At 62.5% G+C, this 111,479-nt stretch carries 113 protein-coding genes, 9 tRNA genes, 1 pseudogene and 1 riboswitch (2 of these 124 cut by a window edge); of the genes and pseudogenes, 41 read left to right on the plus strand and 82 right to left on the minus strand.

Features of this window, described 5'->3' with window-relative positions; genetic code table 11:
• The 5 genes from ltaE to rnd all read right to left on the minus strand — a co-directional run.
• Nucleotides 1-927: the 5' portion of a low-specificity L-threonine aldolase gene (gene ltaE / locus GQA94_RS17620; protein ID WP_158189224.1), read on the minus strand. The gene continues 78 nt to the left of window position 1, outside the view; only the first 927 of its 1,005 coding nucleotides appear in the window; the start codon lies at nt 925-927; the stop codon falls past the left edge of the window.
• Between the two features lie 63 nt (nt 928-990).
• On the minus strand, nt 991-2,211 hold the full coding sequence (locus GQA94_RS17625; protein WP_158189225.1) for a hypothetical protein: 1,221 nt from the start codon (nt 2,209-2,211) through the stop codon (nt 991-993).
• A gap of 52 nt (nt 2,212-2,263) precedes the next feature.
• Nucleotides 2,264-2,713, minus strand: coding sequence for a YcgN family cysteine cluster protein (locus GQA94_RS17630; RefSeq protein ID WP_158189226.1), 450 nt, complete (start codon nt 2,711-2,713; stop codon nt 2,264-2,266).
• A 115-nt stretch (nt 2,714-2,828) separates the two neighbouring features.
• Complete coding sequence (locus tag GQA94_RS17635; RefSeq protein ID WP_158189227.1) at nt 2,829-3,122, minus strand: YcgL domain-containing protein; 294 nt, start codon at nt 3,120-3,122, stop codon at nt 2,829-2,831.
• The gene (rnd, locus tag GQA94_RS17640; RefSeq protein WP_158189228.1) at nt 3,119-4,243 is read right to left on the minus strand and encodes a ribonuclease D; all 1,125 of its coding nucleotides are present in this window, start codon (nt 4,241-4,243) and stop codon (nt 3,119-3,121) included. Before rnd ends, GQA94_RS17635 begins: the two co-directional genes overlap by 4 nt.
• A 146-nt stretch (nt 4,244-4,389) precedes the next feature.
• Between rnd and GQA94_RS17645 the strand changes: the two genes are divergently transcribed.
• Together GQA94_RS17645 and GQA94_RS17650 are read left to right on the plus strand one after the other, a co-directional pair.
• The gene (locus tag GQA94_RS17645; RefSeq protein ID WP_158189229.1) at nt 4,390-5,235 is read left to right on the plus strand and encodes a sulfurtransferase; all 846 of its coding nucleotides are present in this window, start codon (nt 4,390-4,392) and stop codon (nt 5,233-5,235) included.
• A 165-nt stretch (nt 5,236-5,400) separates the two neighbouring features.
• Entirely contained in the window at nt 5,401-6,687 is a 1,287-nt protein-coding gene (locus GQA94_RS17650; RefSeq protein WP_158189230.1) for an OmpP1/FadL family transporter, read from the plus strand.
• Between the two features lie 43 nt (nt 6,688-6,730).
• Here the strand turns inward: GQA94_RS17650 and GQA94_RS17655 are convergent, their stop codons facing one another.
• Nucleotides 6,731-7,279, minus strand: coding sequence for a glutathione peroxidase (locus GQA94_RS17655; RefSeq protein ID WP_158189231.1), 549 nt, complete (start codon nt 7,277-7,279; stop codon nt 6,731-6,733).
• A gap of 134 nt (nt 7,280-7,413) precedes the next feature.
• Between GQA94_RS17655 and GQA94_RS17660 the strand changes: the two genes are divergently transcribed.
• The 4 genes from GQA94_RS17660 to modC are packed head-to-tail and all read left to right on the plus strand — an operon-like array spanning nt 7,414 to nt 10,760.
• Nucleotides 7,414-8,226: a TOBE domain-containing protein gene (locus tag GQA94_RS17660; RefSeq protein ID WP_158189232.1), complete on the plus strand. Its 813-nt coding sequence runs from the start codon at nt 7,414-7,416 to the stop codon at nt 8,224-8,226.
• Between the two features lie 10 nt (nt 8,227-8,236).
• Nucleotides 8,237-8,992 carry a molybdate ABC transporter substrate-binding protein gene (modA, locus tag GQA94_RS17665; protein WP_158189233.1) on the plus strand — a complete coding sequence of 252 codons (756 nt, stop codon included), beginning with the start codon at nt 8,237-8,239 and terminating at the stop codon, nt 8,990-8,992.
• The gene (modB, locus tag GQA94_RS17670; protein ID WP_158189234.1) at nt 8,989-9,672 is read left to right on the plus strand and encodes a molybdate ABC transporter permease subunit; all 684 of its coding nucleotides are present in this window, start codon (nt 8,989-8,991) and stop codon (nt 9,670-9,672) included. Before modA ends, modB begins: the two co-directional genes overlap by 4 nt.
• The gene (gene modC / locus GQA94_RS17675) at nt 9,669-10,760 is read left to right on the plus strand and encodes a molybdenum ABC transporter ATP-binding protein (protein WP_158189235.1); all 1,092 of its coding nucleotides are present in this window, start codon (nt 9,669-9,671) and stop codon (nt 10,758-10,760) included. The genes modB and modC overlap by 4 nt, the downstream gene beginning before the upstream one ends.
• A 6-nt stretch (nt 10,761-10,766) precedes the next feature.
• On the opposite strand, the gene GQA94_RS17680 is transcribed toward modC, so the two are convergent.
• The 12 genes from GQA94_RS17680 to btuB all read right to left on the minus strand — a co-directional run bounded on the left by GQA94_RS17680 (nt 10,767) and on the right by btuB (nt 22,124).
• Nucleotides 10,767-11,498: an adenosylcobinamide-GDP ribazoletransferase gene (locus tag GQA94_RS17680; RefSeq protein WP_158189236.1), complete on the minus strand. Its 732-nt coding sequence runs from the start codon at nt 11,496-11,498 to the stop codon at nt 10,767-10,769.
• A complete protein-coding gene (gene cobC, locus GQA94_RS17685) occupies nt 11,483-12,076 on the minus strand; it encodes an alpha-ribazole phosphatase family protein (RefSeq protein WP_158189237.1) in 594 nt (197 codons plus the stop codon). The genes GQA94_RS17680 and cobC overlap by 16 nt, the downstream gene beginning before the upstream one ends.
• Nucleotides 12,073-13,125 carry a nicotinate-nucleotide--dimethylbenzimidazole phosphoribosyltransferase gene (cobT, locus tag GQA94_RS17690; protein ID WP_158189238.1) on the minus strand — a complete coding sequence of 351 codons (1,053 nt, stop codon included), beginning with the start codon at nt 13,123-13,125 and terminating at the stop codon, nt 12,073-12,075. Before cobT ends, cobC begins: the two co-directional genes overlap by 4 nt.
• Nucleotides 13,122-13,643, minus strand: coding sequence for a bifunctional adenosylcobinamide kinase/adenosylcobinamide-phosphate guanylyltransferase (cobU, locus tag GQA94_RS17695; RefSeq protein WP_158189239.1), 522 nt, complete (start codon nt 13,641-13,643; stop codon nt 13,122-13,124). Before cobU ends, cobT begins: the two co-directional genes overlap by 4 nt.
• Entirely contained in the window at nt 13,640-15,109 is a 1,470-nt protein-coding gene (locus tag GQA94_RS17700; RefSeq protein ID WP_158189240.1) for a cobyric acid synthase, read from the minus strand. The genes cobU and GQA94_RS17700 overlap by 4 nt, the downstream gene beginning before the upstream one ends.
• A complete protein-coding gene (gene cobD, locus GQA94_RS17705; RefSeq protein ID WP_158189241.1) occupies nt 15,097-16,098 on the minus strand; it encodes a threonine-phosphate decarboxylase CobD in 1,002 nt (333 codons plus the stop codon). The genes GQA94_RS17700 and cobD overlap by 13 nt, the downstream gene beginning before the upstream one ends.
• Entirely contained in the window at nt 16,091-17,002 is a 912-nt protein-coding gene (gene cbiB, locus GQA94_RS17710) for an adenosylcobinamide-phosphate synthase CbiB (RefSeq protein ID WP_158189242.1), read from the minus strand. The genes cobD and cbiB overlap by 8 nt, the downstream gene beginning before the upstream one ends.
• Nucleotides 16,999-17,649 carry a 5,6-dimethylbenzimidazole synthase gene (gene bluB / locus GQA94_RS17715; protein ID WP_158189243.1) on the minus strand — a complete coding sequence of 217 codons (651 nt, stop codon included), beginning with the start codon at nt 17,647-17,649 and terminating at the stop codon, nt 16,999-17,001. The genes cbiB and bluB overlap by 4 nt, the downstream gene beginning before the upstream one ends.
• A complete protein-coding gene (locus tag GQA94_RS17720) occupies nt 17,646-18,941 on the minus strand; it encodes a cobyrinate a,c-diamide synthase (RefSeq protein ID WP_158189244.1) in 1,296 nt (431 codons plus the stop codon). The genes bluB and GQA94_RS17720 overlap by 4 nt, the downstream gene beginning before the upstream one ends.
• 79 nt (nt 18,942-19,020) lie before the next feature.
• The gene (gene cobO / locus GQA94_RS17725; protein WP_158189245.1) at nt 19,021-19,653 is read right to left on the minus strand and encodes a cob(I)yrinic acid a,c-diamide adenosyltransferase; all 633 of its coding nucleotides are present in this window, start codon (nt 19,651-19,653) and stop codon (nt 19,021-19,023) included.
• Complete coding sequence (locus tag GQA94_RS17730; protein ID WP_158189246.1) at nt 19,650-20,219, minus strand: hypothetical protein; 570 nt, start codon at nt 20,217-20,219, stop codon at nt 19,650-19,652. The genes cobO and GQA94_RS17730 overlap by 4 nt, the downstream gene beginning before the upstream one ends.
• Nucleotides 20,220-20,252: 33 nt before the next feature.
• Nucleotides 20,253-22,124, minus strand: coding sequence for a TonB-dependent vitamin B12 receptor (gene btuB / locus GQA94_RS17735; protein WP_233270270.1), 1,872 nt, complete (start codon nt 22,122-22,124; stop codon nt 20,253-20,255).
• A gap of 118 nt (nt 22,125-22,242) precedes the next feature.
• Nucleotides 22,243-22,460, minus strand: a riboswitch (cobalamin riboswitch).
• 161 nt (nt 22,461-22,621) lie between these two features.
• Here btuB and GQA94_RS17740 point away from each other — a divergent pair.
• On the plus strand, nt 22,622-23,425 hold the full coding sequence (locus GQA94_RS17740; RefSeq protein WP_158189248.1) for a metallophosphoesterase family protein: 804 nt from the start codon (nt 22,622-22,624) through the stop codon (nt 23,423-23,425).
• 3 nt (nt 23,426-23,428) lie between these two features.
• Here the strand turns inward: GQA94_RS17740 and nhaD are convergent, their stop codons facing one another.
• From nhaD to ttcA, 7 genes are all read right to left on the minus strand, one after another.
• Nucleotides 23,429-24,694, minus strand: coding sequence for a sodium:proton antiporter NhaD (nhaD, locus tag GQA94_RS17745; protein WP_158189249.1), 1,266 nt, complete (start codon nt 24,692-24,694; stop codon nt 23,429-23,431).
• 284 nt (nt 24,695-24,978) lie between these two features.
• The gene (locus tag GQA94_RS17750) at nt 24,979-25,506 is read right to left on the minus strand and encodes a C40 family peptidase (RefSeq protein WP_158189250.1); all 528 of its coding nucleotides are present in this window, start codon (nt 25,504-25,506) and stop codon (nt 24,979-24,981) included.
• Nucleotides 25,507-25,588: 82 nt separating this feature from the next.
• Nucleotides 25,589-26,236, minus strand: a complete 648-nt coding sequence (locus GQA94_RS17755) for a C40 family peptidase (protein WP_158189251.1) — start codon at nt 26,234-26,236, stop codon at nt 25,589-25,591.
• Nucleotides 26,237-26,301: 65 nt separating this feature from the next.
• Nucleotides 26,302-27,066, minus strand: coding sequence for an NAD-dependent protein deacylase (locus GQA94_RS17760; protein ID WP_158189252.1), 765 nt, complete (start codon nt 27,064-27,066; stop codon nt 26,302-26,304).
• 95 nt (nt 27,067-27,161) lie between these two features.
• Nucleotides 27,162-27,833: a DNA-3-methyladenine glycosylase I gene (locus tag GQA94_RS17765; RefSeq protein ID WP_158189253.1), complete on the minus strand. Its 672-nt coding sequence runs from the start codon at nt 27,831-27,833 to the stop codon at nt 27,162-27,164.
• Nucleotides 27,834-27,924: 91 nt separating this feature from the next.
• Nucleotides 27,925-28,995, minus strand: coding sequence for a 3-deoxy-7-phosphoheptulonate synthase (locus GQA94_RS17770; protein WP_158189254.1), 1,071 nt, complete (start codon nt 28,993-28,995; stop codon nt 27,925-27,927).
• Nucleotides 28,996-29,518: 523 nt separating this feature from the next.
• Complete coding sequence (gene ttcA, locus GQA94_RS17775) at nt 29,519-30,343, minus strand: tRNA 2-thiocytidine(32) synthetase TtcA (RefSeq protein WP_158189255.1); 825 nt, start codon at nt 30,341-30,343, stop codon at nt 29,519-29,521.
• Nucleotides 30,344-30,455: 112 nt separating this feature from the next.
• Here ttcA and GQA94_RS17780 point away from each other — a divergent pair, with 112 nt between their 5' ends.
• From GQA94_RS17780 to GQA94_RS17795, 4 genes are all read left to right on the plus strand, one after another.
• On the plus strand, nt 30,456-31,085 hold the full coding sequence (locus GQA94_RS17780; RefSeq protein ID WP_158189256.1) for a DNA-J related domain-containing protein: 630 nt from the start codon (nt 30,456-30,458) through the stop codon (nt 31,083-31,085).
• Between the two features lie 138 nt (nt 31,086-31,223).
• The gene (locus GQA94_RS17785; protein WP_158189257.1) at nt 31,224-31,823 is read left to right on the plus strand and encodes a Yip1 family protein; all 600 of its coding nucleotides are present in this window, start codon (nt 31,224-31,226) and stop codon (nt 31,821-31,823) included.
• A gap of 167 nt (nt 31,824-31,990) precedes the next feature.
• Nucleotides 31,991-32,656, plus strand: a complete 666-nt coding sequence (locus tag GQA94_RS17790) for a Yip1 family protein (RefSeq protein WP_158189258.1) — start codon at nt 31,991-31,993, stop codon at nt 32,654-32,656.
• A 55-nt stretch (nt 32,657-32,711) separates the two neighbouring features.
• Nucleotides 32,712-33,206 (plus strand): SprT family zinc-dependent metalloprotease, encoded by a 495-nt coding sequence (locus GQA94_RS17795; protein ID WP_158189259.1) that lies wholly within the window; start codon nt 32,712-32,714, stop codon nt 33,204-33,206.
• A 13-nt stretch (nt 33,207-33,219) separates the two neighbouring features.
• Here GQA94_RS17795 and GQA94_RS17800 read toward each other — a convergent pair whose 3' ends face one another.
• The gene (locus GQA94_RS17800; protein ID WP_158189260.1) at nt 33,220-34,419 is read right to left on the minus strand and encodes an MFS transporter; all 1,200 of its coding nucleotides are present in this window, start codon (nt 34,417-34,419) and stop codon (nt 33,220-33,222) included.
• Between the two features lie 466 nt (nt 34,420-34,885).
• On the opposite strand from GQA94_RS17800, the gene GQA94_RS17805 reads away from it, so the two are divergent.
• The 8 genes from GQA94_RS17805 to GQA94_RS17840 all read left to right on the plus strand — a co-directional run bounded on the left by GQA94_RS17805 (nt 34,886) and on the right by GQA94_RS17840 (nt 41,057).
• Nucleotides 34,886-35,056 (plus strand): nitrate reductase, encoded by a 171-nt coding sequence (locus GQA94_RS17805; protein ID WP_423835326.1) that lies wholly within the window; start codon nt 34,886-34,888, stop codon nt 35,054-35,056.
• Between the two features lie 73 nt (nt 35,057-35,129).
• Nucleotides 35,130-35,390: a chaperone NapD gene (locus tag GQA94_RS17810; protein WP_158189262.1), complete on the plus strand. Its 261-nt coding sequence runs from the start codon at nt 35,130-35,132 to the stop codon at nt 35,388-35,390.
• Complete coding sequence (gene napA / locus GQA94_RS17815; RefSeq protein WP_158189263.1) at nt 35,387-37,891, plus strand: nitrate reductase catalytic subunit NapA; 2,505 nt, start codon at nt 35,387-35,389, stop codon at nt 37,889-37,891. The genes GQA94_RS17810 and napA overlap by 4 nt, the downstream gene beginning before the upstream one ends.
• An 11-nt stretch (nt 37,892-37,902) precedes the next feature.
• The gene (locus tag GQA94_RS17820; RefSeq protein ID WP_158189264.1) at nt 37,903-38,385 is read left to right on the plus strand and encodes a nitrate reductase cytochrome c-type subunit; all 483 of its coding nucleotides are present in this window, start codon (nt 37,903-37,905) and stop codon (nt 38,383-38,385) included.
• A gap of 10 nt (nt 38,386-38,395) precedes the next feature.
• Nucleotides 38,396-38,992, plus strand: coding sequence for a cytochrome c3 family protein (locus GQA94_RS17825; protein WP_158189265.1), 597 nt, complete (start codon nt 38,396-38,398; stop codon nt 38,990-38,992).
• Between the two features lie 233 nt (nt 38,993-39,225).
• Nucleotides 39,226-40,020 (plus strand): dienelactone hydrolase family protein, encoded by a 795-nt coding sequence (locus GQA94_RS17830; protein ID WP_158189266.1) that lies wholly within the window; start codon nt 39,226-39,228, stop codon nt 40,018-40,020.
• Between the two features lie 201 nt (nt 40,021-40,221).
• Entirely contained in the window at nt 40,222-40,659 is a 438-nt protein-coding gene (locus GQA94_RS17835; protein WP_158189267.1) for a hypothetical protein, read from the plus strand.
• Nucleotides 40,656-41,057, plus strand: a complete 402-nt coding sequence (locus tag GQA94_RS17840) for an META domain-containing protein (protein WP_158189268.1) — start codon at nt 40,656-40,658, stop codon at nt 41,055-41,057. Before GQA94_RS17835 ends, GQA94_RS17840 begins: the two co-directional genes overlap by 4 nt.
• Nucleotides 41,058-41,475: 418 nt before the next feature.
• Here the strand turns inward: GQA94_RS17840 and dinB are convergent, their stop codons facing one another.
• Nucleotides 41,476-42,558: a DNA polymerase IV gene (gene dinB, locus GQA94_RS17845; protein WP_158189269.1), complete on the minus strand. Its 1,083-nt coding sequence runs from the start codon at nt 42,556-42,558 to the stop codon at nt 41,476-41,478.
• A gap of 512 nt (nt 42,559-43,070) precedes the next feature.
• Between dinB and GQA94_RS17850 the strand changes: the two genes are divergently transcribed.
• The 3 genes from GQA94_RS17850 (at nt 43,071) to GQA94_RS17860 (ending at nt 44,879) form a co-directional block, all read left to right on the plus strand.
• Nucleotides 43,071-43,373 (plus strand): ArsR/SmtB family transcription factor, encoded by a 303-nt coding sequence (locus tag GQA94_RS17850; RefSeq protein WP_158189270.1) that lies wholly within the window; start codon nt 43,071-43,073, stop codon nt 43,371-43,373.
• A gap of 156 nt (nt 43,374-43,529) precedes the next feature.
• Nucleotides 43,530-44,504: a zinc-dependent alcohol dehydrogenase family protein gene (locus tag GQA94_RS17855; protein WP_158189271.1), complete on the plus strand. Its 975-nt coding sequence runs from the start codon at nt 43,530-43,532 to the stop codon at nt 44,502-44,504.
• A gap of 39 nt (nt 44,505-44,543) precedes the next feature.
• Nucleotides 44,544-44,879 (plus strand): antibiotic biosynthesis monooxygenase family protein, encoded by a 336-nt coding sequence (locus GQA94_RS17860; protein ID WP_158189272.1) that lies wholly within the window; start codon nt 44,544-44,546, stop codon nt 44,877-44,879.
• A 172-nt stretch (nt 44,880-45,051) separates the two neighbouring features.
• Here GQA94_RS17860 and GQA94_RS17865 read toward each other — a convergent pair whose 3' ends face one another.
• From GQA94_RS17865 to GQA94_RS17885, 5 genes and pseudogenes are all read right to left on the minus strand, one after another.
• Nucleotides 45,052-45,369 (minus strand): DUF3325 family protein, encoded by a 318-nt coding sequence (locus GQA94_RS17865; protein ID WP_158189273.1) that lies wholly within the window; start codon nt 45,367-45,369, stop codon nt 45,052-45,054.
• A complete protein-coding gene (locus GQA94_RS17870) occupies nt 45,362-47,044 on the minus strand; it encodes a PepSY-associated TM helix domain-containing protein (RefSeq protein WP_158189274.1) in 1,683 nt (560 codons plus the stop codon). The genes GQA94_RS17865 and GQA94_RS17870 overlap by 8 nt, the downstream gene beginning before the upstream one ends.
• Before the next feature lie 10 nt (nt 47,045-47,054).
• Nucleotides 47,055-47,354 (minus strand): DUF3649 domain-containing protein, encoded by a 300-nt coding sequence (locus tag GQA94_RS17875; protein ID WP_199270062.1) that lies wholly within the window; start codon nt 47,352-47,354, stop codon nt 47,055-47,057.
• Nucleotides 47,351-49,486: a TonB-dependent siderophore receptor gene (locus tag GQA94_RS17880; protein WP_158189275.1), complete on the minus strand. Its 2,136-nt coding sequence runs from the start codon at nt 49,484-49,486 to the stop codon at nt 47,351-47,353. Before GQA94_RS17880 ends, GQA94_RS17875 begins: the two co-directional genes overlap by 4 nt.
• Before the next feature lie 691 nt (nt 49,487-50,177).
• Nucleotides 50,178-50,382, minus strand: a pseudogene (locus GQA94_RS17885) (DUF4113 domain-containing protein); the annotation flags it as partial.
• A gap of 102 nt (nt 50,383-50,484) precedes the next feature.
• Here GQA94_RS17885 and GQA94_RS17890 point away from each other — a divergent pair.
• The gene (locus tag GQA94_RS17890; RefSeq protein ID WP_158189276.1) at nt 50,485-50,760 is read left to right on the plus strand and encodes a hypothetical protein; all 276 of its coding nucleotides are present in this window, start codon (nt 50,485-50,487) and stop codon (nt 50,758-50,760) included.
• A gap of 10 nt (nt 50,761-50,770) precedes the next feature.
• Here GQA94_RS17890 and GQA94_RS17895 read toward each other — a convergent pair whose 3' ends face one another.
• The 7 genes from GQA94_RS17895 to uvrB all read right to left on the minus strand — a co-directional run bounded on the left by GQA94_RS17895 (nt 50,771) and on the right by uvrB (nt 55,774).
• Nucleotides 50,771-51,220, minus strand: a complete 450-nt coding sequence (locus tag GQA94_RS17895; protein WP_158189277.1) for an acyl-CoA thioesterase — start codon at nt 51,218-51,220, stop codon at nt 50,771-50,773.
• Between the two features lie 237 nt (nt 51,221-51,457).
• Nucleotides 51,458-51,533 (minus strand) — tRNA-Glu (locus GQA94_RS17900).
• Between the two features lie 48 nt (nt 51,534-51,581).
• A tRNA-Ala gene (locus tag GQA94_RS17905) sits at nt 51,582-51,657 on the minus strand.
• 50 nt (nt 51,658-51,707) lie between these two features.
• A tRNA-Glu gene (locus tag GQA94_RS17910) sits at nt 51,708-51,783 on the minus strand.
• Nucleotides 51,784-51,835: 52 nt separating this feature from the next.
• Nucleotides 51,836-51,911: transfer RNA gene (locus GQA94_RS17915), tRNA-Ala, on the minus strand.
• Between the two features lie 156 nt (nt 51,912-52,067).
• Nucleotides 52,068-53,549: a glutamate--tRNA ligase gene (gene gltX, locus GQA94_RS17920; RefSeq protein ID WP_158189278.1), complete on the minus strand. Its 1,482-nt coding sequence runs from the start codon at nt 53,547-53,549 to the stop codon at nt 52,068-52,070.
• A gap of 209 nt (nt 53,550-53,758) precedes the next feature.
• Complete coding sequence (uvrB, locus tag GQA94_RS17925; RefSeq protein ID WP_158189279.1) at nt 53,759-55,774, minus strand: excinuclease ABC subunit UvrB; 2,016 nt, start codon at nt 55,772-55,774, stop codon at nt 53,759-53,761.
• Between the two features lie 339 nt (nt 55,775-56,113).
• On the opposite strand from uvrB, the gene GQA94_RS17930 reads away from it, so the two are divergent.
• Both GQA94_RS17930 and GQA94_RS17935 read left to right on the plus strand, forming a co-directional pair.
• Nucleotides 56,114-57,310, plus strand: coding sequence for an amino acid aminotransferase (locus GQA94_RS17930; RefSeq protein WP_158189280.1), 1,197 nt, complete (start codon nt 56,114-56,116; stop codon nt 57,308-57,310).
• A 51-nt stretch (nt 57,311-57,361) separates the two neighbouring features.
• A tRNA-Asn gene (locus tag GQA94_RS17935) sits at nt 57,362-57,437 on the plus strand.
• Between the two features lie 646 nt (nt 57,438-58,083).
• Here GQA94_RS17935 and GQA94_RS17940 read toward each other — a convergent pair.
• From GQA94_RS17940 to GQA94_RS17950, 3 genes are all read right to left on the minus strand, one after another.
• Entirely contained in the window at nt 58,084-58,839 is a 756-nt protein-coding gene (locus tag GQA94_RS17940; protein ID WP_199270063.1) for an FKBP-type peptidyl-prolyl cis-trans isomerase, read from the minus strand.
• A gap of 236 nt (nt 58,840-59,075) precedes the next feature.
• Nucleotides 59,076-59,152: transfer RNA gene (locus GQA94_RS17945), tRNA-Asp, on the minus strand.
• 13 nt (nt 59,153-59,165) lie between these two features.
• Nucleotides 59,166-59,241, minus strand: a tRNA-Val gene (locus GQA94_RS17950).
• Nucleotides 59,242-59,455: 214 nt separating this feature from the next.
• Here GQA94_RS17950 and rdgC point away from each other — a divergent pair.
• The 4 genes from rdgC to GQA94_RS17970 all read left to right on the plus strand — a co-directional run bounded on the left by rdgC (nt 59,456) and on the right by GQA94_RS17970 (nt 63,349).
• Complete coding sequence (gene rdgC, locus GQA94_RS17955) at nt 59,456-60,376, plus strand: recombination-associated protein RdgC (RefSeq protein WP_158189281.1); 921 nt, start codon at nt 59,456-59,458, stop codon at nt 60,374-60,376.
• Nucleotides 60,377-60,441: 65 nt separating this feature from the next.
• The gene (locus GQA94_RS17960; RefSeq protein ID WP_158189282.1) at nt 60,442-61,386 is read left to right on the plus strand and encodes a bile acid:sodium symporter family protein; all 945 of its coding nucleotides are present in this window, start codon (nt 60,442-60,444) and stop codon (nt 61,384-61,386) included.
• 134 nt (nt 61,387-61,520) lie between these two features.
• On the plus strand, nt 61,521-61,835 hold the full coding sequence (gene sugE / locus GQA94_RS17965; protein ID WP_158189283.1) for a quaternary ammonium compound efflux SMR transporter SugE: 315 nt from the start codon (nt 61,521-61,523) through the stop codon (nt 61,833-61,835).
• Between the two features lie 233 nt (nt 61,836-62,068).
• Nucleotides 62,069-63,349, plus strand: coding sequence for a hypothetical protein (locus GQA94_RS17970; RefSeq protein WP_158189284.1), 1,281 nt, complete (start codon nt 62,069-62,071; stop codon nt 63,347-63,349).
• A 37-nt stretch (nt 63,350-63,386) separates the two neighbouring features.
• On the opposite strand, the gene GQA94_RS17975 is transcribed toward GQA94_RS17970, so the two are convergent.
• The 5 genes from GQA94_RS17975 to GQA94_RS17995 form a co-directional block, all read right to left on the minus strand.
• Nucleotides 63,387-63,935, minus strand: coding sequence for a sugar O-acetyltransferase (locus tag GQA94_RS17975; protein WP_158189285.1), 549 nt, complete (start codon nt 63,933-63,935; stop codon nt 63,387-63,389).
• 62 nt (nt 63,936-63,997) lie between these two features.
• Complete coding sequence (locus GQA94_RS17980) at nt 63,998-65,320, minus strand: MFS transporter (protein ID WP_158189286.1); 1,323 nt, start codon at nt 65,318-65,320, stop codon at nt 63,998-64,000.
• A 49-nt stretch (nt 65,321-65,369) separates the two neighbouring features.
• Nucleotides 65,370-65,696 (minus strand): AzlD domain-containing protein, encoded by a 327-nt coding sequence (locus tag GQA94_RS17985; protein WP_158189287.1) that lies wholly within the window; start codon nt 65,694-65,696, stop codon nt 65,370-65,372.
• A complete protein-coding gene (locus tag GQA94_RS17990) occupies nt 65,678-66,409 on the minus strand; it encodes an AzlC family ABC transporter permease (RefSeq protein WP_158189288.1) in 732 nt (243 codons plus the stop codon). Before GQA94_RS17990 ends, GQA94_RS17985 begins: the two co-directional genes overlap by 19 nt.
• Nucleotides 66,410-66,619: 210 nt before the next feature.
• Complete coding sequence (locus tag GQA94_RS17995; RefSeq protein WP_158189289.1) at nt 66,620-67,189, minus strand: GNAT family N-acetyltransferase; 570 nt, start codon at nt 67,187-67,189, stop codon at nt 66,620-66,622.
• Nucleotides 67,190-67,672: 483 nt separating this feature from the next.
• Between GQA94_RS17995 and GQA94_RS18000 the strand changes: the two genes are divergently transcribed.
• On the plus strand, nt 67,673-71,143 hold the full coding sequence (locus tag GQA94_RS18000; RefSeq protein ID WP_158189290.1) for a hybrid sensor histidine kinase/response regulator: 3,471 nt from the start codon (nt 67,673-67,675) through the stop codon (nt 71,141-71,143).
• Nucleotides 71,144-71,225: 82 nt separating this feature from the next.
• Nucleotides 71,226-72,476 carry an MgtC/SapB family protein gene (locus GQA94_RS18005; protein WP_158189291.1) on the plus strand — a complete coding sequence of 417 codons (1,251 nt, stop codon included), beginning with the start codon at nt 71,226-71,228 and terminating at the stop codon, nt 72,474-72,476.
• A 13-nt stretch (nt 72,477-72,489) separates the two neighbouring features.
• On the opposite strand, the gene rmuC is transcribed toward GQA94_RS18005, so the two are convergent.
• Together rmuC and GQA94_RS18015 are read right to left on the minus strand one after the other, a co-directional pair.
• A complete protein-coding gene (gene rmuC / locus GQA94_RS18010) occupies nt 72,490-73,962 on the minus strand; it encodes a DNA recombination protein RmuC (RefSeq protein WP_158189292.1) in 1,473 nt (490 codons plus the stop codon).
• A gap of 79 nt (nt 73,963-74,041) precedes the next feature.
• A complete protein-coding gene (locus GQA94_RS18015) occupies nt 74,042-74,395 on the minus strand; it encodes a tetratricopeptide repeat protein (protein ID WP_158190160.1) in 354 nt (117 codons plus the stop codon).
• A 559-nt stretch (nt 74,396-74,954) separates the two neighbouring features.
• On the opposite strand from GQA94_RS18015, the gene GQA94_RS18020 reads away from it, so the two are divergent.
• The 3 genes from GQA94_RS18020 to GQA94_RS18030 all read left to right on the plus strand — a co-directional run bounded on the left by GQA94_RS18020 (nt 74,955) and on the right by GQA94_RS18030 (nt 78,211).
• On the plus strand, nt 74,955-77,531 hold the full coding sequence (locus GQA94_RS18020; RefSeq protein WP_158189293.1) for a YdbH domain-containing protein: 2,577 nt from the start codon (nt 74,955-74,957) through the stop codon (nt 77,529-77,531).
• A gap of 138 nt (nt 77,532-77,669) precedes the next feature.
• A complete protein-coding gene (locus tag GQA94_RS18025; RefSeq protein WP_158189294.1) occupies nt 77,670-77,858 on the plus strand; it encodes a YnbE family lipoprotein in 189 nt (62 codons plus the stop codon).
• A gap of 8 nt (nt 77,859-77,866) precedes the next feature.
• Complete coding sequence (locus GQA94_RS18030; RefSeq protein WP_158189295.1) at nt 77,867-78,211, plus strand: YdbL family protein; 345 nt, start codon at nt 77,867-77,869, stop codon at nt 78,209-78,211.
• A gap of 42 nt (nt 78,212-78,253) precedes the next feature.
• Here the strand turns inward: GQA94_RS18030 and GQA94_RS18035 are convergent, their stop codons facing one another.
• The 8 genes from GQA94_RS18035 to GQA94_RS18070 form a co-directional block, all read right to left on the minus strand.
• Complete coding sequence (locus GQA94_RS18035) at nt 78,254-79,240, minus strand: lipid A deacylase LpxR family protein (RefSeq protein WP_158189296.1); 987 nt, start codon at nt 79,238-79,240, stop codon at nt 78,254-78,256.
• A gap of 129 nt (nt 79,241-79,369) precedes the next feature.
• Nucleotides 79,370-81,331, minus strand: coding sequence for a PhoX family protein (locus tag GQA94_RS18040; protein ID WP_158189297.1), 1,962 nt, complete (start codon nt 81,329-81,331; stop codon nt 79,370-79,372).
• 194 nt (nt 81,332-81,525) lie between these two features.
• Entirely contained in the window at nt 81,526-82,176 is a 651-nt protein-coding gene (locus GQA94_RS18045; RefSeq protein ID WP_158189298.1) for a hypothetical protein, read from the minus strand.
• Between the two features lie 308 nt (nt 82,177-82,484).
• Nucleotides 82,485-82,994, minus strand: coding sequence for a DUF3365 domain-containing protein (locus GQA94_RS18050; protein ID WP_336508016.1), 510 nt, complete (start codon nt 82,992-82,994; stop codon nt 82,485-82,487).
• Nucleotides 82,995-83,242: 248 nt separating this feature from the next.
• Nucleotides 83,243-83,431: a YgaP family membrane protein gene (locus tag GQA94_RS18055; RefSeq protein WP_158189299.1), complete on the minus strand. Its 189-nt coding sequence runs from the start codon at nt 83,429-83,431 to the stop codon at nt 83,243-83,245.
• A complete protein-coding gene (locus GQA94_RS18060; RefSeq protein WP_158189300.1) occupies nt 83,431-83,862 on the minus strand; it encodes a DUF6691 family protein in 432 nt (143 codons plus the stop codon). The genes GQA94_RS18055 and GQA94_RS18060 overlap by 1 nt, the downstream gene beginning before the upstream one ends.
• 2 nt (nt 83,863-83,864) lie before the next feature.
• A complete protein-coding gene (locus GQA94_RS18065; RefSeq protein ID WP_158189301.1) occupies nt 83,865-84,299 on the minus strand; it encodes a YeeE/YedE family protein in 435 nt (144 codons plus the stop codon).
• Nucleotides 84,296-84,610, minus strand: coding sequence for an ArsR/SmtB family transcription factor (locus GQA94_RS18070; protein WP_158189302.1), 315 nt, complete (start codon nt 84,608-84,610; stop codon nt 84,296-84,298). The genes GQA94_RS18065 and GQA94_RS18070 overlap by 4 nt, the downstream gene beginning before the upstream one ends.
• Nucleotides 84,611-84,947: 337 nt before the next feature.
• On the opposite strand from GQA94_RS18070, the gene GQA94_RS18075 reads away from it, so the two are divergent.
• Complete coding sequence (locus GQA94_RS18075; RefSeq protein WP_158189303.1) at nt 84,948-85,208, plus strand: hypothetical protein; 261 nt, start codon at nt 84,948-84,950, stop codon at nt 85,206-85,208.
• Nucleotides 85,209-85,529: 321 nt separating this feature from the next.
• Here the strand turns inward: GQA94_RS18075 and GQA94_RS18080 are convergent.
• The 4 genes from GQA94_RS18080 to dapA form a co-directional block, all read right to left on the minus strand.
• A tRNA-Ser gene (locus GQA94_RS18080) sits at nt 85,530-85,619 on the minus strand.
• 143 nt (nt 85,620-85,762) lie between these two features.
• Nucleotides 85,763-86,632 carry a phosphoribosylaminoimidazolesuccinocarboxamide synthase gene (locus GQA94_RS18085; protein WP_158189304.1) on the minus strand — a complete coding sequence of 290 codons (870 nt, stop codon included), beginning with the start codon at nt 86,630-86,632 and terminating at the stop codon, nt 85,763-85,765.
• Between the two features lie 131 nt (nt 86,633-86,763).
• On the minus strand, nt 86,764-87,864 hold the full coding sequence (bamC, locus tag GQA94_RS18090) for an outer membrane protein assembly factor BamC (RefSeq protein ID WP_158189305.1): 1,101 nt from the start codon (nt 87,862-87,864) through the stop codon (nt 86,764-86,766).
• A 40-nt stretch (nt 87,865-87,904) separates the two neighbouring features.
• Nucleotides 87,905-88,783 carry a 4-hydroxy-tetrahydrodipicolinate synthase gene (gene dapA, locus GQA94_RS18095; RefSeq protein ID WP_158189306.1) on the minus strand — a complete coding sequence of 293 codons (879 nt, stop codon included), beginning with the start codon at nt 88,781-88,783 and terminating at the stop codon, nt 87,905-87,907.
• 219 nt (nt 88,784-89,002) lie between these two features.
• Between dapA and GQA94_RS18100 the strand changes: the two genes are divergently transcribed.
• Together GQA94_RS18100 and GQA94_RS18105 are read left to right on the plus strand one after the other, a co-directional pair.
• On the plus strand, nt 89,003-89,563 hold the full coding sequence (locus tag GQA94_RS18100; RefSeq protein ID WP_158189307.1) for a glycine cleavage system protein R: 561 nt from the start codon (nt 89,003-89,005) through the stop codon (nt 89,561-89,563).
• Nucleotides 89,564-89,576: 13 nt separating this feature from the next.
• Nucleotides 89,577-90,050, plus strand: coding sequence for a peroxiredoxin (locus tag GQA94_RS18105; protein WP_158189308.1), 474 nt, complete (start codon nt 89,577-89,579; stop codon nt 90,048-90,050).
• 33 nt (nt 90,051-90,083) lie between these two features.
• Here the strand turns inward: GQA94_RS18105 and GQA94_RS18110 are convergent, their stop codons facing one another.
• Together GQA94_RS18110 and GQA94_RS18115 are read right to left on the minus strand one after the other, a co-directional pair.
• Nucleotides 90,084-91,157, minus strand: coding sequence for an AI-2E family transporter (locus GQA94_RS18110; protein ID WP_158189309.1), 1,074 nt, complete (start codon nt 91,155-91,157; stop codon nt 90,084-90,086).
• Nucleotides 91,158-91,175: 18 nt separating this feature from the next.
• Nucleotides 91,176-91,427 (minus strand): sulfurtransferase TusA family protein, encoded by a 252-nt coding sequence (locus tag GQA94_RS18115; protein ID WP_158189310.1) that lies wholly within the window; start codon nt 91,425-91,427, stop codon nt 91,176-91,178.
• Nucleotides 91,428-91,533: 106 nt separating this feature from the next.
• Here GQA94_RS18115 and GQA94_RS18120 point away from each other — a divergent pair, with 106 nt between their 5' ends.
• The gene (locus tag GQA94_RS18120) at nt 91,534-92,964 is read left to right on the plus strand and encodes a M48 family metalloprotease (RefSeq protein ID WP_158189311.1); all 1,431 of its coding nucleotides are present in this window, start codon (nt 91,534-91,536) and stop codon (nt 92,962-92,964) included.
• A 58-nt stretch (nt 92,965-93,022) separates the two neighbouring features.
• On the opposite strand, the gene nadA is transcribed toward GQA94_RS18120, so the two are convergent.
• From nadA to aspS, 17 genes are all read right to left on the minus strand, one after another.
• Nucleotides 93,023-94,081, minus strand: coding sequence for a quinolinate synthase NadA (gene nadA, locus GQA94_RS18125; protein WP_158189312.1), 1,059 nt, complete (start codon nt 94,079-94,081; stop codon nt 93,023-93,025).
• A 238-nt stretch (nt 94,082-94,319) separates the two neighbouring features.
• Nucleotides 94,320-95,816 (minus strand): acetyl-CoA hydrolase/transferase family protein, encoded by a 1,497-nt coding sequence (locus tag GQA94_RS18130; RefSeq protein WP_158189313.1) that lies wholly within the window; start codon nt 95,814-95,816, stop codon nt 94,320-94,322.
• A 185-nt stretch (nt 95,817-96,001) separates the two neighbouring features.
• Nucleotides 96,002-96,077, minus strand: a tRNA-Lys gene (locus tag GQA94_RS18135).
• A 45-nt stretch (nt 96,078-96,122) separates the two neighbouring features.
• A complete protein-coding gene (queC, locus tag GQA94_RS18140) occupies nt 96,123-96,809 on the minus strand; it encodes a 7-cyano-7-deazaguanine synthase QueC (protein ID WP_158189314.1) in 687 nt (228 codons plus the stop codon).
• Between the two features lie 58 nt (nt 96,810-96,867).
• Nucleotides 96,868-97,515, minus strand: coding sequence for a 7-carboxy-7-deazaguanine synthase QueE (queE, locus tag GQA94_RS18145; protein WP_158189315.1), 648 nt, complete (start codon nt 97,513-97,515; stop codon nt 96,868-96,870).
• Nucleotides 97,516-97,632: 117 nt separating this feature from the next.
• Nucleotides 97,633-98,460 carry a tol-pal system protein YbgF gene (gene ybgF / locus GQA94_RS18150; protein ID WP_158189316.1) on the minus strand — a complete coding sequence of 276 codons (828 nt, stop codon included), beginning with the start codon at nt 98,458-98,460 and terminating at the stop codon, nt 97,633-97,635.
• Nucleotides 98,461-98,466: 6 nt separating this feature from the next.
• Complete coding sequence (gene pal / locus GQA94_RS18155; RefSeq protein WP_158189317.1) at nt 98,467-98,973, minus strand: peptidoglycan-associated lipoprotein Pal; 507 nt, start codon at nt 98,971-98,973, stop codon at nt 98,467-98,469.
• A gap of 50 nt (nt 98,974-99,023) precedes the next feature.
• Nucleotides 99,024-100,325 (minus strand): Tol-Pal system beta propeller repeat protein TolB, encoded by a 1,302-nt coding sequence (gene tolB / locus GQA94_RS18160; RefSeq protein WP_158189318.1) that lies wholly within the window; start codon nt 100,323-100,325, stop codon nt 99,024-99,026.
• On the minus strand, nt 100,322-101,353 hold the full coding sequence (gene tolA, locus GQA94_RS18165) for a cell envelope integrity protein TolA (RefSeq protein WP_158189319.1): 1,032 nt from the start codon (nt 101,351-101,353) through the stop codon (nt 100,322-100,324). Before tolA ends, tolB begins: the two co-directional genes overlap by 4 nt.
• Complete coding sequence (gene tolR / locus GQA94_RS18170) at nt 101,353-101,805, minus strand: protein TolR (protein WP_158189320.1); 453 nt, start codon at nt 101,803-101,805, stop codon at nt 101,353-101,355. Before tolR ends, tolA begins: the two co-directional genes overlap by 1 nt.
• A gap of 12 nt (nt 101,806-101,817) precedes the next feature.
• Complete coding sequence (gene tolQ / locus GQA94_RS18175; protein ID WP_158189321.1) at nt 101,818-102,510, minus strand: protein TolQ; 693 nt, start codon at nt 102,508-102,510, stop codon at nt 101,818-101,820.
• 2 nt (nt 102,511-102,512) lie between these two features.
• Nucleotides 102,513-102,956: a tol-pal system-associated acyl-CoA thioesterase gene (gene ybgC / locus GQA94_RS18180; protein ID WP_158189322.1), complete on the minus strand. Its 444-nt coding sequence runs from the start codon at nt 102,954-102,956 to the stop codon at nt 102,513-102,515.
• Between the two features lie 51 nt (nt 102,957-103,007).
• Nucleotides 103,008-104,060: a Holliday junction branch migration DNA helicase RuvB gene (gene ruvB / locus GQA94_RS18185; RefSeq protein ID WP_158189323.1), complete on the minus strand. Its 1,053-nt coding sequence runs from the start codon at nt 104,058-104,060 to the stop codon at nt 103,008-103,010.
• A complete protein-coding gene (gene ruvA / locus GQA94_RS18190; protein WP_158189324.1) occupies nt 104,060-104,665 on the minus strand; it encodes a Holliday junction branch migration protein RuvA in 606 nt (201 codons plus the stop codon). Before ruvA ends, ruvB begins: the two co-directional genes overlap by 1 nt.
• Nucleotides 104,666-104,754: 89 nt before the next feature.
• Nucleotides 104,755-105,279: a crossover junction endodeoxyribonuclease RuvC gene (gene ruvC / locus GQA94_RS18195; protein WP_158189325.1), complete on the minus strand. Its 525-nt coding sequence runs from the start codon at nt 105,277-105,279 to the stop codon at nt 104,755-104,757.
• A gap of 149 nt (nt 105,280-105,428) precedes the next feature.
• Entirely contained in the window at nt 105,429-106,175 is a 747-nt protein-coding gene (locus tag GQA94_RS18200) for a YebC/PmpR family DNA-binding transcriptional regulator (protein WP_158189326.1), read from the minus strand.
• Between the two features lie 78 nt (nt 106,176-106,253).
• The gene (gene aspS, locus GQA94_RS18205; protein ID WP_158189327.1) at nt 106,254-108,029 is read right to left on the minus strand and encodes an aspartate--tRNA ligase; all 1,776 of its coding nucleotides are present in this window, start codon (nt 108,027-108,029) and stop codon (nt 106,254-106,256) included.
• A 377-nt stretch (nt 108,030-108,406) separates the two neighbouring features.
• Between aspS and GQA94_RS18210 the strand changes: the two genes are divergently transcribed.
• Together GQA94_RS18210 and GQA94_RS23570 are read left to right on the plus strand one after the other, a co-directional pair.
• Nucleotides 108,407-108,877 carry a Dps family protein gene (locus GQA94_RS18210; protein WP_158189328.1) on the plus strand — a complete coding sequence of 157 codons (471 nt, stop codon included), beginning with the start codon at nt 108,407-108,409 and terminating at the stop codon, nt 108,875-108,877.
• 266 nt (nt 108,878-109,143) lie between these two features.
• A complete protein-coding gene (locus tag GQA94_RS23570; protein WP_158189329.1) occupies nt 109,144-109,779 on the plus strand; it encodes a cold-shock protein in 636 nt (211 codons plus the stop codon).
• 41 nt (nt 109,780-109,820) lie between these two features.
• On the opposite strand, the gene GQA94_RS18220 is transcribed toward GQA94_RS23570, so the two are convergent.
• Both GQA94_RS18220 and GQA94_RS18225 read right to left on the minus strand, forming a co-directional pair.
• Nucleotides 109,821-110,027: a SlyX family protein gene (locus GQA94_RS18220; RefSeq protein WP_158189330.1), complete on the minus strand. Its 207-nt coding sequence runs from the start codon at nt 110,025-110,027 to the stop codon at nt 109,821-109,823.
• 4 nt (nt 110,028-110,031) lie between these two features.
• Nucleotides 110,032-110,454 carry an HIT family protein gene (locus GQA94_RS18225; protein WP_158189331.1) on the minus strand — a complete coding sequence of 141 codons (423 nt, stop codon included), beginning with the start codon at nt 110,452-110,454 and terminating at the stop codon, nt 110,032-110,034.
• A gap of 463 nt (nt 110,455-110,917) precedes the next feature.
• Here GQA94_RS18225 and GQA94_RS18230 point away from each other — a divergent pair, with 463 nt between their 5' ends.
• Nucleotides 110,918-111,479, plus strand: partial view of an OprD family porin gene (locus GQA94_RS18230; protein ID WP_158189332.1) — the start only. It continues 719 nt past the right edge of the window; only the first 562 of its 1,281 coding nucleotides appear in the window; the start codon lies at nt 110,918-110,920; its stop codon lies beyond the right edge, outside the window.

Consider the following 111,479-nt stretch of genomic DNA (forward strand, 5'->3'; position numbering starts at 1 on the left):
CCGAAGCCGTGGCGCCGCGGTAAGGATAATCCCGCGCTCGGCGCAAAAAGCCTTCAGCGCTCCGGCGCGATCGTCCATCTGAACGTAGACCATGTTCGTCTGCACCGGCTCGACCGCATAACCCAACGCCTCCAGCCCCTCAGCGATGGCCTGCGCGCGCTGATGATCCTGCGCCAGACGCTGCACCTGATGTTCCAGGGCGTAGAGCCCGGCCGCCGCCAGCACGCCAGCCTGACGCATCCCGCCACCGACCATCTTGCGCAACCGCCTCGCCTTGGCAATGAAGGGCTCGTCACCGCAGAGCACGGAGCCAACCGGCGCGCCCAGACCTTTGGACAGGCACACCGATACCGAGTCGAAGTGACGACTGATGTCTTCAGCGGTGCAACCCAGCTTGACCACGGCATTGAACAACCGAGCGCCGTCGAGGTGTAGCGCCAGACCACGCTCGCGGGTGAACGCCCTGGCCGCGGCCAGGTATTCGAGCGGCAGGACCTTGCCCTGCATGGTGTTCTCCAGCGCCAGCAGACGCGTACGGGCGAAGTGAAAATCGTCCGGTTTGATCGCAGCCGCGACACGCTCCAGATCCAGCGAACCATCCGCTTGCATGTCGATAGGCTGCGGCTGGATGGAGCCGAGCACCGCGGCGCCACCGGCCTCATATTTATACGCATGCGACAACTGACCGGCGATGTACTCGTCGCCGCGCTCGCAATGCGACATCAGTGCCAACAGGTTACTCATGGTGCCGCTGGGCACGAACAACCCCGCCGCCAGCCCCAATTGCGCCGCCAGCGTTTGTTCCAGCCGACCGACCGTCGGATCTTCGCCGTACACATCGTCGCCGGTAGGAGCATTCAGCATGGCATCGCGCATGCCCGCCGTAGGCTGGGTAACCGTATCGCTGCGAAGATCGATAAGAGTCATGGAAATTCCTTGCTTGAGTGGCGCTCAGCGTACCGCTCGCACGGCCCGTTCCATACCCGTGCTCTAGCGCAACAGGCGGGTATCCAGGACCTTGGAGCCGCCTCCGAGCAGGGTTTCGGTAATGTCTACGAAATCATCGGTGGTGACCTTGTCGAGGCGCATCAGGCCGCGCGCGACATCGTCCAGCGAGTGGCGGCTCTTGCTGCGCTGGCGGATTTCCCGGTCGAGGTCCTGCAACAGCAAAACTGCTCGGGCGGTGACCGGACCGGTGGACCGCTCGGTGCGCAGACTGTCGACCTTGCGGCTCCACTGGGTCAGGTGCTCACGGACGCGCTGGTAGCGATCTTCACTGAGGCCACCGGCACGGCGCACCAACTCGATGGCGTAGTATTCGGCCAGCCCTTCACTGATCCAGTCGCTGCGATCGGCATCGGTGATGCGGCTGAAGACGTGGACCAGTTCGTGCACCAGCGAACTGGTGCCGTTCTCGCTGACAAGCGGGCGATCAGCGTGCATGAACAGGGAGTTTGGACCTGACAGGCCGCCCCGCCACATCGGGTCGCCAGCGCCGACGATCAATAGCTTCTTCGGATCGCGTGGGAAGACGTTCTGCACCTGCGGCCAGACGAACGTCAGCAGGGTCAGGATATCCATTCGCCGCAGCCCCTCGCCAACGGGGCCGGCAACCGTTACGTCGGTTTCACCAAGCCGGGCTCGGCGGGTGCCCACCTTGCCAGCCAGTATCCAACCCGTGGGACGGTCGAACAGGCGCTCGGGGTTATCGATGCGGAACCGATTCTTGCCCACCCGGAGCCAGCCTGTCTCCACGCTCTTCCAGCCGTCAGGCAGCTCGATATTCAAACGAGAAATCAGCCGGACGCCATCCTGCTGGCTTACGCGACCGGCAGGCACCAGGTCATCACCGCGAAGCAACGCCCAGTCCTCAGTCATGCGCGCGTCGAAGCGTCCGCTTTTACGCTGATGACTGATCTTCACGCGATAGCTCAGCCAAGCCTTGCCGGGGGCGGGGCGCCAGACGCCGCGATCACCCTCTTGCTGCCACGCGCCCTCGGCATCGGTCTTGAAATCGCTGTAGAGCCCCTGGTCACCGAGATTGAAGTCGAAATACCTGACGGCACTGCCTTGTTCGACAACCAGCTCGACCTCCGCAATATCCTGTTCGGGAACGAACCTGACGTTGAAATCCATATCGACGTGCCTGGCAGCATGCACCTGAGCGACGCACAACAGCAGAACGGCTAACAGCGGTAGACGGAGGGACATCGAGCGGCTCCAGATTGAGTGCAATGCTATGACGGCGAAGCCAGGGGGAGATTCAACCGGCCCGAAATATCAGGTGATCCTCCCAATCCTCGTCCGCAACGGAGCCCTCGGCGACCATCCGACCGGACTGCGAAATGCGCTCGGCATGCACCGCCTCGGGGTCTCCACACACCAGATGGTGCCAAAGCGGGAGGTCCTTGCCTTCGGCAACGAGCCGGTAGCCACAGGTGGGCGGCAGCCACTTGAACTGCGCGGCATCGACGACCGTCAGCTGGACGCAGTCGGGCACGCTCGCGCGCCGGTTGGGGTAGTCGGTGCAGCGACAAGTCTTCAGGTCGAGCAGCTTGCAGGCGATCCGGGTGTAATAGACGCTGCCATCCTCCTCATCCTCGAGCTTTTGCAGGCAGCACAATCCGCAGCCGTCGCAAAGGGATTCCCATTCGACCGGGTCCAGCTCGGCGAGGGTCTTGCGCTTCCAGAAGGGTTCGACTTTTGCCGCCATGAAAATAGCCATCTCGGATAAAGATGAGAGTCTAGCCATTGCGCTGCAGCGGGCCAAGCCTGGCGAGCGGCGAAGCGGACGGCGGGCACTCGGCGACCGTCCGCTCGACGCGTCGCTAAACGGGATCGTTACGCCGCAGCAGCTCTTCGGGCAGGTGTTCGATGTACTCTTCTTCCGGAGGCGGCATCTGGAGGTGGTAACCCTGTTTTTCCAGGTTATCGAGCACCGTCGCGATATCCTCGCGAGCAAGCTTGCGCGCCGGCGTCAGCACCATGTCAAAGGCATGCTGGGGCGTACCGAAGGCCGCAAGCAGCGCCTCGGGCACGCGTGCCAGCGCCTCGCTGCGATCGACGTACAGATACATCTCGTTCTTGCGCGGGCTTTTATAGATAGAGCAAATGCGTTTCATGGTTGAGCTTCCAGCACGTCGAGGAGGGCTTGCCCCATTCGCTCGCGACGCCAACCGCGCAGCGAGTCGGGCAATTGATAGGGGCCATCCGGGTATCCGGTTTTCAACAAGGCTTCGAGCACCTTCTTGCGCAGCATCAGTTCGGGCGCGATATCCAGCGCCTGGGCTTCGCGCTGACCGACGCCGCGCAATTTTTTCAAGAGCCCCGACGCCTCCAGCGGCAACGGCTCGGGCAACGGTTCTGGCCAGTCCTGTTCCGGCGTTGCGGCAGCGGTGCGGATAAGCTCGAGCAAGGTTTCGCCGTCCTGGCGCACGGTGCGCGGATGCATGTCGTCGATACGCGCCAGACCGACCAGGTCGGTTGGCTGAGTGCGCGCCAGGGGCCAGAGGCTGTGCTCACGCAGGATCCGGTTGCGCGGCTGGTTGCGCGCCCGCGCCTGACGTTCGCGCCATGCAGCCAGGACTTTCAACACGGCCAGTTGCCGGGGCTTGAGGCGCCAGGCTTGCTTGACCTCGCGATATGCCTGATCAGGGTCAGTCTCGCGCTGTAGATTCAAGACCAGCTCGGCGCCGTCCTCCAGCACCCAGGCGCGCTTCTCGTCCGACAGCTTCGGCAGCAGGGCCTCGTAGAGCTCGGCCAGATGCTGCGCATCTTCGGCCGCATAGCGCACCTGCATCTCGCTCAACGGGCGCTGCAGCCAGTCGGAGCGTGTTTCACCCTTGGGCAGCTCGAGGTTCAATACATTCTGGACCAGGCGCGAATAACCCATGGAGAACCCGATATTCAGGTAACCCGCCGCAAGTTGCGTATCGAACAAGGGTGCCGGGAGGCTGCCGGTCAGACGCCAGAGCACCTCCAGATCCTCGCTGCAGGCGTGCAGAACCTTGACCACGCGCTCATCGTCCAGCAACCCGGCGAAAGCGGTCCAGTCAGTGATCAGCAGCGGGTCGATCAGATAGGCACATCGTCCGTCACCGACCTGCAACAGGGCGGCGATCGGGTAAAAAGTGTCGACCCGCATGAACTCGGTATCCACCGCTACATAAGGCAGCTGGCGCCACTCGGCACAAAGGCGGGCCAGATGCGCATCATCCAGCACCCATTGAGTTTCGATGGCCACTAGGCCCTCCTTGTTGTTCGGCATTACGACCGGCGCGCGGGCGAAGAGGCGCGCAGTATATATCGCGTCCCGGTGTTCGCAGCGCATTGATCGGGAATGCCGTGCGCGTGATACCGTTTTACCGACCCATTGAACGGAGCCCCGCCATGCCGCTTGCCCGATTGATCGACGCCGCGCAACTCGCCGACCGGCTGCAACAACCGAATCTTCGGATTCTCGACTGCCGGTTCGCTCTGGAAGATCCGCAACACGGGCGGCGCAGCCATGAGCAGGCTCATATTCCCGGCGCGTATTTTCTGGACCTGGAGGACGACCTGTCCGACCGGGTCATACCGGGCAGGACCGGTCGACACCCTCTGCCGAAGCCGGAAACACTGGTGGCACGGCTCCGCGCCGCCGGCCTCAACGACGACAGCGAAGTGATGATTTACGACGACGGCCCTGGCGCGTTTGCCGCCCGAGCCTGGTGGCTGCTCACCTGGCTGGGCAAGCGCAGCGGCGTCTATCTGCTGGACGGCGGGTTCCAGGCCTGGCGTGACGCGGGCGGCGCCGTGACCAGCGAACCAAGCTGCATAGCGCCTGGCAGTTTCTCCGGAGCTCCCGACGACAGCCTGGTGATCGAATCCGAGCAGTTGGCAGAACGACTCCCGGGACCTGATCTGACCCTGCTCGACGCGCGCGCCCTGCCCCGCTTCCTGGGCGAACAGGAGCCCATCGATCCCGTGGCGGGTCACATTCCAGGCGCGCACTGCGTGCCGTTCAGCGGGAACCTCGGCGAAGACGGGCGCTTCCTCGATCCCCAGGCGTTGCGGCAGCGCTTCGAACCCTACGTAGACGCAGCGTCGGCGCACCGCCTTGTCGCCTACTGCGGCTCCGGCGTGACGGCTTGCCACAACCTGTTCGCGCTATGCCTGGCGGGGTATCCCCTGGCCAGGCTGTACGCGGGATCGTGGAGCGAATGGATCACCGACCCCCAACGTCCGATCGCATGACAGGCCGGAACTGGCCGACTGGTCACAAAATGCCCGAGCGGTTTTCCGACGATAAGCCGCGTTCGCGGCCAATCGTCGCTCTTTACGAAAAACTGCACTCTTTTCATTGCAGCTACACAACCATTGTTGGTAGGGTCCGATCCGCTTTTTTCCGGGAGTAGAACAATGAAAAACACATGGTTGAAGACAGCAGTCGCGGTAACCGCAGGCGCTCTGACCAGCCAGGCCATGGCTGCCGGTTTCGCGCTCAACGAGCAGAGCATCAGCGGCATGGGCACGTCTTTCGCGGGTCGCTCGTCTTCCGCTGACGACGCCACCACCCTGTTCGGCAACCCAGCCGGCATGTCACGCCTCAAGCGCGAAGAAGTCAGCTTCGGTATGGCAGCGATTCATGCCAAGACCGATATCAAGAATGCCGACAGCTTTCCTGCCAGCGGTAGCAATGACGGCGATATGGTGCCGTTCACCGCAGTGCCCATGGGTTATTACGTCAAGCCGATCGATGACAAGTGGGCCGTCGGCGTAGGCCTGTATGTTCCGTTCGGCATGATCACCGACTACGAAGGCGGCTACCAGGGGCGTTATTTCGGTGACTACAGCGAAGTTCGCGTCATCACCGTGCAGCCAACCGTCAGCTATCGCTTCAACGAACAGCTGTCGATCGGCTTCGGCCCCACGATCAACCGCATCGACGGCCAGCTGGAAAGCGCTTCGCTGAGCCGATTCACGCCGGGCACCAACGACGGCCGCGTGAAGGTCAAGGGCGACGACACTGCGCTCGGCTTCAACGCCGGCTTGCTTTACGAGTTTTCCCCGCAGACCCGAGCGGGCATCACCTACCACTCCAAGGTGAAGTACAAGCTCGAAGGCGACACCAGGCTTTCGGGTCCTGGCTTCGACCAGTTCGCCAATGTCGGGCTGCAGGTCTCCGGCAAATACGACGCATCGTTGAACCTCGACACGCCGGAATCGGTGGACATGTCGGTGACTCACGATCTAGACGATCAGTGGACGCTGTATGCCGGCGCCATGTGGACTCGCTGGAGCCGCTTCGAGGCTATCGTGATCGAGAACCGCGGCATTCCGGGCCCGCTGCAACCAAGCCTTGCACCGATCGTTGAAGAGCAGGAGTGGCACGACACCTGGTCCTACGCGCTGGGCGCCGCCTACAAGGTGAACAAGGAATGGACGTTGCGGACCGGTCTCGCCTTTGACCAGAGCCCGACCAACAACACGCATCGCTCGCCGCGTATCCCGACCGGCGACCGCACGGCCGTGAGCCTGGGTCTGGCATGGAATCCGACCGAAGACGTGACCGTTGACCTGGCCTACTCCTACCTGTGGGAAGAAGACGTCACGGTCAAACGCTCCAATCCGACCCGCGGAACCTACAACGCCACCTACGAAAACAGCGCCCACGGTTTCGGCGCTGCCCTGAGCTATCGCTTCTGATGCACCGCGTCCCGGCCTAGCGGCCGGGGCGCTCCCCTCCTGGCTACTGGCCTAGCGCCTTCTCCACCGCAGCGATCAGCTTCGGATCATCCGGCTCGACCTTGCTGGAAAAGTAATCCACCACCCGTCCCTTCCGATCCACCACATACTTGTAGAAGTTCCAGCGTGGCGCCCCGCCCGCCTGCTCGGCCAATTGCCTGAACAGCGGAATCGCGTCGCCGCCCCGCACGGGTTGCGTCTGCGCCATTGGAAAGGTAACGCCATAGTTGACGTAGCAGACCTCGGCGGTCTCGGCCGCGTCGTCGGATTCCTGGAAGAAATCATCGGACGGCACGCCCAGGACCACCAGGCCCTGATCCTTGTATCGCTGGTAAAGCGCTTCGAGCCCTTTGAACTGTGGCGCGAACCCACAGAAGCTGGCGGTATTGACCACCACCAGCGCCTTGCCCTGAAACCGGTCGCAGAGATCGATGGTGTCCTTCGAGCGCAGCTTGGGCAGCTCATGCTGCAACAGTGTCGGGCATTGCTCCGCCGCTGCGGACCCAGGTAACAGGGACCAGGCAAGCGAGGCGGCCAGCAGATAGATTCTCATGGTAAATCCTCCGAGCGGGGCCCCCACGCTACTCCTGCGACGTCAGGGCGACAACGCTTCCGAATGCCCCATTACGCTATATACAAAACTATATAGCGATTGGCAGAATGGCCCGCAGCGAACAGGAGCCGAACATGAGCGATGCGTCCACCCTCAGCCCGCTGCGTATCGACGGGCAACTCTGGTTCAACCGAGGCGAAAAAGGCTATCTCGGCGGCAAGCGGATCGAGTTGCTGCAACAGATCGAGGCGACCGGCTCCATCAGCCGCGCAGCCAAAACCATCGGCCTGAGCTACAAGGCGGCCTGGGATGCGGTGGATGCCATGAACAACCTGTCGGAACGCCCCTTGGTGACTCGAGCCGCAGGCGGCGCCAAAGGTGGCGGCACCCGGCTGACCGACTTCGGGCGAGAAATGCTCAACGTCTGGCAACGCATGCAGCATGAATACGAGCGCTTCCTCGCGCAGGTGGCGCAGGGCATAGAAGGTTTCGACGACATCGACAAACTGCTCCGAGCGATCGCCATGAAGACCAGTGCACGCAATCAGTTTCGCGGACGTATCACCCATCTCGCAAAAGGCGCGGTGAACGGCAGCCTGACCCTCGATATCGGCGAGGGCCAGACGATCACCGCGACCCTGACCAACGACAGTATCGACGAACTCCAATTGGCCCAGGGCAAGACCGCCATGGCCTTGATCAAGGCCAGCTTCGTGCTGCTGTCACCTGATCCCACCGTGAAGATCAGCGCGCGCAACCGCTTGAGCGGCACCATCAGCGGCCTGACGCCCGGCGCGGTGAACTGCGAGGTAAGGCTGTTGTTGCCAGGCAATCGCACGCTGGGCGCGGTCATCACCAACGAAAGTGCCGAGGCGCTCGAACTGGCCGTGGGTCAGCCCTGTACGGCGCTGATCAAGGCATCGCACGTCATCATCGCGGTCGATTGAGGAAAGGACCATGGGTATCGCGCGTATATCGATCGTGACAACGCTCCTCGCATGCATGCCCCTGGTCGGTCAGGCCGCTGAGGTCCAGCTTGCGGTCGCCTCGAACTTCACCGCACCGATGCGGGCCATTGCCGAGCGATTCGAGCGTGACACGGGACACCAGCTACTGCTGGCGTTCGGCTCGACCGGAAAGCTCTATGCACAGATTCACAACGGGGCGCCCTTCGACGTACTGCTGGCAGCCGACGACAAGGTTCCGGCGCAGTTGGAAGCGACCGGTCTGGGCGTGGCCGGGACGCGCTTCACCTACGCCATCGGCACGTTGGTGCTCTGGTCTGCCAGGGAAGGCTACGTCGACGACCAGGGTGCGGTTCTGGCGCAACGATCGTTTCGTCATCTGGCCATCGCCAACCCCAAGACGGCCCCTTACGGCGCTGCCGCCATGGCAACGCTGGCGAAGCTCGAACAGGTCGATTCGATTCGAGGGAAGCTGGTGCAGGGCGAAAACATCGCGCAGACGCATCAGTTCGTCGCCAGCGGCAACGCCGAGCTTGGTTTCGTCGCCCTGTCGCAGGTGCTGGACGATGGCAGGATACGCCAGGGGTCGGCCTGGATCGTTCCGGCCCACTATCATCCGCCGATCCGCCAGGACGCCCTGCTGCTGGCCCATGGCCGCGACAACCCGGCAGCACGGGCGCTGCTCGACTACCTGCGAAGCGCCGCCGCGACGGACGTCATCAACGCCTATGGGTATCGTCCGGAATGATCGCGCTGGATGACGCCAGCCTTTCGGCCATCTGGCTGACGTTCAAACTCGCCAGCATCACCACCGTACTGTTGCTGATGATCGGCACGCCAATCGCCTGGTGGCTGGCGCGGACCCGCTCGCGGCTGAAGGGCCCCATCGGTGCCGTGGTCGCGCTACCGCTGGTACTCCCGCCGAGCGTGCTGGGCTTCTACCTGCTGGTGGCGATGGGACCCAACGGCCCTGTCGGCCAGCTGACACAGGCCCTTGGGCTCGGGCTCCTGCCTTTCACCTTTGCAGGTCTGGTGGTGGGCTCGCTGTTCTATTCCATGCCGTTTGTGGTGCAACCGCTGCAGAACGCCTTCGAAGCCATTGGCGAACGCCCCCTGGAAGCTGCTGCCACCTTGCGGGCCGGCCCGTTGGACTGTTTTTTCAGCGTCGTATTGCCGCTCGCCAGGCCCGGATTCATCACCGCCAGCATTCTCGGCTTCGCCCACACCGTTGGGGAGTTTGGCGTGGTGCTGATGATCGGCGGCAACATTCCAGAGCGAACCCGAGTGGTGTCGGTGCAGATCTACGATCATGTAGAAGCGATGGAGTACGCTCAGGCGCACTGGCTGGCCGGTGGAATGCTGGTGTTCTCCTTTCTGGTATTGCTCATGCTCTACAGCAGCCGCCTTCGGCAAGGGTGGCGCGGATGAGCGCCAGCCCATCAGGCATCCGCGCAAACCTGCGCCTGGTGCACCCCGGCTTCACCCTGGATGTCGATCTTCAGCTGCCAGGGCGCGGCGTCACCGCTCTGTTCGGCCATTCGGGCTCGGGCAAGACCAGCTTCCTGCGCTGCGTCGCCGGCCTGGAGCGCGGTGCCGCCGGCCGACTGGATGTCAATGGCGAGTGCTGGCAGGACTCTGCCCAGCGGTCATTCGTGCCGGCCCACCAGCGTGCCCTGGGCTATGTGTTCCAGGACGCCAACCTGTTCGCTCACCTCTGCGTCAGACGCAATCTCGAATTCGGCATGAAGCGGGTATCGACCTGCCAGCGGCGAGTCGCCTGGGACCAGGCGGTAGAACTGCTCGGCATCGCTCACTTGCTGGAGCGGATGCCGGATCGCTTGTCCGGAGGCGAGCGGCAGCGGGTTGCCATGGCTCGCGCGCTACTGACCAGCCCGCGCCTGTTATTGATGGACGAGCCATTGGCGGCCCTGGATCTCAAGCGCAAGCAGGAGATCCAACCCTACCTCGCGCGGCTTCACGACGAGCTGGAAATTCCGGTCCTGTACGTCAGCCATTCGCCGGACGAAGTGGCGCGCCTCGCCGACCATGTGGTGCTGCTCGAAGAGGGCCGGGTGATCGCGCAAGGCGGGTTGCGCGAAACCCTCGCCCGCCTGGACCTGCCCACCGCGTTCAGCGAAGACGCGGGCGTAGTGATCGAGTCGCGTGTCGCGGAACACGATCCGCTCTATCACCTCACCCGCCTGGTCTTTCCTGGCGGCGACGTGCTGGTGGCCAAGCGAGACGAAGCCATCGGCGAACGGCTGCGTTTCCGGGTTCACGCCAGGGACGTCAGCCTGGCCCTGGCGCGCGCGGAGGGCACCAGCATCAGCAACCTGCTGCCGGCACGTGTTGCACAGGTTGCCGCCGCCGATACGCCGGCGCATGTACTGGTGCGGCTCGATGCACAGGGCACACCGCTGTTGGCGCGCATTACCCGGCGCTCTGCCGACCAGCTCGGGGTCGTCGAGGGCAAGACGCTCTGGGCGCAGATCAAGACGGTCGCCCTGCTGGCCTGACGGACCTCAGACCCGCAACGCAAGCGCAACCAGTACGCCGCATTCGACCAGCTCAAGCAGCGCACCCGCAGTGTCTCCGGTGCAACCGCCGATGCGGCGACGCATCGCCTGCCGGGCCACCCAGCCGATGCCGCAGGTCACGACCAGCGCCAGCCATCCACGGCCGCCGAGCAACAGGCACAAGGCGACCACCGCGATCAGCACGGCGCTGACCGGTGTACGCGCCAGATGGTCGGCCAGGGCCTGGCCCAGTCCGCCCGGGCGCACATAGGGCGTTCCGAGAAACAACCCCAGCAACGCGGCACGCCCCAACAAGGGCGCAAGCACCAGCGGCAGGTAGCTTCCCTCGGCAAGCAGCGTCCAGAGGGCGGCGAACTTGAGCAGCAGCACCACCACCAGCATTACCACCGCGACCGGCCCACTGCGCGGGTCTTTCATGATCGCCAAGGTGCGCTCGCGATCCCCGAATCCGCCCAGCCAGGCGTCCGCACTGTCGGCCAGGCCGTCGAGATGCAGCGCGCCGGTAATCGCAATCCATGCGGCCAGTACCAGTGCAGCTCGCAGCGCTGGCGCCGTATCGTGCAGGGCCATGCCAAGCACCACGAGCATGCCGCCCATCAGCAATCCCACCACCGGGTAATACAGCAGCGACACGCCGATCGCCCGAGGTTCGGGCTTGCCGTCCAGGCGCACGGGCAGGCAGGTAAGAAACTGCAATGCGATCAGCAGGGGCTGCATCGTTCTTCCAACCAGAGCGTGGCATCGTTGAAGCCGGCGCCCAGACCGAACAGCGCGGCGTGAGCGACGTCGAATTCCAGCAGGCGCTCACGCGGCATGCCGCGTGCCCGAGCCAGCAGCACGCGGATCACTCCGGCGTGCGTGATCAACAACACGCGCTCGCCGGTGCATCGGTCTGCCAGGCGCTCGATGGCCGCCAGGATGCGTGTTTCGAATGCAACCAGCGGCTCTCCACCCGGCGGCGTGAAACCATACGGATCGCGCCAGAAGCGACTTAGCGCGTCGCTCTGATCGGCCATCAGCTCAGCAGCGGTCCGGCCCTCCCACTCGCCGAAGTCCAGCTCGCGCAGGTCAGGCTCCGGTTCGAGCGGAAGCTGGCGCTGGTGGGCAAGCTCAGCGGCGAAGCCCCAGCAACGACGCAAGGGCGAGCTGACGATCCGCTGCCACGGCGCGTCCTGCGAGACGGCGGCGCGCAGTTGCTGCCATCCGGTGGCGCTGAGCGCATCGTCCAGCCGACCCCGAAAGCCACCGTTCGATAGCGTCTCACCGTGGCGTAGCAGGTCCAGATGCACGCTCATCGGTTTTTCACCGCGACCGCCGCTTCGTCGAACGTGGCCATGGCGTCGTGCAACGCGCAGGCCAACCGAAGCAGCGGAACGGCCAGCGCCGCGCCGCTGCCTTCGCCCAGGCGCAGGTCCAGGTCCAGCAACGGGCGCGCATCCAGCGCCGCTAACACGGCGCCATGCCCCGGCTCGGCGGAGCGATGGGCGAACAGCAACCAGTCCCGACAGGCCGGATTCAGCCGCACTGCGCAAAGCGCCGCCACGCTGCAAATGAAGCCGTCCACCAGCGCCACCAGGCCTTGCTGCGCACAGGCGATATAGGCGCCAGTGAGCGCGGCGATCTCGAAGCCACCGAGCCGCTGCATCCAGCCGAGCGTGTCGTGTGCGCCGGCATGGCGTACCAGCGCACGCTCGATGACAGCACGCTTGTGCGCGACGCCGCCGACGTCCAGGCCGGTCCCGGGGCCCACCAGCCTGTCCGGCGTGGCCCCCAGCAAGGCACACGCCAACGCCGCCGCGGTGGTGGTATTGCCGATGCCCATCTCACCGCCGATGAACAGATCAGTGCCCGCGTCGCACGCCCGCATGACGCTGTCATGCCCGGCGCCGAGCGCTTGTTCGCAGACGTCGGCGCTCATCGCGGCGCCCTGCGTGAAATTGCGCGTGCCGGCCCCCAGCGCCACATGGCGCACACCCGGCAGCGGTTGCAGCGCAGCGACGGTGCCCAGGTCGATCACCTCGAGTCTGGCCCCGAGCTGGCCGGCGAGCACACTGATCGCCGCGCCACCCTCGACGAAGTTCGCAAGCATCTGCGCGGTGACCGATTGCGGATACGCCGAGACGCCCTCGTGCGCCACCCCATGGTCGCCGGCAAAGACCGCGATCCAGATTCGCTCCAGCGATGGCCGCTCGCGGCCTTGCAGTCCCGCCAGCGTCTGGACCACCCACTCGAGGCGCCCCAACGCGCCAGCCGGCTTGGTCAACCGCGCATTGCGCTGCATCGCCGACGCTCGAGCCGTTTCATCTGGCACGCGGCATTCGTCCTGCCACCAACGTACGCTCATATGGGCTCTCCTTTCAGGATCAGGGGCAGTCCCGCCACGGTGAACACCACCCGCTCACATCGCTCGCCCAGCGCCTGATGAAGCCAGCCAGCTTCATCCACATAGCGTCGACTCAGCTCGCCCAGAGGCACGACCCCCAGGCCCGTTTCGTTGCTGACCAGCAGCACGCGCCCCGGCAGTTCGGCCAGGCAGGCGAGCAGTGCATCACGCTCATCGGCCAGCCGCAGCGGATCATCGAGCATCAACAGATTGGTCAACCACAGCGTCAGGCAGTCGACCAGCAGGCAACGACCGGCGTCGGCCTGCTGGCGCAGCACACCGGCCAGCGCCAGTGGCTCCTCCACCAGCGACCAGTCGGTGGGACGGCGGGCGCGATGCTGGGCGATGCGCTCGCCCATCTCGCCATCCAGGGCCTGACTCGTGGCCACATAGGTGACGGCCAGGCCGCTGTCACGGGCCAGGCGTTCGGCCAGCCGGCTCTTGCCGGAGCGCGCCCCGCCGAGAATGAGTTCGATCATGCGCCTGTCTCCACTGGCAGCCCGCACAGCGCGAGCAGCCGCGCCGTGTCCAGGTGCGTTTCGACCAGATCGGCGAGACGCTCGATGTCTCGCTCGCGCAAGGCCTGGTAGTCGGGCCGTTGCACTTTTTCCAATCCGGCCCAGCGAAGCAACGCCCGGCAGGCGTCGGTGGATTCGAACAAGCCGTGCACATAGGTACCCAGTACCTGCCCGTCCTCGCTGATCGCGCCATCGTATCGACCGTCGGCCAGCCGCACCGCCGGGCGTTCCAGAGCCGGGCCGCGGCTGACGCCGGAGTGAATCTCGTAGCCGCTGAGTTCGGCGTCCCCGCCTGCCAGCCAACCGCGCACATTACGCAACTGCTTGTCGGCGGCCAGCTCGGTGGTGAAGTCGAGCAGCCCCAAGCCATCGCTATGCCCAGCGGCACCTTCCAACCCGAGCGGATCGGCGATGCGCTCGCCAAGCATCTGGAATCCACCACAGATTCCGAGCACCTTGCCGCCGTAGCGCAGATGTCGCTGGATCGCCCGCTCCCACCCGTTCTCACGCAGCCAGGCGAGATCGGCGCGCACGTTTTTCGAGCCTGGCAGGACGATCAGGTCGGCAGCGGGAACGGCCTGGCCGGGGCCGATGAAACGCAGATCGACCTGAGGGTGCAAGCGCAGCGGATCGAAATCCGTGTGGTTGCTGATGCGCGGCAATACCGGCACCACCACTTTCAACGCGTGCTCGCCCTTGAGCGGCTGTCGCGGATCGATCGCATCCTCGGCTTCGAGGTGCAGATCCAGCAGATACGGCAGCACACCGAGCACCGGCTTGCCCGTGCGCCGTTCGAGCCAGTCCAGGCCGGGTTGCAGCAGCGCGATATCGCCGCGGAACCGGTTGATCACGAACCCTTTGACCCGTGCCTGTTCGCTCGGACCAAGCACGTCCAGGGTGCCGACCAGATGGGCGAAGACGCCGCCCTTGTCGATATCGGCAATGAGAATGACCGGGCAATCGACCGCCTCGGCAAACCCCATGTTGGCGATATCGTTCGCGCGCAGGTTGATCTCCGCAGGCGAGCCGGCGCCTTCGACCATCACCACCTTGTAAGCCGCACGCAAGCGTTGATGAGCATCGAGCACGGCGGTCATCGCCACGCGCTTGTAGCCGTGATAGACGGCGGCGTCCATGTTGGCGACGACCCGCCCGTGGATGATCACCTGGGCGCCAATGTCACTATTGGGTTTGAGCAGGACCGGATTCATGTCGGTGTGCGGTTGCAGACCCGCAGCCTGGGCCTGCACGGCCTGGGCACGACCGATTTCGCCGCCCTCAGCCGTCACCGCGCTGTTGAGTGCCATGTTCTGGGGCTTGAACGGTGCCACTGCCACGCCCTGGCGCCTGAGCCATCGACACAGCGCCGTCACCAGCGTGCTTTTGCCTGCGTCGGAGGTGGTGCCCTGGATCATCAAAGTGCCCATGTTTGCCGCTCCCTGAAGGTGGCCAGCGCGGTTGCAAGGCGAGCCCAGCCCTGCTCGTCTGGCGGCAGGCCGAAGCGCAGGCTGGATGGGTGTCGGTAACGGCGCACCAGGATGCCCTGCCCCGCGAGGAAGGCGTAAAGACGGTTCGATTCGCCGGTCGCCACCCACTGAAACAGCCCACAGCCGCCGGTCGGACGCAACGCGTATGCGCTCAGCAGGCGCGCCAGACGCTCGCTATCGGCCAACAGGCGCTTGCGCTGGACGCGTTGCGCGCACCGATCGGACAGCAGCGCGGTGCCGACGAGTCGGGAAGGCCCGGCTATCGGCCAGGGGCCCAACGCCTCATCGAGCTGGCCGAGCAGTGAGGGTTCGGCCAGTACGAAGCCGAGCCGCGCGCCGGCCATCGCGAAGAACTTGCCGAACGAGCGCAGCACGATCAGCCCTGGGAGAGGGCTGTGCATGGCCAGGCTTTGCGCGGGGCTCGGGTCGATGAACGCTTCGTCGACGATCAGCCAGCCGCCGCGAGACGACAGCTGAGCATGCCAGTCGAGCAACCGTCCCGGAGCCATCAGACGGCCCGTCGGGTTGTTCGGGTTGACCACCACCAGCACGTCCAGATGATCGAGGGCGCGCGGTATGCCCCCCTCGCTGAACTCCACCAGGCGGTGCCCTTCGCGGCGCCAGGCTTGGGCATGCTCGCCGTAGCAGGGCGAGACGATGCCGACCTGCGAGGGGCGGCGCAGCCGCGGCAGGACCTGGATCGCCGCCTGTGATCCAGCGACGGGAAGCAAGGATTCGGCCCGGTAATAATCACGCGCGGCAGACGCCAGGGCGTCGTCGGTTTCGGGCAACCGCATCCAGGTCTCCGCCGGAATCGCGGGCAGGTCGAAACCGTAGGGCGCGATCCCGGTCGACAGATCGAGCCAATCGGACAGCGCAATGCCGAATTCACCTGCCGCCGCACGCAAACGGCCTCCATGCTCAAGCATCCAGCCAACCTCCCAATACCATCAGCAGCAGCCAGCCCCCTACCCCGGCCCAGACCAGATCCAGCGCGCGCTCGATATCGCGCGCCTCGGGCGCGTGCCCTTCGCCGAGTGTGGGTCGCCGGTGCAGCACGTCGCGATAGACCGCGGCGCCGCCCAGGGTCACGCCCAGCGCACCGGCCCCGGCAGCCATGACCGGCCCGGCATTGGGACTGTCCCAAAGCGGGGCCTGGAGCCGCCAGCAGCGAAGGGCCGGGCCGGTGCGGCCGAGCAGCGCATACGTCAGGGCAACCAGCCGGGCCGGAATGAAATTCAGCGCATCGTCGATCCGCGCGGCGGCCCAGCCGAAGCGCTCGAAGCGTGGGTTGCGATACCCCCACATGGCATCTAGGGTATTGCTCAGGCGGTACAACACGACCCCTGGCGCACCGGCCACGGCGAACCAGAACAGCGCGGCGAACACCGCATCGCTGCCGTTTTCCAGCACCGACTCGGTCGCGGCCCGGGCCACGCCCGGCTCGTCCAGTGCGTGGGTGTCACGGCTGACAATGAAACCAACCCGACGCCGCGCCTCGCTCAGATCGCCGCCGCGTAGCGCGTTCGCCACCGGCAGGACATGTTCGCCGAGACTCCGAAGGCCCAGCGCGAGGTACAACATCACCACCTCGAACCAGCCACCGATGCCCGGCAGCAGACTCAACACCCAGGCGCCGGCCGTCAGCGGCAGGACCGCCAGGCACCAGGCCGTGACGCCATGACTGCGCCAGCCGCGCCCGACCGGACCATTGAAATGCCGCTCCAGGCGGTCGGCCAGGCGCCCGAACAGCACCAGCGGGTGTGCGCGACGAGGCTCGCCCAGCAGCGCATCCAGCCCAACCCCGGCGAGGCAACTCAGCGCCAGGCTCACGGTGTGGGTTCCCAGCCGTCAACGAACACCAGCTCGGTCAGTGGACGCGGCTGCGTCCAGCCTTGCATCGACAGCATCGGCGCCGGATAGAAGGCATCCACCGGCCCCAGGCAGATGATCGCCACGGGCTCGGCCCCGGACGGCATTCGTAACAGATCGGCCAGCGCCTGCGGGTCGAACAAGGACACCCAGCCGACGCCCAGCCCCTCGGCACGCGCCGCGAGCCAGAGGTTCTGAATGGCGCACGCTGCCGAAGCCAGGTCCATTCGCGGCATGGTGCGTCGACCGAATACGTGCTCCTCGCGGCCTTCCATCAAGGCGACGACCAGCAGCTCGGCGCACTCCCTGATCCCTTCGACCTTCAGTTGCATGAACTCCCGACCGCGCTCACCCAGCGCCTGGGCGGTCAGCAAACGTTCCCGTTCGACCAGCTCGGCGATGGCTGAACGCAACGCCGTGCGACGGATGCGCACGAAGCGCCAGGGCTGCATCAGCCCGACACTGGGCGCCTGGTGGGCGGCCTCGAGCAGCCGCGCCAGAACGTCGGGGGCCACCTCACCGCCGCGAAAATGACGCATATCGCGTCGCTCGGCGATGGCACGGTAGACACCGGCGCGTTCCGCCTCTGGGAAAGCGAGGTGCTTCATGGCAAGAACATCACCGCAGCCGCCGCAGGGTCGGAGGGCAGATAGAAGTGAACGTAAGACGCCGTGAGGCGCCCGTGGCGATAGACCGCTTCGGCGGCGCGTTTGTAATTCGGGCATTCGCCCCGCGTCAGCGGCCGCAGGCTGGAATCCAGCGACGAATGATGGAAGGTATGGCCGCGCAAGCGCCCCTCGGGCAGGGTGACCTCCTGCAGCGCCAGCGCGGTAAGGCGCTCGTGCATCCTGGCTTCACCCGGCAGCAGCCCGAGCATGGCCTCGCGAACGCCGGCCTGGTCGGTCAACCCATCGAGCAGATAGAGCATGCCGCCGCATTCAGCCAGTGTGGGTTTGCCCGCCTGATGGTGCGCGCGGATCGCCTCGACCATCGGTCGGTTACGCGCCAGCGCGCGTGCATGCAGTTCCGGATAGCCGCCCGGCAGGTAAAGGCTGTCCATCACCGGCATTCGGGAGAAGTGCAGCGGCGAAAAAAACAGCAGCTCGGCGCCAAGCGCCTCCAGTAGATCCAGATTGGCCTGGTAGATGAAAGCGAAAGCCGCATCGCGCGCCACGCCGATACGCACGCCCTGGAGCAGTGGCGGCAGGACGGACGCTTCCGGCGCGGAAAACCTCACCGGAGCCGGCAACTCGCTGTCGGCGCTCGCGGCCAGCGCATCGGCCGCCGCATCGAGCCGGGCATCCAGGTCCGCCAGCTCCTGCGCCTGTACCAGGCCGAGGTGACGGCTTGGCAAACTGACCGATTCGCTGCGCGGCAGCGCGCCAAACCAGCGCAGACGGCTCGGCAGGCACTTGCGAAGAATCTCGCCGTGTCGGCTGCTGCCCACGCGGTTGGCGAGCACGCCGGCGAATGGCAGATCCGGCTGATAGCTGGCCAGTCCATGGGCCAGCGCGCCGAAGGTCTGCGCCATGGCCGACCCATCCACCACCGCCAGGATCGGAATGCCGAAATGTCGCGCCAGATCGGCCGCCGACGGCGTACCGTCGAACAGGCCCATGACGCCCTCGATCAGGATGAGATCGGCCTCGCCCGCGGCTTCCCATAGCAAGCGCCGGCTTTGCGCCTCGCCGACCATCCACAGGTCCAGCTGATAGACCGGACTGCCGCTGGCCCGCGCCAGCACCATCGGGTCGAGAAAATCCGGCCCGCATTTGAACACCCGCACGCGCTTGCCCGCGCGTGAATGCAAACGCGCCAGCCCGGCGGTGACGGTGGTCTTGCCCTGCCCGGAGGCAGGCGCCGCGACCAACAAGGCCGGGCACTGGCGAGCGGCGCTCATCGGGCCCACCGACCGACCGGACCGGTTGGCCCGATGAGCGCCCGACGCATCGTGCGCCAGCGTAATGGACGGCGTCCCATCAGAATTCGATCCCTTCTTGTGCCTTGACGCCAGCCTTGAACGCATGTTTGACCAGGTTCATTTCAGTGACGGTGTCAGCCGCCTCGATCAGCTTCGGCGGTGCGCCGCGCCCGGTGACGACCACATGCTGGCGCATGGGCCGCGACTCGATGTCGGCGAGCACGCGCTCGAGGTCGAGATACCCGTATTTCAGTGCAATGTTCAGCTCATCGAGCACCACCAGGGCGATGCTCGGATCAGCCAGCAAGTCGGCCGCCACCGCCCAGGCTTCAGCCGCCGTGGCGATGTCACGCTGACGGTCCTGGGTTTCCCAGGTGAAGCCTTCGCCCATCACGTGATAGCGAACCTCGTCGGGGAAGCGTCGAAAGAAACGCTCCTCCCCGGTGCTCGCGGCGCCCTTGATGAATTGCACGACCCCGACCTTCATGCCGTGACCGAGCGCACGCGCGACCATGCCGAACGCCGAGCTGCTCTTGCCTTTTCCGTTCCCGCTGAGCACCAGCAGCAGCCCATAGGCCTGCTGCGCCTCGGCAATCTTCTGATCGACCAGCGCCTTCTTGCGCTGCATGCGGGCCTTGTGTCGCGCGTCGCGTGGGTTCGATTCGCTGTCGCGTTCGTTCGGTTCGCTCATGGACGGGCCTCGGCACGTTGAGCGGCCCAGCCCCGCAGGCCGACGAACAGCATCGCCGCGGTTGCTACATAGAACGCCAGCGTCCCCAGGTAGCGCGGGTAGTAGCGCGCGATGCGTTCGGCCAGTTGCGCGAGGCTCGGATCCGGGTAGCGACCGGAGAAGAACAGAAAACCACCGCCCGAGAACAGGTAGCAGACGAACGCACTGAGCATCACACACCCCGCCAGAACGACCAGGCTGCTTAACCGATCGCGGTGCAGCCGGGCATAGACCCGCCCACCGAACCACAACGAGCCATAAGCCAGCACGAGCATCCAATAAGCCGGCGACACGCAGTAGCTCCCCACGCCACTGAATTGGATCGCGGCGAAATCCAGCAGCGATGCCTCGACGAACAGCGCCGGGAAGACCCAGCGTGGCACGAGCAGCACCCCGGCGAGGAAAAACACCGCCCAGGACGCGCTTGGCAGGTTCACCGATGCGAAGTGCTGGCCACGGGTCATCGCCATCAGCGCAACCAGTGCAAGGCCAACGGCCCATTGCGCGCGGGGGGTCAGTCTGATCATGTTGCGTTCTCCTTGAAGGGCGTCGGATGTGCCTTAAAGCGCCTGATAACGGACCGCGAAGTGAACCGCCCGACCTGGCTGTTCATAGGTCTGCGCCGTTTCGTATTGACGGTCGAACAGGTTGCTCAGCCTGGCCTGCAACCGCCAGGACGGGTCGATGCGGTATTCGCCTCGCAGATCGATCAGTGCATAGCCGGGCAGGCGCTCGGCATCGGCGTTGCTGGACCGGTCATAGCGCTGGCTGGCCGTGTAGACGGTGCTGCCAACGGCGAACCGACCGATGTTGCGATCCAGGTCGACGCTGAGCGTGCGTTTGGCACGGCGCGGCAGCAAATGGCCGTGGTTGGCCTTGCTGCGGTCCTGAGGGTCGAGCACGGTCATTGTGGTGGCCACGTCCCAGCCAAGCAGTTGGGCGGCAACGCTGCCTTCGATCCCACGGATTCGCGCCACATCGACGTTCTGCGGCTGCATGGGGCTGGAGCCGGTCCAGATGATCAGGTCGTCGATACGGGTTTCGAACGCGTTCAGGGACCATTCGCCCCAACGCTGCTCACCGCGCAGGCCCAGTTCATAACTTTGCGACTCTTCGGGCGCGAGGTCCGGGTTGCCAGCGGTGAAGCCTGTGTCCGGGGCATACAGATCGTTGAACGTCGGCGCCTTGAACGCGGTGCCATAAGACGCGCTGAGGACCAGGTCATCCCGCAGGTCGTAGCTCCACCCCAGGTTGCCGGTGTCATGGTGGCCGAACTGCTCGTTGTCGTCGCGGCGCACGCCTGCCACGACGCCGTGCCGGCCGAAGCGGGCCTGGTACTGCCCGTAAACGCCCTTGTTGTCACGCGAATCGACTGCGTAATCGTCGCTGACCTCGATGCTGTCCTGCTGGTAGTCGAAGCCGAGCGTGATCAGCTGTTCGCCGCCGAGGCTGAAATCGTTCTGCCAGCCGAAGGTGTCTCGCCGCGTATCGAAACGCGAATAGAAGGCACCGTCGCGGAAGTTATCGGCCTTGTCTTCACTGTGTCCGGCCTGCAGGGTCACCCGCCAGGCGTCGAGGGGGGTGAACCGCGCCCGGCCACCCACGACCTGCTGACTCCCCTCGCTGTAGGCGAAGCGGCCGGTCGTGCCCGATGTGCTGCGAGAGTCGTAGTCACTATGGTTGTCGACGTGCAACCAGCTGCCATCGAGTTCCAGCCCGTTGTCGAATCGATAACCGCCGCGCAGCGAGCCGGACAGTTCACGGTAGCCATCGGCATCCGGCTCATGGCTTCGGGGTGCGGCAGGCCGGTAAGCACGTGAGTTGATCCCATCGGTGGACTCGCTGGCAACGCCGAGATTGAACCAGCCGGCACCTTGGCCACCGGCAACCCCCGCCGTGCCGTCGAAGCTGGAGCGACTGCCCGCTCCGGCCGAGAAATAGGGCTTGAAGCCATCGCCACCGCCCTGCCGGGTGAAGATCTGCATCACCCCGCCGACGGCCTCCGAGCCATAGAGGCTGGAGCGCGGGCCGCGAACCAGTTCGATGCGTTCGATCTGCTCCACGGGAATGCTTTCCAACGAGGCACCGCCAGAGGTAGCCGAACCGATCTTGATGCCATCGACCAGCACAAGGAGGTGCTGGCTGCTGGTTCCACGCACATAGACCGACGAGGTTTTGCCCCGCCCGCCATTGGATGAAACGCTTACCCCGGCGAGCCCGCGCAACAACTCCGGCACACTGGGCGCCTGGCTGCGCTCGATCGCCTCGCGGGTGATGACGGTGCTCGACGCGATCCGGCTGAAGGATCGCTCGGTACGGGTCGCCGTGATCACCTGATCGTCGAGGTCGACCGGCTGCAACGGCAGGGAAAAGGACAGCGAGCAATAGCCCAGCAACACGCAGGCGGCCGAGGCGGTAAAAGGGGTGCGAATCACGTTCAGGTCTCCGTCGTGCCCGCCGCACGACATACAGTCGATAAAGGCAGACGGAGATCGCAAAAGACAGGAGCGCAGATGCAGGCAGCCACACTCCGATCAGCGCCCGCCGCACTGCCGTGGAATGCGACAGGCCGGTCTCCGGGCTTGCGAGCGGACGCTGTGAAGCATCCCGAAACCACGCCTTCCCATGCCTGTGGCACAGTGGCTGTGAGCGGTTTCTGTCTCGCCTACCGTTGCGGGGGCAGCGCCGGAATCTTCGAAGAATGAACCGGCTTCCCTGTTTCACCCATCTGGCTTTTTGCCAGGGGCACCTGAAGCAGCGCGGAGGTTAGTCCAAGCCTCGGCGCAGCGCAACCAGAAGCACAGGGTCGCACGCCAACAGGCCAGACACATTTCGATGGGCGATTTACCGGAACGCCGGGCGCTGATCGGCTTCGAATGCAACAATGCCGCGTTTCAAACGCCTCATCCCAACGAGAAGACGCCAGCCAATGACGACCATCGTGCAGATTTCCGACACTCACTTCGGTACCGAACAGCCAGCCGTGGTGCAAGCCATGGAAGACCACGTGAGTGAGCATGGCGCCGATCTGCTGATCTACTCGGGCGACATCACGCAGCGCGCCAGAGCCGGGCAGTTCGCCGCGGCACAGGCCTTCGTGCAACGCCTGCACGGCCACGGCATCGCCGATACCCTGGTGATCCCGGGTAACCATGACATTCCGCTGTACAACGTCTTCGCGCGGTTTCTGATGCCCTATCGGAACTACCGCAGGCACTTCGGCGATGACCTCGAACCCACCTTCGAAAATGACGAAGTGCTGATCATCGGTCTCAACACCACGCATCCGCGCCGGCACAAGGATGGGCGCGTGACCGACGAGCAGGTACAGGCTGTGCGACAGAGGCTCAAGCGGACGTCCGCGGAAAAACTGCGCATCGTGGTCGCGCATCAGCCTTTCGGCGCCATGGTCCTGAGCGATCTGAGCAACCTGCAGCACAACGCCGATGAAGCGTTGCATTGCTGGGCTGACGAGGGCCTGGATCTGGTGATGGGCGGGCACATCCACTTGCCCTACGTACTGCCGCTGTCCAGGCAATACCCTGGGCTGTCGCGCGAAATCTGGATGGTCCAGGCCGGCACCACACTGTCATCACGGGTCCGCGGCACTTCGCCGAACTCCTTCAATCGGCTGAAGCTCCATCCCGGCGCCGACAAGAAGGCCTGTGTCGAACGCTGGGATCTGCTCGATGACCGCTTCGTGCTGGGGTCACACTTCAATCTTCACTGGTGAACTTCAGCCGAGCGTGCCGGCAACCACGAGCCCCGTCAGGTACACCCCGGCGAAACCCAGGTTGAAGGCGATGAACAGATACAGGCTGTACCGGAGGTAGCTGCCGAACGTCAGCCCCGGGACCTTGCTCATGGCGACGATCCCGGCAGCGGAACCGATCACCAGCAACGATCCGCCAACGCCGACCGCGTAGGTCAGCACCATCCATTCCGCCACGCCCATTTCCAGGCCGGACTTGAGCAACGCAGCCGTCAGCGGCACGTTGTCGATCGCCGCGGACAGCACGCCCATCAGGTAATTGGCGAGTACCGCCGGCACCTGATCGTAGATGTGCACCAGCCCGTTGAGCACATTGATTTCCTTGAGCATGCCGACCAGCAGCAGGATGCCAAGGAAGAACAGAAGGGTTTCGAACTCGACCTGCCGGACGTACTCCAGGATCGGGTCGGTCTCGATATCGTCACTGAAAAAGCGCGCCACCAGAAACATGATCGACAGCCCGCTCAGGAAGGTCAGCACGGGCGGAATCTGGAAGAAGAAATTACCGGCAATGGTGCACAGGATGGTGCCCAGGAAAATCAGCGCAATGGCGATATCGACGCGACGCACGTCGGTACGGTGACTGGTCACCGCGACCTGGCCGCTCATCCCGACCGAAAGCAAGGCCGCCAACAGCAGGACCGCGAGAAATGCGGGCAAGGCCAGCAGCAGCAATTGCAGAATCTTCACTTTGCCGGCCAGGAAGATCATCAACGTCGTGACGTCGCCGGTGATCAGCGCAACGCCGCCCGAGTTGACCGCGAACACGACCAGGGCGGCGAATTTGATGGTCTTCTCGGCGCTGAGCTTGAGCGACATGATCAGGGTGATCGAGACCAGGGTCGCGGTGATGTTGTCTGCCAGTGAGGAGAAGACGAAGCAAAACGTCGCCGTCAGAAACAGCAGCGCGCGCTCGCTGATCCGCTTGGGCAGCACCAGGTAGATCAGGTTCTCGATCATGCCCTTCTTGTTCAGGTAGGCGACGAAGGTCATCGCCGCCACCAGGAAAATCCAGAGCCCGGCGATTTCGGCGATGTTCTCGTTGAGGCTATGCAGGACCCCATCACGCTCAGCGCCTTCGGGCGAAAAGACAAACAGCAGCATCCAGGCCAGCGTGCCGAAGAACAGCGTGACCTTGGCTTTGTTCACATGGGTTATTTCTTCCAGAACGACACCGAGCAGAGCGGCCACGGCGAGGCCGATCAGCACGTACTGAAGTATTTCAGGCATAAGGCACCTAACGCATAAGGGAGACGGTTCGTGCGCAGGACGCGCACCCGAGAAGTTGGGGCGCCGATCATAGCCAAAGCGCGACATTTCGACAGCACCGAAATGTCAAACCCGAGAATATTTCCAAATATTCCGACGCGCTGGTGCTGGGCGGCGCGCGGGAGGCACCTCAGCGCGCTTCCTGGGGGTCGAACCGGGTCCGATGGACGCTGTGCCGGGTCGCGAGGGCTGTACCGATGGCGCATGCGTTGGCCATTGCCGTCGCCTGCCGGGACCGTCGGGACTCAGGGGTTGCGAGCGAGCTGCTCGCTGTCGAGTACACGTTTGGCGCTGAGATAGTGCTTCTGCCAGTAGCGGTTGCCGAGGCTGTCCAGACGCACCGTTCCACCGCTCGATGGCGCATGGACGAAGCGCCCCTCGCCCACGTAGATCGCGGCATGACTGACACGGCGACCGCCGCTGGTCGCGAAGAACAGCAGGTCGCCTGCCTGCAACGCATCCGGCCTGACCGAGGTCGCGGCCAGATTGCTCATCTCGCGTGTGGTGCGCGGCAAGGCGAGCCCCGCGGCGCCACGGTATACATAGCCGATCAAGCCACTGCAATCGAAGCCGCTGTCAGGCGTGTTGCCGCCGTAGCGATAAGGCGTACCCACCAGCCCCAACGCTGTGAACAAGACTTCTTCGGCGGTACCGGAGAGCGGCTGCGGCGACTCGGAAAAAACCGCCACCGACTCGCTCGGCCGGCGCTCGGCACACGCGGCGAGTAACAAGGCCATCAACAGGGCGGTCAGTAGACGAGCCGAAAAGGGCATGGCAGAGCAGTCCGGACGAAGGAGCCATCACTCTGCCGGCATGCGGCTGGGGATGCAACCCCAGCGCTGTCCGACGCATGCTTCAGTGATGGACGGGGATTGCGCTCGAATCGCTCGCCAGTGCCAGCACGCGCTTGGCCTGCATGAAACTGGCTCGCCAGTACTGATCATCGAGGCTATCGACGCGCACGCCACCGCTGCGACTGCTGGAGGAGTGGATGAACTGGTCGTCACCGATATAGATACCGGCGTGGCTGACGCGCCCGCGACCGCGATTGTTGAAGAACACCACGTCACCGGGCTCAAGCTCGCTGCGTTTGATCTTCGGCGCGTCCAGATCGATCATCTCGCGCGTCGAGCGTGGCAGCTCGATGCCAGCTTCCTTGCGGAACAGGAAACCGACGAAGCCGCTACAGTCGAAGCCCGTCCTGGTAGAGCTACCGCCGTAACGGTAGGGCGTGCCGACCAGCGTGAAACCGCGCTCGAGCACGCTGTCGGCGAGGGCCGGCAGCTGATAGCTCTGCTCGTCGGCCAGTTCCCGGAGCTGCTGTTCGGACGGTTCGTCCGCTGCCTCTGCGGGGACGTTGGCCACCTCGACGCGCTGAGCGGGAAGCTCGAACTCGAAGCCCTCCGACATCATCGGGCCTTGGGCCTGTTGCGGCTGGACGGCACAGGCGGTCAACAGCGTAACGAATGCAAAGGGCAGCAGGGTCAGGAGGCGTTGGGGCATGGCACCGGCATGTCAGTTAAGCGAACAAGGCGAGACTATGCCTGTCGAGTTCCCGATGAGCAAATTCAATCATCGGAAATGTGACGAACTAGCTGCGGCAAAACGTCTGACGCCCTCGCCGCGACATGCACGTCCACCATCAGCGACAACTCGCTGGCGGCGGGGTCGATCTGCGCCGTAAAACCACCGCCATGGCGGGCGCGCAACAACGGCTCGACAATGTAGGCGAAGCTTGCCGACGTGCCCACCGCGACCACCGCATCGAAGCCCCTGGCTGACACTTCGCGCAGGCGGGCCAGCGCCGACTCGGGAAGCATCTCGTCGAACAGCACAACGGGCGGGCGCAGCACACCGCCGCAGCCACAGCGCGGCGGCAGTGGCCGGTTCAGATGCGCGTTCAGCTCGTTGCTCGGCTCGCCGCAGGCCATGCAGAACAGCGGCGAGAGCGTCCCGTGTATTTCGATCAGCCGTTCCGGCGGGCTGCCCGCCGCCAGGTGATAGCCGTCCACGTTCTGCGTCAGTACCCAGCAATTCGCTTTGCGCCGCTGCAGCTCGGCGATGGCCACATGGCCGGCGTTGGGTCGGGCGGTCACGCACGCGCGGCCAATCTCGGCCAGATACTTCCAGCACAGCGCCGGATCGAGGTGCAGCATCGGGCCGGACAATGCCGTCTCGATCGGCAGTCCGTCTTCGGTGTGGCCGTTGTAGAGCCCGCCCACGCCACGGTAGGTCGGCAGCCCGGAATCCGCCGAAAGCCCGGCGCCGGTAATGATCAGGATGCGCTCCGCCGCCCGTAGCGCCTCGCCAAGTTGCTGCGTGGCCCTGTCCATTGCGCCCTCCTCCGCTCTGCGAGCCTGGGTATCGACCTGACCGGCCATCTACCAATAGATCGCGACCGGTACACTTTGATTCGAAACGATCCCGCTCAGTGATTGACGGTAAATGCCAGCATCGCCGACAACTGACACAGCGGCCGCCCGCTGTCGCGATGCCACTCGTTGAAGACCGCTTGTACCGCGGCCTGGTCGCGCTGGCTGCTGGGAACCTTGTCGATCACCTGCTGCGCCTTGAGCGCGGCGACCACGTCGTTGCTCGGAATGAAGGTGTCCTTGCCGGCCATGCGCAGCAGGCGCGGGGCAGACAGCCCGCCGAGCTGGCTGCCGTGTTTGGCCAGGTAACGCCACAGGCCGACGATATCGGTGACAGGCCAGTCGGCGATCAGTTGGCCGAAGCTGCCCCGCTCTTTCGCCACGTCCAGCACGAACTGCGCATTGCGTGGCACGCTCTTGAGCTTGCCCAGGTGCCGGATAATGCGGGCGTCCTGCATCAATCGCTCGATGTGCTCGCCGCCCATGAGAACGAGCTTTTGCGGATCGAAGCGGAAGAACACCTCCTCGAATGCTGGCCACTTGGCGTCCACCAGGCTGTGTTTGAGCCCGGCGCGGAAGATGCGCAGGCTGATCAGCGACAGATAGCGGTCGTCGGGTATGGCGCGCAGCTCATCGGGACTGTTCGGGCGTGGCAGCCGGGCATCCAGCGCGGCCGCCGAGCCAAAACGATTGAGGCAATATTCGTGCAGCCATTTGTAGTCGTGCATGCGGGCTCTGGAGCATCGGTCGAAACGAGCGACACAGGGTGCCTTCGGCGATCCCGCGTCGCAAGCCCGGCGGTGCGGCCGGGCATGGTCGTTATCCGCGCAACCGTCTCGCGGCCTGGCGCAACATCGATTCGGTCGCACTCCAGCCGAGGCAGCCATCGGTGATGGAAACGCCATAGCGCAGGTTCGCGCTCAGCGGTTGGCAGCCATCGAACAGATGGCTTTCGAGCATCACGCCACGCAGGCTCGTGTCGCCTGCCATGCGCTGGTCGATCACCGCCTCGAGCACTGCCGGCTGGCACAGCGGGTTCTTGCCGCTGTTGGCATGGCTGCAATCGACCATGATCCGGGGCACGATGCCTTGGCGCCGCAGGGTATCGCGGGCCTCGGCCACGCTTCGCTCATCGTAGTTGGGACCGGCATGGCCGCCACGCAGCACCAGGTGCGTATCCGGGTTGCCAGCGGTCTGCAGGAGCGCCGGGTGGCCAAGATCGTCGATACCGAAATGCCGATGTGGGTGCTCGGCCGAGCGCATGGCATCGCAGGCAATCCCCAGGCTGCCGTCGGTCCCATTCTTGAAGCCTACCGGCAGATCCAGCCCGCTCACCAGCTCGCGATGGATCTGTGACTCGCTGGTGCGCGCACCGATCGCCGCCCAACCCAGCAGGTCGTCGAAATAACCAGCCGCCAGCGGCTGCAGCAGCTCAGTGGCTATCGGCAGGCCACGCTCGAGGATATCCAGCATGAGTCGACGTGACAGGCCCAGCCCATGGGCCATGTCGCCACTGCCGTCCAGATGAGGGTCGTAGACCAAGCCCTTCCAGCCAACCGTCGTCCGAGGTTTTTCGACATAGGCACGCATCACCAGCAACAACTGGTCATCGAGCTGGCGCACCAGGTCGGCGAGGCGCTCGGCGTATTCGCGCGCGGAATCGGGATCGTGCAGCGAGCATGGCCCCACTACGACCAGCAGGCGCGGGTCGTCGCCATCGAGCACGGCACGGATGGCGTTGCGGTCGGCATGGATACGAGCGGCGAGCGCAGTGCTCAGGGGCAGGCGCTGGCGCAGTACGGCGGGACTGGGCAGCGGCTGGGCGCTGCGTCTGGACGCGGTGGCGAGGGTGTGGCTATCGACGAGCTGAGCGGAAATCGGTGCGTTCATGATCTGGCGGTCCTTTGGCCGGCGCGGCGTGGCTGCCGCGTCGGCGCTAGCGAGGTGTTCGGTCTATGGGTGTCGGCACGGCGGTGTCGAAGCGGCTAAATCGCCAGTCATAGCGGTCAGTGCGGTAATCGTTGCGGTAGCTGTACATGGTGATGTCCTCGGTGCGTATGGCCTTTTCAGGCCGGAAAAAACAAACCCCCGGTCGGGTGGCCGACCGGGGGTTCGAAAACTGTCTGGTGGCGACCCTGCTGACCAGGCCGCCTGTGGGGTATCAGGCGCGCCTGTGGCTAAACCAATACCCAAAAAAGTAATAGCCGACCGCTTCGAGCTGCCGCGCACAAGCCACCGCAACGCGTGCGGCGTTGGGCTGGGCAAGAGGCAAAGGCATGAGGCTGGACGGCATGGGTGACTCCTTAAGATGGCTGAACCTTACCGCAGCGTCACGACGGCTGACAAGCCGTCCCGCGATCGAAGGATGGCACTTACGCGGTAGCGGCGCCTGGCGCTTGGCCCACGGCTGCGTTCACACCGCCATGACATCAAGAAAGCGTGGCGTGGCGCTGTCGTCGATACGCAGGCTCTTGAAGTCGAACAGGTTGCGGTCGGCCAGCTGCGAAGGCACCACGTTCTGCAACGCGCGGAACATGATCTCGACCCGACCCGGTGACTTGCGCTCCCACTCCTGCAGCATCTCCTTGACCACCTGACGCTGCAGGTTCTCCTGCGAGCCGCACAGGTTGCACGGAATGATCGGGAACGCCTTCATCTGTGAATAGGCTTCGATGTCCGCTTCGCTGCAATAGGCCAAGGGGCGAATCACGACATTGCGCCCGTCATCGGACAGCAGCTTGGGCGGCATCGCCTTGAGCGTGCCGCCGTAGAACATGTTGAGGAAGAAGGTTTCGAGAATGTCGTCCCGATGATGACCCAGCGCCATTTTCGTTGCGCCGATTTCGTCGGCGAAGGTATACAGGGTCCCCCGACGCAGGCGTGAGCACAGCGAGCAGGTCGTCTTGCCTTCCGGAATCTTCTCCTTGACCACAGAGTAGGTGTCTTTTTCGACGATGTGATACGCGACGCCAATGGATTCGAGGTACTGCGGAAGCACGTGCTCGGGAAAGCCCGGCTGCTTCTGATCCATGTTGACCGCAACGATTTCGAACTTGATCGGCGCGACTTTCTGCAGATACAGCAGCACGTCGAGCATGGTGTAGCTGTCCTTGCCGCCAGACAGGCAGACCATGACCTTGTCACCGTCCTCGATCATGTTGAAATCGGTAACGGCCTCGCCGGCGAGGCGGCGCAGACGCTTCTGCAGTTTGTTCTGGTTGACCGAAAGGTTGCCCATGTCAGGAATCCGGTGAAATGCGAAAGGCGCGCATTTTACGCGCAAAGCGCGCCGGGCCCTACCCCATCCATCCAGCTCTTTGCACCACGGGCCCTATGCTAGGCTTGCCGACATGAACGATGACCTCGAACCCGAGATGGACCTGGCCGAGCAGATATTCGTGTTGCTGCGCGAACAGCCCGAGGGCTGCAGCGAATACCAGCTGATTCAACAGCTCAAGAGCCGTCACAGCACGCACATTCCCAACCTGCCGCTACTCGACAAGCTGGTGCTGTTTCGCACCCATTTCCTGGTCTTCAACGCGCTGTATCGATTGCGGGACCGGCTCCGGGGCGAGAACACCCATGACCTTCGCATCTCGCCGCTGTGCGTCCAGCTCCAACCCTACGCGCCAGGCGCCAGCGCGATCGTCGAGAATGACCCGTTGCGCGACTATTACTTGGACATGGCCAATCTACGCGACACCGATGAGAGCGAGGTCGAGCGGTTGCTGGCCAGCTTCTGGTCGCGGATGCGCGGCGACCATCCCGGCGAACGCAACGACCTGTCGGACCCGGAGCAGAAGCGCGCAGCCCTCGAACTGTTCGAGCTGGACCAGGACGCCGCCTCGCTGACCCTGCACACGATCAAACGGCGCTATCGTCAGTTGGTCAGCATCCATCACCCGGACCGGGGTGGCAGCACGGCGCGGATTCAGTCAATCAATCTGGCGATGGAAATTCTGCAACGCTATTACCGCTGACCGCATAGCTTCCAATCGCTCTAACAGCACGCGACGCGCCGTACCGTCAACTTCCTATACTGCGACGTAAGGTCGCACGCCCGTCCAACTGACGGCACGCCAGGCGAAGCGACCCTCAAAAACCGAGGAGACGCTGGCATGATCAATCACGTTTGGGGACTGTTCGCTCACCCTGGCCAGGAATGGCAGGAAATCACCGGAGAAGAACGCAACGTCGGGCATCTACATCTCGGCGAAGTCATGGTCCTGGCGGCGATCCCCGCCATTTCGGCCTTCATCGGTACCACCCAGGTCGGTTGGAGCATCGGCGGCGGTGAGGCGGTGAAGCTCACCGAGGGCAGCGCCTTGCAACTGACCCTGCTGTCATACCTGGCGATGCTGGCCGGCGTGGCGGTGATGGGCGGATTCATCCATTGGATGTCACGCACGTACGACGCCAACCCGACCCTGGTGCAATGCATCGTATTCGCCGCCTACACCGCCACCCCCTTGTTCGTCGGTGGCCTCGCCGCGCTGTACCCGCATATCTGGCTCGGAATGACGGTCGGCACGGCAGCGATCTGCTACACGGCCTACCTGTTGTATGTCGGCTTGCCCACCTTCATGAACATCCCGGCAGATGAGGGATTCCTGTTCTCCAGTTCGATACTCGCCGTGGGCCTGGTCGTACTGGTGGCAATCATCGCCTTGTCGGTGATCATGTGGGGCATGGGCGTCGGCCCGATCTACGTCCGCTGATCGCCCGTCTGGCCGGCGCGACCGAATCGCGCCGGCTAGAGCGCCCCCGCCTTCCTGCGCAACACGCCCTTCCCGCCTTCGTCACCGCTCATGGTTTTGAATCCCTGTCGCGCTTGAGCGTCTATACCAGCAACAGCTGCGCTCAAGTATCGGCATCAGGAGGAATCATGACCCCAGAATTCATCAGCTTGTTCACCCGACCGGACCGTGCCTGGGAAACCATCCGCCAGAAGGAAGATGCCCACAGCCTGCATTACCTGATGCACCTGTTGTTGCTGGCACTGATCCCCAGCGTATGCCTGTTCATCGGGGTGACCTTCGTCGGTTGGAGCCTGGTGGATGCGGAGCGCGTCAGGCTCGACGTGCCCAGCGCCCTGCAGCTGTGCCTGCTGCTGTACGTCACCATCATCGTCGGCACCGTGATCATGGGCTTCTTTGTCCGGTGGATGGCACGAGCGTTCGAGGTGCGCCCGAACCTGAACCAATGCATAGGCTTCATCGCGTATGTCATCACGCCCTTCCTCCTCGCAGGCGTAACCGGGCTGTACCCGAACCGCTGGTTCGCGGCAATCGTGCTGCTGATCGCCGGCATCTACTCGACCTACCTGCTGTTTACCGGCCTGCCGGCCTTCATGCGCCAGCGCAGCTCACAAAGCTTCCTTTACGCCAGCTCGATCTGGGGCGTCGCGCTGCTCGTGCTGGTCACGGTGCTGGTCAGCATGATCCTGTTCTGGAGCCATTCGCTGGAGCCGAACTACGAACGCACCGTGGACCAGAATCAAAGCTACGGCACGCAGGAGACACGCCCGCAAGAGGAGCCCGGCGGTCTCTGAACGGTTGTCAGGTCGATCCATTACGGCATAATCCCGGGCTTCTTCGGAGGCCCTTATGCCCGAACAGCTTCACGCCCGTGTCGAAGCCTGCTATCAGCAGGCCGAGGCCTTCTTCAACAGACGCTTCGAGCGGCCGCAGGTGAGCTTCAGGCTGCGCGGGCAGAAAGCCGGGGTTGCTCATCTCAACACCAATCTGTTGCGTTTCAATGCGCAACTGTACCGGGAAAACCGCGAACACTTCCTCAAGCAGACCGTGGCGCACGAGGTCGCGCATCTCGTCGCGCATCAGATGTTTGGCGGGCGGATTCGACCGCATGGGCAAGAGTGGCAACTGATCATGCGCGGCGTTTACGAACTGACGCCCGATCGCTGCCACAGCTACGAGATCAGCCGTCGGCAGGTCAGCCGCTTTATCTATCGCTGCGCCTGCGCCGACCAGGACTTCCCGTTCACCTCGCAGCGCCATGCACTGGTGAACAAGGGGCGGCGTTACTTCTGCCGTCGTTGCCGTGCCACGCTGGTGTTCACCGGCGAGCAGCGGCTCGAATGAACCCACCCCGACCCTAGAGTTTCCTGGCCCGCCAGGCCGCGATCACGAATAGCGCAGCGAGCACGGCCATCAGCGGCAACCACCCGGCGTGCTCCCAGACGTAACCGGCGGCATAACCCACCACGCTCGACCCGAGATAATAAGCACACAAGTACAGCGCCGACGCCTGCGCCTTGGCTCCTTTGGCGTGCAAACCCACCTGACCACTGGCCACCGCATGCGCGGCAAAAAAGCCCAGCGTGAACAGCGCCAGGCCGATCACGATCGCGACCAGCCAAGGCGTTGCGCACAAGCCCACGCCCAGCAGCATCAACCCCACGCCGCCTTGCATCACCGCCCGGGCACCGAGGCGCGGCACCAGCCGCCCAGCCCAGCCAGCGCTCAAAATGCCCGCCAGATACACCACGAACAACAGGCCGATGACCGTCGAAGACAAACCAAAGGGCGCGCCGGCCAACCGGAACCCAATGTAATTGAACAGCGCGACGAAGCCCCCCATCAGCAGAAAGCCCTGCAGAAACAGGTTGCGCAAGATCGGGTTGCCCAAATGCTGAGCGAAATTGGCCAGCAGCCCGCTCAGCGACAACGGCTGAGCCTTGAAATGACGTGACGTGGGCAACAGCCAGACGAACAACCCCAGCGCCACCAGCCCCAGCCCGGCAATACCGCCGAGCGCGAGCTGCCAACCGCCAAGATCGCTCAACCAGCCCGACAGCAACCTGCCCAGCAGTCCACCAAGGGCCGTGCCGCCAATGTACAAGCCCATCGCCGCAGGTAACGATTCGGGATCGAACTCCTCGCCCACGTATGCCATCGCCAATGCTGGCAACCCACTGAGCGCAAGCCCCAGCAAGGCCCGCAATACCAGCAACAACGACCACGATTCCACCGTTACGCACGCAAGGCCGAGCAGGCATGCCAGCGCCAGGGCCAGGGCCATGACGGGCTTGCGCCCCCAGCTTTCCGCCAACCCTCCCGACACCAACAAGCAAAGCGCCAGCGACAAGGTAGTCAAAGACAATGCCAGGCTGCTGCTGGCCGCCGAAACCGCGAAATGCGACGCCAACAGCGGTAGCAATGGCTGTACGCAATACAGCATCGCAAAGGTCGCAAAACCTGCGCAGAACAATGCCAACGTCGCGCGACGATAGGCGGGCGTACCGCGCCTGAGATGCGCGTAGTCCGACGTTTGAGAAGAGAGGGTGTTATCCATGAGCCGCTGCCTGCGGGACGAACCCGAAAAAAAGCCGCGCAGCCTAACACAGCTGGCCGGCTACTACCCCAGTCGCGCTGATGCGCGGCGCCGGCGATGCAACCAACGACGGCACTTGCAGCAAGGGGAAGATCGGAGGCCCCAATATTGCCTCGGTTGTTGCTCGTGCTGACGGCTGCATTGGCCGCCACACCCGTCGCAATGGAGCAAAGCCATGAACGGCTAGGTGCTGACCTCCCGCGTCTAGATAACCCCTGGCCGGGTTACGTCAGGGCGGCACGACGGCTCCTTCGCGAGTCGCCCGAGCGAACCCGCGCCAGACGACGGATCGTCCCCGCGCTCACGGAAGACCACAAAAACAACAGGCCGTACATATAACCTTAACTTTTATAGGCATATATCTTTGATTTACGCTTAATCGCTCCTACACTTCCTGACACAAAGGTCGAAAGACAGGGTGAACGCAGTGCCGCATTCCACCGATTCCGTCCCAGTCGGCAAACCGGAAGAAACCAGACTGTTCGTGTTCCTTCTGGTTTTCCTGTTTCCCCTTTTGAGCATCGTGACCGTAGCCGGCTATGGCTTCGTCGTCTGGATCAGCCAGTTGATCTTCGGTCCTCCCGGACCACCCGGCTAAACCCTCGGCGTCCGCCCCCTCCCCCAAAGATCCCTTCCTAGCTTGCCGCGTCCAGGCAGGCGGAGCCTTTTAGATGATCGATGCTCTGCATATCGCCAGCCTGCTGGTGCACTGTCGGCCCGAGCTGCTAGACGCCGCAAAAAGAAACATTGCGCTCTTGCCTGGCACCGAACTGCACCAGGAAAGCGCCGCCGGAAAACTCGTGGTCGTTCTCGAGGCCGAGCACGAACGCGAGGTTCTCGACACCATCAGCCATATCCAACAGATACCCGGCGTCCTCAACGCTGCCCTGATCTACCACGAACTCCTCTCACTTGAAGGAGAGTCTGAATGAGCCTTACCCGACGTCAATTCGCCAAGGCCAATGCCGCCGCCATAGCCGCCAGCGTGGCGGGTCTGCCGATTGCCACCAGCGCCAGCAACCTGATCACCGATCCGGAGGCCACGGCCCTCAAGTGGCACAAGGCGCCGTGCCGATTCTGCGGCACGGGTTGCGGTGTGATGGTGGCAACCAGCGGTGACCGGGTCGTGGCGACTCATGGCGATGTGAAAGCCGAGGTGAATCGCGGCATCAACTGCGTCAAAGGTTACTTCCTGTCCAAGATCATGTACGGCAGCGACCGCCTGACCCAGCCACTGCTGCGCATGAAGAATGGCCAGTACGACAAGCAGGGCGAGTTCCAGCCGGTCAGCTGGGAGCAGGCCTTCGACATCATGGAAGAAAAGTACAAGACGGCGCTCAGGGAGAGCGGCCCGGGCTCGGTGGGCATGTTCGGCTCCGGCCAGTGGACCGTGTGGGAAGGTTACGCAGCCAACAAGCTGATGAAGGCGGGTTTCCGTTCCAACAACCTCGACCCGAACGCCCGCCACTGCATGGCTTCGGCGGCGGTGGGCTTCATGCGTACCTTCGGTATGGACGAACCGATGGGCTGCTACGACGATATCGAGGCCGCCGATGCCTTCGTGCTCTGGGGTTCGAACATGGCCGAGATGCATCCGGTGCTGTGGACGCGGGTGACCGATCGCCGGCTGAGCGCGCCGCACGTCAAGGTCGCGGTCATGTCGACCTTCGAACACCGCAGCTTCGACCTGGCTGATATTCCGATGGTGTTCAACCCGCAAACCGACCTGGTCATTCTCAACTACATCGCCAATCACATCATCCAGAGCGGCGCGGTTAACCAGGACTTCGTCAAGAACCACACGAACTTCGCCAAGGGTGCGGCCAACATCGGTTACGGTCTTCGCCCAACCGACCCGCGCGAACTCAAAGCGGAGAATGCGGCCGTCGCCGCCAGTTGGACCGCCATCAGCTACGAGGACTACGCCGAGTTCCTCAAGCCCTATACCCTCGAACACGCCGCGCATGAATCGGGCGTCCCGGCCGAGCGCCTGAAGGCGCTGGCCGAGCTTTACGCCGACCCGAAAACCAAAGTCATGTCGTTCTGGACCATGGGATTCAACCAGCACACCCGGGGTGTCTGGGCGAACAACATGATCTACAACATTCACCTGCTTACCGGGAAGATCAGCGAGCCCGGCAATAGCCCGTTCTCGCTCACCGGCCAACCCTCGGCATGCGGCACCGCGCGCGAAGTGGGTACCTTCTCCCACCGCCTGCCTGCGGACATGGTCGTCACCGATCCCAAGCATCGCGCCACGACCGAAAAAATCTGGAAGCTGCCCGCCGGGACCATCCAGGAAAAGCCGGGCTTTCACGCCGTGCAGCAAAGCCGCGAGCTGAAGGACGGCAACCTCAAGGTCTACTGGACCCAGGCGACCAACAACATGCAGGCCGGGCCGAACATCATGCAGGAGGTACTGCCCGGGTGGCGTAATCCGGACACCTTCGTCATCGTTTCCGATGTCTACCCAACCGTCTCCGCCCAGGCCGCCGACCTGATTCTGCCCGCCGCCATGTGGGTAGAAAAGGAAGGCGCCTACGGCAACGCCGAGCGCCGGACCCACTTCTGGCATCAACTGGTCAGCGCGCCGGGCGACGCGCGCTCCGACCTGTGGCAATTGATGGAGTTCTCCAAGCGCTTCACCACGGACGAAGTGTGGCCGGCCGAGCTGCTGGCCAAGGCGCCGGAATTGAAGAGCAAGACGTTGTTCGAGGTGTTGTTCAGGAACGGCAAGGTCGATCGCTACCCGACGTCGGACATCGAGGACAGCTACCGCAACCAGGAATCGGAGGCCTACGGCTTCTACGTGCAGAAGGGGTTGTTCGAAGAGTACGCCGAGTTCGGACGCGGGCACGGCCACGATCTCGCGGATTTCGATCGCTATCACCAGGAACGCGGGCTGCGCTGGCCCGTGGTCGATGGCAAGGAGACGCGCTGGCGCTATCGCGAAGGTTATGACACCTATGTCGAGAAAGGCACGGGTGTCCAGTTCTACGGCTACCCGGACAAGCGAGCGATCATTTTCGCGCTGCCCTATGAGGTACCGGCTGAAATCCCGGACGAACAATACCCGTTCTGGCTCAGCACCGGTCGGGTCCTGGAGCACTGGCACACCGGCAGCATGACGCAGCGTGTCGACGAACTGCACCAGGCGGTTCCCGACGCCCTGGTGTACATGCACCCCGACGATGCCCGCGATCTCAAGGCGCGCCGCGGCAGTGTGGTCAAGGTGATCAGCCGACGCGGGGAAATGCAGGCACGCATCGAAACCCGAGGCCGCAACAAGCCCCCGAAGGGACTGATCTTCGTGCCTTTCTTCGACGCCAATAAACTGATCAACAAGGTCACCCTCGACGCCACTGACCCGATCTCCAAGCAAACCGACTACAAGAAATGCGCCGTGAAGATCGAAGTGGTCAGCATCGCCTGAGGAGAATCGCCATGAAATTTCATCTACTGCCTTTGACGCTGCTCGCGGCATTCGGCCTGGCGGTCGCCGCCGGGCCGGACTACCCGCTGGATGCCCCCGCCCCGGACGGGCGCCGACCGGGCGGCACGCTCACCCAGGAATTCACCCCGCCGCCGCTCCAGGATGAAGAAAACAAGGACCTCAGGCGCGAGCGCAACTATCCCGAACAGCCGCCGACCATCCCGCACACGATCCGTGGCTATCAGGTCGACAAGAACGGCAACAGGTGTCTCGCCTGTCACAGTCGTGCCAACAGCGCGCGCACCCAGGCGCCGATGATCAGCATCACCCACTTTACCGATCGCGACAGCCAGACCCTAGGCACCGTCGCCCCTCGTCGCTACTTCTGCACCCAATGCCACGTGGTGCAGCACGACGTGAAACCATTGGTGCAGAACGACTTCGAGAATATCGACGACTTGCTGTATCACGAAAATAAACAGAACGAACAGTGAGGGCGCCTGGATGAAGTCGATACTGTCGTTTCTCAAACGATACTGGACGGTCCTGCGACGCCCGAGCGTGCATTACAGCCTGGGCGCGCTGACGCTCGGCGGATTCATCGCCGGGATCATGTTCTGGGGTGGTTTCAACACCGCGCTGGAAGCGACCAACACCGAGACCTTCTGCATTTCCTGCCACGAGATGGAAAACAACGTGTTCATGGAAATCAAGGACACCATTCACTACACCAATCGCTCAGGGGTGCGCGCCACCTGTCCGGACTGCCATGTCCCGCATGAATGGACGGATAAGATCGCACGCAAGATGCAGGCATCCAAGGAGGTCTGGGGCAAGATCTTCGGCACCATCAACACGCGCGAGAAATTCCTCGGCATGCGTCGCGAGATGGCCGAACGGGAGTGGCGGCGGCTCAAGAGCAACGACTCGCTGGAATGCCGAAACTGCCATAACTTCGAGTTCATGGACTTCACGCGCCAAAGCAAACGCGCCGCTCAGTTCCACTCCACTGCCCTGGCGAACGGCGAAGCCACCTGCATCGACTGCCACAAAGGGATCGCCCACCGCTTGCCGGACATGCACGGCGTGCCCGGTTGGTGACGGCCGACATCGGCGGCGCCCCGAAAAGGGCGGAGCCGAGTGCTTCATCGACTCCGGGGATGATTGGCGGTCGCCCGCTGGCGAAGTTGAGTTCGAGGCGCTGGGGCAGGCGCCGTCTCGGCTAGGCTTGTCGGATCGCCGCCCCGGTTCGTCTGACGCGCTGGTTGCACGCCCGGCGAACTGACGCTATTCATTGGATCACCTCGTCCACCGATGACAACAAGGAGTCCACCATGCGTTATCGCCTGCTCGGCGCATTAATGGCGTTCAGCGCCCTCGCTCAAGCCGAAATCCAGACCCAGGAAATTCCCTATACCGCCGCAGACGGAACCCGCCTGGTGGGGTATTACGCCTACGACGATGCCATCGAAGGCAAACGCCCAGGCATCGTGGTCGTCCACGAGTGGTGGGGACTCAATGACTATGCCAAACGTCGCGCTCGCGATCTCGCCGAACTCGGTTACAGCGCACTGGCCATCGATATGTATGGCGAAGGCAGGAATACCGAACATCCCAAGGATGCCATGAGCTTCATGCAGGCCGCCCTGGCCGATGCCGATGCCGCCAAGGGGCGCTTCAATGCAGGGCTGGACCTGCTCAAGCAACAGCAGCAGACAGACGCCGAGAAACTCGCAGCGGTTGGTTACTGCTTCGGTGGCAAGGTGGTGCTGGATATGGCGCGCCAGGGCGTACCGCTCCAGGGCGTGGTCAGCTTCCACGGTGCCCTGGCAACGCAAACACGCGCCGCGCCGGGAAGCGTCAAGGCCCGCGTGCTGGTCGAGCATGGCAGCGCAGACAGCATGGTCAGCGCGCAGGACGTCGCCGCCTTGAGCGCCGAAATGGTCACGGCGGGTGCCGACTACCGTTTGGTCAGCCTTCCGGGCGCCAAACACGGCTTTACCAATCCCGGGGCCGACAAATTCCAGGAAAAAGGTGTCGACGTCGCCTACGACAAAGCGGCCGACCAACGCTCCTGGCAGGACATGCAGCAATTCCTCGACGAGACCTTCACCGATTTACCCCAATAATCGGGACGATCACGGCTGGTCGTGCCAGCTGTGATCTCAGGGTCCGGCGGGTTCGTCACGCCGCCCGACAATGGCTGACCGCGCACCTCGCCGAGTGCGCGGCGGCATGCCCCCTGCCTTATCCCAGCGCAGCCTCGCGGCCCCTGCCGTGCTAGCATTGCCGCCCACCGCTATTCCCCATTATCCAATCGATCGCGAGTCATGGCCGAACACGATTTCCGTTACACCCTGCTCAACCCCGGACATACATTGACCGAATGCCGCGCGCTTGCACCGGGCCGCTACCAGGTTACCGGCAATGGCGGCAACGTCCGCACCGGCGACGTGCTGATCGTCACGCTGAAGGGCAGCCGGGACCTCTACCAGCGTCTGACGGTCGACAAGGTCCGTCACCTGATAAACCCGCCGGGGCAGTGGATGGCCGTCGCGAACGGGCCGGTATTCCGGGAGCTGGCGATCATCAACTGGCAGGTCGACTGCGACGCGTGCGGTAAACAGCTCGATTTCGAATTCGCCGTGGACGCCGCCAAGGGCGAAGCCGCCCGTGTCCCCGCTGCGCAGGCGCGGATTGCCGAGTTAGGCTGGCAGAACGACGCCGACCGGCACCTATGCCCCGCATGCCAGGAGGGCAAGCAATGACCAGATTCATATTGGCCAGCCTCGCCGCGTTGTCCGTCGCAGGCTGTTCGGTCGAACCGCTCACCCTTCAGCACGACGTCACGTACATCGCCGAGTGGATTGGCGAGGAACCCGTGGTGGGTCGCAATCCCGTGTCGCTGACCTTTAGCGAAGACCGTGCCTATGGCAACGCCGGTTGCAACCACTGGTTTGCCCATTACCAGCTCGACGGCCAACGGATCCGCTTCAGCGAAGTGGGCAGCACCCGCAAGATGTGCGCCGAACACATCATGGAGCAGGAGCAGCGTTTCCTGGAGCTGCTCTCGCGGGTGGAGCGATGGGACGTCTCCCGGATCGATCAGTTGCGCTTCTGGCCCGCAGAGGGTGCCGCGCTGCGCGTGTGGCCGGAACAGAACTGAGCTGCGCCAAAGCTGGGCACCTCGCCCGTTACACGCACTCGGAGCAGGCGGAGCATCTCGCCGTAAACGGGCGCCCTGCACGCCCGTTCTGTTCCGAGCCGCGACCACGGCGCTGATCGGCCACTTTGCTAAAAATCCCCATCTCGCTGGAACCCGCACTGCCACTGGCTCGCAGGCGTGTCCGGCCGAGCCCTGGAGCCTGCATTGGCAGCGACATCACCGCTCACGCTAGCGATTTCCAGAAACTGGCACGGCGCATGCAATTGCCTGCATAACGGTTTCGGGGACCCTGGTACAGGCAGGCCAGGGATTCCCTCTTTTACACGGCAGAAGGGCCGCTCAGTCAGCGGCCCTTCACATTTCCAGCGGCAGATCGGCGTACCCAAGAAGGATTGGCTCCAGCCTGCCGGCGCGGCTCCTAGAACAACCGCAACTGTTCGTAGCCGCTACGCAGGTCGATCAGGCGAACCCCAACGCCGATCAGCCGCACCGGACGCGCACCACGGGCGAACGCGCCCGCGAGGAGGTCGGCATAATCGGCCAACTCCAGGCCTGCCCCCGCCTGTTCGAGGGTTGTCTGGGTGAAGTCGTGGAATTTCAATTTGACGAACGGTTTGCCCGGTCGATAGCCGCTGTCGAGTCGCGCCATCCTGACGGCGAGCGCGTCGAGTAGCTCCGGTAAACGTTCGAGACAGGCTGCCAGATCCGGCAGGTCGCGATCGTAGGTGTTCTCGACACTGACGGATTGGCGACGGCTCTCGACCTGGACCTGACGCTCGTCGATCCCATGCGCCAGCCCCCACAGCCTTTCCCCGAACGAGCCGAAGTCACGGACCAGGTCCAGGCGCTTCCATCCGCGCAGGTCAGCGCAGGTATGAATGCCCTGCCGTTTCAGCTTCTCGGCGGTAACCCGCCCGACGCCGTGCAGCTTGGTGACCGGCAGCGACAGTACGAAGTCATCGACCTGATCCGGCGTGATCACAAAAAGACCGTCAGGCTTGTTCCAATCGCTGGCGATCTTGGCAAGAAACTTGTTGGGCGCAACGCCCGCCGACACCGTGATACGTAGCTGTTGCCAGACTCGACGACGAATATCCTGTGCAATACGAGTGGCACTGCCGGCGAAATGCTCGCAGGTGCTCACGTCCAGATAGGCCTCGTCCAGGGAAAGCGGCTCGATCAGATCGGTGTAGGTCCGGAATATCCCGTGGATTTCTTGAGAAGCTTCCTTGTAGGCCTCCATCCGTGGCCGCAGGATCAGCAGTTCCGGGCAGAGCTTCAATGCATGCCCTGAGGCCATGGCCGAACGAACGCCATAGGCACGCGCTTCATAGTTGCAGGTGGCGATGACTCCACGGCGCTCGGCAAGCCCGCCTACGGCGATGGGTCTGTTCGCGAGACTGGGGTCGTCACGCATCTCGATGGCGGCATAGAAGCAGTCGCAATCGACGTGAATGATTTTTCTTTGCTTGGTAAGGTGCTGATCTTTCAATGGTTTCATCGAACTATTCGGATTTGATACCCGCTTCGATACCCGCTTTAGATTCGATGGGAACCATCCGAGCACTGCTCATTCATACCGGACGGGTCGCATTACTATACAGCGCAAAGAACTTTTTATTGAGCTCGGCTCAGCCCGACACTTCACTTTTCGGTTCGGTTATAGACGCTTGCTTGAGGCGCTAACGAAAAGAGTTATGGATATCCGGGCGAGCCTTCAGAGCAAGGCCATCACTGCCAGTGACTGGCCGAGAAGCGCATCGTCTCTTTCGACGAAATCCGCATGACCAGCGCCGCTGTCGTGATATTTCGCGCCGTGAGCGAGGTTTATTTCTCGCTCGGCGGATCGTAAGAAAGAGATCCGCTGTGTTCTTAAGCCCCCACGGTTCCACTGGTCGCTGACCGTTACGACGAAATCCGGCCGCCTTCAGGCAGAACCCCAAGGATTGAATGCCCGACGAACGGTCGATATCGTCAAATTGACATATCGGTAAATTTCGATATTATCGCGTCATGGAACTGATCGACGCATTCAAGGCCCTCTCGAACCCGACACGCCTCAAGATTTTGAAAGGCTTGAAGGATCCCTCGAAGAACTTCCCCCCACAGGATGAAGGGGACGTTCATACGGTGGGCGTTTGCGTCAGCAGTATTCAGGAAGGCGTCGGGCTTTCTCAGTCTACGGTGTCCGATTACCTGGCAACGCTGCAACGGGTGGGTCTGGTCGAAGTCCGTCGTATCGGGCAGTGGACCTACTACAAGCGCAATGAAGCCAACATCCGTGCGCTTGCCGAGCTGATAGGCAAGGAGCTGTAATTTTTTCATTCATGATATCTGCAAATCGCGATATCCCTTTCTTACCCGACAAGGAACCCACAGCACACTGAGGCAGTAGCGAAAATCCGCTTATTTTTCTCCGACGATATATCGATAATTCCCTATATCCCTTTTTACCGAAACAAGGACTTACCCATGAAAGCACAAATACTGAAAACGTTTGGCGGCCCGGAATCGTTCGAACTGCGTGACGTCCCCAAGCCCGTACCGCAGGCAGGACAACTACTGGTCCGTGTCCATGCCACCTCCATCAACCCGCTGGATTTCCAGGTCCGCCGTGGCGACTACACCGACTACGTGCCCCTGTCGAGCATTACCGGGCATGACGTTTCCGGTGTCGTCGAAGCCGTCGGCCAAGGTGTGACGAGCTTCGTGCCCGGCGACGAAGTCTGGTACACCCCGCAAATTTTCGACGGCCCCGGCAGCTATGCCGAGTACCACGTGGCAGCCGAAAGCATCGTCGGCAAGAAACCTGCCTCGCTGAGCCATCTTGAAGCGGCCACCATGACCCTGGTTGGCGGGACCGCGTGGGAAGCGCTGGTCGTGCGTGCGGCGCTCCGTGTGGGCGAAAGCATCCTGGTGCACGGCGGCGCAGGCGGCGTCGGCCACGTGGCGATCCAGCTGGCAAAGGCCATCGGCGCCAAAGTGTTCACCACCGTGCGCGAAGCGAACTTCGAGTTCGCACAGGAACTGGGTGCCGACGTGGTTATCGACTACGAGCAAGAGGATTACGTCAACGCCATCCTGCGCGAAACCGATGGCCGTGGCGTCGATGTGGTGTTCGACACCATCGGCGGCAACACCCTGTCGCGCAGCCCCCACGCCCTCGCACAGCTGGGCCGCGTGGTCTCCATCGTGGACATCGCCCAGCCGCAAAACGTCATTCAGGCCTGGGGCAAGAACGCCAGTTACCACTTCGTGTTCACCCGGCAGAACCGCGGCAAGCTCGATGAGCTGAGCGCATTGATCGAGCGCGGCCAGCTGCGACCACACATTGGCGCGGTCTTTTCACTTGCCGACATTCCGCGAGCGCATGCATTGCTGGAGACCCCCAACAACGGTCTTCGCGGAAAAATCGCAATTGCCGTCGAGCCCTCGCTCATCCCGTAAGCACAGGCTCAACCGCTCACGTCACGCTGGAGAAAAACCATGATTTACGAGATCGCTGTGCTCCCCGTTCACCAGGAACGCGTCGAGCGTTTCAAACGTGCATTTGCCGAGGTCGAACCGTTGCTCAAACGCGCAACGGGCTATGGCGGCCACCTGCTCGCGCAAGGCATCGAAACGCCCCAGGTCCTCAACCTCATCGTGCGCTGGCGCTCGCTCACGGACCACAAGGACTTCGAAGCGGGTAAAGACCATCAGGTGTTCATGAACGCTCTAGAGGACTACTTCTCGGAAGAACCGACGGTCTACCACATCGAAGGCGCACCGTTTACGTTCGCAGAACACAACGTTCAGAGCAGCTTCTTTGACCAGGCATAGCCCACGTCTCAGCAAGTTGTCGCCGGTAAACACCTGTTCGTTGCGAGACCCATTCAGGCGTGATGTCGCCCCATCACGATTTGACCTGACAGCCCTTGTTTGAGCCCTATGGCTGCCAGGTCAAATCCAGCTACTCAGAGCGCCGACCTAATTGCGACATCCGTGCGCGCTCTTATCGAGCGCGCAGAAATACCGGGCAGACCGTGCGCAGCAGCGCCGGACGGTAGCTCAGTGCCATGGCCGTTGCTACGGCGGCAACCGGCAACAGGGTGAACCAGACCAGCACCGCCATGGACGGATGGTCGGCCTTGAAGCAGCACAGCACCGATACCGACAGCGCCAGCCAGCCCAGGGTACGCAGGTAGCCCGGGGCGACCTCGTCTGCGCAGAACACCTGGCGCCAGTGCGCCGGCAGGGACAGCGCCAGCCAACTGGTCGCCAGCCCCATGCAGGCGGCCGCCGCCAGCAACCACAGACCTGCGTTACTCATAGGCCACCCCACCGATCCGGGCGTTGTCCGTGACCTCAACGGGCCTTGCCAGACGGCGGGCCGTTAGTAGCGCTACCAGCGCACAGGTCAGCAGGCTCAGATCGACGCCGGCCACCGCCCAGTAAGGGTCAAGCAGCATCGTCTTGAGCAGGTGGTCACCCGTGGTGATCCAGTTGAGCAGTACCGCAGCGACACAGAGCAGCGCCACCACACAGCATTGCTCGCGCCAGGCCGGGTTGTGCCGCGCTTGGGCCACTGGCGCACTACGCCACAGCGCATGCAGCAGACTCAGCAGCCAGGCACCCCAGAACACCCACTTTTCCCATTCGCCACGGCCGGGCATGGCCTCAGGCAGCAGCCGGTTGGCCGCCAGCATGCTAACCGCTGCCAGCAGCATGCCGATAACCGTGGTGACCGCCATGGCGTCAACCAACCGACAACCCTGCAACCCGCGTAGGGCGTGCTCCTGCTTGCGTTTCTCGACAAAGAACACAAAGCCGGTGGCGATGCACATACAGCCCAGCAGACCGCCCGCCACGTACAGCCAGCGCAGGGCCCAGTGTTCGAAGTGCTGCAGGTGCAAGCCAGTCAGGAACTGGTTGACAGCGCCAATCGGATCACTCGCCGGGTCCTCACGCAGCAGCTCGCCGGTACTAGCCTTGAAGTGGATGCCCTCCCCGACCAGCGCTACACGATCACTGCCGGCGCGGTAGATGCTGACGTAGCCGTTGGCATCATTCAGATGCTCGATAGTCAGCAGGCCGACCTCTCCCGGCATGTCGCGCGCAGCCCAGATACGCTTCGCCTCGGCCACCATGGCATCGACGGAGGCCATCTGCGCCGGCACACCGGCCTCATCATGGGGCAAGCCGGTATGCGCCGCCTCGATCACCTCATGCCGATCATGCAGCGATTTGAGCAAGGTTCCGGAGACCGGGAAGTAATAAATCGACGCAAAGATCACCAGCCCGGTGAAGGCAAAAAAGAAGTGAAACGGCAACGCCACCACGCCGCTCATGTTATGCAGGTCCAGCGCGCTGCGCTGGGTCCGCTTGCGCGGACGGAAGGTGAAGAACTCCTTGAAGATCTTGCGGTGCATGATCACCCCGGTGACCAGAGCGACCAGCATCACCAGCGCGGCCAGCCCCACCACGAAGATACCCAGATTTTTCCAGTTCAGTTGCAGGCTGTAGTGCATCGGATAGAACCAGCTGCTACCGATCTTCAGTTGGTCATCGGGGAGCACCTCACCGCTGCGGGGGTCAATGGTCGCCCAGCCATGCACGTGCAGATGATCATCCGCTGGGTCCTTTGGCTGGTTGGGGATACCAAACTCGCCACCAATGCTCAGCACCGGGTCACGGTGGGTGGTGTAGGCATAGAGCGAGACCATGGGCATTGTCTCCGGCGCCGGCAGGTCGCCGATTACCCGCCCGGCGGTAGCCGCCATATCCACCGGATGCGGTTTGAGATCGGCAAATACGTGCTGCAGCAGGTTGTCGTAGGACGGCATAGGCTGCGGCTCGAAGCGCGTATCGGGAATCGCCCAACGATCGATCTCGCGGTCGAACACCGACAGCGCACCGAAAAAGAAGACGACCATTAGCACGAAGCCCAGCACCAAACCGAACCAGGTGTGTACCCAGGCCATGGATTGGCGAAAATTGTTCAGCATGGCTCTGCTCCTATCCGATGATCATGCGCTGCAGCTGCCAGGCAGCAGCCAGCATCAGGACGCTGCCCAGCGCCAGTACCAGCCAGACCCGCCACAGACTGGCTGCGGCAAAGGTCCAGAGAAACAGCGCGAGATACAGTATAAAGGCCAGTATCATCATCGCCTGCTCGGCGGCATGGTACTCGACCCCAACTCCATTCAGCGCCGCCACACCCAGAGCCACCACGCCCCACACGAAGGCATAGCAGCCAAAGATCGCGGCCAGGACACGGGAAACCACCGCAGCAGGAGACATGACTGACAGGCTCACCAGGTGTAACTCAGCTTGGCGGTGAGTTCTCGGCCCGGATTGTAGTAATCCGCAGTACCGGAACCCACAACATGCTGCTCATCCAACAGATTGCTGACATTGACCGCTAGATCCGTACCCGGAGCAATCTGGTAATTGAAGGCGGCATCAAACAAGGTCGTCGCCTCGCTCTCGCCGGTATCATTGAAGTTGCTGAAGTGGTAGCTACCTACATAACGGGCGCCCAAGCCGACGCTGACATTCGTGCCCGGCACACTGTAATAACTCCATAGCGAAGCCGAGTGCTTGGGTGCGGAGACGAACTCGTTGCCCTCGATTGATACAACCCCTACGCCCCATACATTCAGTGCCCCGCGAAGCACTTCGGTGTCCATATAGGAGTAGCTGCCGATCAGACTCAGGTTCTCGGTCAGCTCGGCCTTGGCCTCAAGATCCAGACCGCGTACCCGCTGCTCGCCAACGGTCTGCTGTTCAATGACACCATTCGGCTGCACGACGGCGGTGGCGACGTCATCCTGGGTCAGCTCGTAGATGGCGGCCGAGAACAGCGCATTTATCGCCACCGGGGAATACTTCACGCCCAGCTCATACTGGTTGCCCCGCTCCGGGGTGACGCCGACCTCAGGGGGAGAAACGGACTCCACCATGCTGACATAGGCAGATACCTCGTCATTGACGACATAGGTCAACGCGCCGCGGAAAGAGTTTTCCGAGAAGCGGTCCGAAGACCGGGTCCCGGAAAGGTGGTCGGTTTCGGAAACGTCCATGGAATCATGGCGCATGCCAAGCGTGAGAATGACACGCTCGTAGAACGACAGGTTCTGCTGCAGGAACAGGGACTTGATAGTGCTGTCCTGATCCTTGTCCTGGTAGACGATGGCGGGCGAAACGCCTCGGTATACCGGACGGGTAACGTCTATGGGATCGGCAGAGCCATATACCGACACATTTTCGGAAGACGCATCGAGGTATTCCACCCCCACAATGGTGCTGCTATCGATATTCTCGAAGCGCGCATCGTACTGCAGCATCAGATTGCCGTTGAACTGCTCAGCATCACCATCAGAACCCAGGTAGCCGCGATCGACCAACGGACCGGTGCGCCCAGCAACGTCATTGATATAGACATAGCCGTACTCATCACTCAGGTCGCTGTGACGCAGGTTGCTGCGCAACGTGAAACCGTTGTCGAAATCATGGCTGAAGCTGCCGCTGATATTGGTGCGCTCGACATCGTGGAAGTTGTAACTCGGCTCACCGAAGAAAGTGTCGCGATCATATTCCCGGTCTTTCGGGTAACCGCCACTGTTGGGTGTACTGTCCCGGCGCAGATGATCCACTATCAACGTGGCCGAGGTGAAGGCGGTCGGCTCCCAGGTCAGGCCACCCATGACGAACCCGTTGTTGTCCTGAGAGTGATCGTACTCACGCTCGCCGTCCTGCATCTTGCCGGTGAAACGGTAGGCCAGCGTGTCACTGCCGTTCAGCGCATCGCCCACGTCCACGCCCGCTTCTTTATGGTCAAAGGAGCCGTAAGTGACGTATCCCTGACGAATGCGCTCGAAACGCGGCTGCTTGCTGACAAAGTTGACCGAGCCGCCTGGGTCTGCCGGACCAAACAGGGTGGAGTTGGCACCACGTAGCACTTCAATGCGCTCATAGGCAAAGGGCTCCTCGCGTACGCCGCGCATCGAACCCAGGGTCAGGCCGTCCCGGTAGGTGGTGGCCTGGAAACCGCGAATCTGGAAGTAATCGTTGCGATCGTCGGTACCGTAATAATCGGTGATCACGCCAGGCGTGTACTGCAGTACCTCTTCGGTGGTGCTGGCGCTGCGCTGCTCTATTTCTTTCTGAGTAATGACCGAAACCGAGGCCGGGGTATCGAGGAGACTGGTTGCGACCTTGCCACCTACCCATAGCTCCTTGGCAACCACCGAATTGGCATCATCATCAGCCGCCACCTTGGCGTTGACGATAATGGGCGCGAGGCGAAATGGCTCGTCACTCGCGGTGGTCTCCTGTGCGAGGCTGCTAAGGGGCACAGCAGCCAGCGGGGCGCAAAACAGGAGCGCACCGGTTGTGCGTTGCCAGGGCGTGCGGGCGGGAATCAGCCGAGTCCTAGTGTCAGTCATGCTCAATACCTATCCTTTGGATCAGTCAGAAATGCACCACGCTCTCTGCTGGCATGGATTGAATGTATAAAGGGTGTTGCGGACGGAAGTATAAAGTAAAAAACATAAATAACGATAATCGTTCTCACATGAGACACGGAAATTTACGCACAGGCTCTCTCGATTAGCGCAGAATGATGCCCGCTGGCGTAGCGTGACCGATTGATGTTGCGGAAGTGGCTGTAAAAACCTAGCCATAGCAAGACCTTGGCCAAGCTCGCCAACTTCGCGCGAAACGCTGGCGGCGAGAAACCGGGGGCAGTGGTGGACATCACCAACCCACAGCGCCGGGAAAAGCTGCTGAAGGCCGTGTCGGTAAACGAAGTTGGGGGTAGGTCGGCGTCCACCGAACACCTCGACGGCTCAATACAGCCGTGAGCACGTTGGCAGCGATTACATTGGCCGGTTGCGTTTCCAGACACTGGATAGCCATGTTCCCGCTACTCTGCCAGCTACGTTCGAGTAAACAACCTAGGTGATTTCGGCTCGCGAAGGCTGCCCAAGAGACTGCCTAAGCGGGCCATTTCAGCAGAAATCTGCCGCTCATCCCGGCTGGCGCAATGTCCGCTTCTGGCCGCTAGCAGCCTTTTGCCGCTCCTCTTCCTACCCTCTTGCCGTCGGCGACTCGGGTCGCCAGATAGCAGCCCCTCCCCTAGCTACACCGCACGACCCACAGCTGATCCAGCCGTGTCGTAAAGCTCTGGCTCATCATCTCTCGCCGCATGCCCCAGCCGGCGCCGTGGTTACGCGGCCTGGCCGGGGGTGATGCGGCCCGATTTCGCGTTGATTGCATCGAGCACGCCCGTAACGCGCTCAGAGGCGGCGGGCTGGGTTTTGGCGAAGAGGTCGCCGGTGTACCGCACTACATGTGGCATGTGTGCGTCCGGGCGAACAAATCCTGTCGATATCGAGTCGGAATCAGAGAGGTCGATCATCATTTTCACTCGCGGAGATTGCTTATGAAAATCCTACCCCTGGCCGCTGCGGTGCTTGCCAGCCTTGTCGCCACCGGCGCAACGGCCAACCCGCAAGACAAGCATGACGGCACCCACGGAGCTGCCGGAGACACTCACGGTAGCGCCATGAGCGAGACCCATCAGCGCGGCAACACGGCCGACGTCGGCAAGGACGGCACGACCCTGGAGCAGAAAATGAAGAAAGAAGTGCAGGACGACTGGCGTGAAGATGCCGAGGAACGCCGCGACGCCGATGCCAGCAAGCCGGAACAGCGCTGAAATCCCTGTGTCAGAGTTCGAGGGGATAAGGCTGAACCAGGGCCTTGCCATACCCCTCCACGAATTCGACCGGCATCCGCTTGGGCCGGCCGTTCGATAGCTGGATACAGACGAACGTGGTCTGGGCTCGGAGCAGGGTCGTGCCATCGGCGGGCCGGACCAACTGAAAGGTGCGTTTCATCTTCAATCGCTGATCGGATTCCACGATCCACGTCGCCAACTGCAGGCGGTCACCCTGATAGGCCGCAGCCAGGTAGTCGATCTCATGCCTGAGTACGGCCATGGCGCGGTCCAGCCGGCGATAGTCCTCCAGCCCCAGCCCCAGGCTCTGTGAATGCTGCCAGGCGCACCGCTCCAGCCAGGAGACGTACACGGCATTGTTGGCATGGCCCAGCTCATCGATATGCTCGGCCTCGACGGCGAAATCGATGATGAACGCGTCGGTCTGGTCCCAGATCATGCCCTGCTCCTCGCTTGCTGTACGCCGTCAAATGGCGGCGATGGCCCTATTGGAATCCAGACGCCCGGTAAATGTCACGTGCGCGGCGATCGTCTATGACGGACCATTCAGCACTCTGGATCGTTTCAGACTGATGAAGCGCACCTGGATGCGCCGCGGCAGCCCGAATCGCGGCCAAAACAAAAAGGGCCATTTCGTGAGAAATGACCCTTTGATGCCCAAAACGGGCAATAAAAATGGCGTCCCCTAGGGGACTCGAACCCCTGTTACCGCCGTGAAAGGGCGGTGTCCTAGGCCACTAGACGAAGGGGACGAAACCTTCGTACAACCATTCGCCAGAACGCAGCGAACCGTCGTGGATTGGTGGAGCTAGACGGGATCGAACCGTCGACCTCTTGCATGCCATGCAAGCGCTCTCCCAGCTGAGCTATAGCCCCGGATTTAACGTCTCCCGACTCGCAACACCGAAGCGTTGCTACTGGAATAATGGCGTCCCCTAGGGGACTCGAACCCCTGTTACCGCCGTGAAAGGGCGGTGTCCTAGGCCACTAGACGAAGGGGACGCAAAGCCCTTCAAAGGCAACCGATCGAATCGACCGGTGTGGCAATCGAGATTGGTGGAGCTAGACGGGATCGAACCGTCGACCTCTTGCATGCCATGCAAGCGCTCTCCCAGCTGAGCTATAGCCCCATCTCGAGGACGGGGCGCATATTAGGTGCGCCCCTGCACAGTGTCAACGATATTTTTGCTCGCCGCCGAAGAAATTCCGACATCAGAACAAATACTTACCGCCGACGAGTGGCTCGATTCGCCATTTCCCGCGTACCGCGCCGCGGCACAACGTGGTCAGGGCATCGCGGCGTAAAGCTTTTCCCACTCCTTCACTTCTTTTTTCGACGCACCGCCCAGCAGCTCCAGCGCCTGGCGCAGACGGAAGCGCGTCAGGTCCGGGCCAATGATCTCCATCGCATCGAGCACCGATACCGAACTCGCCTGACCGGTGATGGAGGCGAACATCAGGGGCATCACGTCGCGCAATTTCAGGTCGAGATGAGCACCGACCGCCTGGATGCATTCGGTGATGCGTTCCTTGTCCCAGTGACGCAACGCTTCGAGTTTCCACAGCGTCAGCTGCAACACCTGACGCACCTGCGTGGGCTCGAGCTTCTTGTGTTCGAACAGTGCCGGATCGAGATTCAGCGCGCCGGAGAAGAAGAAGCCGGCCAAAGGCGCAATCTGACTGAACGTCTCTACCCTGCCCTGCACGTGCGGCGCGATCTGCATCAGATACTCGGGGTTCAACGCCCACTGCTGGACCTGACTGGCAAAATCCTCGACGCTCAGCTCGCGAATCCATTGCCCGTTGAGCCAGGACAGCTTTTCGACATCGAAGATCGGCCCGCCCAGCGACACGCGGTTGATGTCGAAGTGTTCGATCATTTCGGCGAGGGTGAATTTCTCGCGCTCATCGGGCATCGACCAGCCCATGCGCCCGAGATAATTGAGCATCGCCTCGGGCATGAAGCCCATGCGCTCGTAGAAGGTCACCGACGTCGGATTCTTGCGCTTGGACAGCTTGCTCTTGTCCGGGTTGCGCAGCAGCGGCATGTAGCACAACTGCGGCTGCTCCCAGCCGAAATATTCGTAGAGCTTGATCAGCTTGGGCGCCGACGGGAGCCACTCCTCGCCACGCAGCACATGGGTAATACCCATCAGATGATCATCGACCACGTTGGCGAGGAAGTAGGTCGGCAAGCCATCGGCCTTCATCAGCACTTGCATGTCCATCCGATCCCAGCCGATCTCGACCGTGCCGCGCAGCATGTCCTGCACCTGGCAGATGCCTTCGGTCGGTACCTTCATGCGGATCACGTGGGACTCGCCCGCCGCGATGCGACGCTGCGCCTCATCGGCAGCAAGGTGCATGCAGTGGCCGTCGTAACGCGGTGTTTCCTTGTTCGCCATCTGCTCGGCGCGCACCTGATCGAGCCGTTCGGCACTGCAGAAACACGGGAACGCGTGCCCCTTGGCCACCAGTTCGTCCGAATATTTTCTGTAGATTTCACCCCGTTCGCTCTGGCGATACGGACCATGCGGCCCACCCACATCAGGACCTTCGTCCCACTCGATGCCCAGCCAGCGCAGCGCGTCATAAATCTGCTGCTCGGACTCGCGGGTCGAGCGCAACTGATCGGTGTCCTCGATGCGCAGGATGAACTGGCCGCCGTGCTGGCGAGCGAAGCACAGGTTGAACAGCGCGATATAGGCAGTGCCGACATGCGGGTCGCCAGTGGGGGATGGCGCGATACGGGTGCGAACGGTGGTCATGATGTTCTCGAATCGAAAGCACAGGGAAAACACAACGGCTGGCGATGAACGTACGCGTCCGCCGGTCAGCGCGTGTAAAGGCGCGATGTTAGCAGGCGGGCCTCTACCGGCTCCACCAGACGTCCACGGCGATGGGTAACGAGCGCACCAGAACGTCGGCGGCAAGGCGATGGGGTCGCGCTGCACGCCGCGCGCCGGTGGCAGGCCCGTCAAACCTGCAGCAGGCGCTCGCGTAGCTTGTGGATCTCGTCTCGGGTCTGCGCGGCGGCCTCGAACTCCAGGTCACGCGCATAGGCAAGCATCTTCTCTTCCAACTGACGAATCCGCTTGGTGATTTCGCTCGGCGAGCGCAGCTCGTTTTCGTACCGAGCGGCCTCCTCCGCCGCCTTCGCCTCGCCGCGGCGCTTCTTGCTGCGCGAGCCGGGCACGGTGGCTCCCTCAAGAATGTCCTGAACATCCTTGAACACGCCCTGCGGAACGATTCCATGGGCCTCGTTGAACGCGATCTGCTTGTTGCGCCGCCGCTCGGTCTCGCCGATGGCCCTCTCCATCGAGCCGGTCATGTTGTCGGCGTAGAGAATGGCCCGACCATTGAGATTACGCGCCGCGCGGCCAATGGTCTGGATCAGCGAGCGCTCCGAACGCAGGAAGCCCTCCTTGTCCGCATCGAGGATCGCGACGAGCGATACCTCCGGCATGTCCAACCCCTCACGCAGCAGGTTGATCCCGACCAGGACGTCGAACACACCCAGACGCAGGTCACGGATGATTTCGACGCGCTCGACCGTATCGATATCCGAATGCAGGTAGCGGACCCGAACCCCGTGATCGCCCAGATAATCGGTCAGGTCTTCGGCCATCCGCTTGGTCAGCGTCGTCACCAGCACCCGTTCTTCCTTGGCTACGCACTTGTTGATCTCCGACAGCAGATCGTCGACCTGCGTCAGCGCCGGCCGCACCTCGATCTGCGGATCGACCAGCCCGGTTGGACGCACCACCTGCTCGATGACGCGTCCGGAGTGTTCCGCTTCATAGGGGCCCGGTGTCGCCGAGACGAAGATGGTCTGCGGGCTGATGGCCTCCCATTCATCGAAGCGCATGGGTCGGTTATCCAGTGCCGATGGCAGGCGGAAGCCGTATTCGACCAGTGTCTCCTTGCGCGAGCGGTCGCCTTTATACATGGCGCCGACCTGCGGCACGCTGACGTGAGATTCGTCGATAACCAGCAACGCATCGGCCGGTAGGTAGTCATAAAGCGTCGGCGGCGCCTCGCCCGACGCGCGTCCCGAAAGGTAGCGCGAGTAGTTCTCGATGCCGTTGCAATAACCCAGCTCCATGATCATTTCCAGATCGAAACGGGTCCGTTGCTCCAGCCGTTGCGCCTCGACCAGCTTGTTATTGGCGCGCAGATAATCGAGACGGTCCTTGAGCTCGAGCTTGATGTTCTCGATGGCGTCCAACAGCGTGTCGCGCGGAGTCACGTAGTGGCTCTTGGGGTAGAAGGTGAAACGCGGCAATTTACGGATCACCTCGCCGGTCAGCGGATCGAACGCGGACAGGCTCTCCACCTCGTCGTCGAACAGCTCGATGCGCACCGCTTCCAGGTCCGATTCGGCGGGAAAGATATCGATGACGTCGCCGCGAACACGGAACGTGGCCCGCGCGAAATCCATGTCGTTGCGCGTGTATTGCAGCCCGGTGAGACGGCGCAGCAGCTCGCGCTGATCGAGGCGGTCGCCGCGGTCGACGTGCAACACCATCTTCAGGTACGACTGCGGATCGCCCAGACCGTAGATGCAGGACACGGTGGTGACGATGATCGCGTCCGGCCGCTCCAGCAACGCCTTGGTCGCGGACAGGCGCATCTGTTCGATGTGATCGTTGATCGACGCATCCTTCTCGATGAAGGTGTCGGACGAGGGCACGTAGGCTTCCGGCTGGTAATAATCGTAATAGGAGACGAAATACTCCACCGCATTGTTCGGGAAGAATGCCTTGAATTCCCCATACAGCTGGGCAGCCAGCGTCTTGTTCGGCGCCAGCACCAGCGTGGGCCGCTGCACATGGGCAATCACATTGGCAATGCTGAACGTCTTGCCGGAGCCCGTCACGCCCAGCAGCGTCTGGTGCGACAAGCCTGCCTCGATCCCTTCGATCATCTGCCGAATGGCTTCAGGCTGGTCACCGGCGGGCTTGAAACGCGTGACCAATTCGAACTGCGACATATCGACCTCTCATGATTGCAAGCCGCCACTCGAAAGCCGAGCGATGGGGCGTCTCCGGCAGCCTCGTATCGGGATTGCCGATCCCGGTGCCCTGTACAGACCGTACGCTGCCCTTCAATGCGGTCGGCGCACCGGATATCAAGTGCGGCACCGTTCGGCAACGCGCAATCGAGCCGGCCCGAACGACGAAAAAAACAGCCCCGCCCCATCAGAAAAACCAACCTAGCATATCGCGACGAAGGGTCAGGACCGTTATACTCTTGCCCCGTTTGCGCACCGCCCTGCGCGCGAAGCGAGGGTGTTGTTTCATTCACCTCCTTCTCTTCGAGCCTCCCCATCATGAGTTTGTTCTCCGCTGTCGAAATGGCGCCGCGCGATCCGATCCTCGGCCTCAATGAAGCCTTCAATGCCGACACGCGGCCGAACAAGGTCAACCTGGGCGTTGGTGTCTATTACAACGAAGAAGGCCGGATTCCCCTGCTGCGCGCCGTGGCAGCCGCCGAAATGGCGCGCCTGGAGCTGAATGCGCCACGCGGCTACCTGCCCATCGAGGGCATCGCCAGCTACGACATGGCCGTTCAGGGTCTGCTGTTCGGCGCAGACTCAGCGCTGGTCGCCGACGGACGCGTGGTGACCACCCAGGCCCTGGGCGGTACCGGCGCATTGAAAATCGGTGCTGATTTCCTCAAGCGCATCCTGCCCGATGCCGTGGTGGCCATCACCAACCCGAGCTGGGAAAACCACCGCGCTCTGTTCGAGTCCGCCGGCTTTGCGGTGCGCAATTACAGCTACTACGATGCGGCGAGCCATGGAATCGACCGTGCCGGAATGCTGGAAGACCTTAAGAACCTGCCGCCGCGCTCGATCGTCGTGCTGCATGCCTGCTGCCACAACCCGACCGGGGTAGACCTGCAAACCGAAGACTGGAAGCAGATTCTCGAGGTGCTGCGCGCCAACGATCACGTGCCCTTCATCGACATCGCCTACCAGGGCTTTGGCGACAGCATCGAAGAAGACGCGGCCGCCGTTCGCCTGTTCGCCGACTCAGGCATGAGCTTCTTCGTGTCCAGTTCGTTCTCCAAGTCGTTCTCGCTGTATGGCGAGCGCGTCGGCGCGCTGTCGATGGTCACCCAGAGCCGCGAGGAATCCGCGCGCGTGCTGTCGCAGATCAAACGCGTGATCCGCACCAACTACTCCAATCCGCCCACCCATGGCGCGACCGTGATCTCGGCCGTATTGAACAGCCCGGAACTGCGCGCCATGTGGGAAACCGAACTGGGCGAGATGCGCACCCGCATCCACGACATGCGCCTGAGCATGGTGCGTCAACTGGCCGAGAAAGGCGCCAGGCAAGACTTCAGCTTCGTGGCCAAGCAGCGCGGCATGTTCTCCTACTCCGGCCTCACGACGGCTCAAGTGGAACGCCTGCGCGTCGAATTCGGTGTCTACGCCATCGGCACCGGCCGTATCTGCGCAGCGGCATTGAACCGCCATAATCTGGATCATGTAACCGACGCCATCGTGCAGGTACTGTGATTCGCCAGGGCTTGACTTCCCTTTTGTAAACAGTAGGATACGCACCGCTGTTCCGCGATAGCTCAGTCGGTAGAGCAAATGACTGTTAATCATTGGGTCCCTGGTTCGAGTCCAGGTCGCGGAGCCAACTTCAAAGCCTCAGGTGAAAACCTGGGGCTTTTTTGTTGCTGCCGGACTCTCTCCAGGGACACTGTCCCAGGTTATTCGGCAAGCCTCACCCCTTCGGGGCCGCGCTAAAGCGCGTTCTGCTGCGCAGTCGAGTCCAGGTCGCGGAGCCAACTTCAAAGCCTCAGGTGAAAACCTGGGGCTTTTTTGTTGTTGCCGGACTCTCTCCAGGGACGCTGTCCCGGGTTATTCGGCAAGCCTCACCCCTTCGGGGCCGCGCTGAAGCGCGTTCTGCTGCGCAGTCGAGTCCAGGTCGCGGAGCCAACTTCAAAGCCTCAGGTGAACCTGGGGCTTTTTTGTTGCTGCCGGACTCTCTCCAGGGGCGCTGTCCCAGGTTATTCGGCAAGCCTCACCCCTTCGGGGCCGCGCTGAAGCGCGTTCTGCTGCGCAGTCGAGTCCAGGTCGCGGAGCCAAACTCAAGCCTCAGGTGAAAACCTGGGGCTTTTTGTTGCTGCCGGACTCTCTCCAGGGACACTGCCCCAGGTTATTCGGCAAGCCTCACCCCTTCGGGGCCGCGCTGAAGCGCGTTCTGCTGCGCAGTCGAGTCCAGGTCAGCCCGAAACGAAAACGCCCCGCATTGGCGGGGCGTTTTCGGTACCACTGAACGATTACTGTCCAGGGGCCTGTTCAGCAGCCTCGGGCTCGGCTTCTGCGGCAGGTGCCGCGTCGCCCTCTTCGCCCTTGATGCCCAACAGTTCCAGATCGAAGACCAGCACCGAGTTGGCCGGAATCAGCGGACTCGGGCTCTGCTCCCCGTATGCCAGCTCGCTCGGGATATACAGTTTGTATTTCTCGCCGACGTGCATCAGTTGCAGACCTTCGACCCAACCTGGAATGACACCGCCGACAGGCAGGTCGATCGGAGCGCCACGCTTGATCGAACTATCGAAGACCGTTCCGTCAGTCAGACTGCCTTCATAATGAACGGTGACGATATCGTCCGTGCCGGGCTGAGGACCCTCGGCGGCCTTGACCACTTCGTACTGCAGGCCGGATTCGGTGGTCTTGACGCCTTCACGCTTGGCGTTTTCTTCGAGGAACTTCTTGCCAGCCGCAACGGCCTCCTTGTTCATCTCGACCATGCGCTCTTCGGCACGGGTTTGCAGGTAGGCAAAGGCCTCCATCAACTCTTCATCGGTCAGCTTCTGCTCTTTCTTGCCGATCGCGTCGTCGATACCCTGCGCAACCGCGTTCGAGTCGAGATCGGCCATGCCTTCCTGAGCAAGACTCTTGCCCATGTTCAAGCCGATACCGTAGGAGGCTTTTTGCGCCGGGGTTTCCAGCTTGGCGCTGGTTTCCGAATCACAGCCCGCCAGCACCAGGCCAACCAGGGCTATTGCCGACGCCAAACGATGATGTCTCATTCTGTTTCCTTAATTACGCGTAAGAGGTGAAGCAAGATAATTGCCGGAGCTTAACAGCCACCTCAGACAGTGGCTACCGAGCACGCCACGGTAATAGGTAAAGACAATGCAAAGTGAAGAAGTGCCGCACGAAACGAATAAAGATCCGGATGATGAAATCGAGCGCAAAAAAAAAGCGACCCTAAGGTCGCTTTCTTCGTGCTATCAAGGCGTTCAGTGGTCCTTGATGGCTAATATGGCGCAGCGGACGGGACTCGAACCCGCGACCCCCGGCGTGACAGGCCGGTATTCTAACCGACTGAACTACCGCTGCGCTAAACCTCGAGTGGTGGGTGATGACGGGATCGAACCGCCGACCCTCTGCTTGTAAGGCAGATGCTCTCCCAGCTGAGCTAATCACCCGTTTGCTCTCGAAGTGGGGCGCATTCTAGAGAGGGTTCAGGACCTTGGCAAGCCCCTTTTGAAAAAAAAATTGAAGAACTTACAAAGACTTAGGATCCCCTCTGTTTATTGGCCGTTTTTGCGGTTTCCATCGGCATTGCGCCTCGGCAGGGTTGGCCTAGGTTGCCGGGACGGGAATAATGCGCCCTTTGCTTTTACCGGAGTTTTAATCGCCATGTGGTTTCGCAACCTGCTCGTTTACCGTCTCACTCAAAACGTCCCTTTCGATGTTGAGACACTTGAAGCCGCATTGGCCGCCAAGCCCGCCCGCCCCTGCGCCAGCCAGGAACTGAGCACCTACGGTTTCGTCGCACCTTTCGGCAAGGGTGCAGACGCGCCATTGGTGCATGCCAGCCAGGGCTTTCTGCTGATTTCCACACGCAAGGAAGAACGCATCCTGCCCGGCAGCGTGGTCAAGGACGCGCTGAAGGAAAAGGTCGACGAGATTGAAAACGAGCAGATGCGAAAGGTGTACAAGAAGGAGCGCGATCAGCTCAAGGACGACATCATCCAGGCCTTCCTGCCGCGCGCCTTCATTCGCAAGTCCGGCACCTTCGCCGCCATCGCGCCGGAACAGGGTCTGATCCTGGTCGACGCCTCCAGCCCCAAGCGCGCCGAAGACCTGCTTTCGACGTTGCGTGAAGCCATTGGCTCGCTGCCGGTGCGCCCGTTGACCGTGAAGATCGCGCCGTCCGCCACCATGACCGACTGGGTGAAGACGCAGAAAGCGGCAGACGATTTCTTCGTGCTCGACGAGTGCGAGCTGCGTGACACCCATGAAGACGGCGGTGTGGTGCGCTGCAAGCGCCAGGACCTCACCAGCGATGAAATCCAGCAACATCTGGAAGTCGGCAAGCAGGTCACTCAGCTTTCGCTGGGCTGGCAGGACAAGCTGTCCTTCGTACTCGACGACAAGCTGGTGATCAAGCGACTGCGTTTCGAGGAATTGCTCCAGGATCAGGCCGAACAGGACGGTGGCGACGACGACCTCGGCCAGCAGGATGCGAGCTTCCTGCTGATGATGCTGACCTTCGGTGAGTTCCTGCCGGCGCTGTTCGAAGCACTGGGCGGTGAGGAAATTCCGCAGGGCATCTAAACTGCCTCGCGCGGCGCCCGTTCCGGCTGGCGGCGCGCCCACCCTGTCATTAAGGTAAACCACCGATGCGTGCCCTCGCCGCCCTCAGCCGCTTTGTCGGCAACACCTTCGCCCTCTGGGTGCTGCTGTTCGCGATCCTCGCCTTCTTCCAGCCGAGCTGGTTTCTACCGGCCACCGCCTGGATCGTCCCCCTGCTCGGGTTGATCATGTTCGGCATGGGGCTGACCTTGAAGGCGGCGGATTTCGCCGAGGTCGCGCGGCGCCCGCTTTGGGTGGCCCTGGGCGTCGGGGCGCAATTCATGATCATGCCGGCCCTGGCGTGGCTGCTTTGCCAACTGCTGGGACTGCCAGCGGAAATCGCGGTCGGTGTGATTCTGGTCGGGTGCTGCCCTGGCGGCACCGCCTCCAACGTGATCGCCTGGTTCTCACGGGGTGACGTGGCGCTTTCAGTGGCGATCACCGCAGTGACCACGTTGCTCGCGCCACTGGTGACCCCGGCCCTGATCTGGCTGTTGGCATCGGCCTGGCTGCCGGTGGATTTCGGCGCATTGTTCATGTCGATCGTGCAGATCGTTCTGCTGCCGATCGCCCTCGGCCTGGTTGCGCGGCGCTTGCTGGGCAGCCGTGTGCACCAGGTGGTCGAAGTGCTTCCCCTGGTCTCGGTGGTCAGCATCGTGATCATCGTCGCGGCGGTGGTTGCGGCCAGTCAGGCAAGGATCGCCGAGTCGGGCCTGTTGATCATGGCCGTGGTGGTGCTGCACAACAGCCTGGGGCTTGGCATCGGCTACTTTGTCGGGCGCGTGTTCGGGCTGCCACTCGCGCAGCGAAAGACATTGTCGATCGAAGTCGGCATGCAGAACTCGGGACTGGGCGCGGCCCTCGCCAGCGCCCACTTTTCGCCGCTCGCGGCGGTGCCCAGCGCGCTGTTCAGCGTCTGGCACAACCTTTCCGGCGCGCTGCTGGCAACCGTCTATCGGCGCATGAAGGACACCAGCCGAGACGACGGCTGACCTCGCCGTCCATTGGTCCGGTGCACTTGCCCGGACCTTTTCGCTGTGCACAATAGCCCGCTCTGGGGACGACCCCAGACCGCTTGGAACACCTGGGGACGGCCCCGCCTTCTTTCCGTCCCATCGAGGTGTCCATGTCCTGGATCGTTCTTTTTCTTGCCGGCCTGTTCGAAATCGGGTGGGCCATCGGCCTGAAATTCACCGAGGGCTTCAGCCGCCCGATACCTACCGCACTGACCATTCTGGCGATGCTGATCAGCGTTGCGCTGCTCGGCCTGGCCATGAAGCAATTGCCACTCGGGACCGCCTACGCGATCTGGACCGGTATCGGCGCCGTGGGCACGGTGATCGCCGGCATTATCCTCTTTGGGGAAACGCTCAGCCTGCTGCGTGTGGGCAGCGTGCTGCTGATCTGTATCGGCCTGGCAGGGCTGAAACTCAGCCATTGAGCCCGCGAGGAGGCGGTCGGCACCGTCGATCGCCTCCTCGCTTCGCCCTGCCGCATCGCCACCGCCCCGCGCGCGCCATAAATCCGTCAGCATGCAAGCCAAGCGACACTTATTTGTCACGAGCCACTCCTAGACTCGGCTAAGTTCCAGGACTGACCATGCAGTAACGGCGGCGAAACCCGCTCGCCGCCGCAGCCAGGAGCGTCCGCATCCCACATCCATGGAGAGACGACATGTTCAAGTGCAAGCCCCTCGCAGCCGCCATCATCGCAGTCCTGGCCACCCAGGCAAACGCCGACCAGCACAGCGCCGAGCAGCACCAGTCCGGTGCCGACAATATTGCTCAAGTGACCCAGACCGGCGGCCAGGACAACCTGTCCTATCAATCTCAGATCGGCGCCAGCAACGACGCGAGGGTAAGCCAGCAGCAGGCAACGTCATCGGACGCCGTTCAGACCCAGACCGGCAATGCGAACCTGGCAGATATCGAGCAGAACGCCAGCGGGCAGAGCGAAGCGATCCAGCTGCAGCAGGGCGACAACCACGACGCCCGCATCGTCCAGAACGACGCGTTTGGCAGCAGCGCCCGCCAGTACCAGGACGGCGGTTACAACAGCGCCATCACTGAGCAGACCGCATCCGATCTGAGTGCGGCAGTGACCGAGCAGGACGGCAACGACAACTACGCCGAAACCATTCAGAGCGGCACCGAGTCCAGCCTCGCCGAGCAGCGGCAGGTCGGCGACGACAACGTCTCGCTGGTATGGCAGGAAGGCGGCGCGCGCAACGACGGGCTCGTCGAGCAGCGTGGCAACGGCAACGATGCGACGCTCTATCAGGTGAACGCCTACGATTCGGGCGTCGAGATCGTCCAACAAGGCGACCTGCAGGTCGCATCGGTGATGCAAGCGGGTTCGCGGCACACCGCCGACATCCAGTCCACGGGCCTGATGAACGAGGCGTACATCGACCAGAGCGGCAGCCTGCAAACCGCCTCGATCCACCAGGTCGGCACGTCCAACAGCGCTGATATTTTCCAGGATGGCGAAGCCAACAGCGCGCACGCCGCGCAGGACGGCAGCCACAATTACGTCACGCTCGACCAGCTTGACGGCAGCTTCCAGACCGCTTCGCTCCAGCAAGCCGGCGAGTACAACCAGGCCTACGTCACGCAACGGGGCGGCCATCACGCTCTGGCGTTCGCCCAGGACGGTGCGGACAACCTGCTCACCGCCGAACAGCGCGGCAATGGCAACGAGCTGACCGGCTCCAGCCATGGCGACAACAATCGGCTGGACCTGATGCAGGACGGCGACCTCAACGTGGCCGATATCCAGCAGATCTACGGCTCCGATAACGACGTCAGCCTGATCCAGACTGGCGAAGGGCATCTGGCGCAGGTCCTGCAGGGCGGCATCGCCAACCAGGCGATGCTCGACCAGAGCGGTATCGCCAACTCCGCCGTGGTCTCGCAGATGGGCTCGGGGAACATGGCGATCATCACCCAGCAGTAACGCCGTACGGGCAGTCAGCCGCCTGGCTGGCTGCCCTCTAGCGACTACGCGCCGGATTGCCCATGACCGTGGCACCCGCTGGCACGTCACGCGTCACTACACTGCCCGCGCCGACGAGGGCGTTGTCGCCGATGGTCACGCCCGGCAGGATGATCGCGCCACCGCCGATCCACACGTGCTCACCAATGACTACAGGACGACCAAACTCGAGACCGCTGCGGCGCTGCTCCGCCTCGCGAGGATGGTCCGCCGCGTAGATCTGTACGGCCGGTCCTATCTGCGTGCCGGCACCGATGCGCACCTCGACTACGTCCAGGATCACGCAATTGAAGTTGAGGAACACCTCGTCGCCCAGGTGAATGTTGTAGCCGTAATCACAGTGAAACGGCGGCCGCACGACCGCGTTACGGCCCACGCTCCCCAACAGCTGCGCCAGCAATTCCCGCCGCGCCGTCGGCGTTTCAGCGAGCGCGGCGTTATAACGCGCCATCCACGCCTTGGCCGCGGCGTGATCGGCCTGCAGTTGGGGGTCGCCCGGTTGGTACAACTCACCGGCAAGCATTTTTTCTTTCTCACTCATGGGCATGGCCTGACTCCATCGAATAATCCGCACCCGTCATTCGACCGGACGGCGGCGCGAACCGCTCGCTAGGATGTCGTACCGATGAGCCAGAGGCGAAAGCGCGAGGCGAACTCCGGCACCGATGTGAAAATCCAGCCGGCCACCAGCACATTGAGCATCGCCACGGCGAGAAACAGCTGCGGTATCGACAACCCGACGACCGTGAGCAGCACGATGGCGAAGATCGCCGAGCCCACCATGAACAGCGCATTGAGGATATTGTTCGCCGCCACCACCCTGGAGCGTTCCTCCAGCGCGGTGCGCGACTGGATCAGCGCGTACAACGGGACAATATAGAGCCCGCCGAAGGTGCCCAGCGCCATGATGTCGACCAGCACCCACCAGGCACCAGGCTCAGCCAGCAACGCCACCCAGTCGCGGGTCCCGCCGACCTGCGGTACGCCGGTGGCGTGCCACCACAGCAGGACGCCGAACAAGGTCAGGCCGAGCGAGCCCAGCGGCACCAGCCCCATTTCCACGCGGTGGCGCGATAGCCGCTCGCAGAGCATCGAGCCCAGCGCAATGCCAATGGAGAACACCGCCAGGATCAACGTGACCACGCCTTCGTCGCCGTGTAGCAAGTCACGGGAAAACGCGGGAATCTGCGTCAGGTACACCGCACCGAGAAACCAGAACCAGGAATTGCCGACCATGGCCCGGGAGACGGCACGCTCCTGCCCCAGCCCCAACCGCATGATCTGCAGCGACTGACGCAGCAGGTTCCAGTCCAGACGCAGGCCCGGCAGTGCCGCCGACGACGGTGGAATCGCCCGGCTGGCCAGAAAGCCGATCAGCGCCAGCAGCACGACGGCCAGCGACACCCACAAGGCATAGTCGGCGTAGCCCATCAGAACCCCCGCTGCGATGGTGCCGCCGAGAATGGCCAGAAACGTGCCCATCTCCACCAGCGCATTCCCGCCGACCAGCTCATCGGTGCGCAATTGCTGCGGCAAAATCGAGTATTTCACCGGCCCGAACAGCGCCGACTGGGTGCCCATGCAGAACAGCACGGCCAGCAGCAACGGAAGATTGCCCAGCCACATCCCCGCTGCACCGGCCAACATGATCAGAATTTCGGCGAACTTGATCCGGCGAATCAGCCAGGCCTTCTCGTACTTTTCGCCAAACTGCCCGCCGAGCGCGGAGAACAGGAAGAACGGCAGGATGAACAACAGTGCACAGAGATTCACCAGCAAACTGACGTCGGCGGTGGTGCCGAGTCGGTAAAGGATCGCCAGCACCAGCGCCTGCTTGAACACGTTGTCGTTGAAAGCGCCGAGCAACTGCGTCAGGAAGAACGGCAGGAAGCGCCGTGTACCGAGCAGGCGGAACTGGGAATGCTGCGTCATTGCCGACCTCCACTGTCATCGTCATCACCGATGGGTGTCGCTGCCAGACTCACAGCGGTAACTGCCCGAACGCCCAGCGCAGGAGGAAGAAACTCAGCAACCCGCCCGCGATGGTGCCCAGCAGGTTGCGGCTGAGCGCCGCGATCAGGATGGCCAGCACACCGGCCAGCAAATAGGCATTGCGCCAGTCCAGCGCCCACTCGCCCTGCGGCATCAGCATGCCCGGCACAACGATGGCGGTCAGCACCGCGACCGGCACGTAGTGCAGCCCCTGTTCCACCAGTCGCGGAAAGCGCAGGTCTGGCCAGGCGAAGAAGCTGTAGCGAATGACGAAGGTGATCACCAGCATGCCGAGGATCAACAGCCAGGTTTGCATGGGCTTGCCTCCTCATGCTTGCGGTGCTCCGCGCGTCGTTCGAGCCAGACGCCCACCACGATACCGGCCAACGCTGCCGCGATCAGGCCGAGTTTGTAGGGCAACGTCCAGGTCAGCAGCGCCACGACAGCGGCCACGAGTGCTGAAGCCACCTGGGGGCGGGTGCGCATCATCGGCACGGCGATGCCGATGAAGGTCGCGATCATGGCGAAATCAAGGCCCCAACTGGCCACGTCCGGAACCGCCTGGCCGAAGGCTATGCCGGCCAGGGTCGCCAGTTGCCAGCTCAGGTACATGGTCAGCGCCGCGCCGAGGAAGAACCAGTGCTTGTGGGGCGAGCAATCATCGCTGGCATAGCGGTGCTGGATGACGGCGAAGGCTTCATCGGTCAGCCAGAAGGCCAACGGTACCCGCCAACGACTCGACAGATGCCGCACGAACGGCTGCAACGCCGCGCTGTACAGCGCATGGCGCAGGTTGACTACGAAGGTCGTCAGCAACACCACGGCCGCGCCCACGCCACCGGTCATCAAGGTGATGGCAATGAATTGGGCAGAGCCGGCGAACACCAGTGCCGACATGCCGATGGTCTGCCAGGTTGAAAGCCCGGCGCCAATCGAGAGCGTACCGAAGATGATCCCGAAGGGAATCGCGCCGACGATCAGCGGGAGAATATCGCGACAACCATGCAAGAATTCCTGCGAGCGGGACATCAAGGCTCCTTAGGTATGCACCGCAGACGATGAAACGCTACGCACCGCCGTTGCGGCGGAGCGTAGGGCGAGATAACGACAGACTGATGACCGCGGGACGATCCGCCCGTGGAAACGACAGACATTACCCTATGTTGGGGCTCGACGGCGACGGACGTGGCTGCGCCCGACCCTGGCCAAACCGAACGGACCGATCGACGCGCCCGGGCGTCAGCCGATCGCGCGGGCCTCCAGTGCCTCCTTGACGGCCGGCCAGTCGCGGTCCGTGATGCTGTACAGAACGGTATCGTCCAAGCGCCCATCGGCGAGGCGACGATGGTTGCGGAGCACGCCCTCACGCTGGGCACCCAGTTTTTCGATGGCGCGCTGCGAGCGCAGGTTGCTGGCCGCTGTCTTCAATTGCAGGCGCACCAGTTGCCATTCTTCGAAGGCGTGCCTGAGCAACAGGTATTTGATCGAGGTGTTCAAACCGGTCCCATGCTCGGCTTTGTCCAACCAGGTCCAGCCGAGTTCGCCGGCCGGCAGCGACGGGTTGAAATCGGCAAAGCGCGTGGTCCCGACGATACGCTCGCCCATGCGCAGGGTGAATGCCACGGCCAACCCATTGCGCTGATCGCTGAGGGCGGAACGGTACCAATCCGGGCGCAGGGGCCCGTTCAGGTAAATAAGCTCATCGCAGTTGCGTCCGGCGAGTTCCACCAGCGCCGGGATGTCGGTTTCTGCAAGCGGCTCCAGGCGCAAGGCGCCTCTGTGCAATGTGACCGGGCGCGGCGTGAACATCGAAGGTCTCCTGACAGGACGGATGGAACGCTGTTGTGATCGCTGCGTGGTCCGGAAGTGCCCGGCGACGGGCTGGCTGGATGATAATCGGCAGGCGCGATCCGACGGCCCACGGCGACGACACCGAACCAGGGGACACATACCGATGGCCGGCCCGAGCGGCAGCTGTCTAGGACGGCACTTTAACGAGGGCCAGGGCGATGACCACACGCATGCGACCATGGTCGCAGCCACAACACGCGCAACGCTTTTACTGCGAAACTTTGCACAGTCATCTATTACTACGCGGCAGCCTCCCGGTTAACCGAAACCTGCCGAGCCAGAGCAGCCACCCGAACGGTATACCCGGCCCTTGACAGCCGCTGCGCATCGGCCGACATCAGTCAGCCGGCGCGGCGTGGTCGGCCGCCATACCGGCTCGAGACAAAGCCGCTCAGGATCGCCAGGGCCGAGGCCCGCCCTTCATTGTCGTCTGGAGTTCGAATGTCGTTGTCCGGTGGGCTGATCGCGCTGGTCGCCTTTGCTTATATGGCCGTGCTGTTTGCCATTGCCTTTTATGGCGACCGCAACAGCACGCCGATGTCGCCGCGCATGCGTGCCTGGGTCTATAGCCTGTCTCTGGCAGTCTATTGCACCAGTTGGACCTTCTTCGGCGCGGTTGGCCAGGCCGCCGAGCAGCTCTGGTCCTTCCTGCCGATCTATCTCGGTCCGATCCTGCTGATGTTACTGGCGCCGCAGGTGATCCAGAAAATGATCATGATCAGCAAGCAGGAAAACATCACCTCGATCGCTGACTTCATCGCCGCGCGCTATGGCAAGTCGCAGTTGCTGGCGGTGGTCGTCACGCTGATCTGCCTGGTCGGCGTGCTGCCCTACATCGCGTTGCAGCTCAAGGGCATCGTGCTTGGCGTGAACCTGCTGGTAGGCAATCACAGCGAGGCCGCCGCCGGCTCTGGCGCACGCGACACCGCCCTGATCGTGTCCGTCGTACTGGCGCTGTTCACGGTACTGTTCGGCACCCGCAACCTGGACGTCACCGAGCACCACCGCGGCATGGTGCTGGCGATCGCCTTCGAGTCGCTGGTCAAGCTGTTAGCCTTCATTGCCGTGGGCGTCTTCGTCTCGTTCGGCCTGTACGACGGTTTCGGGGACCTGTTCAACCAGGCCTACGATTCGTCTGAGCTGACCGGCTATTGGAACGAGACGGTGAACTGGCCCGCCATGCTGGTCCAGACCACCGTGGCGCTGATGGCCATCGTTTGCCTGCCGCGGCAGTTCCACGTGACCGTGGTGGAAAATATCGAGCCGCGCGACTTCCGCCTGGCACGCTGGGTCTTTCCGCTGTATCTGGTGCTGGCTGCCGTGTTCGTCATCCCGATTGCCCTGGCCGGGCAGATGCTGTTGCCGAGCGGCGTCACGCCCGACTCCTTCGTAATCAGCCTGCCGCTGGCCGAAGCCCACCCGGCATTGGCGATGCTCGCGTTCATCGGTGGCGCATCGGCGGCCACCGGCATGGTCATCGTCGCCAGCGTGGCGCTGTCGACCATGGTGTCCAACGACATGTTGTTGCCCTGGCTGCTGCGCCGCAAGGAGGCGGAGCAGCCCTTCGAGGTGTTCCGTCACTGGATGCTGTCGGTGCGCCGCATCAGTATCGTCGCCATCCTGCTGCTGGCCTATGTCAGCTACCGCCTGCTCGGCTCCAGTGCCAGCCTGGCCACCATCGGTCAGATCGCCTTTGCCGCCCTGACCCAGCTGGCGCCGGCCATGGTCGGCGCCCTGTACTGGAAGCAGGCCAACCGGCGCGGCGTGTTTGCCGGCCTTACGGCCGGTGCGCTGATTTGGGTCTACACGCTGATTCTGCCGCTGCTCGGCTGGCCGCTGGAGATGTTCCCTGGCCTGCAATGGATGTACACCACCGAGCTGCCGTTCAATACCAGCGCGCTGACGCTCGGCGTGACGCTGTCGCTGGTGGGCAACGCGACCTTGTTCTTCTGGGTTTCTATCCTGTCGCAGACCCGGGTCGCCGAGCACTGGCAAGCCAGTCGCTTCATCGGCCAGGAGATTCACGCCACTCCCAACGCGCGCCGGTTGCTCGCCGTACAGGTCGAGGATCTGCTCTCGCTGGCCTCGCGCTTCGTCGGCGCCGAACGCGCCGAGCTCAGTTTCCAGCGCTTCGCCCGGCGTCACGGCCATGATTATTCGCCCAAACAGCAAGCCGACGGCCAATGGATCGCTCATACCGAGCGCCTGCTGGCCGGCGTCCTGGGCGCCTCCTCGACGCGCGCCGTGGTCAAGGCCGCACTGGAGGGTCGCGACATGCAGGTCGATGACGTGGTGCGCATCGTGGGCGAGGCCTCGGAGGTGCTGCAGTTCAATCGCGCCCTGCTGCAAGGCGCGATCGAGAACATCACCCAAGGCATCAGCGTGGTCGATCAGTCGCTGCGGCTGGTGGCCTGGAATCACCGCTATCTGGAAATCTTCGAGTACCCGGAGGGGCTGGTCTACATCGGCCGGCCCATTGCCGACATCATCCGCTACAACGCCGAGCGTGGCCTCTGCGGTCCGGGCGACCCGGACACCCATGTTGCCAAGCGGCTGTACTGGATGCGCCAGGGTCGTGCGCACACCTCCGAGCGCATGTTCCCAAATGGCCGGGTGGTGGAGCTGATCGGCAATCCGATGCCCGGTGGCGGCTTCGTCATGAGCTTCAGCGATATCACCGCCTACCGCGAGGCCGAGCGCGCGCTCAAGGACGCCAACGAAGGCCTGGAGCAGCGCGTCGGCGAACGAACGCTGGAACTGTCCGAACTGAACAAGGCCCTGACCGCAGCCAAGAGCACTGCCGAGGCGGCCAATCAGTCCAAGACGCGCTTCCTGGCGGCAGTCAGCCATGACCTGATGCAGCCGTTGAATGCGGCGCGCCTGTTCTCTGCCGCCCTGTCCCACCAACATGACGCACTGCCGAGCGAAGCGCGGGATCTGGTTCGTCACCTCGACGGCTCGTTGCGCTCTGCCGAAGACCTTATTTCCGACCTGCTGGACATTTCACGCCTGGAGAACGGCCGCATCACCCCGGACCGCAACCCTTTCCCGTTGGCCACCCTGTTCGACACGCTGAGCAATGAGTTCGCCATGCTGGCGGTGGAACAGGGCGTCGACTTCAAGGTGCATGGCAGCCGGCTGCGGGTCGACAGCGACATCCGTCTGCTGCGCCGCGTTCTGCAAAACTTCCTGACCAATGCCTTGCGCTATGCCAAAGGCCGCGTGGTGCTGGGTGTCCGCCGCCAGGGTTCGTTCCTGCGCCTTGAGGTCTGGGATCGCGGGCCGGGTATCGCCGAAGACAAACTGCAGGTCATCTTCGAGGAATTCAAACGCCTGGACAGCCACCAGACCCGCGCCGAAAAAGGCCTGGGGCTGGGACTGGCGATTGCCGACGGCTTTTGCCAGGTGCTTCATCATCCGTTGTCGGTACGTTCCTGGCCGGGCAAAGGCAGCGTCTTCAGCGTGACGGTACCCATCGCCAGCCAGGTGGTCCGGCCGGTCAATACCAACGGCGGTGCCGAGGCGCCGCAAACGGTGCTCACCGGCATCCAGGTGCTGTGCATCGACAACGAAGACAGCATCCTGGTCGGCATGCACAGCTTGCTCTCACGCTGGGGCTGCCAGGTCTGGACCGCCAGCAACCGCGCCGAATGCGAGGCGCTGCTGAACGAAGACGTACGGCCGCAGCTGGTGTTGGTCGATTATCACCTGGACCATGGCGAGACCGGCTCGGAGCTGATGGCCTGGCTGCGCACACGTCTCGGCGAACCGGTGCCCGGTGTGGTGATCAGCGCGGATGGGCGGCCGGAGCTGATCGCTGCCATCCATGCGACGGGGCTGGATTTTCTGGCCAAACCGGTCAAGCCTGCCGCCTTGCGCGCACTCATGAGCCGTCACGTCCCCCTGCACTGACGCGGGCTTGCGCCAGGGCAAGTCTGTACCGCAGCGCGACGGCTAGACTGAAGCGATCCGAAGTGGCCGGCGTAGCGCATTCATGACTCTTGATCTGTTGTTGAACCTGGCGACTGCCCTGGGCGTGGGCCTGCTGATCGGTACGGAGCGCAGCTGGAGCGTCCGCGACGCTGGCGATGGCACAGCGGAACTGGCCGGCGTTCGCACGTTCGGCCTCGGCGGACTGTTCGGCGGGCTGGCGGCGCTGAGTGCTGGCCATTTCGGCGCGCCCGCCTGGATTGCCATGTTCGTCGCGCTGGCCCTGCTGACCATCACCGGCTATGTGATCGAATCGCGCGCCAACCCCGACCATGGCATGACCACCGAAGTGGCGCTGCTGCTGACCTTCGTACTTGGCACGCTGGCGGTTGCCGAGAGCCGTCTGCTGGCCGCCTCGATTGCCGTCGTGACAGCGCTGCTGCTGAGCCTCAAAGGCCGCCTGCACGGTGCATTACGCAAGCTCAGCGAGGCCGAACTGAGTGGCGCGCTGAAACTGCTGTTCATCTCGGTTGTATTGCTGCCGGCGCTTCCCAACCAGGGTTACGGCCCGTGGCAGGCCTTCAATCCGTACACCACCTGGTGGATGGTGGTGCTGATCGCCAGCATAGGTTTCGCCGCGTACGTCGCCATTCGTTTGCTGGGGACCCGCCATGGGCTGCTGGTCACCGCCCTGCTCGGTGGCATCGTCTCGTCGACGGCGATGACCATCACCCTCGCGCGCCTGGACCGCGAGAAACTGCGACCGGCCCTGGCAGCGGGCCTGCTGGCGACCTCGGCGCTGATGTTCCCACGGGTGCTGCTGGAGGTCGGGCTGGTCAACCGGACGCTGTTACAGTCGCTGCTCGCGCCCATGCTGACCGCAGGACTGCTCTATGCCGCCGGCGCACTGTGGCACTATTTCCGCGCTGCACGCCTTCCGGACAGCGCCGCCGAACCGCCGCTGAAAAACCCCTTCGAACTCGGCCCGGCACTGCGTTTCGCCGGGCTGCTGGTGATCATCCTGTTCATGGTCGCGGGCGCACAGCGGTCGCTGGGCGATACGGGCATCTACCTGGTCTCGCTGCTGTCCGGGCTGACCGATGTGGATGCCATCACCCTGTCCCTGGCCAACAGCGCACGAACCGATCTGGACGCCCAGGTCGCGGTTCGAGGAATATTCCTGGCGGCATTGAGCAACAGTCTAGTCAAGGCCGGCCTGATCCTGCTCATCGGCGGTCGCGCCCTCGCGATGCAGACCCTGCCGTTCATGCTGGTGGGCCTGCTCGCCGGGCTCGCGGTGCTCTGGTGGGTGTAACAGGCGCCGCGCGCTATGGCTCGGCTTGCAGCGGCGTCTCGGCCCCGGCACGCTCCAACCAGTCGCTGGGCAGGCGCTTGCTGGCGCGAGCCCCCAGCATCTTCAACTGTTCGGCACGACCAACCAAGTTGCCGCGCCCGTCGGTGAGCTTGTTGCGTGCACCGATATACGCCTTGTCCAACTGCTGCAGGCGGCTGCCAATCTCGTCCAGGTCCTGGATGAACGCGGCGAACTTATCGTAGAGCGCGCCGGCCCTCTCAGCGATCTCCCGGGCATTCTGGCTCTGGCGCTCTTGTCGCCAGAGGCTGTCGATCACTCGCAAGGTGGCGAGCAACGTGGTTGGGCTGACGATCACGATGTGCTTGCCGTACGCCTCCTGAAACAGATCCGGATCCGCCTGCAGGGCCGCCGCGAACGCGGCCTCGATCGGCACGAACAGAAGCACGAAATCCAGGCTCTGCAGCCCTTCGAGGCGTTGATAATCCTTTAACGACAAGCCTTTCAAGTGATTGCGCAACGAAAGGACATGCTGCTTGAGCGCCAGCGCGCGACTGACGTCGTCCTGCGCGCCGGTCAGCGCCTGATAGGCGGTGAGGCTGACCTTGGCGTCCACCACCACTTGTTTGTCACCGGGCAGCTGGATCAGCACATCCGGCTGGAAACGCTCGCCGTCGGGGCTCGTGAGACTGACTTGGGTGTGGTATTCGCGGCCCTTCTCGAGCCCAGCCTGTTCGAGCACACGCTCGAGGATCAACTCGCCCCAGTTGCCCTGCGTCTTCTGGCCCTGTAACGCACGCGTCAGATTGGTCGCCTCGTCTCCCAACCGCTGGTTGAGCTGCTGCAACCGCTCCAGCTCACGGGCGAGCGAGAAGCGCTCGCGCGCTTCGTGCTGGTAGCTTTCCTCGACGCGCTTTTCGAAGGACTGAATGCGCTCTTTCAGCGGGTCGAGCAACTGTCCGAGCCGTTCCTGGCTCGCCTCGGCAAAGCGCTGCTCACGCTCCTCGAAGATCTTGCCGGCCAGTTCGGCGAACTGCGCCCGTAATTCGTCGCGCGCGCTCTGGAGGTCCTCCAGACGCTGTTCCTGAGTCTTTTGCTGCTCGTTGAGCTCGGCGCTGACGGCCGCGTGGGCCGCGCTCAGCGCGCGCAGCTCCGATTGCTGCGCATCACGCTCGGCTTCGAGGTCGTTGAGCTGATCGCGGGCCTCCAGGCGCTGGGCCTGCAGCCACTCGGTTTCGCGGCGCATGGCCGCCAACTCGGCCTGCAATGCCGAGCGGGATTCGCTGAGGTCGGCATGAGCGAGGCGGCTGGTCTCCAATTGCGCACTCAATCCTTCCCGCGCCAGCGTGGCCTGACTGAGCCGCTCGTCGAGCAGGGCCAGTTCAGACCGACATCCAGACAGACGTCGGGACAGATGGGCTGCAACGGCGGCCAGCAGCACACAGAGCAAACCAAGCCCGGCAAGCGGATAGAGGGGATCAAGAGGCATGAAGGGCTCCGGCTGAATTGCCGGTCAGTATAGCCAGCCGCGTCGTCTGGGTCAGGCCAAACGCCCTGTACGGAACGCTCTAGCGCTTGGCGATGAACCGCTGCAGTACCCGCGAAGCCTCGGCTGAACCTTGCGCAGCGGCCTGTTCCAGCCAGTGCCTGGCCTTGCCCAGCTCACGGTACTGAGGCTGGCAGTACAGCTGTCCTAGCTCCAACTGCGCCTGGCAATCGCCCGCGCGCGCGGCCTGTCGCAGCAACTCGAACCCGATACGTCGGTCGCGTTGGCTGTCGCAGTCCTTGCATAGCAGCCTTCCCAGGCGGCTCTGGGCCTCGACCACGCCTTCGAGCGCCGGTTGCTTGAGCATCCGGCCAGCGATTCGTTTAACGCTCTTGGTCTGTCCTAGACGCTGGCTGTCCAACAGCCACAGCGCCATGCGCAACGGCAGGCGCGGAGAAGTGGAGGTGCTATCGACCGTAGTCGAGGCGAGAGGACGAGATCTCATGGTCACCGAAAGCTTCGGGGGAACAAGGGCGCGCACTCTACTCCTTTTTTCGCAGAGTTAAAGTCTTGCAAAAACTAAAAAAAAGCGAACCGAATCACATAAAAAATTAATCCACAGAAGCTGTGGATAAGTCAGTGGACAAACAGGTTACAGATTTCGCCAGCGCTTATGTTTAGCGGCCTCCGGTTAAACTGACGCTTTTTTCACCAATGAAAAATTTCTTTATTTTTCAGCAAGTTATTATCGATCTATGGGCCAGCCAGGTTTGCGACAGTTTGTCATAAGCGCTTGACAAGCCATGCTGCCGAATGTGCACAAGTTTGGCGCAGCCGCGACAAAACGCCCGTCCCAAGCGGTTTTGCACGTGTCAATGCAGCTGAATCGGGAACTTTATTCACCCTGACCGGTCGTCGGGTGCGCCAGATCGGCGCACGTCGCAAGCGTGGATCGGGGCGCTTATGCTTAGCCGTCGATTGGAACGGGAAGAGTCATGACGAAACGGCGCAAAGTCCTGGCCCTGGCGGCTGCAGGCCTGATCCTGCTGGTCCTGGCCATCGGTGGCTACGGTGGCCTGCGCTGGCAGCAATTCAAGCGCGAGTTCGGCATCGTTGAACTCGACATCAATGGGGTGCGGTTCGGGCGCGACCACCTCCAGGTGCGACAACTTGTCATGATCCGGCACACGCAGGACGACGAACGGCTCGCCCTGAACGTCGAATCGCTGCGCCTTGGCTTCGAAGAAAAATGGAAACCGCTGCCCCTGCGATCGCTGCATATCGGCCAACTCGACATCCAGTGGCAGCCGGCCACCGGCAACGACGAGCGCGAAGCCCCCCTGACCTTGCCCGACCGCCAGCAACTGGCGTCCTGGGCACGCTGGGTTCCTCGCAACGGCGCTGTCGCATCGCTCCTCTTGAGCGTGCCCTGCGCAAGCGGAACCTGCCGGGAACAGGGTCAGTTGAGCTGGCAGCACGCAGGTGAACAACCCCTGCCAGCCTCGCTCAGCCTGCAGCTGGAGCGCCACGCGCATCGCATGGCAGCGGCGCTCAGCGCCTATGACCAGGGCAACGCGACCCATGTCGATCTGCGCCTGTTGGTGGACGACCAGCCGCGGCTGTGGATGCAGAACCAGCTGTCGGCGGCGGGCGCCAACTCGATGTCATGGCACGGAGCACTGGCCTTGAGCGAGCTGCCGGAAGCGCCCTGGCTGCTCGAGTGGCTTGGCGACTGGACAGGCTATGAACCGCCGGTGCTCCCTGAGTTGCCCGAGCAGATGCGCATCGGAGCCGGTTGGGCGCTGGACGTGGGCACGGATGACCTGGCCGCGGGATGGGATACCCTTGACGGCGAGCTACGCCTGTCGGCCAACTTGCCGGCGCCCTGGCCGATCCTGGACGTCGGCCAGTTGCAAGGACAGCTGGACCTGACCGCCAAAGCCGACCGCGGCACCTGGATTCCCACCCAGCTGAGCGCCGATCTGCAACTGAGGCCTGCGCCGGCCCTGGTCGAAGGCGTTCCCGCACCGTTGCGACCCGAGGCGATCAGCCTGCAGATCGCTCCGGGAGCGTCCGGCCAATCGGCCTCGACGCTGCCGCTGCGGGTGCGGCTCGCCGCCAGTGGTCCTGCACCGCTCATGCTCGACAGTCAGCTCATGCTCGCGACTGAGGCGCCCTATGCGCTGTCTTCTGACCAGACCCGACTGCGCCTGCAAAGCCCTCGCCTGTCGTTGGGCGCAATCCGCGCCGACGGCCTGGATGCCGACCTGCACCTGCGCGGGCGCGCGTCCGCGCAGGCCATTGCCATTGCGCTCGATAATGGGTCGCAGATCGCACTGTCGCACTTGAGCAGTGGCACAGACCTGGCGGCCCACTCGCTGCGATTGAACCCGACTGGCCTGTCGCTCGAGGCGAGCGTGGCCGACGGCCGGCTACAGGCCCTGCGGATCTCGGGCCCAGCCGCGGCGACGATCGCCGAACTCCGGCAATCGGCCTTGCGTCCGCAGGCCTGGCGCTGGAATGGCAGGCTCGATGCGGGTCGCGAGCGGCTCATGCTCGACGGCCCCTTGCAGAACGACGCCGGCCTCACCTTGCCCCTGACGCTGAGCCACGCCTGGCCCAGCGGTGCGACCCGTCTCGAAGCGAGCCTTCCGGACGTTTTCCTGCGCGCGGGCAATCCGCTGGCCGCCACCTTCGCCGATTGGCCAGCGGTGCTGGAACTCGGCACTGGACGGCTACAAGGGCATGGCCAACTCGACCTGACCGCCGAGGGCCCTCCCGAGGCGACGGCGACCTTCAGTGCAAAGGGACTCGGCGGTATCTACGACCGTACCGAATTGAGCGGGCTCGACGCGAACCTGTCGATCAGGTTGCGACACAACCAGCTGCATCTTGAGCTGCCGGAACTGACGCTGCAACAAGCCAATCCGGGGTTCACCTTTGGCCCGATACGTTTCAATGGCCAGTTCGCCGGCGACCTGGGCCGCCTGGATCAAGGCCGGCTTTCGTGGACGACCGCCGACGTTCAACTGCTGGGAGGGCGATTCTGGCTGGAGCCCGGAAACGCCGACCTGTCGGGCGAAACCCAGCGACTGAACGCCCACTTGCGCGGCCTGCAATTACCGCTGCTGCTCGAGGCCTACCCCACCGAAGGGCTGTCGGGCACCGGTGTGATCGATGGTCAGCTGCAGTTGCAGCGCAGCGCCGCAGGCGTGAGCATTGAACAGGGTTCGTTGCGGGCCCGCGAGCCGGGAGGCTCCCTGCGATTCCGATCAGCGAAGATTCAAGCGTTGGGCCAGTCCAACCCCGCGATGCGCCTGGTGACCGAGGCGCTGGACGACTTCCACTACGACCTGCTCGCCAGCGACGTGCATTATGCCACCGACGGCACGCTTGACCTGGGCCTGAAGCTGCACGGGCGCAACCCTGCCCTCGAAGACGGTCGTGCGATCAACTTCTCGATCAATCTGGAGGAAGACATTCCGGCTTTGCTGACCAGCCTGCAGTTGTCCGACCGGGTCAGCGAAACCATTCAACGACGCGTGCAGGAACGCCTTGGATCAGGCCGCTGAACAATGGCCAGTCGCTAATGGATTCGCATGCGATGGATGAGCTACCGCGGCTTTTTTACCCGGTTGTGGCAATGCAGGTGGTTTTTCGACGCCCTGTTAAGGCAATGTAGCGGCAACATCGACCAAGAGAGAACCGTCATGCGGTTGCACCATCCGATCATCCTGGCACTGGCCCTGCTCGCCAGCGCCTGTACCCCGAGAGTGGAGTTGGCCGTGCCCAACGAGCCGATCAACATCAATCTCAACGTGAAAATCGAGCACGAGATCTATATCAAGGTCGACAAGCAGCTCGACTCGATCATCAACGAAGACAGCGGTCTGTTCTGAGGTAGCCCATGAAAACCCATCTCAAACTCGGCACCCTTTTGCTGGCGCTGTGCCTGGCCCTGCCTGCCACCGCCATGACGCTCAACGAAGCCATGTCCGCGCTCGGCCAGGCCAAGGCCAGCGGCCAGCTTGGCGAGAGGCCCGACGGCTATCTGGGCGTTGTGCAGGGCGGTGGCCAGGCCGAAGAGATCGCCAGTCAGATCAACCAGGCTCGTCGCGCCGAGTACCATCGGTTGGCGCAGAAGAACGGCATCAGCGTCGACGACGTCGAAGCCATCGCTGGCAAGAAAGCCATCGAGAAGACGCCATCCGGCCAGATCATCCAGCTCAATGGCACCTGGGTCAAAAAATGAGCCGCCGGACGGCAGGGGTGTCGCACGCCCCTGCCGCGACATTCAGAACCAGCTCGAAAGCGTGAGCGACCCGAACTGGTCGTGCTCATCCTGACCCCGGAATTCCCGGGTCCGCCAGACACCGGCGAAGGCCAGCTGCCAGCTGTCCCAGGTCAGCGCGATACCCGCCTTGGCATCGCCGACCCACTCGTTCGGGTCGACCGAGTGACTGCTTTTGAACGTGTTGCCCTCAAGCAACATGTTCTGCGCCATGTAGCGCCCCTCGACGTTGGCGAACAGATTCCAGGCAAACCCGCCGCCCTGATCGAAAAACACACTGCCACTCTGCGCCGGCGCGACAGCCGGAATGCTGAAGCTGCGCGCCAGCCCCTGCCCGATCCGCACGCCGAAACCGGCCGATCCATAGGTATAAAGATTGCCCAGCGAGAAACCGGCGCTCGGCCCGTATTCCGCCTCGAGACCGGCGAAACGCTGCTGCAGCCACCAGCGGTGCTGGTAGGCCAGGTTGACGAACGGCTCGTTGCGTAGCTGGTGATCCCACCCTTTGGGCTCGTCGCTGTCCGTGACATCGTGCACGCGGCGCTGAACCTTCTCCGCGCCGGCCGCAGGCCCCACGATGCCAACGTCCAGGTGCAATCCGCTGGTGCTGCGCCAGCCCTCATGCTGGGCGTCGGAATAGATCGAAAGACCGGCGAACAGCAGCCCGGCATAGGGCCGGTCGTCTTCGATCAGCCCGGTTCGCTCGATGTCGTTCGGCGTGTAGATCTGGTGGCCAAGCCGGTAGGCAACGTTATCGACGTCACCGGCCGCCCAACCCGGCAGCGTCTCGGCAAATCTGCGTGCCCAGTGGTCGTCATCCGGCACGAACGAGCGCATCAGCTCGAAGCCATTGGTGTAATGGCCATCACTGCCGGTCGCAATGATGTCGTTCTCGATCTTCAGGGAATACAGGTCTGCCTGGCTGACCGCCGGGATACAGGCGATAAAGACAGCAAGGGAGACGCGGCGGTGCGCGCGCGAGAGTGCCATGGCCCAGCTCCTTGGTTACATACAACAAAGAATGTATGCACATTTAGAGCGTAGCGGAACTCCAAACGTTCACCGTTGCGGGAAAACGAAGCGCTGGCCCTGCTCAGCCCAGCGCGTCGATCACTGCGTTCAGGTGCCGATCACCCCGCCGTCGTTCTTGGTGATCAGGATCGTCGAGGAGCGAGGGCGCGTCTTGCCATCGCTGGCCGGAAAACTCAACTCGGGGTGCTGTACGTTGATCCACATCGCGCGGTAGTCGGGGCTCCAGGTGACGCCAGTAATCTCGCAGCCACGCGGACCGACCAGGAAACGACGAACCTCGCGGCTGTGCGGATCGGCACAGAGCAGTTGATTGGTGCCCATGGCTTGCATGGCCGGATGCCCATCGGCAAAGTCCGTCTCGATCCACAACCGGCCCGCGTTGTCGAAGGCCAGGCCATCCGGCGAGGAAAAGATATCGCCTTCGATGGTGCCGATCAGATGGGGTGCGACCGACCGCCCGGCAGCGTCCCGCGCCCCTGGTTGCTCGCCGGCCAGCAGAAAGATTTCCCACTCGAAGCGGGTCGCGGTCGGGTCGCCACCCTCCTCGTTCCAGCGCAGGATTTGTCCGTGCAGGTTGTTCGGCCTCGGGTTCGCCTTGTCGGTGGGCTGCTGGCTGCCGCGGCCGTCGTTGTTGGTCAGGGTCACATAGACCTCGCGACTGTGCGGATGCACCGCCACCCATTCGGGTCGATCCATTGGCGTTGCGCCAACCCGATCCGCCGCGGCACGGGCATTGAGCAGCACTTCGGCCTGGTCGGCGAAACCGCTGGCGAGGTCCAGGCCGTTCTGACCGTGCACCAGCGCTAGCCATTCGCCACTGCCGTCGTCATTGAAACGCGCGACGTAGAGAGTGCCGCTGTCCAGCAGACGACGGTTGGCCTGATCCGCACCCGGCACATAGCGACCGCTGGGGACGAACTTGTAGACGTACTCGCCCTTGGTATCGTCGCCGGAGTAGTACGCCATCCGGCCGTCGTGCCCCAGTGAAAGCACCGAACATTCACGGCAGTAGCGACCGAACGCGGTGCGCTTGACCGGTTTGCTGCGCGGATCGAACGGATCGAGTTCCACAACCCAGCCGAAGCGGTTCGGCTCGTGCACGTGCCCGCCGTGTGGCTGTTGCGTGTCTGGTGTGGCATCGAACCGGGCGTCCGCGGTTTCCCAACCGTAGAGTTTGCTCAGGCCGCCACCGCCAATTCCGTAGCGCCTGTGCGACATGCGCCGTGCGAGATCCTCCGCATCGTGGTTGACGAAGTAGTGGTGCCAGTTTTCCTCGCACACCAGGTAAGTGCCCCAGGGCGTAAAACCGCTCGAGCAGTTGTTCAGCGTACCGATGATCTCCTGCCCGCTGGGGTCGGAAGCGGTTTTAAAGGCGTCGCAGCCAGCCAGCGGGCCACTCACATCCATGGCTGTCAGGGCTGAAACACGGCGGTTGTAGCGTGACGGCATGACGCGTTGCCACTGGCCCCGCGCATCCTTTCTCACCTCGACCACGCTGACACCGTGGGCGGCCTGTTCCTTGCGGACTTCATCCAGCGGTCGCTTGCCATCGATGAGCGTCATGCCGTTGGGGTGCAATGTCGGATTGGCATACTCATGGTTGATCACCAACAGCCCGTGACTGTCCGGCGCCTGCGCGAACGGAAAGAAATGCATGCCGTCATGGTTGTCGCCGGCCTGCCTGAGTTGAGCCTGCCAATCATCGCTGGCGTCGGGATTCCACTGCGGCGCATCGGCCAGGACCGCATCGCCCCATGAAAAGAAGGTGCGCGCGGTGTAACCCGGCGCGACCTCGACCCGGTCGAATCCGGGGTTCGGTTGCGTGGGTATCCCGGTGAAACCCAGCAGCGACTGGCCCGCCGTGGTGCCGCAACAGGCGCTCAGACTACCGCCGAGGAATCCTAGCGCGGCCAGCCCGAAACCGCCCTTGAGCAGTCTGCGCCGGCCGCTGTCGACCCGCTGCTGCAACCAGGCATTGTCGCTGGGATTGATCGGCTGGTCGTCGTGGGCGGCACGTTCGGCGTGGAAGGTTTCGAAATTCTGATTCATCTACAGCTCGTTCACAGATTGATCGACGGTTGCACCGCTGGACGCGGTGGTGACGCCGACTGGCTGGCGATGAGTCCTTGTAACTCGCCTGCCCGGCGCCGAGCGGCCTGCGCCCGTTGCCTGGATCATCAGCGCGGATGTTCGACAGCGCCGATCTGTCGGCCCAGACGCATTCGCGGCGGTATAGGACGCGATCAACCCAGCGATTCGGACAGCCACCGACGGACGCGTCGGCGGCTACGCCGCGATAGCAACTGCTGGGTGAAGGGGCTCTCCGGCACCAGCATGCACTCCGAGCCATGGCTGTCATCCAGGCGGAATCGCCGAAGAACGCCGATCGGATGCCGCTCCGGACCGTAGAACGCCACCGCGCGCACCTCAAGTGAACGAAAGCGGAGATCTCCCACAGGCTTGTGGCCGTCCAGCTCGATGTCATGGCGTTCGGCAACGTTGCGCAACATGCCCTGGAAGGTGCCGATATGAATGAACTCACCGCTGCGCAGCGGGCCCTGATGCGTAGTCTGATGGATGAGCAGGTCGGGCGAGGCGTCGGCCTCATTGTCGATGCTTTTCCAGATATCGGTGACGTCGAGCTCCAACGGCCCCGCGGAGGTCTCGATGCAGACCACCAACTGGTTGATGAACATGGGCTCGGCGCTCATGTTGGAGATCAGGCAAAGCGAGCCCAGTCCTTTGCCTGCCCCTCGGTTGATGATCAGACTCGGCTTACGCTGTCGTCGGAAATTGAGCAGCAACAGCTGCGCATAGAACACCCACACCAGCAAGGTGCTGGCGGAGATCGCCAGCGAAATCAGCTGGTGATTGTTTTTAAGCCATTCGATCATCGGGAGCCTCACCACGTTATCTGCTGCTGGGACAGCACACAGATAACACGGTGCCCATTCGTTCGACCGATCTTTCGAATAGGACGGTATCCGCCAGCGAATAATGTGAAGAAGCGAACCACCACCCCGAGTCCATCCTCAGGATCAAGCGCTTCAATCCAGCCACCGATAACGCTGTGGCAAACCCGAATACCAGAACTGGCCAGGTCCCGCTCCAGTTCCCTGCACGACCGCGAGGAGGACAAGCCGGACCACACGCCCGTCCGAACGGTGCCAGGCGGGCCGTGAAGAAGCGTCTTGAATGCCCGTCAGTCGGCGGCCCGTCTAAGCGTGAAGGCACCCCGCAGCTCGCCAGCACTGAAGCCGGTGGCTTGGTCCTGTGGATATTTCTGGTCGATCAATGCGGCCAGTGGCGGATCGATCTCTTTGCCGTGACAGGCCAGACAGGCTTTAGCGGTAGGGATCGCCTTCATCAGCCGCCACTCACTGCCCACCTGCTCGGCCTGCCACATCGTGTCCAACCGCTCACCCGCCGCGGCGCGCTGCTCGAATTGCTCCAGCACTGCGCGTTCCCAGGCATCCGCTGCATTATCGGGATTACGTACGCGCAGCGCCGTGCGCCCCACTTGCCACGCACCTGAGCTGTGCTGGTTGGTGATTCGCGGTGCCAGCAACTGACAAGCCTGCACGGCATCCTGCGGCCCACCCTCGCTCATGGCCGCTTTTACCGTTCCCATCAACTGCTGTTGAAACGGAGGAATAAGCGCCATGCCTTCGGCCACCCAGGGCTCCGAAGCCTCCGCCAGCAGGAGGAACAGTCAATGCCAGACAACGGATGGGCCATAGAAAACGCATGCAAACTCCTGGGCGACCGTCTGGTCGCGAAAACCGATCATCGAAAGTCGGCGCGCCTGGCTCCGATCAGTGCTCATCCACGAGCCATGGCAAACTTTCAGTGCTCAGTTGGCGACTTCACCGTGCAGGCGAGTGCCATGCAGCAGGTTGTCCGCCAAAGGACAGCGACGTTCGACTTCCTGAAAGAATTCGAACGTCTATTCATGAGTCCTCAGGACCACTTGCAGGAACTGATTCCCAGCAACCGATAGGCCGGACAGAAGCGGAAGAAACCGGTCGCCAGCGGCAGCAGGCCGAGCCAGCCCCACCAGCCGATGACACCGAACAGGCTGAGGGCAATCAGGATAAGGCCAACGGCAATCCGCAGGCTGCGGTCCAACGTTCCAATGTTTGCGTTCATCACGATCTCCTTTCATTCGCGCGCCGGGCTTCCAGCACACTAAAAATCCAAATGCCGAGCAGCATCGCCAGTACGAACAGAGCGACCTGCCAGTAGCCAGCCAGCAGCAGTGAAACGGCGGGGGCCGGGCAGATGCCCGCGATGCCCCAGCCAATACCGAACAACAGGCTGCCGCCGATCAGCCGACGATCCAGCCCGCGCGGTGGCGGCAGTTGCATCGGCCCACCAAGAACACAACGCGGCTGCCTGCGAGCCCATTGCATCGGCACTATCGCCACCGCGATGGCCGCCGCCATGACCAGCGCCAGCGAGGGGTCCCACTGGCCGAACAGATCGAGAAAACCGAGCACTTTGAGCGGATCGGCCATACCCGCCAGCAAAATCCCGGCGCCGAAGATCAATCCTGCAATGAAGGCCGTCAGCTTGCGCATGCTCAACGCCCCAATCCATGACGCATGAGGTAGACCGTCGCAAAGCCGCTCGCCATGAAGCACAGGGTGGCGGCCAGCGAACGCAGCGAGAGTCGCGATAGCCCGCAAACACCATGCCCACTGGTGCAGCCAGAGCCGTAGCGCGTGCCAAGGCCAACCAGCAGGCCGGCCAGCAAAATACCCAGCGGCCCGGTTTGAAACTCGACCTGCGGCCAGTCGCCGGACAGCAACCAGAGCAAAGGCGCCAGTGCCAGCCCCAGCAGAAACAAGCCCTTCTCCAGCCAACCGTCACCAGCAGGCCGCAGAATGCCGGCCAGCAGCCCGCTGATGCCAGCAATACGGCCATTGGCGACCACGAATATCCCGACGGCCAAACCAATCAGCGCGCCGCCAGCCAACGAGCTCCATGGCGTGAAGTTCGACCAGTCGATATTCATTCGGCCTCTTGCGCACAAAACAGTTGATACAACGTATTGATTACCGCCAGCGCCGGCGGACTGTCGATCCGATAGAAAATCTGTTTGCCTTCGCGGCGCGTCGCCACCAGCCCTTCTCTGCGCAACACGCCCAACTGTTGGGACAACGTCGGCTGCTGAATGCCAAGCAGGGCCTCCAACTCGCTGACACTGCGCTCACCTTCAGCCAACTGGCACAGCAACAACAAACGATCCGGATTGCCCAGCGCCTTCAGTAACTGCCCGGCGGCATCGGCATTGGCTCGCAGCTGTTGTATGTCTGGTCGCTTCACGTTTCCGCCCTCTATTTAGCAAGAGATATTATGTATTTTAATATTATGTTCTCAAGCATAATAAGTGCGACAAAAGCGCATAGGCTGCCAGGTCCTGAGTCAAACCAGCGCACCGAAAGGATGGTCTGCTCGCGCCAGTTCGCCCAGCAAACGGCTACTGGTTGGCCGAGATGACGCAACGTGCTGATAATCCTCGCCGCGCCCGTCAGCGATCATCGAAGCGGCAGGAATTTCGCCATGAGTCGCCACGCTCCTCAGCACACCGGAGCTGTGAGCGAACAAACATCAGCACGTCGGGTCCGAAACAGAGAGCCATCAGCCCAGCATCGAGGAATCCATGACCATCTCGACCCACGCCATAGTGCTTTTCGCTGCGCTGGCGGCAACCAGCGCAATTGCCAGCCCGGACCCCGACAAAGACCGCCAGGATGCCCACGGGGCCCAATCACAGCAGGGCGATGATGCCGCGGCGCACGGCTACAAGAACCCGACCGGCCCCGACCCGGACCCCCGCATGACAGGGCATGGCGAGGGCGATACGCACGAGCACGACGATGCGCACAGTGAGCCCGACGAAAAAACGTCGGACTCACAATAGCCACCGGCATTCTCGACCTCGGCGACGCCGCCTCGGATGCAATGATCCGGTTGGGAAGCGACCATAGCGGTACGCGGGCCGGCCCGACGCATGCGCGAGGCTCCCTCGGACGATGATCTTGAACCAGGAAAAGGCTGGTTTCTCCGCGCAGCAGCTTCGGCCATTGGTGACAGCGTGCCGCCCGCTCGATTGGCGGACGCTGCGAGACTCACACGGACCCGGCCCGACAGCGCTTCGAAACACCGAGACTGACATTTCGTCAGCCTGGAAAGCAAAAGCCCCCGAAACTCTAGGAATTTCAGGGGCTCAGGCTATAGGTAATGGCGGAGAGATAGGGATTTGAACCCTAGGTACCCGCGAGGGTACAACGGATTTCGAATCCGTCCCGTTCGGCCACTCCGGCATCTCTCCAGCGGCGCGCATCATAGCAGTTCGAGAGCGAATGTCGAACCCCACAGTGAAGCTTTTTTCTCGTTATTCAGCCTGTTGCGTTGCTGGTCAGCGGGATCAGCTGGCAGGAGGCCGAGGTCACCCACTCGGTCAGCAAGCTATCCTCAGGCCGTCAGGCGCTGCAGGGCCTCGCGGTACTTGTCGGCAGTCTTTTGTGCGACGTCTGCCGGCACCGCCGGCGCTGGCGGCTCCTTGTTCCAGCCCGTCGATTCCAGCCAATCGCGAACGAACTGTTTGTCGAAGCTCGGTGGGTTGCTGCCTTCCTGGTAGCTGTCGGCAGGCCAGAAGCGGCTGGAGTCGGGGGTCAGCACTTCGTCCATGAGCGTCAGCCGGCCTTCTTCGTCGAGACCGAATTCGAATTTGGTGTCGGCGATGATGATGCCGCGAGTCGCGGCGTACTCGACGGCTGCGCTGTAGAGCGCGATGGAGGTGTCGCGGATCTGCGCCGCCAGCGCCTTGCCGATGATGGCCTCGCACTGCTCGAAAGAGATGTTCTCGTCGTGATCGCCCACAGCGGCTTTGGTCGAGGGGGTGAAAATCGGCTCAGGCAGCTTGGCGGCCTCTTTCAGACCAGCCGGAAGCGGTATGCCGCAAACGGTTCCGGTCTTCTGGTATTCCTTCCAGCCGGAACCGACGATGTAGCCGCGCACGATGGCTTCCACCGCAACAGGTTGTAAACGCTTGGCGACCACTGCGCGACCTTCCACCAGGGGCAGCTCATCGGCCGGGACCACATCTTCGATCTTGTCGCCCGTGAAGTGATTGGGAACCAGGCCTGCCAGCTTGTCGAACCAGAAGTTGGAAATGGCCGTGAGTATCTTGCCTTTTTCCGGAATCGGCTCGGCGAGGATCACGTCGAACGCGGAGAGTCGGTCGGTGGCGACCATGAGCATGCGCTTGTCGTCGATTTCGTACAGATCTCGAACCTTGCCGGAGTAGATTTTCTTCAGGCTGAGGGCATTGGGAGTGGTCATGGCGATTCTCGCGGTTACCGAGCCGTCGCCAGGTTGCGCAGATCGGCAGCCGTAACGACAGGTCTGTCAAACGAAACAGGCGAAACCAAAGGGTTTCGCCTGGATGGGCTGGAGCGTACGGATTTACCGATTCAGTCCAGGCTGTCCTTGAGCATGTTCAGCACGCGACGCGCGACGTCAGCGGGCGCTACGGTGTCGAGGTCCTTGTCCAGCGTCACCTGTATGGTGCTGCCCACATCGCTCACGCGGACCTGATAACGTTCGGCGCGAGCCTCGATCTCCTCTCGATCCGGCGCCCCGCCGAACAACCGGGAGAAGAAGCCAGGCTTGTCGTCCGGATTCGCGGCACCTTCCGACAGGTTGATGTAGTAGACGCCCAGGCTCCGGTCCAGGTCCTCGACGAGGATGTCGCTGGCAGCCAGTGCTCGGCCGACACTGGACCAGGCACGATTGAAGTCCGTATCGAGCTGCAACAGCGGAGTGCCGCTGCCGGCTTCGCTGAGCGTTACGCGGCTAGGCGCATCGTACTCGCGCTCGGCAAGCAGCGAGGCTGAGCCGCCCTGGGCGGCACTGCTGTTCAGGCCGGTCTGCAGTTCGTCGAGCAGTACCCGATCGAGCTCGGCATTGACGGAGGCCTCAGGCCAGGGCACATCGGCACTGCTGCCGGCGGGACGCTGAACGCTGAGCAGGAAGATTTCGCTGGTATCGCGCTGGACGCCCGGCTCGATGCGAACCCGTACACGGGTCTCGCCGTCACCCAGGCCGAGGTCACGCACCAACGCCGGGGCGATCTGGTCACGGGTCTGCCATGCGGTGATGAATTCGCCGGTTTGCGGCCGCTCTTCGGCGATCTGAAAACCGTTGTCGGTGAAGAACTGTCGGGCAGCAGCCCATGCCTGGGAAGGCGCACGCAATGCGACGAGCCAGCGCGCGTCTTCGGAGGTCTGCAAGCTGAACTCGCTGGCCTCTTCGGCAATCAACAGGCGTTGCGGCCGCGGCACCTCGTACTCGCCTGTGGCACGTGTATCGGCTACCTGTTGAGGGATCGGCAACAATGGCTCGATCGGACGCAGGTCTGCGCCAGCCGGAGGCTGCATCGGCCGCACTTGCTGTGCCTGGAGATAGTCGCTACCACGGTCGCGGAAATATCCGTCTTCGCCCCACAACCAGCCACAACCGCTGGTTCCAGAGATGATCAGGGCTAGGGTCGAGAGGCCGGCCAGTCGCTTCATGCATGTTCCTTCATTGTTAAACCAGTACACCGGATACTGTTCAGGCCAGCACACCGGATTGACGCATAGCGTCGCGAAGCGGCTCCTGGCAACGCTGGCTGAGCCAGGTCATGGGCAGTCGAATACCGTCCTGCATCAGCCCCATCTCATGCAGTGCCCACTTCACCGGGATCGGGTTGGCCTCGAGGAACAAGGTTTGATGCAGCGGCATCAGCAATGCATTGATGGCGCGCGCTTTTTCCGCGTCGCCGGCCATGGCCGCCGCGCAAAGCTCGCTCATGGCACGCGGGGCGACGTTGGCGGTGACGGAAATATTGCCCTTGCCGCCCATCAGCATCAGTTCGACGGCTGTGGCGTCGTCACCGGAATAGACGAGAAATTCCTTACCGACGCGGTCGAGCACTTCCTGGCCGCGCTTGAGATCACCGGTCGCTTCCTTGATCCCGACGATATTCGGCACCTTGGACAGACGCTCGACGGTTTCCGGCAGCATGTCGCAGGCGGTACGCCCGGGCACGTTATAGAGGATCTGCGGAATCGCCACCGCTTCGGCGATATGGCGGAAGTGCAGGTACATGCCTTCCTGGGTCGGCTTGTTGTAATACGGCGTGACCAGCAGGCAGGCATCCGCGCCTGCCGCTTTGGCATTCTCGGTCAGTTCGACGGCTTCTCGAGTGGCGTTGGCACCGGTGCCGGCGATAACCGGGATGCGACCATTGACCTGGTCCACCACCCGACGGATCACCTCGATATGCTCGGGCACTTCGAGCGTGGCCGACTCGCCGGTGGTTCCGACGGCAACGATTGCATTGGTGCCTTCCTGCAAATGGAAGTCCACCAGCTTGCTCAGGCTATCCCAATCAATAGCGCCCTGCGCGTCCATGGGAGTGACCAGCGCCACCATACTGCCCGCAATCATGCAACCCACTCCTGCCGGAAAAAGAGAGGCGTAATGGTACAAGGCTCCTGAGCGCTTTGCGAGTACGCTGGACGCATCCTGCCGTCGGAACGACCGAATGTCCGCGACGCACTTGGGCGGTGAGCGCTGCCGCATGCATTCCCCTTGGCGACGCTTTTCGCTACCCTTAGCCGTTTTCGGCTTGGCTGGCCGACCGATTCATCACCGCCAGGAACCTGCATGTCCACCCCCCCAGTACCCCGAGAACAGTTTCTCGTCATCAGCGCCATGGGCCGCAGCCCGATGGCGCTTACCAATGTACTTTGCCGAGCCAGTAACGAGAACCGCTGCGCCGTGGTCAGTACCCGCCTGACCCGACACGGCGAGTGCTGCGCACTGGTCCTGGAGATCACCGGAACCTGGGACGCCCTCGCTCGCATGGAGACGGCATTACCGGGACTGGCCAAGAAGCACGAGTTCACCACCAACGTGGTTCGCAGCGAAGCGCTGGAAACCCGTCCGCAGGCGCTGCCCTATGTGGCCTACGTCAGCTCGGTATACCGCCCGGACATTCTCAACGAGCTGTGCCAGTTCTTCATCGACCACCGCGTCGAACTCGAAAGCCTGACCTGTGACACCTATCAGGCGCCCCAGACCGGCGGCACCATGCTCAATGCGACCTTGACCGTCACGTTGCCGGCGGGCACGCAGATCAGTTGGCTGCGCGACCAGTTTCTGGACTTTGCCGACGCGCTGAATCTGGACGCCCTGATAGAACCCTGGCGCCCGCAGAACCCCTGACAAGGAAACAGTAATGCCCGTGGAAATCGACCAACCCGTTCCGCCCTTCCAGGCTCAAGCCACCAGCGATACCCAAGTCAGCCCCGAAACGCTGAAGGGCAAGCAGGCCGTGCTCTACTTCTACCCGAAGGACAATACGCCGGGCTGCACGACCGAAGGCCAGGGTTTCCGCGATCTGCATGCTGCCTTCAGTGCGGCCGACACGCTGATCTTTGGCGTATCGCGCGACAGCCTGAAGACCCATGAGAACTTCAAGGCCAAGCAGGGCTTCCCTTTCGAACTCATCTGCGACAAGGATGAACAGCTCTGCCAGTTATTCGACGTCATCAAGCTGAAAAAGCTCTACGGCAAGGAATACATGGGCGTAGACCGCAGCACGTTCCTGATCGACCGCAACGGCGTGCTCCGCCAGGCATGGCGAGGTGTAAAAGTCCCGGGACATGTCGAAGCGGTTCTGCAGGCCGCCCAGGCGCTGCAGGGCAAATGAGCGAAAGGCCGGCATATGCCGGCCTTTTTCGTTCTAGCCAACCGTTACCGAGGCCGTGGGTGGCCTGCGCGGCCAGGCGTAGAGCACGGCCTTGAACAAGGTGGCCAGAGGAATCGCGAAGAATACCCCCCAGAATCCCCAGAGCCCGCCAAACAGCAGGACCGCACAGATGATGGCGACCGGGTGGAGGTTGACCGCCTCGGAAAACAGCAAGGGCACCAGGACGTTGCCATCGAGCGCCTGGATGATCGCGTAGGCCACCATCAGGTAGATGAACTGGTCACCCAGCCCCCACTGGAACAGCCCGATCAGCGCAATCGGGATGGTGACCACCGTGGCGCCGATATAGGGCACCACCACGGAAACGCCCACCAGCAAAGCCAGCAACGCGGCGTAGTTCAGCTCCAATGCCGCAAAGACGGCATACGACACCACGCCGCAGATGACAATCTCGATCGCCTTGCCCCGAATGTAATTACCGATCTGCACGTTCATTTCCTGGGACACCTGGGTGATCAGCGTGCGCTCACGCGGCAGGTAGCCACTCAGCCAATCGCTGATCTGCTGGCGATCCTTGAGGAAGAAGAACACCAGGATGGGCACCAGGATCAGATAGATCATCAGGGTCAGCAACAGCGGCAGGCTGGACAGGGATGACGTCAGCACCACCTGACCGTAGCGGCCAATTTCGCCGCGCATGACGTCGATCCCGCGCCGGACCTGCTCTTCGGTCAGCAATTGCGGGTAACGCTCGGGAAGGTGCAGCAGAAGGGACTGCCATTCCACAAGCATCCGTGGCAGCTCGTTGAACAGGGTCAACAGCTGCTGCCAGACCAGCGGCACCAGGAACAGCAAACAGACCGTCAGCGCACCGACGAACATCAGGAATACCAGCCAGACAGCCACCAGATGCGGAATCCGGATGCGCTCCAAGGCACCGACAAGGCCTTGCATCAGATAGGCGAGCACCAGACCGGCCAGGACCGGCGCGAGCATATCGCCCAAGGTCAGTACCGCAGCGAACGCAACCACCAGCAATACAGCCAGGACCACCGCTTGCTCGTCCGAGAAATAGCGATGCACCCAGCCGCGCAATACATTGAGCATATGCTTCCTTAACGGCCCTCAGGCCTTGCGCAGCCAATAACGATAGAGACCGCCTGCCGATTCCTCGCGCAGCAACCCGTGGCCGGCCAGCTTGGCGAAACTGCGAAAATCCCGCTGCGAACCGGGATCGCTGGCCGTCACCTTCAGGACCTGGCCGCTGGCCATCCGATTGAGCTCGAGTTTGGCCTTCAGCAAGGGCATCGGGCATTGCAACCCGACGGCGTCCAGCTCGGCATCGCAATCGGTGTCGGGCACACTCTGTTGGGTCATGTCGCTCTCCTTGAAAGAAGCGCAGGATACCGACCTGCGCCCGCCGCTGGCCAGCTACCCTGGCACAAGGCTACAGTAACGCTCCTGCTTTCAAGAGCCAGTCTGGATGAAATTGCTGCGCCCTACCCTGCTGACGCTGGCGTGCCTGTTCGGGCAGCCAGCCATCGCCAACGATCTGCCCTCGCTGGGGGACTCAAGCTCGGGCATCGTCTCCCCTGAGCAGGAGCATCAGCTGGGTCGCGCCTGGCTCAGCCTGCTTCGCGGCCAGGTTCCGCAGTTGTCCGACCCCTTATTGAAGGATTATCTGGAGCGCAGCGTTTACCGCCTGGCAGAAACCAGCCAGCTGCAGGACCGTCGCCTCGAATTCGTACTCCTCGACAGCCCGCAACTGAACGCCTTTGCCGCACCGGGCGGGATCATCGGGGTCAACGGCGGCCTGTTCCTTCACGCCCAGACGGAAGCCGAATACGCCTCGGTGCTGGCACATGAACTGGCGCACCTGTCCCAGCGCCATTTCGCCCGTGGCCTGGAAGCGCAGCAGCGCATGCAGCTGCCGCTGATGGCCGCCATGCTCGCAGGTGTCGTAGCGGCTGCGGCAGGCGCTGGCGATGCCGGCATCGCCGCCATCGTTTCGACCCAGGCCGCGGCAATCCAGGCGCAACGGCGCTTTTCCCGGCAAAACGAACAGGAAGCCGACCGCATCGGCATCGTCAACCTTGAACGCGCCGGCTACGACCCGCGCGCCATGCCGCAGATGTTCGGGCGTTTGATGCGCCAGTATCGCTATGACCAGAAGCCCCCCGAATTCCTCCTGACCCACCCGGTCACCGAATCGCGCATCGCCGACACCAATAACCGCGCCGAGCAATATCCGGCAGGCGGGGTCACGGACAGCCTGCGCTATCAACTGATGCGCGCACGGGTGGATCTGAAATTCGAAAGCACCCCCGGGGTCAGCGCCAAGCGGTTCCGGGCCATGCTCAGCGAAGATGAAACCCTCGACGCGGCGCGCTACGGCCTCGCGCTGGCACAGATCAAGAGCGGCCAGCTTGAGGAAGCGGCCGCCAACCTGCAGCCACTGCTGGCCAAGGAACCGGACGACGCCACCTACAACCTGGCCCGGATCGAACTGGACATCACCGCCAACCGCCTTGGCGCCGCGCGCGAACGCACCCAGACCCTGCTCCACCTTTACCCCGGCAGCTATCCGGTGCGGCAGACCCACATTGACCTGCTGATCAAGGAAAACAAACTCAAGGAAGCCGAACAGGAACTCGATGCACTGGTCGAGATACGCCCCAAGGACCCTGATATCTGGTATCAGGTTTCGGAGATTCGCGGGCTGACCGGCAACATCATCGGCCTGCACCAGGGCCGCGCCGAGTTTTTCGCACTGGTTGGCGATTACGACCAGGCGATCGAACAGCTGGATTTTGCCAAGCGCCGCTCGAACAACTTCCAGACCGCGGCACGGATCGATGCCCGACAGAAGCAATTGATCGACGAGAAGCGAATGGTCGAGGAGATGTTGCGCTGACTCAAGCGACGCCCCACGGCGTCGCTTTGTCCGGTTTCGTCGCAATCACGGGTGTGGGTCAGGCGTTGCCAGCCTGCTTGATGCGCGCGGCCTGGGTGAAGTCCAGCATCCGCTTCAACGGTTTGATCGCACGCGGAACCAGTACCGGGTCCACAAAGATTTCGTTACGGCCAGTGCGCAGGCAGTCAAGGGTACGTTCGAGCGTGTTCATAGCCATCCACGGACAATGCGCGCAACTGCGACACGTAGCGCCACTGCCCGCCGTGGGAGCCTCGATGAATTCCTTGTCGGGACACAGCTGCTGCATCTTGTAGAAGATGCCGCGGTCGGTGGCGACGATGAAAGTTGGATTGGAAAGCGTCTGCGCGGCCTTGATCAACTGGCTGGTGGACCCGACGGCGTCTGCCAGGGCGATCACCGATTCGGGCGATTCGGGATGAACCAGTACGGCAGCGTCCGGATACAGGGCCTTCATGTCCTCCAGTTGCTTCGCCTTGAACTCCTCGTGAACGATGCACGCGCCATCCCAGAGCAACATGTCCGCACCGGTTTCACGCTGCACGTAGCTTCCGAGGTGCTTGTCCGGCGCCCAGATGATCTTTTCTCCGTTGTCCATCAGGCTTTCGACGATCTCCAGCGCGCAACTGGAGGTCACTACCCAGTCCGCCCGCGCCTTCACTGCCGCCGAGGTATTGGCATAGACCACCACGGTGCGCTCCGGATGTTGATCGCAGAACCTCGAGAACTCTTCCACCGGGCAACCGAGGTCGAGCGAACAGGTGGCCTCCAGGGTGGGCATCAGCACGCGCTTTTCCGGGTTGAGGATCTTTGCCGTCTCGCCCATGAATTTGACACCGGCAACCACCACCGTCTGCGCCGAATGCTCATTGCCGAAGCGGGCCATCTCCAGCGAGTCGGAAACACAGCCCCCGGTTTCCTCGGCAAGCGACTGGATGACCGGATCCGTGTAGTAATGCGCCACCAGCACCGCATTCTGCCGTTTCAATTCGACGGCAATATCGCTTCGCAACTGCGCTTCCTGTTGGGGCGTCAGTGGTTTGGGCTGCTTGGCCGCCAAATGAGCCTGCACGAGAATGCGTTCGGGTATCTGCGTCATGTTCGCGGTCCTGCAAAGCACGTTATTGCATGAAGCGCCGAACGGACCCGGACAACCGGGTCGGCTCGGACAAGGCGAAAGGAAGAGGCAGCATGATGTGCAGACTTCGCCTTCCTGCCCGCTAAAGGGGCAAGAATACTAGCCGAAGCTTTTGCAAAAAGGAAAGCGAGGGTAGCCAGGCCATGCATTTCGCATCGCCCAAATGAAAACCGCCGGCATCAGCCGGCGGTCGTTTCGATCATGCGCCCTTGAGCATATGGCCGCGTTCTTCCAAATTGATGTGCCATTCCATCGCTTCGCGCAGCATGTGCGGCGTCTGGCCGCCACGGTCGCAGGCGCCTTCGAAGTACTGATTCAGCGCTTCGCGATAGGACGGGTGCACACAGTTGTCGATGATCACGCGCGCCCGCTCGCGAGGTGCCAGCCCTCGCAGATCAGCCAGCCCCTGCTCGGTCACGAGAATCTCGACGTCATGCTCCGTGTGGTCGACGTGCGCAACCATCGGCACGACGCTTGAGATACTGCCGCCCTTGGCGATCGACTTGGTCACGAAGATGGCCATGTGCGCGTTACGCGCGAAATCGCCCGAACCCCCAATGCCGTTCATCATCTTGGTGCCGCCAACGTGGGTGGAGTTGACGTTGCCGTAGATGTCGAACTCCAGTGCCGTGTTGATACCCACGATGCCGAGGCGGCGTACCAGTTCCGGGTGATTGGAGATTTCCTGCGGACGCAGTACCAACTTGTCCTTGTACTTTTCCAGGTTGCCGAACACGCGGTCGTTGCAACGCTCGGACAGGGTAATCGAGCAACCCGAGGCAAACTTCATCTTGCCGGCGTCGATCAGTTCGAAGGTGCAGTCCTGCAGCACTTCGGAATACATCACCAGATCCTCGAACGGCGAGTCGATCAGGCCGCACACCACCGCGTTGGCGATGTTGCCGATGCCGACCTGCATCGGGCCGAGATTCTTAGCCAGTCGACCGGCGGCCACTTCCTGCTTGAAGAACTCGACCAGGTGATTGGCGATGGCCTGGGTCTCTTCGTCCGGCGGCGTGACCGTGGAGTAGGAATCCGGCTGCTCGGTGATGACGATCGCGGCAATCTTGGCCGGATCGATTGGAATGGCGGTGGTACCGATGCGGTCGTCGACCTTGGTCAGCGGGATCGGACCGCGGTTCGGACGCTCACCCGGGAAATAGATGTCGTGCAGACCTTCCAGGTTCGGGTTGTGCGCATAGTTCAGCTCAACGATGACCTTGTCGGCGAAGACCGCCAGGTTGGCGGAGTTGCCCACCGAGGTCGTCGGAACGATATGGCCCTGTTCGGTGATGCATACGGCCTCGACGATGGTGACGTCGGGGCGCTTGATCTGGTGATTGCGCATCTGCTCCACGGTATGGGACAGGTGCTGGTCGATGAACATGACCTCACCCTGGTTGATCGCCTTGCGCAAGACCGGATCAGCCTGGAACGGCCCACGACGAGCGAGCAGACCGGCTGCTGCCATCTTGCCATCCAGATCATTACCCAGACTGGCGCCGGTAATCAGGCTGATCTTCAGCTTCTCATCCTTGGCACGATCGATCAGCGCCAGGGGCACTGCCTTGGCCTCACCCGCGCGGGTAAAACCGCTCATGCCGACGGTCATGCCATCGTGAATAAGAGTAGCGGCCTCTTGGGCGCTCATGACCTTGCTCTGCAGGGAGGACAAGCGGATGCGATCAGAATACATTTGAGCCTCAAACCAACGGACAATCGGGAGGTGGCAGTCTATTACGTTTGTTCTCGCCCCGGTCACAGACGAAGGTCGTAGTGAAAACGGCAGCCGGGGGAGATAAACCGTTTCGGTTTGCAGGCCGAAGACATAAAAAAACCGGATGACCAAATGGCCTCCGGTTTTCTGCCCCTAAGGGAATATGGTGGGTCGTGTAGGATTCGAACCTACGACCAATTGGTTAAAAGCCAACTGCTCTACCAACTGAGCTAACGACCCAATGCGGGGCGCATGATACTGATTTGATTGAGTAAATCAACTTTTTTAAGAAAAAACCCCGAAATAGCGGGTCGGGTCCGTAATACCAGCCTCCCGGAAGCCCGCCGCACGTAGCCGACAGCTGTCGCACTTGCCACAGGCTCGGCCATCGTCATCGGCCTGGTAGCAGGAGACCGTCATGGCGTAGTCGACGCCGAGCCGGACACCCTCCCGGACGATCTCCGCCTTGCTCAGGTTCTGCAGCGGTGCGCGAATGGAAAATTCCCGCCCCTCTACTCCAGCCTGGGTGGCAAGATTGGCCATGCGCTCGAACGCTTCCACGAACGCTGGCCGACAGTCCGGGTAGCCGGAGTAGTCAACGGCGTTGACCCCGATGAAAATGTCCTGCGCCCCGAGCACTTCAGCCCACCCCAAAGCGAGCGAGAGAAAGACACTGTTGCGAGCCGGCACGTAGGTGACCGGAACCCCTTCGCTCGCCGTTTCCGGCACCGCGATATTGCTGTCGGTCAGCGCAGAGCCGCCGATGCCACCGAGATTCATCCCGATGACCTTGTGCTCGACCACACCCAATTGCCGGGCGACGCGCTCGGCTGCCTGCAACTCGGCACGATGGCGCTGGCCATAGTCGAAGCTCATGCTGTAGCAGGCATATCCCTCGGCGCGGGCCATCGCGACCACGGTCGCAGAATCGAGCCCGCCGGAGAGCAGAATCACGGCTTTCTTGTCAGTCATTACGGTTACCTGTCAAAAATGCCGGAGGCTATGCGAGACAAAGCCGCTCCGGCAGCTATCAATGGCCGGGCGCGTCGTTCCAGAGAATTTTGTGCAACTGGAGCTGCAACCGCACCGGGAGATTGTCCGCGACGATCCAATCGGCCAACGCGCGCGCATCGACCTGGCCATGACTGGGTGAAAACAACACCTCGCCGGCCCGCGTGTCGAGTCGATACTCGATGAGTTTGGAAACCGCCCAATCGTAGTCATCGCGCGAACAGATCACGAACTTCACCTGATCGTTGGCGGTCAGTTGGGCAATGTTTTCGTACCGGTTGCGCGCTGCTTCCGCCGAACCCGGCGTCTTCAGGTCAACGACCCGACTCACGCGCTCGTCCGTGCCGGCGATATCCAGCGCTCCACTGGTTTCGAGCGAAACCTGGTAGCCAGCATCACATAGCCGACGCAACAAGGGCAGGCAATTGGGCTGAGCCAGCGGCTCCCCGCCAGTGACGCAGACGTAGCGAGGCGCATAGGACGCGACCCGCTCGAGGATCGTCTCCAGAGGCACGGTTTCACCACCGCTGAAGGCGTAGGCGGTATCGCAATATTGACAGCGCAGGGGACAGCCGGTCAGGCGGACGAACACAGTGGCCAAGCCGCTGGTGCGCGTCTCCCCCTGCAACGAGTAAAAAATCTCGGTAATGCGCAGGGTTTCTTGCATATCAGCCACGGGCGTGACGGCTAAACAGGCCATCCGCCTCCGTTGCGGGAAAGGGCCGTCGATTCTAACGAAAAAACCCGCCGATGGGCGGGTTTCGTTCAGCGCCGGCGCGAGCGATCAGCGATTCAACTGACGCTGGGCCAGCTGTGCCGCGGAGCTGTTCGGATAATCGGCAATGACCTGACGGAGAATCCCGTTGGCCTTGTCACGATTGCCCAGCCGCACCTCGACATCAGCCAGCTTGTACAGCGAATCCGGCACCTTGTTGTGCTGCGGATACGCCTGGCTGACCTTGGCGAATGCCTGGCCTGCGCCTTGCAGATCACCCTTGGCGAGATTCACCTCACCCAGCCAATACTGCGCGTTGCCGGCGTACGGGCTGCTGGGATATTTACGCAGGAAAGCGGAAAAGGCCTGGCTGGCCTTGTCGAAATCCTTGGCCTTGATCAAGTCGAACGCGGCGTCGTAATACAGCTTCTCCCTTTCCGGATCCGCTGATTCGCTGCCCACGCTTTCTTGTGCCGGTGCGCCCGCTGGCGCCTGTACTGACCCGCCGGCACCACCGGTGCCCGCGGTTGAAGCATTCTGGCCAGTCGATCCGCCCAACGAGGCGCCCGACAAGCGACGATCCAAATCCTCATAACGCTCCAGGCCTTCTTGTTTCAGGCGCTGGATCTCGTTCTGTTGCACTTCCAGCATGCCGCGCAGCTGCGCGATCTCTTCCTGCATCTGCTGCAACTGAACGAAAAGCATGCCCTGCGCCGAAGACGGAGCTGACGCTCCGCCCCCGGCATAGGCACCGCCCGTATCCGCCCCGGAAGAATAGCCCGACCCTGGCGCACCACTTTGGGCGCGCGAGTCGTATTCCACCACCGGGACCTGGGCCGCCGCGAAAAGCGGCAGACCCAGCGCAATGAGCGTCAGAACGAAACGGTGCTTGAGCATGGCTTATTACTTACGCAGTTCAACGCGACGGTTCTGAGCCCAGGACTGCTCGTCGTTACCCATGGCAACCGGACGCTCTTCGCCGTAGGAGACCAGCTCCAGCTGAGCGGGAGATACGCCCTGCAGAACCAGATAGCGCTGAACCGCCATGGAACGACGCTCGCCCAGGGCCATGTTGTACTCACGGGTACCGCGCTCGTCGGTGTGACCTTCCAGTACTACACGGTTGCCGGCCGACTTCAGGTCCTTGGCATGAACGTCCAGAGCGCGCATGGCTTCCGGCTTCAGGTCAGAGCTGTCGTATTCGAAGTAGAAGGTGGTGATGGCGCGCAGAGCGGCTTCTTCGCCACTCATGCTGCCGTCGACGGCACCGCTGTCAGCGCCATAGCCAGCGTTCGGATCAATGGCGGAGGAACCTTCGCCAGAGTCATCGCCACCCTTGGACGAACAACCAACAGCTACGGCCATAGCCAGAGCCAGCGCAGCGAACTTACCGAATTTCAGCATTTCCATGTGTAACAACCCCAGGTGTGTTTTTGGTTAGGTAAAGCGTTGATACCGCATCAGTTCAGGTAAGGGGACCACGATGGCTCACGGACTTCGCCTTGAGCAGTAGGAAGCGGGAGCCTAACTCGACCATTAATCGATACGAGCATCAAGACTCCCCGGCCCTGCTGGCGGGTCGCGTAGATTAGCATGGTGCCATTAGGTGCAACAGTGGGCGACTCATCTAAACTTGTGTCGGAGAGTAGCCGTAAATTGCCGCGCTGCAGGTCCTGTGCCGCTACCTTGAAATTGGTATAGCCCTCCTGGCGATGAATCATCACCAGGGTCTTCTCGTCTGCCGACAGCTTCGGATTGGCGTTGTAGTTGCCTACGAAGGTCACGCGTTCGGCGTTGTTGCTACCCAGGCTCTGCTTGTAGATCTGAGGCTTGCCGGCACGGTCGGAGGTGAAGTAGATCGTCCGCCCGTCGGCACCCCAGAACGGCTCCGTGTCGATCGCATAATGATTGGTGAGCCGCTGCAGTTGGCGCGAGCCGAGGTCCATCACATAGATTTCCGGATTACCATCCTTCGACAGTACGAACGCCAGGCGATTGCCGTCCGGTGAAAAGGCCGGCGCCCCGTTGAGCCCTTCGAAATTGGTGATCTGCTCGCGACGGCCGGTATCGATGTGCTGCATGAAGATACGCGGGCGCTTCTGTTCGAACGACACGTAGGCAATACGACGGCCATCGGGCGAATAGCGCGGCGACAGGATGGGCTCACGCGACTGCAGGAGCGTCACCGCACGCGCGCCGTCGTAATCGGAGCGCTGCAAGGTATAACGCGTATTCGCCCCACCAAGACGCTCCACGGTGACGTACAGCAAGCGCGTGGAAAAGGCGCCCTTGATGCCCGTCAGCTTTTCAAACGCCTGATCGGCAGCGAAGTGTGCCATGTCGCGAAGCTGATCCTGGCCGCCGCCCACGGTGCCCGTCATCACCTGTTGTTCGGTCGCGACGTTGAACACCTCGTAGCGGATTTGCAGCTTGCCGGCCGAAGGCTCGATGTTCCCGACCATGACGTACTGGGCACCCAGCGCTTTCCAGTCACGAAAGATGATCTCGCTGCCGCGGGTCGGCAGGCTGATCATGTTCTGCTTGGGAATCGGCTGGAAGATCCCGGTGTTGCGCATGTCGTTGCCGATGATCTCGGCCATGTCTTCGGGCAGGACGGTACCGCCCTGCCAGCCGAACGGCACGACCGCGATCGGAATCGCCCGATCAGCGCCACTGGTGACGACGATGTTCTTTTCCTGCGCCACGGCGTTGCCCAGCACGAACAGGAGAAGGACGATGAAACCTCGAAGGTAATTGATCACAACGCTAGATCCTCGGGCGTAAATGTCATCATGAACGAGCGATACGGCTGAAACTCCTGAGCAGAGAGACCCTGCATCTCGGTCAGCCTACCAATATTCTTTACCGCTGCGACCGCGGAACTATCGAAAGGCGCATCGCCGCTCGATCGTGAGACCGTCACAGCGGTGATAGTGCCGTCCGGCAGCATGTTGACCCGTAGCGTAACCGACATGTTGTTGCGTGCCGATGGGGGACGAGTCCAGCCCTCAGCCGCGCGCATGCGAATCAGGTCATCGAAATTGCCGGCCACCTGATCGCCCTGCGTATCGGCCATCGCCTGCTGCCGTTCCGTATCTTCGGACAGCAACTCGGCGAGCGCCTGCGCTTTCTTGTCCTCGGCTGCCTTGCGAGCGGCCTCGGCGGCGGCCTTCTTTTTAGCCTCTTCGGCGGCTTTTTTCTTCGCGGCTTCAGCGGCGGCCTTTTTCTTCGCCTCCTCAGCGGCCTTTTTCTTCGCGGCTTCGTCGGCCGCTTTCTTTTTCGCAGCCTCTTGGGCCGCCTTCTTCTTCGTGTCCTCGGCGGCCTTCTGCTTCGCGGCTTCGTCGGCCGCCTTCTTCTTGGCGATCTCTGCCTGCTTCTGCTGCTCGGCCTTTTTCGCCTCATCGGCTTTCTGGACTTCGGCTGCTTTCTGGGCGGCGTCTGCCTTCGCTGCCTCGGCCTTTCGAGCCTCGTCGGCCTTTTTTTGTTCCGCAGCCCGAGCAGCCGCCTGTTTCTGCTGCTCGATCTTGCGCTGTTCCATCTGCTCGGTTTCGTACTGTTTTGCGGCTGTCTTCTTCGCCTCGCCGGCAATCTTTTGATTGGTCTGGGTCTGCGCCTGGCTCTGGGACTTGAGCTGATACAGGGTCGCCTGGACGATGGGCTTGGACGGCGGCAGCTCAGGCGTCATGGCAAAACTGACGAACAGCATCGCGAAAATGATGACGTGCAACCCGACCGCCAGAATGGTGGGCCAGTAGTAGCTTTCCGAGCGCGAACGTTCCGGCTGTTGCATCAAGGCGCCTCGGTAATCAGGCCGACATTACCCACACCCGCTTCCTGCAGCCCGCCCATGGCGGACATCACCGAGCCGTAATCCACCGCCTTGTCGCCACGGACGAAGACCTGGATCTGCTTACCCTGGCTGCGGTTCTGATTCATGATGGCTGTGACCGCACTGGTCATCTCTTCGAGCGTGAGCGCCTGGTCCTGCACGGTCTCGGTGTCGACTTCGCTTCCAATGTTCCAGAAGTAAGTCTTGTCCGCCTTGATCGAGATAGTCAGCACGCGGGCGTCGTTATCCTGGGGCAGGACTTCGCTGCTGACCTTGGGTAGATCAACCTTGACGCCCTGGTTGAGCATCGGAGCCGTCACCATGAAAATCACCAGCAGCACCAGCATCACGTCGATGTAGGGCACCACGTTCATCTCGGCGACAGGTTTGCGTCTGTTGCGAATTCTTGCCATGGCCTGCGGGCCTCAATCTTCTGTGGTGTGGACTTTGCGATGGAGGATCGCCTGGAACTCGTCGGCAAAGGTGTAGTAGCGACCGATGAGCATCTCGCCACGCGCCGAGAAGCGGTTGTAGGCAATGACGGCGGGGATCGCGGCGAACAGGCCGATAGCTGTGGCAATCAACGCCTCGGCGATGCCTGGCGCCACGGTGGCCAGCGTCGCCTGCTGGACCTGCGCCAGACCACGGAAGGAGTTCATGATGCCCCAGACCGTACCGAACAGGCCGATATACGGGCTGGTGGAACCCACGGTGGCGAGGAACGGCAGGCTCTGGTCGAGCTTTTCTTCCTCTCTCGAAATGGCGACACGCATGGCGCGATTCACACCGTCCATCACCGCATCAGGGTCGACGCCCTGCTGCTGGCGCAGCCGGGAAAATTCCTTGAAGCCGGCACGAAAGATCTGCTCGACGCCCGAATCGGGATCCGGGTTGCTGCCTGCCTGACGATACAGCTTGGAGAGGTCGATACCCGACCAGAAGCGCTCTTCGAAGCTGTCCAGCGAGCGCTTGGCGGCACGCAGCATATTGCCGCGCTGGAATATGATGATCCATGAAGTCACCGAGGCGCCCACCAGGATCAGCATGACCAGCTGAACCACAAAGCTGGCATTGCTGATCAGGCTCCACATGGACATATGATCGACGTTGGCTTCCACGCTTACTCTCCTGCAGGGGGTAGACCCGGCCCGGCGAAAGCTGCACGCAGCGCTTCGGGTATGGGACGGGGTTTCAAACTCTCGGTGCGCACACAGGCCACCACGAACTGCCCTTCACAGAGCAGCAGATCATCCTTCGCACGCCGTACCTGCTGTTTGAATCGCAGGCTTGCGCGCTTGGTCTCCACCACTTCGGCGGACACTATCAACTCATCGTCCAACCTCGCCGGCGCCAGGTAACGCGCTTCGCTGGAATGCACCACGAAGAGCAGGTCTTCACCCACCAGTTGCGACTGGTCGAAACCCAGGCTGCGCAACCGCTCGGTGCGGGCCCGCTCCATGAACTTGAGATAATTGACGTAGTAGACGATACCGCCCGCATCGGTGTCTTCGTAATAGACGCGACACCGGTGGAAGAACGGTTGAGCATGTGATTCCGCGCGCATACTAGTGCCAGGCCCTGCAAATGCCAATTGGGTGAAACAACAATATTTTTGTCACGCTGTGTCATCGTCGAAGAGGTCGCCTACTGGCGAATCGCCCATGCGTTTGGGCAGGTTCAGCCCGAAGTGCAGGTAGGCGTGGCGAGTGACCACCCGCCCTCGCGGCGTGCGCATGATGTAGCCCTGCTGGATGAGATAAGGCTCGAGAACATCCTCGATGGTATGACGCTCTTCACTGATGGCGGCGGCGAGGCTGTCGATGCCCACAGGGCCGCCGTCGAACTTCTCGATCAGGGTCAGCAGGAGACGACGATCCTGATGGTCCAGGCCCCGCTCGTCGACATCCAGCATGTTCAGCGCGAGATCGGCGGTTTGCCGGCTGATCTCGCCATTGCCGCGGACCTCGGCAAAATCGCGCACCCTGCGCAGAAGCCGGTTGCCGATCCGCGGCGTACCGCGGGCGCGACGGGCAATCTCCAGCGCGCCCTCGGCTTCGATGGGCAAACCGAGAATACCGGCCGACCGCGTCACGATCGTTGCCAGGTCCGCCGTGGAGTAGAACTCGAGGCGCTGCACAATGCCGAATCGATCACGCAGTGGGTTGGTGAGCATGCCGGCCCGGGTGGTCGCCCCGACCAGCGTGAAGGGCGGCAGGTCGAGTTTGATCGAGCGGGCGGCAGGTCCTTCGCCGATCATGATGTCGAGCTGGAAATCCTCCATCGCGGGATAAAGCACTTCCTCGACGATGGGCGACAAGCGGTGAATCTCGTCGACGAACAGGACATCACCTTCTTCCAGGTTGGTCAGCAGCGCAGCCAGATCGCCCGGACGCTCGAGAACCGGCCCCGACGTACTTTTGATCGAGACGCCCATCTCCTGGGCGATGATGTTCGCCAGCGTAGTCTTGCCAAGCCCCGGCGGACCGAAGATCAAGGTGTGGTCGAGGGCTTCCTTGCGGGCCCGAGCGGCGCGAATGAACAAGTCCATCTGTTCGCGCACGACAGGCTGTCCGATGTATTCGGCCAGGCTCAGCGGACGGATGGCGCGGTCGAATTGCTCTTCGCGGTCACGACCGGTGGCGGTAATCAGACGATCAGCTTCGATCACTAGACCATTCCCTTGAGTGCACGGCGGATCAGGTCTTCACTGCTCAAATCGTCTTCCTGTACGGCGGATACGGCACGACTGGCCTCCTGCGGCTTGAAGCCCAGGGAAATCAAGGCGCTTACGGCGTCATTCTCGGCGCTTGAGACTGCCACAGTTCCACGAGGTTCCACCACCAAGGTGGCGATGGACGGCATGGTCTCCCAGGCCTTGAAACGATCCTTGAGTTCGACCAGCAAGCGCTCGGCGGTCTTCTTGCCGACACCGGGTATCTTCACCAGCACGGAGGTATCCTGCGCCTGGACACAGCGCACCAGCTCATCGACCTCGAGGCCGGACATCAGCGCCAGCGCCAGCTTCGGGCCCACACCGTTGAGACGGATCAACTCGCGGAACAGCTCACGATCACGCTTTTCCGCAAAGCCATACAGCAGATGCGCATCTTCACGCACCACCAGATGAGTGTGCAGCGTGACCGTTTCGCCTACGGCGGGCAGGCGATACAGGGTCGTCATCGGCACCTCGACCTCATAGCCGACGCCGTTCGCGTCCAGTATCAGGTGAGGCGGCTGTTTCTCAGCCAGGATGCCGCGCAAACGTCCAATCACTAACTCTCTCCTCTTCCGTCCGACAGGCCCCGGCCTGGCCGAACCATTCGATCAGCACCACGATTCGGCGAACGACTCGCGCGACAGCCTCACAACCGCAGGCGCCCGCTGCGACGCTTGGCCCCGGCCAGACCATGCGGGATCAGGCTTTGCCGATGATGGGCATGGCACAGAGCGATCGCCAGGGCGTCGGACGCATCGATCTGCGGTTTCTGCACCAGCTTGAGCAGGTGCATCACCATCATCTGGACTTGCTGTTTGTCGGCCCCACCCGTTCCGGCGATGGCCTGTTTGACCTGCGTGGCGGTGTACTCGGCGATGTCCAGGCCCTGCTCCGCGGCCGCCACGATCGCGGCGCCACGCGCCTGCCCGAGCTTCAACGCAGAGTCGGCGTTGCGCGCCATGAAAACCTGCTCGATCCCCATGGTCACCGGGCCGTGCAGGCGAATGACCTCACTGACGCCAACGAATACCGCTTGCAAACGAGCCGACAGCTCGCCGCTGCCGGTACGGATACAGCCGGACGCCACGTACTCGCAGTGGCGGCCCGTATCGCGCACCACGCCATAACCGGTAATACGTGAGCCGGGGTCGATCCCCAGGATAAGCGTCATGCCGTTGCCATACTGTCTATTTATCCAGCCGCCAGTATAAGGAGCTCATTGAACGACGGCCAGTGGCATGACGGGACATCACGCCCGAGCCAAATAAAAAGCCGGAAGCACCGAACGGCGGCTTCCGGCCCTGGGACCGACGCTGCGGATCAGTCCAGCTGCTCCATGATGTCGTCCGGGATTTCAGCGTTGTGATAGACGTTCTGCACGTCATCCAGATCTTCCAGCGCATCGATCAGGCGCAACACTTTCTGCGCGGTTTCGAGATCGGAGACCGGAGCGGCGATCGAGGGAATCATGGCGATGTCCGCTTCCTCGGCCTTGAAACCGGCTGCGCTCAGCGCTTCGTTGACCGAATGGAAATCGGCAAAGCCTGTGGACACCAGCGCCGAGCCGTCCTCGCCCATTTCCACGTCGTCAGCGCCGGCCTCCAGCGCCGCTTCCATCAGTGCATCCTCGTCGACGCCGGCCGCGAAGCTGATCTGCCCCTTGCGGTCGAACATGTAGGCCACCGAGCCGTCGGTACCCAGGTTTCCGCCGTGCTTGCTGAAGGCATGGCGCACCTCCGCCGCGGTACGGTTGCGGTTGTCGGTCATCGCTTCGACGATGATGGCTACGCCGCTGGGCGCGTAACCTTCGTAGGTCAACTCCGCCATGTTGTCGGCTTCGTTGGTACCGGCCCCGCGCGCAATGGCGCGATCGATGGTGTCACGAGTCATATTGGCGACCAGCGCCTTGTCCACGGCCAGACGCAGGCGTGGGTTGTCGGCGGGAACCGCCCCACTCTTCGCAGCGACGGTCAACTCACGGATGAGCTTGGTGAAGATCTTGCCGCGCTTGGCGTCCTGGCGCCCCTTGCGGTGCTTGATGTTGGCCCATTTGGAATGACCAGCCATAACTGCCTCCCTTTCTGATCAACTTTTCATCTTGCTGGAAACCAAGAGCCCAGGTTTCCCTGGGCTCCGATGCCGCCGTTATTCGGCCTTGGGCTGCTCGCGCAGGCGAATGTGCAGCTCTCGCAACGCCTTGGCATCCACCGCGCCCGGCGCCTGGGTCATGACATCCGCGGCGCTCTGGGTTTTCGGGAAGGCGATCACTTCGCGAATCGACTGGGCGCCGGTCATCAGCATCACCAGACGATCGAGACCGAACGCCAGACCGCCATGCGGCGGCGCGCCATATTTCAACGCGTCGAGCAGGAAGCCGAACTTCTCGTTCTGCTCCGCTTCGTCGATGCCGAGAATGCGGAACACGGTCTGCTGCATTTCCTTTCGATGGATACGGATCGAGCCACCGCCCAGTTCGGTGCCGTTGAGCACCATGTCATAGGCTCGTGACAGCGCACCGGCCGGATTGGCCTCAAGCTCTGCAGGCGAGCATTGGGGCGCGGTGAACGGATGATGCAGCGCGGAAAGCGAGCCGTCATCGTTCTCCTCGAACATCGGGAAGTCAACGACCCACATGGGCGCCCACTCACAGGTCAGCAGGCTCAGGTCATGGCCCAGCTTGATACGCAGCGCGCCCAGCGCTTCGGAGACGATCTTGGCCTTGTCCGCGCCGAAGAAGACGATATCGCCATCGACCGCGCCCACGCGGTCGAGGATCACGTTGAGCTTGTCTTCCGGGATGTTCTTGACGATCGGAGACTGCAAGCCTTCGACGCCTTTGGCGCGCTCGTTGACCTTGATGTATGCCAGGCCCTTGGCACCGTAGATGCCGACGAACTTGGTGTAATCGTCGATCTGCTTGCGCGGCATGCTCGCCCCGCCCGGTACGCGCAGCGCCGCAACGCGGCACTTCGGATCGTTGGCCGGACCGCTGAATACCTTGAACTCGACCTGCTGCAGCTGATCGGCGACGTCGACCAGCTCCAGTGGGATACGAAGATCCGGCTTGTCCGAACCATAACGACGCATGGCTTCTTCGAATGGCATGTGCGGGAATTCGCCGAACTCGACGCCCAACACTTCCTTGAACAGCTTGCGCACCATGCCTTCGGTGATACCGATGATGTCGGACTCGTCGAGGAAGCTGGTCTCGATGTCGATCTGAGTGAATTCAGGCTGGCGATCGGCACGCAGGTCTTCGTCGCGGAAGCACTTGGCGATCTGATAATAGCGATCGAAGCCGGCAACCATCAGCAACTGCTTGAACAGCTGGGGCGACTGCGGCAGCGCGAAGAAACTGCCGGGATGCGTGCGGCTGGGGACCAGATAGTCGCGCGCGCCTTCCGGCGTGGCACGCGTCAGGATCGGCGTTTCCACGTCGAGGAAGCCGTTTTCGTCCAGGTAACGGCGGATGCTGGTGGTAATGCTCGAGCGCAGCTTGAGCTTCTCGGCCATTTCCGGCCGGCGCAGGTCGATGAAACGATAGCGCAGCCGCGTTTCTTCACCGACATCGCTGTACTCGTTGAGGGGGAACGGCGGCGTTTCCGCTTCGTTCAGCACTTCGAGCGCGTATCCCAGCACTTCGATCGCACCCGACGCCATGTTCGGGTTGACCGCGCCGGCCGGGCGCAGACGCACCTTGCCGGTGATCTTGATGACATATTCGCTGCGCACCTTGTCCGCCGCGGCGAAGGTTTCGGCACGATCAGGGTCGAACACCACCTGCGCCAGGCCTTCACGGTCACGCACATCGAGGAAAATGACCCCGCCGTGGTCGCGACGGCGGTGAACCCAACCGCAAAGAGTAATTTCCTGGCCGTCCAGGCTTTCGTTCAACTGGCCGCAATAATGGCTGCGCATCATGGTGAGGTTCGCTTCTCGTATCTTGGAAATTCGTTGGGTCGCTCGACTCGCGACTGGGCAGACGGCGCTTTCGCGGCATTCCGTCCGAATTGGTCACTCATCGACACTGAAAGGGCGAGTGACCGGCATCAAGCGCGGCCCTACCCGTACGGCAAACAAGCCGCCCGACACAAGCGCGGGATTATATCGACATAATCGCCTCAACGCAGCCGGCGACCGATAGTCTTGGCGATGGACGTGATCATCGACGCGGAGTGAAACCAACCTCGTCCGCGAGCTTCAAACCATCAGATTATGATTGGCGACAGTGCGCCACTCACCATGCGCGCTCATTTTCTGGCATAACTGTCTATGAATTCATCAAACGGGAGACAACCATGGAAATCAATATTGGTATCGCCGAACAGGATCGTGCAGCAATCGCGGAGGGTTTGTCCCGCCTGCTGGCCGACACCTATACGCTGTACCTCAAGACACACAACTTCCATTGGAACGTAACAGGGCCGATGTTCAACACCCTGCACACGATGTTCGAGACCCAGTACACCGAACTGGCCGTCGCCGTCGATGATATCGCCGAGCGCATCCGCGCACTGGGCTTCCCGGCGCCAGGCACCTATGCCGCCTATGCCAAGCTGTCTTCGATCAAGGAACAGGAAGGCATTCCCGCCGCCGAAGACATGATCAAACTGCTGGTCGAGGGACAGGAAGCGGTCGTTCGCACCGCACGCGGCATCTTTCCGCTACTGGAAAAGGTCAGTGACGAACCCACCGCCGACCTTCTGACCCAGCGCATGCAGGTACATGAGAAGACAGCCTGGATGCTGCGCAGCCTGCTGGCGGCCTGATACCCGACTTTTGACCCGGCGTTACGGGATAGCCGCGACCGCGGCTATCCCGTGGACCCCGTCAAGCTCCCATCGCCGGTCACCCGGACCGCCCATCCCGCCGTCGTCCCTGCCGCAAGTCATTTGAGCGGCGCCCTCCTTTACTGTTAAATACGCGCGCCGCAGGCTGGCACCATCAAATACGAGCGACCGTTTATTCACGCTCAGTTTCCAATTGCCCAGCGCCTGTCGGCTTCTGCCGTACTATTTAACTGTGAGTCATACGAATGCTTAAGATCATCCATGTATTAACGGGCGTCGCTGCGCTGGCGCTGTCATTCATCCCCAGCCTGACGGGCGCAATGCCCGTGCTGTTGCAACCTGACGCATTGGCCCTGATGTTTCTGGGTCTGCTGAACGTACAGTTCGCTTCATCGGCACAACGCACGATCGGCGCGCGGGGCCGCCCCGTCCTGGTAGCCGCCGGCGTATTGCTGATCGCCGCGGTTGTGGTGCAGGCGGCGATAACGCTGATTCCGGTCGCCGCGATCGCAGGCCAACCAGCCACCCTCGTCAGCCTGATGCTGGCCTTCGTTGCCGTACTGCTGCAGCTGGCGACCAGCCAGTCGAACGAGGCAGGCACCGCTAGCCGCAGCCCCTCGCCCAATACCCGCAAAAGCCAGCCCAAACGCGTCGCACCACCAGCAGCCGGGCGCGAGACGGGCACGGTGAAGTGGTTCAACACCTCGAAAGGCTTCGGCTTCATTTCCCGGGACAGTGGCGACGACGTGTTCGTCCACTTCCGAGCCATTCGAGGCGAAGGCCACCGCGTGCTGGTTGAAGGTCAACGGGTCGAGTTCACTATCATGATGCGCGACAAGGGCCTGCAGGCCGAGGACGTTGTCGCAACCCAGCCGAACTGACACCCACGCGCCAGACTGGCGATTGCGCTTGCGCCGCCTTGTTAATAGTGCGGCGGAGGCGCTTCGTCCTCTTCTCCCCCCATCCGGCTCTGCATGTCCTCCTGCCGTCTGGCAAGAATTCCCACCTGTGCCTGCAGGCGCTCGACGGTGCGCTGCTGGGCAATCAGCACGTCATTGAGGGTTTGGATCGTATCGTCCTGAAACGCCAGGCGCGCTTCGAGATCGGTGATGCGTTGTTCCAACTCCATAAGGTCATCCTGCAAAACGAAAGTGATCGGTCAGCACCATCTTCAGCTTCTGCCTGACAGCATCGGCCTGCGCCGCGTCATAGGGCTTCGCCGGCGCACGTCCCCAGACAGGCGCCGGCCAGGACGCATCGTCCCGGCGCCGGGCGATGACGTGCACGTGCAACTGGCTGACGACGTTACCCAGGGTCGCGACATTCATCTTGTCGGCACCGAAGGTGTCTTTCACCGTTTCGGCCAGGGCGGTCGCTTCCTGCCATAGCGCTTGCTGATCCGTCGGGTCCAACTGAAACAGCTCACTGACCTCCTCGCGGCGCGGTACGAGAATGAACCAGGGATAGCTGGCATCGTTCATCAGCAGCAATCGGCACAGCGGAAAATCGCCCAGGTATAAAGTGTCCTGCTCCAGCCGTGAATCGAGAACAAACATAACGGCGCTCCTGTTGTTATCTTGAAACCAGCACGGCACTTGGCCGCGCCTGATCATCCCGCAAGAATACTCCAACGCCTGCCCGCCAACACCCAGCCGACGACGCACCAACTTGGAGCGCTTGCATCCCGCCATCGCCCAGCTTTAGCGCGGAACCACTTCGGCAAAGCCTATAGAACGCGGTAAATCATCAGCTTTCGCTATTTGTGCACGGTTATTGCTTTAAAGCAAAAAAGCGGTAAATGAAGGGGGAGAAAAACGGAAATAGCTGGGTTAAGCTTGCTGGCGCTAGTTTCCCCAGCTACACAGTAATTCTCGGAAACAAATTCCAGGGCTTGCTGCAGGTTTCGACCAGCTAGGCAAACAAGGACTGAAATTGAGCTTGTATACCGAAAATAAAGATGCCTCTTTCCGGCGCACGCAGGAAAGCAAGCACCAATTTGAAACCAAAGGAGCAATCACTATGAAGGTGATGAAGTGGAGCGTAATCGCCGTGGCCGTTGCGGCCGGCACGTCGCAAATGGCATTGGCGTCCAGCCAGTCCGAATCGGAAGGCTTCGTTGAAGGCAGCAGCCTGACCATCTTCAACCGCAACATGTATATGAACCGTGATTTCCGCGATAACGGAAACGGCGGCACCGCCACTCAGAACGGCCAGAGCTACCGCGAAGAGTGGGGCCACGGCTTCATCGGCACATTCGAATCCGGCTTCACCCAGGGCACCATCGGCGTGGGTGTCGATGCGATCGGCCTGCTGGGCGTGAAACTGGACTCGGGCCGTGGCCGTGCAGGCAATGGCCTGTTCCCGGTCGATGCCGATGGCCGCGCTCGTGATGACTACTCCGAGGCGGGCGCCGCGGTCAAATTCCGCGTTTCGGATACCGTACTGAAGTACGGCACCCAGTTCGTAGCACTTCCGGTGTTCTCCACCGATGACGCTCGCTTGCTGCCTGAAACCGCACGTGGCGGCCTGATCACCAGCAGCGAGATCGACGGCCTCGAACTGAACCTCGGTCGCTTCACCG

Origin of the sequence: Stutzerimonas stutzeri (genome assembly GCF_009789555.1) — a bacterium.
Lineage (GTDB): Bacteria > Pseudomonadota > Gammaproteobacteria > Pseudomonadales > Pseudomonadaceae > Stutzerimonas > Stutzerimonas stutzeri_R.

Coding starts and splice junctions, on each gene's coding strand:
- GQA94_RS17625 (WP_158189225.1), bottom strand. CDS start 2,211: ATGTCCCTCCGTCTACCGCTGTTAGCCGTTCTGCTGTTGTGCGTCGCT.
- GQA94_RS17630 (WP_158189226.1), bottom strand. CDS start 2,713: ATGGCGGCAAAAGTCGAACCCTTCTGGAAGCGCAAGACCCTCGCCGAG.
- GQA94_RS17635 (WP_158189227.1), bottom strand. CDS start 3,122: ATGAAACGCATTTGCTCTATCTATAAAAGCCCGCGCAAGAACGAGATG.
- GQA94_RS17645 (WP_158189229.1), top strand. CDS start 4,390: ATGCCGCTTGCCCGATTGATCGACGCCGCGCAACTCGCCGACCGGCTG.
- GQA94_RS17650 (WP_158189230.1), top strand. CDS start 5,401: ATGAAAAACACATGGTTGAAGACAGCAGTCGCGGTAACCGCAGGCGCT.
- GQA94_RS17655 (WP_158189231.1), bottom strand. CDS start 7,279: ATGAGAATCTATCTGCTGGCCGCCTCGCTTGCCTGGTCCCTGTTACCT.
- GQA94_RS17660 (WP_158189232.1), top strand. CDS start 7,414: ATGAGCGATGCGTCCACCCTCAGCCCGCTGCGTATCGACGGGCAACTC.
- modA (WP_158189233.1), top strand. CDS start 8,237: ATGGGTATCGCGCGTATATCGATCGTGACAACGCTCCTCGCATGCATG.
- modB (WP_158189234.1), top strand. CDS start 8,989: ATGATCGCGCTGGATGACGCCAGCCTTTCGGCCATCTGGCTGACGTTC.
- modC (WP_158189235.1), top strand. CDS start 9,669: ATGAGCGCCAGCCCATCAGGCATCCGCGCAAACCTGCGCCTGGTGCAC.
- GQA94_RS17680 (WP_158189236.1), bottom strand. CDS start 11,498: ATGCAGCCCCTGCTGATCGCATTGCAGTTTCTTACCTGCCTGCCCGTG.
- cobC (WP_158189237.1), bottom strand. CDS start 12,076: ATGAGCGTGCATCTGGACCTGCTACGCCACGGTGAGACGCTATCGAAC.
- cobT (WP_158189238.1), bottom strand. CDS start 13,125: ATGAGCGTACGTTGGTGGCAGGACGAATGCCGCGTGCCAGATGAAACG.
- cobU (WP_158189239.1), bottom strand. CDS start 13,643: ATGATCGAACTCATTCTCGGCGGGGCGCGCTCCGGCAAGAGCCGGCTG.
- GQA94_RS17700 (WP_158189240.1), bottom strand. CDS start 15,109: ATGGGCACTTTGATGATCCAGGGCACCACCTCCGACGCAGGCAAAAGC.
- cobD (WP_158189241.1), bottom strand. CDS start 16,098: ATGCTTGAGCATGGAGGCCGTTTGCGTGCGGCGGCAGGTGAATTCGGC.
- bluB (WP_158189243.1), bottom strand. CDS start 17,649: ATGAAGCACCTCGCTTTCCCAGAGGCGGAACGCGCCGGTGTCTACCGT.
- GQA94_RS17720 (WP_158189244.1), bottom strand. CDS start 18,941: ATGAGCGCCGCTCGCCAGTGCCCGGCCTTGTTGGTCGCGGCGCCTGCC.
- cobO (WP_158189245.1), bottom strand. CDS start 19,653: ATGAGCGAACCGAACGAACGCGACAGCGAATCGAACCCACGCGACGCG.
- GQA94_RS17730 (WP_158189246.1), bottom strand. CDS start 20,219: ATGATCAGACTGACCCCCCGCGCGCAATGGGCCGTTGGCCTTGCACTG.
- GQA94_RS17740 (WP_158189248.1), top strand. CDS start 22,622: ATGACGACCATCGTGCAGATTTCCGACACTCACTTCGGTACCGAACAG.
- nhaD (WP_158189249.1), bottom strand. CDS start 24,694: ATGCCTGAAATACTTCAGTACGTGCTGATCGGCCTCGCCGTGGCCGCT.
- GQA94_RS17750 (WP_158189250.1), bottom strand. CDS start 25,506: ATGCCCTTTTCGGCTCGTCTACTGACCGCCCTGTTGATGGCCTTGTTA.
- GQA94_RS17755 (WP_158189251.1), bottom strand. CDS start 26,236: ATGCCCCAACGCCTCCTGACCCTGCTGCCCTTTGCATTCGTTACGCTG.
- GQA94_RS17760 (WP_158189252.1), bottom strand. CDS start 27,066: ATGGACAGGGCCACGCAGCAACTTGGCGAGGCGCTACGGGCGGCGGAG.
- GQA94_RS17765 (WP_158189253.1), bottom strand. CDS start 27,833: ATGCACGACTACAAATGGCTGCACGAATATTGCCTCAATCGTTTTGGC.
- GQA94_RS17770 (WP_158189254.1), bottom strand. CDS start 28,995: ATGAACGCACCGATTTCCGCTCAGCTCGTCGATAGCCACACCCTCGCC.
- ttcA (WP_158189255.1), bottom strand. CDS start 30,343: ATGGGCAACCTTTCGGTCAACCAGAACAAACTGCAGAAGCGTCTGCGC.
- GQA94_RS17780 (WP_158189256.1), top strand. CDS start 30,456: ATGAACGATGACCTCGAACCCGAGATGGACCTGGCCGAGCAGATATTC.
- GQA94_RS17785 (WP_158189257.1), top strand. CDS start 31,224: ATGATCAATCACGTTTGGGGACTGTTCGCTCACCCTGGCCAGGAATGG.
- GQA94_RS17790 (WP_158189258.1), top strand. CDS start 31,991: ATGACCCCAGAATTCATCAGCTTGTTCACCCGACCGGACCGTGCCTGG.
- GQA94_RS17795 (WP_158189259.1), top strand. CDS start 32,712: ATGCCCGAACAGCTTCACGCCCGTGTCGAAGCCTGCTATCAGCAGGCC.
- GQA94_RS17800 (WP_158189260.1), bottom strand. CDS start 34,419: ATGGATAACACCCTCTCTTCTCAAACGTCGGACTACGCGCATCTCAGG.
- GQA94_RS17810 (WP_158189262.1), top strand. CDS start 35,130: ATGATCGATGCTCTGCATATCGCCAGCCTGCTGGTGCACTGTCGGCCC.
- napA (WP_158189263.1), top strand. CDS start 35,387: ATGAGCCTTACCCGACGTCAATTCGCCAAGGCCAATGCCGCCGCCATA.
- GQA94_RS17820 (WP_158189264.1), top strand. CDS start 37,903: ATGAAATTTCATCTACTGCCTTTGACGCTGCTCGCGGCATTCGGCCTG.
- GQA94_RS17825 (WP_158189265.1), top strand. CDS start 38,396: ATGAAGTCGATACTGTCGTTTCTCAAACGATACTGGACGGTCCTGCGA.
- GQA94_RS17830 (WP_158189266.1), top strand. CDS start 39,226: ATGCGTTATCGCCTGCTCGGCGCATTAATGGCGTTCAGCGCCCTCGCT.
- GQA94_RS17835 (WP_158189267.1), top strand. CDS start 40,222: ATGGCCGAACACGATTTCCGTTACACCCTGCTCAACCCCGGACATACA.
- GQA94_RS17840 (WP_158189268.1), top strand. CDS start 40,656: ATGACCAGATTCATATTGGCCAGCCTCGCCGCGTTGTCCGTCGCAGGC.
- dinB (WP_158189269.1), bottom strand. CDS start 42,558: ATGAAACCATTGAAAGATCAGCACCTTACCAAGCAAAGAAAAATCATT.
- GQA94_RS17850 (WP_158189270.1), top strand. CDS start 43,071: ATGGAACTGATCGACGCATTCAAGGCCCTCTCGAACCCGACACGCCTC.
- GQA94_RS17855 (WP_158189271.1), top strand. CDS start 43,530: ATGAAAGCACAAATACTGAAAACGTTTGGCGGCCCGGAATCGTTCGAA.
- GQA94_RS17860 (WP_158189272.1), top strand. CDS start 44,544: ATGATTTACGAGATCGCTGTGCTCCCCGTTCACCAGGAACGCGTCGAG.
- GQA94_RS17865 (WP_158189273.1), bottom strand. CDS start 45,369: ATGAGTAACGCAGGTCTGTGGTTGCTGGCGGCGGCCGCCTGCATGGGG.
- GQA94_RS17870 (WP_158189274.1), bottom strand. CDS start 47,044: ATGCTGAACAATTTTCGCCAATCCATGGCCTGGGTACACACCTGGTTC.
- GQA94_RS17880 (WP_158189275.1), bottom strand. CDS start 49,486: ATGACTGACACTAGGACTCGGCTGATTCCCGCCCGCACGCCCTGGCAA.
- GQA94_RS17890 (WP_158189276.1), top strand. CDS start 50,485: ATGAAAATCCTACCCCTGGCCGCTGCGGTGCTTGCCAGCCTTGTCGCC.
- GQA94_RS17895 (WP_158189277.1), bottom strand. CDS start 51,220: ATGATCTGGGACCAGACCGACGCGTTCATCATCGATTTCGCCGTCGAG.
- gltX (WP_158189278.1), bottom strand. CDS start 53,549: ATGACCACCGTTCGCACCCGTATCGCGCCATCCCCCACTGGCGACCCG.
- uvrB (WP_158189279.1), bottom strand. CDS start 55,774: ATGTCGCAGTTCGAATTGGTCACGCGTTTCAAGCCCGCCGGTGACCAG.
- GQA94_RS17930 (WP_158189280.1), top strand. CDS start 56,114: ATGAGTTTGTTCTCCGCTGTCGAAATGGCGCCGCGCGATCCGATCCTC.
- GQA94_RS17940 (WP_199270063.1), bottom strand. CDS start 58,839: ATGAGACATCATCGTTTGGCGTCGGCAATAGCCCTGGTTGGCCTGGTG.
- rdgC (WP_158189281.1), top strand. CDS start 59,456: ATGTGGTTTCGCAACCTGCTCGTTTACCGTCTCACTCAAAACGTCCCT.
- GQA94_RS17960 (WP_158189282.1), top strand. CDS start 60,442: ATGCGTGCCCTCGCCGCCCTCAGCCGCTTTGTCGGCAACACCTTCGCC.
- sugE (WP_158189283.1), top strand. CDS start 61,521: ATGTCCTGGATCGTTCTTTTTCTTGCCGGCCTGTTCGAAATCGGGTGG.
- GQA94_RS17970 (WP_158189284.1), top strand. CDS start 62,069: ATGTTCAAGTGCAAGCCCCTCGCAGCCGCCATCATCGCAGTCCTGGCC.
- GQA94_RS17975 (WP_158189285.1), bottom strand. CDS start 63,935: ATGCCCATGAGTGAGAAAGAAAAAATGCTTGCCGGTGAGTTGTACCAA.
- GQA94_RS17980 (WP_158189286.1), bottom strand. CDS start 65,320: ATGACGCAGCATTCCCAGTTCCGCCTGCTCGGTACACGGCGCTTCCTG.
- GQA94_RS17985 (WP_158189287.1), bottom strand. CDS start 65,696: ATGCAAACCTGGCTGTTGATCCTCGGCATGCTGGTGATCACCTTCGTC.
- GQA94_RS17990 (WP_158189288.1), bottom strand. CDS start 66,409: ATGTCCCGCTCGCAGGAATTCTTGCATGGTTGTCGCGATATTCTCCCG.
- GQA94_RS17995 (WP_158189289.1), bottom strand. CDS start 67,189: ATGTTCACGCCGCGCCCGGTCACATTGCACAGAGGCGCCTTGCGCCTG.
- GQA94_RS18000 (WP_158189290.1), top strand. CDS start 67,673: ATGTCGTTGTCCGGTGGGCTGATCGCGCTGGTCGCCTTTGCTTATATG.
- GQA94_RS18005 (WP_158189291.1), top strand. CDS start 71,226: ATGACTCTTGATCTGTTGTTGAACCTGGCGACTGCCCTGGGCGTGGGC.
- rmuC (WP_158189292.1), bottom strand. CDS start 73,962: ATGCCTCTTGATCCCCTCTATCCGCTTGCCGGGCTTGGTTTGCTCTGT.
- GQA94_RS18015 (WP_158190160.1), bottom strand. CDS start 74,395: ATGGCGCTGTGGCTGTTGGACAGCCAGCGTCTAGGACAGACCAAGAGC.
- GQA94_RS18020 (WP_158189293.1), top strand. CDS start 74,955: ATGACGAAACGGCGCAAAGTCCTGGCCCTGGCGGCTGCAGGCCTGATC.
- GQA94_RS18025 (WP_158189294.1), top strand. CDS start 77,670: ATGCGGTTGCACCATCCGATCATCCTGGCACTGGCCCTGCTCGCCAGC.
- GQA94_RS18030 (WP_158189295.1), top strand. CDS start 77,867: ATGAAAACCCATCTCAAACTCGGCACCCTTTTGCTGGCGCTGTGCCTG.
- GQA94_RS18035 (WP_158189296.1), bottom strand. CDS start 79,240: ATGGCACTCTCGCGCGCGCACCGCCGCGTCTCCCTTGCTGTCTTTATC.
- GQA94_RS18040 (WP_158189297.1), bottom strand. CDS start 81,331: ATGAATCAGAATTTCGAAACCTTCCACGCCGAACGTGCCGCCCACGAC.
- GQA94_RS18045 (WP_158189298.1), bottom strand. CDS start 82,176: ATGATCGAATGGCTTAAAAACAATCACCAGCTGATTTCGCTGGCGATC.
- GQA94_RS18055 (WP_158189299.1), bottom strand. CDS start 83,431: ATGAACGCAAACATTGGAACGTTGGACCGCAGCCTGCGGATTGCCGTT.
- GQA94_RS18060 (WP_158189300.1), bottom strand. CDS start 83,862: ATGCGCAAGCTGACGGCCTTCATTGCAGGATTGATCTTCGGCGCCGGG.
- GQA94_RS18065 (WP_158189301.1), bottom strand. CDS start 84,299: ATGAATATCGACTGGTCGAACTTCACGCCATGGAGCTCGTTGGCTGGC.
- GQA94_RS18075 (WP_158189303.1), top strand. CDS start 84,948: ATGACCATCTCGACCCACGCCATAGTGCTTTTCGCTGCGCTGGCGGCA.
- GQA94_RS18085 (WP_158189304.1), bottom strand. CDS start 86,632: ATGACCACTCCCAATGCCCTCAGCCTGAAGAAAATCTACTCCGGCAAG.
- bamC (WP_158189305.1), bottom strand. CDS start 87,864: ATGAAGCGACTGGCCGGCCTCTCGACCCTAGCCCTGATCATCTCTGGA.
- dapA (WP_158189306.1), bottom strand. CDS start 88,783: ATGATTGCGGGCAGTATGGTGGCGCTGGTCACTCCCATGGACGCGCAG.
- GQA94_RS18100 (WP_158189307.1), top strand. CDS start 89,003: ATGTCCACCCCCCCAGTACCCCGAGAACAGTTTCTCGTCATCAGCGCC.
- GQA94_RS18105 (WP_158189308.1), top strand. CDS start 89,577: ATGCCCGTGGAAATCGACCAACCCGTTCCGCCCTTCCAGGCTCAAGCC.
- GQA94_RS18110 (WP_158189309.1), bottom strand. CDS start 91,157: ATGCTCAATGTATTGCGCGGCTGGGTGCATCGCTATTTCTCGGACGAG.
- GQA94_RS18115 (WP_158189310.1), bottom strand. CDS start 91,427: ATGACCCAACAGAGTGTGCCCGACACCGATTGCGATGCCGAGCTGGAC.
- GQA94_RS18120 (WP_158189311.1), top strand. CDS start 91,534: ATGAAATTGCTGCGCCCTACCCTGCTGACGCTGGCGTGCCTGTTCGGG.
- nadA (WP_158189312.1), bottom strand. CDS start 94,081: ATGACGCAGATACCCGAACGCATTCTCGTGCAGGCTCATTTGGCGGCC.
- GQA94_RS18130 (WP_158189313.1), bottom strand. CDS start 95,816: ATGTATTCTGATCGCATCCGCTTGTCCTCCCTGCAGAGCAAGGTCATG.
- queC (WP_158189314.1), bottom strand. CDS start 96,809: ATGACTGACAAGAAAGCCGTGATTCTGCTCTCCGGCGGGCTCGATTCT.
- queE (WP_158189315.1), bottom strand. CDS start 97,515: ATGCAAGAAACCCTGCGCATTACCGAGATTTTTTACTCGTTGCAGGGG.
- ybgF (WP_158189316.1), bottom strand. CDS start 98,460: ATGCTCAAGCACCGTTTCGTTCTGACGCTCATTGCGCTGGGTCTGCCG.
- pal (WP_158189317.1), bottom strand. CDS start 98,973: ATGGAAATGCTGAAATTCGGTAAGTTCGCTGCGCTGGCTCTGGCTATG.
- tolA (WP_158189319.1), bottom strand. CDS start 101,353: ATGCAACAGCCGGAACGTTCGCGCTCGGAAAGCTACTACTGGCCCACC.
- tolR (WP_158189320.1), bottom strand. CDS start 101,805: ATGGCAAGAATTCGCAACAGACGCAAACCTGTCGCCGAGATGAACGTG.
- ybgC (WP_158189322.1), bottom strand. CDS start 102,956: ATGCGCGCGGAATCACATGCTCAACCGTTCTTCCACCGGTGTCGCGTC.
- ruvC (WP_158189325.1), bottom strand. CDS start 105,279: ATGACGCTTATCCTGGGGATCGACCCCGGCTCACGTATTACCGGTTAT.
- GQA94_RS18200 (WP_158189326.1), bottom strand. CDS start 106,175: ATGGCTGGTCATTCCAAATGGGCCAACATCAAGCACCGCAAGGGGCGC.
- aspS (WP_158189327.1), bottom strand. CDS start 108,029: ATGATGCGCAGCCATTATTGCGGCCAGTTGAACGAAAGCCTGGACGGC.
- GQA94_RS18210 (WP_158189328.1), top strand. CDS start 108,407: ATGGAAATCAATATTGGTATCGCCGAACAGGATCGTGCAGCAATCGCG.
- GQA94_RS23570 (WP_158189329.1), top strand. CDS start 109,144: ATGCTTAAGATCATCCATGTATTAACGGGCGTCGCTGCGCTGGCGCTG.
- GQA94_RS18220 (WP_158189330.1), bottom strand. CDS start 110,027: ATGGAGTTGGAACAACGCATCACCGATCTCGAAGCGCGCCTGGCGTTT.
- GQA94_RS18225 (WP_158189331.1), bottom strand. CDS start 110,454: ATGTTTGTTCTCGATTCACGGCTGGAGCAGGACACTTTATACCTGGGC.